General features: G+C 59.5%; 115 protein-coding genes and 1 tRNA gene (2 of these 116 running past the window's edge). 40 read left to right on the top strand and 76 right to left on the bottom strand.

Annotation, left to right across the window (positions count from 1 at the left end; genetic code table 11):
• Positions 1–642, bottom strand: partial view of a Crp/Fnr family transcriptional regulator gene (locus tag F550_RS0101965; RefSeq protein WP_018146847.1) — the 5' portion only. 135 nt of this gene lie to the left of the window's left edge; the window shows 642 of its 777 coding nt (coding positions 1–642); the start codon lies at positions 640–642; its stop codon lies beyond the left edge, outside the window.
• 130 nt (positions 643–772) lie between these two features.
• On the opposite strand from F550_RS0101965, the gene F550_RS16550 reads away from it, so the two are divergent.
• From F550_RS16550 to F550_RS0101945, 4 genes are all read left to right on the top strand, one after another.
• Positions 773–1,111: a DUF883 family protein gene (locus F550_RS16550; protein ID WP_018146846.1), complete on the top strand. Its 339-nt coding sequence runs from the start codon at positions 773–775 to the stop codon at positions 1,109–1,111.
• A gap of 13 nt (positions 1,112–1,124) precedes the next feature.
• Positions 1,125–1,523: a hypothetical protein gene (locus F550_RS0101955; protein ID WP_018146845.1), complete on the top strand. Its 399-nt coding sequence runs from the start codon at positions 1,125–1,127 to the stop codon at positions 1,521–1,523.
• A gap of 60 nt (positions 1,524–1,583) precedes the next feature.
• Complete coding sequence (locus F550_RS0101950) at positions 1,584–2,240, top strand: hypothetical protein (RefSeq protein ID WP_018146844.1); 657 nt, start codon at positions 1,584–1,586, stop codon at positions 2,238–2,240.
• Positions 2,241–2,354: 114 nt separating this feature from the next.
• Positions 2,355–2,684 (top strand): hypothetical protein, encoded by a 330-nt coding sequence (locus F550_RS0101945; RefSeq protein ID WP_156807788.1) that lies wholly within the window; start codon positions 2,355–2,357, stop codon positions 2,682–2,684.
• Between the two features lie 15 nt (positions 2,685–2,699).
• Here F550_RS0101945 and F550_RS0101940 read toward each other — a convergent pair.
• The 5 genes from F550_RS0101940 to F550_RS0101920 form a co-directional block, all read right to left on the bottom strand.
• Positions 2,700–2,786: transfer RNA gene (locus F550_RS0101940), tRNA-Leu, on the bottom strand.
• A gap of 64 nt (positions 2,787–2,850) precedes the next feature.
• On the bottom strand, positions 2,851–4,065 hold the full coding sequence (locus F550_RS0101935) for an acetyl-CoA C-acetyltransferase (RefSeq protein ID WP_026180504.1): 1,215 nt from the start codon (positions 4,063–4,065) through the stop codon (positions 2,851–2,853).
• A gap of 90 nt (positions 4,066–4,155) precedes the next feature.
• Positions 4,156–4,698 carry a hypothetical protein gene (locus F550_RS0101930; RefSeq protein ID WP_040500424.1) on the bottom strand — a complete coding sequence of 181 codons (543 nt, stop codon included), beginning with the start codon at positions 4,696–4,698 and terminating at the stop codon, positions 4,156–4,158.
• 36 nt (positions 4,699–4,734) lie between these two features.
• Positions 4,735–5,085, bottom strand: a complete 351-nt coding sequence (locus tag F550_RS0101925; RefSeq protein WP_018146840.1) for a hypothetical protein — start codon at positions 5,083–5,085, stop codon at positions 4,735–4,737.
• Between the two features lie 81 nt (positions 5,086–5,166).
• A complete protein-coding gene (locus F550_RS0101920) occupies positions 5,167–5,943 on the bottom strand; it encodes an enoyl-CoA hydratase (protein ID WP_018146839.1) in 777 nt (258 codons plus the stop codon).
• An 81-nt stretch (positions 5,944–6,024) separates the two neighbouring features.
• On the opposite strand from F550_RS0101920, the gene F550_RS0101915 reads away from it, so the two are divergent.
• Positions 6,025–7,710 (top strand): FAD-dependent oxidoreductase, encoded by a 1,686-nt coding sequence (locus tag F550_RS0101915; RefSeq protein WP_018146838.1) that lies wholly within the window; start codon positions 6,025–6,027, stop codon positions 7,708–7,710.
• Here F550_RS0101915 and F550_RS0101910 read toward each other — a convergent pair.
• The 3 genes from F550_RS0101910 to F550_RS16545 all read right to left on the bottom strand — a co-directional run bounded on the left by F550_RS0101910 (position 7,697) and on the right by F550_RS16545 (position 10,406).
• Positions 7,697–8,188, bottom strand: coding sequence for a hypothetical protein (locus tag F550_RS0101910; protein ID WP_156807787.1), 492 nt, complete (start codon positions 8,186–8,188; stop codon positions 7,697–7,699). The genes F550_RS0101915 and F550_RS0101910 overlap by 14 nt on opposite strands.
• Positions 8,185–8,952, bottom strand: coding sequence for a competence/damage-inducible protein A (locus tag F550_RS0101905; protein WP_018146836.1), 768 nt, complete (start codon positions 8,950–8,952; stop codon positions 8,185–8,187). Before F550_RS0101905 ends, F550_RS0101910 begins: the two co-directional genes overlap by 4 nt.
• 74 nt (positions 8,953–9,026) lie before the next feature.
• Positions 9,027–10,406: a serine hydrolase domain-containing protein gene (locus F550_RS16545; protein ID WP_083910893.1), complete on the bottom strand. Its 1,380-nt coding sequence runs from the start codon at positions 10,404–10,406 to the stop codon at positions 9,027–9,029.
• A gap of 155 nt (positions 10,407–10,561) precedes the next feature.
• Between F550_RS16545 and F550_RS0101895 the strand changes: the two genes are divergently transcribed.
• Positions 10,562–10,996 carry an OsmC family protein gene (locus F550_RS0101895; RefSeq protein WP_018146834.1) on the top strand — a complete coding sequence of 145 codons (435 nt, stop codon included), beginning with the start codon at positions 10,562–10,564 and terminating at the stop codon, positions 10,994–10,996.
• A gap of 53 nt (positions 10,997–11,049) precedes the next feature.
• Here the strand turns inward: F550_RS0101895 and F550_RS0101890 are convergent, their stop codons facing one another.
• Positions 11,050–11,901, bottom strand: coding sequence for a TauD/TfdA dioxygenase family protein (locus tag F550_RS0101890; RefSeq protein ID WP_018146833.1), 852 nt, complete (start codon positions 11,899–11,901; stop codon positions 11,050–11,052).
• Positions 11,902–12,014: 113 nt separating this feature from the next.
• Between F550_RS0101890 and F550_RS0101885 the strand changes: the two genes are divergently transcribed.
• Positions 12,015–12,227, top strand: a complete 213-nt coding sequence (locus tag F550_RS0101885) for a hypothetical protein (protein ID WP_018146832.1) — start codon at positions 12,015–12,017, stop codon at positions 12,225–12,227.
• Between the two features lie 95 nt (positions 12,228–12,322).
• On the top strand, positions 12,323–13,144 hold the full coding sequence (gene map / locus F550_RS0101880) for a type I methionyl aminopeptidase (protein ID WP_018146831.1): 822 nt from the start codon (positions 12,323–12,325) through the stop codon (positions 13,142–13,144).
• A gap of 5 nt (positions 13,145–13,149) precedes the next feature.
• Here the strand turns inward: map and F550_RS0101875 are convergent, their stop codons facing one another.
• Positions 13,150–13,641 (bottom strand): cupin domain-containing protein, encoded by a 492-nt coding sequence (locus tag F550_RS0101875; RefSeq protein ID WP_169332237.1) that lies wholly within the window; start codon positions 13,639–13,641, stop codon positions 13,150–13,152.
• Positions 13,642–13,903: 262 nt separating this feature from the next.
• Between F550_RS0101875 and radC the strand changes: the two genes are divergently transcribed.
• From radC to F550_RS0101855, 4 genes are all read left to right on the top strand, one after another.
• Positions 13,904–14,641 carry a RadC family protein gene (gene radC, locus F550_RS0101870; RefSeq protein ID WP_018146829.1) on the top strand — a complete coding sequence of 246 codons (738 nt, stop codon included), beginning with the start codon at positions 13,904–13,906 and terminating at the stop codon, positions 14,639–14,641.
• A 149-nt stretch (positions 14,642–14,790) separates the two neighbouring features.
• Positions 14,791–16,755, top strand: a complete 1,965-nt coding sequence (locus tag F550_RS0101865) for a DEAD/DEAH box helicase (RefSeq protein ID WP_018146828.1) — start codon at positions 14,791–14,793, stop codon at positions 16,753–16,755.
• Between the two features lie 75 nt (positions 16,756–16,830).
• Positions 16,831–17,301 carry a hypothetical protein gene (locus F550_RS18305; RefSeq protein ID WP_018146827.1) on the top strand — a complete coding sequence of 157 codons (471 nt, stop codon included), beginning with the start codon at positions 16,831–16,833 and terminating at the stop codon, positions 17,299–17,301.
• Between the two features lie 87 nt (positions 17,302–17,388).
• The gene (locus F550_RS0101855; RefSeq protein ID WP_018146826.1) at positions 17,389–18,363 is read left to right on the top strand and encodes a glutathione S-transferase family protein; all 975 of its coding nucleotides are present in this window, start codon (positions 17,389–17,391) and stop codon (positions 18,361–18,363) included.
• A 94-nt stretch (positions 18,364–18,457) separates the two neighbouring features.
• Here F550_RS0101855 and F550_RS0101850 read toward each other — a convergent pair whose 3' ends face one another.
• The gene (locus tag F550_RS0101850) at positions 18,458–18,667 is read right to left on the bottom strand and encodes a cold-shock protein (RefSeq protein ID WP_018146825.1); all 210 of its coding nucleotides are present in this window, start codon (positions 18,665–18,667) and stop codon (positions 18,458–18,460) included.
• 263 nt (positions 18,668–18,930) lie between these two features.
• Here F550_RS0101850 and F550_RS0101845 point away from each other — a divergent pair, with 263 nt between their 5' ends.
• From F550_RS0101845 to rnhA, 5 genes are all read left to right on the top strand, one after another.
• The gene (locus F550_RS0101845) at positions 18,931–19,881 is read left to right on the top strand and encodes a cyclase family protein (protein WP_018146824.1); all 951 of its coding nucleotides are present in this window, start codon (positions 18,931–18,933) and stop codon (positions 19,879–19,881) included.
• Positions 19,882–20,014: 133 nt separating this feature from the next.
• Positions 20,015–21,529, top strand: a complete 1,515-nt coding sequence (locus F550_RS0101840; RefSeq protein ID WP_040500651.1) for a spinster family MFS transporter — start codon at positions 20,015–20,017, stop codon at positions 21,527–21,529.
• 185 nt (positions 21,530–21,714) lie between these two features.
• Positions 21,715–23,199 (top strand): spinster family MFS transporter, encoded by a 1,485-nt coding sequence (locus F550_RS0101835; RefSeq protein ID WP_018146822.1) that lies wholly within the window; start codon positions 21,715–21,717, stop codon positions 23,197–23,199.
• Between the two features lie 10 nt (positions 23,200–23,209).
• Entirely contained in the window at positions 23,210–24,175 is a 966-nt protein-coding gene (gene thrB, locus F550_RS0101830) for a homoserine kinase (protein ID WP_018146821.1), read from the top strand.
• Positions 24,176–24,373: 198 nt separating this feature from the next.
• Positions 24,374–24,826 carry a ribonuclease HI gene (rnhA, locus tag F550_RS0101825; RefSeq protein ID WP_018146820.1) on the top strand — a complete coding sequence of 151 codons (453 nt, stop codon included), beginning with the start codon at positions 24,374–24,376 and terminating at the stop codon, positions 24,824–24,826.
• A gap of 92 nt (positions 24,827–24,918) precedes the next feature.
• Here rnhA and F550_RS0101820 read toward each other — a convergent pair whose 3' ends face one another.
• From F550_RS0101820 to F550_RS0101810, 3 genes are all read right to left on the bottom strand, one after another.
• The gene (locus F550_RS0101820; RefSeq protein WP_026180503.1) at positions 24,919–25,914 is read right to left on the bottom strand and encodes an NAD(P)H-dependent flavin oxidoreductase; all 996 of its coding nucleotides are present in this window, start codon (positions 25,912–25,914) and stop codon (positions 24,919–24,921) included.
• Between the two features lie 80 nt (positions 25,915–25,994).
• Positions 25,995–27,812, bottom strand: a complete 1,818-nt coding sequence (locus F550_RS16535) for a tetratricopeptide repeat-containing sulfotransferase family protein (RefSeq protein WP_018146818.1) — start codon at positions 27,810–27,812, stop codon at positions 25,995–25,997.
• A 69-nt stretch (positions 27,813–27,881) separates the two neighbouring features.
• Entirely contained in the window at positions 27,882–31,046 is a 3,165-nt protein-coding gene (locus F550_RS0101810; protein ID WP_018146817.1) for a TonB-dependent receptor domain-containing protein, read from the bottom strand.
• Positions 31,047–31,242: 196 nt separating this feature from the next.
• On the opposite strand from F550_RS0101810, the gene F550_RS0101805 reads away from it, so the two are divergent.
• Positions 31,243–31,971 (top strand): alpha/beta fold hydrolase, encoded by a 729-nt coding sequence (locus F550_RS0101805; protein ID WP_026180502.1) that lies wholly within the window; start codon positions 31,243–31,245, stop codon positions 31,969–31,971.
• A gap of 69 nt (positions 31,972–32,040) precedes the next feature.
• Positions 32,041–33,249 (top strand): acyl-CoA dehydrogenase family protein, encoded by a 1,209-nt coding sequence (locus F550_RS0101800; protein ID WP_018146815.1) that lies wholly within the window; start codon positions 32,041–32,043, stop codon positions 33,247–33,249.
• An 88-nt stretch (positions 33,250–33,337) separates the two neighbouring features.
• Here the strand turns inward: F550_RS0101800 and rplQ are convergent, their stop codons facing one another.
• From rplQ to rpsJ, 27 genes are all read right to left on the bottom strand, one after another.
• Positions 33,338–33,766 (bottom strand): 50S ribosomal protein L17, encoded by a 429-nt coding sequence (gene rplQ / locus F550_RS0101795; RefSeq protein ID WP_026180501.1) that lies wholly within the window; start codon positions 33,764–33,766, stop codon positions 33,338–33,340.
• Positions 33,767–33,802: 36 nt separating this feature from the next.
• Positions 33,803–34,822, bottom strand: a complete 1,020-nt coding sequence (locus F550_RS0101790; protein WP_026180500.1) for a DNA-directed RNA polymerase subunit alpha — start codon at positions 34,820–34,822, stop codon at positions 33,803–33,805.
• 62 nt (positions 34,823–34,884) lie between these two features.
• Entirely contained in the window at positions 34,885–35,274 is a 390-nt protein-coding gene (gene rpsK / locus F550_RS0101785; protein ID WP_018146812.1) for a 30S ribosomal protein S11, read from the bottom strand.
• 12 nt (positions 35,275–35,286) lie between these two features.
• Positions 35,287–35,655 carry a 30S ribosomal protein S13 gene (gene rpsM, locus F550_RS0101780; RefSeq protein WP_018146811.1) on the bottom strand — a complete coding sequence of 123 codons (369 nt, stop codon included), beginning with the start codon at positions 35,653–35,655 and terminating at the stop codon, positions 35,287–35,289.
• A gap of 139 nt (positions 35,656–35,794) precedes the next feature.
• Positions 35,795–36,364, bottom strand: a complete 570-nt coding sequence (locus F550_RS0101775) for an adenylate kinase (RefSeq protein WP_018146810.1) — start codon at positions 36,362–36,364, stop codon at positions 35,795–35,797.
• The gene (secY, locus tag F550_RS0101770; protein WP_026180499.1) at positions 36,361–37,728 is read right to left on the bottom strand and encodes a preprotein translocase subunit SecY; all 1,368 of its coding nucleotides are present in this window, start codon (positions 37,726–37,728) and stop codon (positions 36,361–36,363) included. The genes F550_RS0101775 and secY overlap by 4 nt, the downstream gene beginning before the upstream one ends.
• 86 nt (positions 37,729–37,814) lie before the next feature.
• Complete coding sequence (rplO, locus tag F550_RS0101765; RefSeq protein WP_018146808.1) at positions 37,815–38,294, bottom strand: 50S ribosomal protein L15; 480 nt, start codon at positions 38,292–38,294, stop codon at positions 37,815–37,817.
• A 44-nt stretch (positions 38,295–38,338) separates the two neighbouring features.
• Positions 38,339–38,533, bottom strand: a complete 195-nt coding sequence (gene rpmD, locus F550_RS0101760; RefSeq protein ID WP_026180498.1) for a 50S ribosomal protein L30 — start codon at positions 38,531–38,533, stop codon at positions 38,339–38,341.
• Between the two features lie 20 nt (positions 38,534–38,553).
• On the bottom strand, positions 38,554–39,147 hold the full coding sequence (gene rpsE / locus F550_RS0101755) for a 30S ribosomal protein S5 (protein ID WP_018146806.1): 594 nt from the start codon (positions 39,145–39,147) through the stop codon (positions 38,554–38,556).
• Between the two features lie 9 nt (positions 39,148–39,156).
• Entirely contained in the window at positions 39,157–39,519 is a 363-nt protein-coding gene (gene rplR / locus F550_RS0101750; protein WP_018146805.1) for a 50S ribosomal protein L18, read from the bottom strand.
• 4 nt (positions 39,520–39,523) lie between these two features.
• Entirely contained in the window at positions 39,524–40,135 is a 612-nt protein-coding gene (gene rplF, locus F550_RS0101745; RefSeq protein WP_018146804.1) for a 50S ribosomal protein L6, read from the bottom strand.
• Positions 40,136–40,152: 17 nt separating this feature from the next.
• A complete protein-coding gene (gene rpsH / locus F550_RS0101740) occupies positions 40,153–40,548 on the bottom strand; it encodes a 30S ribosomal protein S8 (RefSeq protein ID WP_018146803.1) in 396 nt (131 codons plus the stop codon).
• Positions 40,549–40,563: 15 nt separating this feature from the next.
• Positions 40,564–40,869 (bottom strand): 30S ribosomal protein S14, encoded by a 306-nt coding sequence (gene rpsN / locus F550_RS0101735; RefSeq protein ID WP_018146802.1) that lies wholly within the window; start codon positions 40,867–40,869, stop codon positions 40,564–40,566.
• A gap of 19 nt (positions 40,870–40,888) precedes the next feature.
• Positions 40,889–41,443 carry a 50S ribosomal protein L5 gene (gene rplE / locus F550_RS0101730; RefSeq protein ID WP_018146801.1) on the bottom strand — a complete coding sequence of 185 codons (555 nt, stop codon included), beginning with the start codon at positions 41,441–41,443 and terminating at the stop codon, positions 40,889–40,891.
• Positions 41,436–41,753, bottom strand: a complete 318-nt coding sequence (rplX, locus tag F550_RS0101725; RefSeq protein ID WP_018146800.1) for a 50S ribosomal protein L24 — start codon at positions 41,751–41,753, stop codon at positions 41,436–41,438. The genes rplE and rplX overlap by 8 nt, the downstream gene beginning before the upstream one ends.
• 2 nt (positions 41,754–41,755) lie before the next feature.
• The gene (gene rplN, locus F550_RS0101720; RefSeq protein WP_018146799.1) at positions 41,756–42,124 is read right to left on the bottom strand and encodes a 50S ribosomal protein L14; all 369 of its coding nucleotides are present in this window, start codon (positions 42,122–42,124) and stop codon (positions 41,756–41,758) included.
• A complete protein-coding gene (rpsQ, locus tag F550_RS0101715; protein WP_018146798.1) occupies positions 42,121–42,366 on the bottom strand; it encodes a 30S ribosomal protein S17 in 246 nt (81 codons plus the stop codon). The genes rplN and rpsQ overlap by 4 nt, the downstream gene beginning before the upstream one ends.
• A gap of 10 nt (positions 42,367–42,376) precedes the next feature.
• The gene (gene rpmC, locus F550_RS0101710; protein WP_018146797.1) at positions 42,377–42,580 is read right to left on the bottom strand and encodes a 50S ribosomal protein L29; all 204 of its coding nucleotides are present in this window, start codon (positions 42,578–42,580) and stop codon (positions 42,377–42,379) included.
• A 2-nt stretch (positions 42,581–42,582) separates the two neighbouring features.
• Positions 42,583–42,999: a 50S ribosomal protein L16 gene (gene rplP, locus F550_RS0101705; RefSeq protein WP_018146796.1), complete on the bottom strand. Its 417-nt coding sequence runs from the start codon at positions 42,997–42,999 to the stop codon at positions 42,583–42,585.
• A 3-nt stretch (positions 43,000–43,002) separates the two neighbouring features.
• Positions 43,003–43,737 (bottom strand): 30S ribosomal protein S3, encoded by a 735-nt coding sequence (rpsC, locus tag F550_RS0101700; protein ID WP_018146795.1) that lies wholly within the window; start codon positions 43,735–43,737, stop codon positions 43,003–43,005.
• On the bottom strand, positions 43,737–44,126 hold the full coding sequence (gene rplV, locus F550_RS0101695; protein ID WP_018146794.1) for a 50S ribosomal protein L22: 390 nt from the start codon (positions 44,124–44,126) through the stop codon (positions 43,737–43,739). Before rplV ends, rpsC begins: the two co-directional genes overlap by 1 nt.
• A gap of 3 nt (positions 44,127–44,129) precedes the next feature.
• On the bottom strand, positions 44,130–44,408 hold the full coding sequence (gene rpsS, locus F550_RS0101690) for a 30S ribosomal protein S19 (RefSeq protein WP_018146793.1): 279 nt from the start codon (positions 44,406–44,408) through the stop codon (positions 44,130–44,132).
• A 14-nt stretch (positions 44,409–44,422) separates the two neighbouring features.
• The gene (gene rplB, locus F550_RS0101685) at positions 44,423–45,253 is read right to left on the bottom strand and encodes a 50S ribosomal protein L2 (RefSeq protein WP_018146792.1); all 831 of its coding nucleotides are present in this window, start codon (positions 45,251–45,253) and stop codon (positions 44,423–44,425) included.
• A gap of 9 nt (positions 45,254–45,262) precedes the next feature.
• Positions 45,263–45,562 (bottom strand): 50S ribosomal protein L23, encoded by a 300-nt coding sequence (locus tag F550_RS0101680; protein WP_018146791.1) that lies wholly within the window; start codon positions 45,560–45,562, stop codon positions 45,263–45,265.
• Positions 45,563–45,565: 3 nt separating this feature from the next.
• Positions 45,566–46,195, bottom strand: a complete 630-nt coding sequence (rplD, locus tag F550_RS0101675; protein WP_018146790.1) for a 50S ribosomal protein L4 — start codon at positions 46,193–46,195, stop codon at positions 45,566–45,568.
• Entirely contained in the window at positions 46,195–46,992 is a 798-nt protein-coding gene (gene rplC / locus F550_RS16530; RefSeq protein ID WP_018146789.1) for a 50S ribosomal protein L3, read from the bottom strand. The genes rplD and rplC overlap by 1 nt, the downstream gene beginning before the upstream one ends.
• Before the next feature lies 1 nt (position 46,993).
• Entirely contained in the window at positions 46,994–47,314 is a 321-nt protein-coding gene (gene rpsJ / locus F550_RS0101665) for a 30S ribosomal protein S10 (RefSeq protein ID WP_018146788.1), read from the bottom strand.
• A gap of 244 nt (positions 47,315–47,558) precedes the next feature.
• On the opposite strand from rpsJ, the gene F550_RS0101660 reads away from it, so the two are divergent.
• Positions 47,559–48,002 carry a cytidine deaminase gene (locus tag F550_RS0101660; RefSeq protein ID WP_018146787.1) on the top strand — a complete coding sequence of 148 codons (444 nt, stop codon included), beginning with the start codon at positions 47,559–47,561 and terminating at the stop codon, positions 48,000–48,002.
• 655 nt (positions 48,003–48,657) lie between these two features.
• Here F550_RS0101660 and tuf read toward each other — a convergent pair.
• The 12 genes from tuf to F550_RS0101595 all read right to left on the bottom strand — a co-directional run bounded on the left by tuf (position 48,658) and on the right by F550_RS0101595 (position 66,812).
• A complete protein-coding gene (tuf, locus tag F550_RS0101650) occupies positions 48,658–49,848 on the bottom strand; it encodes an elongation factor Tu (RefSeq protein ID WP_018146785.1) in 1,191 nt (396 codons plus the stop codon).
• A 91-nt stretch (positions 49,849–49,939) separates the two neighbouring features.
• The gene (gene fusA / locus F550_RS0101645; RefSeq protein ID WP_018146784.1) at positions 49,940–52,084 is read right to left on the bottom strand and encodes an elongation factor G; all 2,145 of its coding nucleotides are present in this window, start codon (positions 52,082–52,084) and stop codon (positions 49,940–49,942) included.
• A 45-nt stretch (positions 52,085–52,129) separates the two neighbouring features.
• Positions 52,130–52,600 (bottom strand): 30S ribosomal protein S7, encoded by a 471-nt coding sequence (gene rpsG / locus F550_RS0101640; RefSeq protein WP_018146783.1) that lies wholly within the window; start codon positions 52,598–52,600, stop codon positions 52,130–52,132.
• 11 nt (positions 52,601–52,611) lie between these two features.
• A complete protein-coding gene (rpsL, locus tag F550_RS0101635) occupies positions 52,612–52,983 on the bottom strand; it encodes a 30S ribosomal protein S12 (RefSeq protein ID WP_018146782.1) in 372 nt (123 codons plus the stop codon).
• A gap of 251 nt (positions 52,984–53,234) precedes the next feature.
• The gene (rpoC, locus tag F550_RS0101630; protein ID WP_018146781.1) at positions 53,235–57,461 is read right to left on the bottom strand and encodes a DNA-directed RNA polymerase subunit beta'; all 4,227 of its coding nucleotides are present in this window, start codon (positions 57,459–57,461) and stop codon (positions 53,235–53,237) included.
• Between the two features lie 93 nt (positions 57,462–57,554).
• A complete protein-coding gene (gene rpoB, locus F550_RS0101625) occupies positions 57,555–61,679 on the bottom strand; it encodes a DNA-directed RNA polymerase subunit beta (RefSeq protein ID WP_018146780.1) in 4,125 nt (1,374 codons plus the stop codon).
• 177 nt (positions 61,680–61,856) lie between these two features.
• Entirely contained in the window at positions 61,857–62,237 is a 381-nt protein-coding gene (gene rplL, locus F550_RS0101620) for a 50S ribosomal protein L7/L12 (RefSeq protein WP_018146779.1), read from the bottom strand.
• Positions 62,238–62,295: 58 nt separating this feature from the next.
• Positions 62,296–62,811: a 50S ribosomal protein L10 gene (gene rplJ, locus F550_RS0101615; protein WP_018146778.1), complete on the bottom strand. Its 516-nt coding sequence runs from the start codon at positions 62,809–62,811 to the stop codon at positions 62,296–62,298.
• A gap of 411 nt (positions 62,812–63,222) precedes the next feature.
• On the bottom strand, positions 63,223–63,924 hold the full coding sequence (gene rplA, locus F550_RS0101610) for a 50S ribosomal protein L1 (protein ID WP_018146777.1): 702 nt from the start codon (positions 63,922–63,924) through the stop codon (positions 63,223–63,225).
• A 4-nt stretch (positions 63,925–63,928) separates the two neighbouring features.
• Positions 63,929–64,372, bottom strand: a complete 444-nt coding sequence (gene rplK, locus F550_RS0101605) for a 50S ribosomal protein L11 (RefSeq protein WP_018146776.1) — start codon at positions 64,370–64,372, stop codon at positions 63,929–63,931.
• A 216-nt stretch (positions 64,373–64,588) separates the two neighbouring features.
• A complete protein-coding gene (locus tag F550_RS0101600) occupies positions 64,589–65,404 on the bottom strand; it encodes a M48 family metallopeptidase (protein WP_083910891.1) in 816 nt (271 codons plus the stop codon).
• Positions 65,405–65,519: 115 nt separating this feature from the next.
• Complete coding sequence (locus tag F550_RS0101595) at positions 65,520–66,812, bottom strand: hypothetical protein (RefSeq protein WP_018146774.1); 1,293 nt, start codon at positions 66,810–66,812, stop codon at positions 65,520–65,522.
• 182 nt (positions 66,813–66,994) lie between these two features.
• Here F550_RS0101595 and F550_RS0101590 point away from each other — a divergent pair, with 182 nt between their 5' ends.
• Together F550_RS0101590 and F550_RS0101585 are read left to right on the top strand one after the other, a co-directional pair.
• Complete coding sequence (locus F550_RS0101590) at positions 66,995–67,807, top strand: TrmH family RNA methyltransferase (RefSeq protein ID WP_026180496.1); 813 nt, start codon at positions 66,995–66,997, stop codon at positions 67,805–67,807.
• Positions 67,804–68,691: a class I SAM-dependent methyltransferase gene (locus F550_RS0101585; protein WP_018146772.1), complete on the top strand. Its 888-nt coding sequence runs from the start codon at positions 67,804–67,806 to the stop codon at positions 68,689–68,691. Before F550_RS0101590 ends, F550_RS0101585 begins: the two co-directional genes overlap by 4 nt.
• Before the next feature lie 10 nt (positions 68,692–68,701).
• On the opposite strand, the gene F550_RS0101580 is transcribed toward F550_RS0101585, so the two are convergent.
• Positions 68,702–71,299, bottom strand: a complete 2,598-nt coding sequence (locus F550_RS0101580; RefSeq protein ID WP_156807786.1) for an ATP-binding protein — start codon at positions 71,297–71,299, stop codon at positions 68,702–68,704.
• Positions 71,300–71,641: 342 nt separating this feature from the next.
• Here F550_RS0101580 and F550_RS19065 point away from each other — a divergent pair, with 342 nt between their 5' ends.
• The 3 genes from F550_RS19065 to F550_RS0101565 all read left to right on the top strand — a co-directional run bounded on the left by F550_RS19065 (position 71,642) and on the right by F550_RS0101565 (position 75,297).
• Positions 71,642–73,477, top strand: coding sequence for a L,D-transpeptidase family protein (locus F550_RS19065; RefSeq protein WP_018146770.1), 1,836 nt, complete (start codon positions 71,642–71,644; stop codon positions 73,475–73,477).
• Positions 73,477–74,358 (top strand): D-Ala-D-Ala carboxypeptidase family metallohydrolase, encoded by an 882-nt coding sequence (locus F550_RS0101570; RefSeq protein WP_018146769.1) that lies wholly within the window; start codon positions 73,477–73,479, stop codon positions 74,356–74,358. Before F550_RS19065 ends, F550_RS0101570 begins: the two co-directional genes overlap by 1 nt.
• Before the next feature lie 69 nt (positions 74,359–74,427).
• Positions 74,428–75,297, top strand: a complete 870-nt coding sequence (locus F550_RS0101565; RefSeq protein WP_018146768.1) for a TerC family protein — start codon at positions 74,428–74,430, stop codon at positions 75,295–75,297.
• On the opposite strand, the gene F550_RS0101560 is transcribed toward F550_RS0101565, so the two are convergent.
• Positions 75,294–76,307, bottom strand: a complete 1,014-nt coding sequence (locus F550_RS0101560) for a FliM/FliN family flagellar motor C-terminal domain-containing protein (protein WP_018146767.1) — start codon at positions 76,305–76,307, stop codon at positions 75,294–75,296. The genes F550_RS0101565 and F550_RS0101560 overlap by 4 nt on opposite strands.
• Positions 76,308–76,629: 322 nt before the next feature.
• On the bottom strand, positions 76,630–77,046 hold the full coding sequence (dksA, locus tag F550_RS0101555; RefSeq protein ID WP_018146766.1) for an RNA polymerase-binding protein DksA: 417 nt from the start codon (positions 77,044–77,046) through the stop codon (positions 76,630–76,632).
• A 238-nt stretch (positions 77,047–77,284) separates the two neighbouring features.
• Here dksA and F550_RS0101550 point away from each other — a divergent pair, with 238 nt between their 5' ends.
• A complete protein-coding gene (locus tag F550_RS0101550; protein WP_018146765.1) occupies positions 77,285–78,547 on the top strand; it encodes a hypothetical protein in 1,263 nt (420 codons plus the stop codon).
• Between the two features lie 9 nt (positions 78,548–78,556).
• Here F550_RS0101550 and F550_RS0101545 read toward each other — a convergent pair whose 3' ends face one another.
• The 3 genes from F550_RS0101545 to F550_RS0101535 are packed head-to-tail and all read right to left on the bottom strand — an operon-like array spanning position 78,557 to position 79,920.
• Complete coding sequence (locus tag F550_RS0101545) at positions 78,557–79,198, bottom strand: MarC family protein (RefSeq protein WP_018146764.1); 642 nt, start codon at positions 79,196–79,198, stop codon at positions 78,557–78,559.
• A gap of 19 nt (positions 79,199–79,217) precedes the next feature.
• Positions 79,218–79,535 carry a hypothetical protein gene (locus F550_RS0101540; protein ID WP_018146763.1) on the bottom strand — a complete coding sequence of 106 codons (318 nt, stop codon included), beginning with the start codon at positions 79,533–79,535 and terminating at the stop codon, positions 79,218–79,220.
• On the bottom strand, positions 79,528–79,920 hold the full coding sequence (locus F550_RS0101535) for a flagellar biosynthesis repressor FlbT (protein WP_018146762.1): 393 nt from the start codon (positions 79,918–79,920) through the stop codon (positions 79,528–79,530). Before F550_RS0101535 ends, F550_RS0101540 begins: the two co-directional genes overlap by 8 nt.
• A gap of 182 nt (positions 79,921–80,102) precedes the next feature.
• On the opposite strand from F550_RS0101535, the gene F550_RS0101530 reads away from it, so the two are divergent.
• Positions 80,103–80,975 carry an AAA family ATPase gene (locus F550_RS0101530; protein ID WP_026180495.1) on the top strand — a complete coding sequence of 291 codons (873 nt, stop codon included), beginning with the start codon at positions 80,103–80,105 and terminating at the stop codon, positions 80,973–80,975.
• On the opposite strand, the gene F550_RS0101525 is transcribed toward F550_RS0101530, so the two are convergent.
• Positions 80,972–81,706, bottom strand: coding sequence for a TlyA family RNA methyltransferase (locus F550_RS0101525; RefSeq protein ID WP_026180494.1), 735 nt, complete (start codon positions 81,704–81,706; stop codon positions 80,972–80,974). The two genes, F550_RS0101530 and F550_RS0101525, sit on opposite strands and share 4 nt — an antisense overlap.
• A 92-nt stretch (positions 81,707–81,798) precedes the next feature.
• Here F550_RS0101525 and F550_RS0101520 point away from each other — a divergent pair, with 92 nt between their 5' ends.
• Positions 81,799–82,425 (top strand): superoxide dismutase family protein, encoded by a 627-nt coding sequence (locus F550_RS0101520; RefSeq protein ID WP_233348974.1) that lies wholly within the window; start codon positions 81,799–81,801, stop codon positions 82,423–82,425.
• A 73-nt stretch (positions 82,426–82,498) separates the two neighbouring features.
• Here the strand turns inward: F550_RS0101520 and arfB are convergent, their stop codons facing one another.
• Complete coding sequence (arfB, locus tag F550_RS0101515) at positions 82,499–82,927, bottom strand: alternative ribosome rescue aminoacyl-tRNA hydrolase ArfB (protein WP_018146758.1); 429 nt, start codon at positions 82,925–82,927, stop codon at positions 82,499–82,501.
• A 122-nt stretch (positions 82,928–83,049) separates the two neighbouring features.
• Between arfB and F550_RS0101510 the strand changes: the two genes are divergently transcribed.
• A complete protein-coding gene (locus F550_RS0101510; RefSeq protein ID WP_018146757.1) occupies positions 83,050–83,610 on the top strand; it encodes an RcnB family protein in 561 nt (186 codons plus the stop codon).
• Positions 83,611–83,945: 335 nt separating this feature from the next.
• On the opposite strand, the gene F550_RS0101505 is transcribed toward F550_RS0101510, so the two are convergent.
• Entirely contained in the window at positions 83,946–85,937 is a 1,992-nt protein-coding gene (locus tag F550_RS0101505; RefSeq protein ID WP_026180492.1) for a lytic transglycosylase domain-containing protein, read from the bottom strand.
• A gap of 139 nt (positions 85,938–86,076) precedes the next feature.
• Between F550_RS0101505 and dapA the strand changes: the two genes are divergently transcribed.
• Positions 86,077–86,952, top strand: coding sequence for a 4-hydroxy-tetrahydrodipicolinate synthase (gene dapA / locus F550_RS0101500; RefSeq protein ID WP_018146755.1), 876 nt, complete (start codon positions 86,077–86,079; stop codon positions 86,950–86,952).
• 5 nt (positions 86,953–86,957) lie between these two features.
• Positions 86,958–87,437 (top strand): SsrA-binding protein SmpB, encoded by a 480-nt coding sequence (smpB, locus tag F550_RS0101495; RefSeq protein ID WP_018146754.1) that lies wholly within the window; start codon positions 86,958–86,960, stop codon positions 87,435–87,437.
• Here smpB and F550_RS0101490 read toward each other — a convergent pair.
• From F550_RS0101490 to F550_RS0101475, 4 genes are all read right to left on the bottom strand, one after another.
• A complete protein-coding gene (locus tag F550_RS0101490; protein WP_018146753.1) occupies positions 87,434–88,414 on the bottom strand; it encodes a threonine ammonia-lyase in 981 nt (326 codons plus the stop codon). The two genes, smpB and F550_RS0101490, sit on opposite strands and share 4 nt — an antisense overlap.
• A gap of 10 nt (positions 88,415–88,424) precedes the next feature.
• Entirely contained in the window at positions 88,425–89,426 is a 1,002-nt protein-coding gene (locus F550_RS0101485; RefSeq protein WP_018146752.1) for an NAD-dependent epimerase/dehydratase family protein, read from the bottom strand.
• Between the two features lie 73 nt (positions 89,427–89,499).
• Entirely contained in the window at positions 89,500–90,372 is an 873-nt protein-coding gene (galU, locus tag F550_RS0101480) for a UTP--glucose-1-phosphate uridylyltransferase GalU (protein WP_018146751.1), read from the bottom strand.
• A 69-nt stretch (positions 90,373–90,441) separates the two neighbouring features.
• Positions 90,442–90,720, bottom strand: a complete 279-nt coding sequence (locus tag F550_RS0101475; protein ID WP_018146750.1) for a hypothetical protein — start codon at positions 90,718–90,720, stop codon at positions 90,442–90,444.
• A gap of 191 nt (positions 90,721–90,911) precedes the next feature.
• On the opposite strand from F550_RS0101475, the gene F550_RS16525 reads away from it, so the two are divergent.
• Positions 90,912–91,952, top strand: coding sequence for a mechanosensitive ion channel family protein (locus tag F550_RS16525; RefSeq protein ID WP_018146749.1), 1,041 nt, complete (start codon positions 90,912–90,914; stop codon positions 91,950–91,952).
• A gap of 104 nt (positions 91,953–92,056) precedes the next feature.
• On the opposite strand, the gene F550_RS0101465 is transcribed toward F550_RS16525, so the two are convergent.
• Entirely contained in the window at positions 92,057–92,425 is a 369-nt protein-coding gene (locus F550_RS0101465) for a VOC family protein (RefSeq protein ID WP_018146748.1), read from the bottom strand.
• A 64-nt stretch (positions 92,426–92,489) separates the two neighbouring features.
• Positions 92,490–93,257: an SDR family NAD(P)-dependent oxidoreductase gene (locus tag F550_RS0101460; RefSeq protein ID WP_018146747.1), complete on the bottom strand. Its 768-nt coding sequence runs from the start codon at positions 93,255–93,257 to the stop codon at positions 92,490–92,492.
• Between the two features lie 57 nt (positions 93,258–93,314).
• On the opposite strand from F550_RS0101460, the gene F550_RS0101455 reads away from it, so the two are divergent.
• From F550_RS0101455 to F550_RS0101440, 4 genes are read left to right on the top strand one after another with little or no spacing between them, the layout of a single operon-like run.
• A complete protein-coding gene (locus F550_RS0101455) occupies positions 93,315–94,442 on the top strand; it encodes a Re/Si-specific NAD(P)(+) transhydrogenase subunit alpha (protein ID WP_026180490.1) in 1,128 nt (375 codons plus the stop codon).
• The gene (locus F550_RS19060; RefSeq protein ID WP_018146745.1) at positions 94,439–94,579 is read left to right on the top strand and encodes a hypothetical protein; all 141 of its coding nucleotides are present in this window, start codon (positions 94,439–94,441) and stop codon (positions 94,577–94,579) included. The genes F550_RS0101455 and F550_RS19060 overlap by 4 nt, the downstream gene beginning before the upstream one ends.
• The gene (locus F550_RS0101445; protein WP_018146744.1) at positions 94,579–94,950 is read left to right on the top strand and encodes a proton-translocating transhydrogenase family protein; all 372 of its coding nucleotides are present in this window, start codon (positions 94,579–94,581) and stop codon (positions 94,948–94,950) included. Before F550_RS19060 ends, F550_RS0101445 begins: the two co-directional genes overlap by 1 nt.
• Positions 94,951–95,004: 54 nt before the next feature.
• Positions 95,005–96,372 (top strand): NAD(P)(+) transhydrogenase (Re/Si-specific) subunit beta, encoded by a 1,368-nt coding sequence (locus F550_RS0101440; protein WP_051076844.1) that lies wholly within the window; start codon positions 95,005–95,007, stop codon positions 96,370–96,372.
• 81 nt (positions 96,373–96,453) lie between these two features.
• On the opposite strand, the gene F550_RS0101435 is transcribed toward F550_RS0101440, so the two are convergent.
• The 4 genes from F550_RS0101435 to F550_RS0101420 form a co-directional block, all read right to left on the bottom strand.
• Positions 96,454–97,233 (bottom strand): EAL domain-containing protein, encoded by a 780-nt coding sequence (locus F550_RS0101435; protein WP_018146742.1) that lies wholly within the window; start codon positions 97,231–97,233, stop codon positions 96,454–96,456.
• A 161-nt stretch (positions 97,234–97,394) separates the two neighbouring features.
• Positions 97,395–99,173: a DUF885 domain-containing protein gene (locus F550_RS0101430; RefSeq protein ID WP_018146741.1), complete on the bottom strand. Its 1,779-nt coding sequence runs from the start codon at positions 99,171–99,173 to the stop codon at positions 97,395–97,397.
• A 136-nt stretch (positions 99,174–99,309) separates the two neighbouring features.
• Entirely contained in the window at positions 99,310–99,642 is a 333-nt protein-coding gene (locus F550_RS0101425) for a hypothetical protein (protein WP_018146740.1), read from the bottom strand.
• 67 nt (positions 99,643–99,709) lie between these two features.
• Positions 99,710–102,367, bottom strand: coding sequence for a M14 family metallopeptidase (locus F550_RS0101420; protein WP_018146739.1), 2,658 nt, complete (start codon positions 102,365–102,367; stop codon positions 99,710–99,712).
• A 184-nt stretch (positions 102,368–102,551) separates the two neighbouring features.
• On the opposite strand from F550_RS0101420, the gene F550_RS0101415 reads away from it, so the two are divergent.
• From F550_RS0101415 to F550_RS0101395, 4 genes are all read left to right on the top strand, one after another.
• The gene (locus tag F550_RS0101415) at positions 102,552–103,739 is read left to right on the top strand and encodes an FAD-dependent oxidoreductase (RefSeq protein ID WP_233348972.1); all 1,188 of its coding nucleotides are present in this window, start codon (positions 102,552–102,554) and stop codon (positions 103,737–103,739) included.
• A 65-nt stretch (positions 103,740–103,804) separates the two neighbouring features.
• Positions 103,805–106,192 carry a transketolase gene (locus F550_RS0101410; protein ID WP_018146737.1) on the top strand — a complete coding sequence of 796 codons (2,388 nt, stop codon included), beginning with the start codon at positions 103,805–103,807 and terminating at the stop codon, positions 106,190–106,192.
• Between the two features lie 231 nt (positions 106,193–106,423).
• Positions 106,424–108,556 carry a hypothetical protein gene (locus F550_RS19055; protein ID WP_156807782.1) on the top strand — a complete coding sequence of 711 codons (2,133 nt, stop codon included), beginning with the start codon at positions 106,424–106,426 and terminating at the stop codon, positions 108,554–108,556.
• A gap of 49 nt (positions 108,557–108,605) precedes the next feature.
• Positions 108,606–110,054, top strand: coding sequence for an AMP-binding protein (locus F550_RS0101395; protein ID WP_018146734.1), 1,449 nt, complete (start codon positions 108,606–108,608; stop codon positions 110,052–110,054).
• 5 nt (positions 110,055–110,059) lie between these two features.
• Here the strand turns inward: F550_RS0101395 and F550_RS0101390 are convergent, their stop codons facing one another.
• From F550_RS0101390 to F550_RS16520, 3 genes are all read right to left on the bottom strand, one after another.
• Positions 110,060–111,577, bottom strand: a complete 1,518-nt coding sequence (locus F550_RS0101390; RefSeq protein ID WP_018146733.1) for an MFS transporter — start codon at positions 111,575–111,577, stop codon at positions 110,060–110,062.
• Between the two features lie 208 nt (positions 111,578–111,785).
• The gene (locus tag F550_RS0101385) at positions 111,786–112,586 is read right to left on the bottom strand and encodes a DUF4198 domain-containing protein (protein ID WP_018146732.1); all 801 of its coding nucleotides are present in this window, start codon (positions 112,584–112,586) and stop codon (positions 111,786–111,788) included.
• Positions 112,583–113,316, bottom strand: the 3' portion of a protein-coding gene (locus tag F550_RS16520; RefSeq protein WP_018146731.1) for a DUF6607 family protein. Its footprint extends 319 nt past the window's final position; 734 of the gene's 1,053 nt are visible here — the last part of the coding sequence; its start codon lies off the right edge, out of view; the stop codon is at positions 112,583–112,585. Before F550_RS16520 ends, F550_RS0101385 begins: the two co-directional genes overlap by 4 nt.

The raw sequence follows: 113,316 nt of genomic DNA, 5'->3' as shown, positions 1-113,316 counted from the left end.
CGTGATCTCACCCCCCCGCCCTTCAGAAATCAGCCCAGACCGGCGCATTGCCGACATGGTCCGCGAGACGTGAACAGGCGTCAGGCCCAGCGCATCAGCAATGTCAGCGCGCGTCAGAGGCACGGTCAGCTTTTCGACCTCTATGCCCGTTGCGCCGATGAAGCGGCGATGCAGCTCAAGAAGCAAATGCCCAATCCGCTCGCGCGCCGACCTTCGCCCGATCCTGACAATCTGCTCCCTCAGGATCGATTCTTCCTGAACGGCAGACCACCAGAACGCCGACGCGAGCCAGGCCGACTTCTTCAGCATCTCGACAAAGATCCCCGACGGAATAACGGCTGCCTTGCAGTGGGTTATGGCGGTGACGGAGTGATCCGCCTTCAGGTCAGCGAGCGACTGCAGGTCGAACACGTCGCCAGGCAGCATGAAGTTCACGATCTGGCGACGGCCGTCTTCAAGCAGGCGGTAGCGTATCGCCCAGCCTTCATTCAGAATGAAGACGCGGCGGGTCTCATCTCCGGCGGTAATGAGGTCGTCGCCAGGCAGGAAGCAGTGTTCCTGTCGCTCAAGCTCATCGAACGTGACCCATGCGTCGTCGTCTATGCTGACATACTGGCCGAGGCGCCGCTTGAAAACTTTCATCTGGTCTGTTCGCCCCTCATCTACCGCTCATTCCAATATTCTTTACAGCTGATAATCGGCCGAGATCAGGAACGAATGCAACCGCTTGGCGTTGTTTAGCTGAATTTTGAATCAAAGCTGGGAGCTTTCCATGGCGACAAGAACAACGACGAAATCGAATGGCACAAAAGATATCGAGGAAGCCGCAAAGGCAGCAGGCTCAGACTATGACTCCCTCAAAGACGACATCTCGCAGCTTCGCGCCGATCTTCAGTCTCTTGCCTCTAATTCTGGCAAGTACATCCGCGAGCGCACCTCCAAGGAGTACGACCGCGGTGTCGAACGGTCGAAAGAGTATGCGTCAAAAGCTGGTGACGAGGCTACTAAGGCGCGCGATTACATCGAAACCAAGGTCCGCGACAATCCGCTCGCCTCGATAGGTATCGCGTTTGGCACAGGCGTGCTTCTCGCTGCCCTAAAGCGTAAGTAAGTTTACGTTTTTCATGGATGTCGCAAAACTAAGAATTATCGCTGGCGCTGGCGCAGTCTTTTTTGGCTTCGCCGGCGTTACGACGTTGACCATCGCAACGGTTATCGCCCTCATCCCGCTTATCGGGCTGTTGTGGGCGACCGTTTCGGTGGCGAGTCTTTTCCTGTTCATCGCCTGCATCTGCACGCTGGTTTTCCTGAAGCCCGGAAAATCAACTGAAGAAGAGCTCGACCAATTCGAACACGCCACGGCGGACATGCTGGCAGAGCTGCCCTTCGACACGATTGCGGCGCTTGTTGAAAAACGCCCGATTGCGGCGGCATCCATTGCCCTGGCAGCTGGGTATCTGGTCGTGTCCAATCCAGAGCAGGCATCCAAAGGCTTGCAAAAGCTCATCGATCAGATGATCTAAAGGGCCTATGGCCCCCGCTTTCCAGACATCGCGAGCAAAACGATTTAGAAAGGGCGCCCTATGCTAAGGGCGGCCTTTCTTGTCGTTTCGGCGCTGACGACGGGCGTCAGTCTTGGACGCAGAGCGATTACCAGCGCGGTAAACCGCAAGAAACAGAAGATTATCCATCAGGCCGCAATCGATGCACGCGAACGAATTCGCGGACACGCTGTCGAGTTTTTCCGCGATAACCTCACCCATTTCGTGCAGTCAGTCTTTATCAAGGCCCTGCTGCTCGTTCTTGCCTGGTTAGGGTTCCGGCTCGGCCTCTATTCCCACAATATCCTGTCCGCCGCGACCGTCATCCTGCTTGCGGCCTTCATCATACGGGACGCGGTGGTGATATTCCCGACGGCTAAACTTGTCCTCTCGAAACTGCACGAACATGGCTGGCACCCGCGGCGCGCCGTGGGCGAGACCGTGGCCGCTCTCGTCTTCGAACAGGTGCTTGCCGAAGCAGAGGCTCTCGATACGGGCCGCACCACCCGGATCATACTGTCGCTTTCAGGCCACAAGATGGATCAGATGACACGGGAAATCGCCCAGGAGGTCGCTGGCATTGCCCGCGAGACCAGCTGGCACGATCTCCGTCCATTCGTCATTGCCGCCATCGGTAAATTTGCCATTCTTTCAGCGCTTTATTCGGTATTCGTCTTCATTCTTGTCAGGACCGCCTGACGCTAGCGAATCGCTGAAGATGCCGCATTCTAAAAATCATTAACGATGCGTGAGCGCGGGAACCGCCCTTCGCATGCGGCGTTTCTCTGTCAGCAATCGGATGATTTTGACGCCATGACGCTTTCAAGGTTTCTCTCTGCCACACTGGTCGCCGCCACAGCCGCGATTGCGCCGGCCATGGCCGATACGGTCCACCTTACATCTGCCGAAATGACCCAGGCCGAAGACGCTTGCCGTGCTGGCTCGCCGCTCATCCCGGTTCGGTCAGATTTTGGCAATGAGACGGGCGAGTTTGCTCTTCCAGTCATGTCCGAGAACGGAAAAGCCAACTCGGCGATCATCCTTGATGAAAACGCTATCGATGCCCTGCCCGGCTGTAAGGCACGCATCGAACAGGCAGACTTTCTGCCTCAGCGTCCACAGCCCAATCGGGCCATTTCCTAGACTTCAGACACAATTTGGTGCGGGCGGCCGGGCTTGAACCGGCAAGGCCATACGGCCGAGGGATTTTAAGTCCCTTGCGTTTACCAATTTCGCCACGCCCGCGAGGCGCGTTGCATTTTCTCTAATTCGCTCTGTCCAGCCTGTGCAAGCGCGCACCGCTGCAAGATCAGTCAGCAACCCGCTCGAAAATCGCCGCAAGCCCCTGCCCGCCACCGATACACATGGTTTCGAGGCCATAGCGTGCCTCGCGCCGCTCCATCTCATAGAGCAGCGTGCTGAGGATGCGCACACCCGTCGCCCCGACTGGATGCCCAAGCGAAATGCCCGACCCATTCGGGTTCAGGCGCTCATAATCCTCATCCTTGAAGCCGAGCGCCTTGGTGCACGCCAGAACCTGCGACGCGAACGCCTCATTGAGCTCGATCACATCGAGGTCAGACAGTTTCAAGCCAGCCCGGTCCATCGCCTTCTGCGTCGAAGGCACAGGCCCGATCCCCATAACCTCGGGGCCCACGCCAGCCACCGACCAGGACACCAGCCGCGCCAGAGGCTGCAGCCCGTATTTGTCGGCAGCTTCGCGCGTGCAGACGATACACGCTGCCGCGCCATCATTCTGGCCAGACGCATTGCCTGCCGTCACCGTCGCGTCAGGATCTGCCTTGCCGCGCAGCGCGCGCAGCGACGAGAGCTTCTCGACCGATGAGTCGTGGCGGATATGCTCATCCTTCTCGACAACCGTGTCGCCCTTCCGGCCCTTGACCGTGTAGGGCACGATTTCCTTATCGAACTTGCCGGCTTTCTCCGCCGCCGAGGCTTTCATGTGTGAATTGTACGCAAACTCATCCTGGGCTTCGCGAGAGATGTCATAGTCGCGGCGAAGGTTTTCCGCCGTCTCGATCATGCCGCCCTCGACCGGGTGGAACTTGCCGCCCGCCGTATAGCGCCCCCGCGTCAGACCGTCATGCAGCATCAGGCCATCGCCCTTGATCTGCCAGCGCATCTCGGTCGAGAAAAACGGCGCATTCGACATGCTTTCTGCGCCGCCGGCGATCATCACATCGCTTGCGCCGGTTGCGATCTGCATGATTGCATAGATGACGCCCTGCAGGCCGGAGCCGCAACGCCGGTCGATCTGCAGACCGCCCGTACCCGTCGTCAGTCCAGCATCAAGCGCCACAACGCGGCCAAGCGCTGGCGCTTCCATCGAAGGATAGCACTGCGCGAAGACGCAATCGTCGACCGCTTCGGCCGGCACGCTTGTGCGGCTCATCAGCTCGCGGACCAGGAAGGACGCAAGGTCATGCGCCTGCTCGGATTTGAGGGCACCGCCAAAGCCGCCAACAGGCAGACGGAGCGGTGAACAGATAACGACGTCGCGCATTTTTGATTCCTCCCGGGGGTTCGACATCGCCATACAGCGAATAAGTCGCCTGCTTGCAACCCGGGCCGTGGGGGAATCGAGGGAAGACGATCAGCCCGAGATGATAATCCTGCCGCCTGTTACCTCAAACCGGCTGCGCTCGACCTGAATGAGATCGGTCACATCGCCCGTCTGCGTGCGCACCCAGACAGCATCGACAGAACCGGCCTCACCGGACTGCACCATGGCCACGGAGCCTATGTCGAGGCCGGACATTGCCTCGACGCGCATGCCCGCTTGCGGCAGCTCGGGAAGCTCAGGCGCCACCCGCTGGCCGCCGTCGCCATAGCCCGCCGTCCTCAATTCAGGGCGGATGGCACCGCGATCAATAACTGCCCCTTCATCAAACCTCCGCTCACCCGGCTTTGCGACGGGCCCTCCGAGAAGCTCATCGGAGGCAAGATATTGCTGCTCGAGATAGGACGGGCCGCGCGCGCGGTCGCCCGCAGACCAGGTACCGACCTCATAATCGTTCGAATAGCGTCCATGGGCGACATAGGTCTTGTCGGCCTGCGCGAATGCAGGCGCGCCGACCAACAGGCCGGCGCAAATCAGCGTTAGAGATTTCAGGGTTTGGGCGCGGGAAACAGGCATGCCGTTATAACGGCGCCCTGCCCGTCCCGGTTCCGCCTACTCGTCTTCAGGCTCGGCCAGTTCGCTGTCGGCCAGATCGCTTTCTTCCAGCGGCTGCGGCAGACCATCATCGAACAGCGTCCCGGTTTCCTCGGCGCTTTGCGTATCGCGGAGCAATTGCTGGCGCTGGCGAAGCTTCTCTTCTGCCTCGCGGTCACGGTCGACATCCGCCCGAAGGTCGTCGAGCGCCGTGCGCGGCCCGAAACGTCCCTCAGACGTGAAGGACGAATCGATCTCGTCAGAATAAGCGCCGGTCGCGCCGTCCTCATTGCTCGTCGCGATCTGCGCACTTGCTGGAACAGAGATTGCCAGCGGCAGCAGGCAGGCGAGCAGGAAACGGTTGGACATGAAACTCTCCGAGGAAAACAGATGACCCTTTAGAAATGGAGTGTTTACACCCGTTTCCAAGCTATGGCCTGCCAAAGCCGCCTAGCCGTTCTGCCCGCGGCCGCGTTCCGTGACGGCTTTGCGTGCCTGTTCGACACTGTCGGCTGTGACCGACTGGGCATGCTCAGCAGAGCGTTTGACTTCCATCTTCATCGCATCGCCGAACGTCGAGGCAAAACCATCATCGATCAGCGCCTTGTACTTGCGCAGCAGCACAGCGTCACAGCTTGCCATCTCGTGGCCCATCTTGATCGCCGCAGGCAACAGCGCGTCAGCCTTGTAGACGCGGTTGACGAGGCCCCACCGCTCTGCGGTCTCTGCATCGAGGAAGTTGCCGGTAAAGGACAGTTCCTTGGCGCGGCTCATGCCGATCATGCGCGGCAGTTTCTGGCTGAGCCCCCAGCCTGGCACGATGCCAACGCGCGCATGTGTGTCAGCAAACTTCGCATTCTCTGATGCCAGCAAGACGTCACACATCAGCGCGAGCTCGAAGCCACCGGTAATCGCAAACCCGTTGATTGCGCCGATAATCGGCCACGGGAAGGCGGCAAGACCTTTCGAAAGGTCGATATCGCCGCCATCAGCCCCGAGCGCAAAGCCTGTCTGCCCCGCTTCCTTGAGATCGACCCCTGCGGTGAAGGCGCGGCCCTCCCCCGTCAGCACGGCCGCGCGGACTGTGTCGTCCTTTGCCAGCTCGGTGAACACTTTCACCAGCTCGGCACGCAGCGCGCGGCTGAGCGCGTTCAGCGCATCCGGCCGGTTCATCGTTACAATGGCCACTGGGCCGTCTCTCTCCACGCGCACGATATTCTCGGACATCTCGCTTCCTCTCCATGGTCTTTGTTCTGGTTCGTCGCTAGAGACTTAAACCGCCCCACCGACAAACGCCAAGGCCAGACCATGGGTAAGCCTCCTGCCGACATAAACTTCACCTTCTCGGACGAGGAGCTCGAAGCGCTGAAGCCTTTTGGCGCCGTGCGCACCCATTCGGCAGGCGCCCCTCTCGTGGATGAGGGCGATGCAAATGTAGATTGCCTCATCACCCTCTCAGGGCACACCGACATCCTCGTCGAAACGCCAGATGGCGAAAAGCGTCTCGGCTGGATGGAGCGCGGCCAGTTTGCTGGCGACATTTCCATCCTGACCGGGCAGGCGTCGCTTTCGCGCGTCGTGATGGGCAAGGATGGTGAGGTCCTGCATATCTCGCATGACAGCTTTCAGCGTCTGCTGGTCGAGAACTCGCACTTCTCCGACATCTTCGTACGGACGCTGACGGCGCGGCGGATCTTCTCGCACAATGCCGCCCATGGCGCCGTCATCGTGATCGGCGATGCGCATGACCGCGACGTCTTCGTCGCCCGCGACACGCTTTCCAAACACATGATCGCCCATCGCTGGCTCGACCCGGACAAGGACCCGCTGGCAAAACGCATCATGGAGGCGCGGGACATTGAGGCGGCTGACCTGCCCGTCGTCATCCGCGGGCGTTCCCGCATCATGTCGCGTCCCGGCGTCAGTGAACTGTCTGAAGCGTTCGGCCTCGACCTCGTGCCCGACAATAGCTGCACGGACCTTGTCGTCGTGGGCGCAGGGCCTGCCGGACTTGCGGCATCTGTCTATGCTGCCTCCGAGGGCCTGACCGTCGTCACGCTCGACAGTGATGGCCCCGGCGGACAGGCGGGCACGTCCTCCAAGATCGAGAACTATCTAGGCTTCCCCATGGGCGTGTCGGGTCGCGAGCTTGCTTCGCGTGCCTCCATCCAGGCGCAGAAATTTGGCGCACGCATCGCTTCGCCTGCGACTGCTGTCGATCTTGCCCGCGACGGTGACAACTACTGCCTGTCGCTCAAGGATGGCCGCCGCCTGAAGGCCCGCGCCGTCGTCATCGCGACAGGCGCGCAGTACAGCCGCCTGCCGATCGAAAACCTCGAACGCTTTGAAGGGCGCGGTATCTATTACGGCGCCACGCCGATGGAGGCGCAACTTTGCGGCGGCCAGGATGTCTGCATCGTCGGTGCAGGCAATTCGGCCGGTCAGGGCGCGGTCTTCCTAAGTCAGGCCGCCCGCAATGTGCACGTCCTGTTCAGACGCCCCAACGTTCGCGACACCATGTCGGAATATCTCGTCCGCCGGCTCGAAGAAACGCCGAACATCCATCTCCACCCGGAAACAGAGATCGACACGCTTCACGGCACGGGCAGCGAGGATCAGCTCCATGACCGCCTCACCCGGCTCAGCTTTCGCCACCGCACCACAAAGGATGTGAGCGAGCACGATATCGGCTTTGTCTTCCTCTTCATCGGCGCACAGCCCTTCACCGACTGGCTGCCACAACATATGAGCTGCGATGAAAAAGGGTTCGTGAAAACAGGTCCGGACCTCTCCAATCTCGACCTTGTTCGCGCAGGCTGGACGCTTGACCGGATGCCGACCCGCTATGAAACCTCATGGCCGCGCGTCTATGCCGTCGGCGATGTTCGGATCGGATCGGTCAAACGGGTCGCTTCGGGCGTTGGCGAAGGCTCTGTCGTTGTCAGCGACATTCACAAAGCTCTTGCCGAAGCCATCCCGCCTAGCGGTTCCTGAGCGCAAACCGCGCAAGCGCAACAAGGCCAAGCACACCGGCAAGAAGGACCGCAAAGGCGAACATGCCGAACTTCGCCGGCGTGAGATAGGTTTTCAGCCAGAGGTAATTGCCTGCGTCCTGTAGCGCGATCATCTGGACCGTGTTTTCAGCGAGATCCAGAAGCACGATCAGGAAAGCCGGGATCATGGCGAGCGTCGCAAACCGCTGTGGTGCAAAACGCGCTGCCAGCCCAGCCAGAAATGCACCATAGGCGAGCGGGTACGCTGTATCGATGATCAGCGTCGTCCAGAAATGGGCCGTTCGGGCATCTGCGTCCATTTCTGCAAGGCGGGCTTCCGCCGCAGGGCCGGACCAGATCATGTCGAGAAGTTCGCCATCAATGACCGGTGCGACGAGGCTGAAACAAAAACCGATGGCGACCATGGCGATCCCCGACAGGATGATCACCGGGGTCCTTGAGAGAGTGGGCCTGCTCAACTTGCTTCTCCTTCTATGACTTCGCCGTCCCCACCGACGGAGGCAGCCAGTTCGACAAGCTTCTGCGCTGCGGTGGTCAGCGCGGCTTCATCAGCAGAGCGAGCGATCAGCGACACACCATGATCGTTCACTGACCTGAACCAGGGATAGGAGCCGAAGCTCACCTCTTCATAAGACTTGTCGAGCTCGCTGAGCGCCTCGGCGATATCGCCTTCGCGCAGGCCCGGCACACGGACCGTCCGTGCATGGACCACCCTGCCATGCTCCAGCCTGTGACCGACATCCTGAAGCATGCCCTGAACAATGGAAGGCACACCCGCCAAAGTGAAGACATTCCCGGTCTGAAAGCCTGGCGCCCCCGATACCGGGTTCTCGATCAGGCTTGCGCCGTCGGGAATGCGCGCCATGCGCTGGCGCGCCTCGGTGAATTCGGTGCCGATCTCGTCATAGCGTTCCTGTAACATCGCCATCACATCGGGATGCTTGTCGATCCCGATGCCGAAGGCGGCGGCAATCGCATCCGCCGTAATATCGTCATGGGTCGGCCCGATCCCGCCCGTCGTGAAGACATAAGCATAGCGTTCCCGAAGCGCATTGACCGCCTCGACGATGCGCGCCTGAACGTCGGGTACGATCCGTACTTCTTCGACTGGAATGCCGAGCGGACGCAGATATCCCGCAATCTGCTGGACGTTGATGTCCCGCGTGCGTCCTGAAAGAAGCTCGTCCCCGATGAGGCAGATAGCGGCGGTAGGTGCTGTCATGGATATGTCCTGCAAAGGCTGCGCCTATCTATCTCTCTGCCGTGTCACGTCGAGAAAAACAGCGAAATATCACACTATTCCTGCAAGGCCTGGTAGACCAGCGCCATCGACTGGGCACGCGGCTCGAACGGCATGTCAGGATTATCACCGAACCGCTGGATCATGCCAATAAAGTACAGATCGTTCACCGGGTCGATCCAGAACCACGTTCCCGCGGCGCCGCCCCAATAGTAGGTGCCAGCCCCTGCAGGGCTCGCCATGCCTTCAGGGTCTGAGATAACGCCCCAGCCCAGGCCAAACTTGTGCGGCTCTGCCGTCATGGTGGCCCGCGCCGTACCGTTGAACCGAATGCCCAGATCTTCGGGCAGCTGGTCGCTCGTCATCAGGTCGACTGTCTCTGGTAAAATGATCTCTGCGCCATCGAGGCTCCCTCCATTCAGCATCATCTGGCTGAAGCGGGCATAGTCATCAATTGTCGAGACAAGCCCGTGCCCACCCGACTCAAACGGTACGGTCTCCTCACGATAGAGGTAAGGCAGTGCCCCCTGGCTTTCACGGGTCTCCGGCACCGGCACGAAGCGACCTGCCTCGGACGACCAGACCATCAGGTCAGCGAAGCGCTCATAATCGCCGTCTGGAACAAAAAAGCCGGTGTCATCCATTCCCAGCGGGGTGAAAATGTTGGCGTCGAGATACTCGCCAAGGCTCATGCCCGAGAAGTGCTCGATGAGGTAACCCTGGATATCGACGCTGATTGAGTAAGACCATTGCTCGCCTGGCTGGAACAGGAGCGGCACGTCGGCGACCTTGTCGACCAGCATGTCGAGATCCTGCGAACGGAGGATGCCGGTCTCCCGGAACTGGCGGTTCGCATAATCCTGTCCGAACAGGCCATAGGCGAACCCTGCCGTATGGCGCATGGCATCGCGAATAGTCGGCTCGCGTTCCAGTGGTTCAAGGATGGGCGTGCCGTCCTCACTCTCACCGGCCAGCACCTGCAGGTTCTCGAACTCGGGAATGTAATCGCTCAGCGGATCGTCGAGCTCGAACTTGCCGTCTTCAAAAAGCTGCATCAGAGCTACACTGGTGACCGGCTTTGTCATGGAATAGATGCGCCAGATCGTGTCCTCGCCGAGAGGGGTCTGCTCTTCGACATCGCGCAGTCCATGGGCAGCGGAATAGACGACCTCGCCATCCTGAACGAGCAGGGCTTCGATGCCAGCCACCTGCCCTGCCCCGACATAGCCTGCGAGAAGATCGTCGAGCGCGGCGAGCCCCTCTTCGCTGAACGAAGCACCTGCCTCTGCGCCGGCATCTGCGCTTTCGGGCGGCGATGCAGGCGCGTTTTCTGCCGGATCAGCTGCATTTGTGCAGGCCGCCGCCAGAAACACCGCCAGAAACACCGCCAGTACACCGCCCATACACCGTGACTGCACCATGATTTCGTTCTTCACGACGAATTCCTCCCGAGGACTTTCCGACTTTAACAAGCGCTAGTTTCCGCCTGCAGGCAACCTCTTCGGTCGGCCCAACGTTTCAGACTTGACCCGACACCTCGCCGCTCAAGGTGTGAGGTATCAACAGCTTCCCCAAAGGAAAGGACTTCAGAATGAAACGTCACGCCACAGCCCATTGGTCAGGCCCCCTCAAGGACGGCAAAGGCACGATCGACACCCAGAGCGGCGCGCTCTCAAGCCATGGGTATTCCTTCAAGGCCCGCTTCGAAGACGAGAGCGGCAAGTCCGGCACCAACCCGGAAGAGCTGCTCGGCGCGGCCCATGCGGGCTGTTTTGCGATGCAGCTTTCGGCCTTCCTCGCCATGAACGACACGCCGGCCGAGGACCTTGAAGCGAAATCCGTCGTAACGGTTGAGGAAGTCGATGGCGGCTTTGCAGTGAAGTCGTCCGCCCTGACCCTCACCGGCAAGGTGCCGGGGATCGACAACGCGAAATTCCAGGAGCTTGCCAACAAGGCCAAGGAAGAATGCCCACTGTCAAAGGCGCTTGGCGCCATCGAGGTGACGCTCAACGCCAAGCTCGCCTGATCAAATTCAGGGATAATGGTGCGGAAAACGGGGTCCTTTGCGGCCCCGTTTTTCTATGCCGCGAAATATGGCCGGTCGCCCGCAATCGTCACACGCTCCATGACGCGGACGTCCGGGAAATAGTCGCTTGCGGCATAATGCTGGCAGGCGCGGTTGTCCCAGAAAGCGATGGAGCCAACCTCCCAGCGGAAGCGGCATTGATACTCTGGCACGGCCGCCTGACTGTAGAGATGCTGTAGAAGCCAGTCGCTCTCTTTTTCCGACAAGTCCTTGATGTGGCTGGTGAAAGCCGTGTTCACATAGATCAGGCGCTCGCCAGTTTCGGGATGCGTGCGGATCACCGGATGCTCCTGCGGCGGGAACTTGGCGTGCAGCTCTTTCGGGTCCTTGCCAAGGCGTTTTGCGAAGACCCGGGCGATGTCGTGAACCGCCGTCAGGCCACAACAGAATTCCTTCATCTTTTCTGACAATCCCTCATAGGCCATGACCATGTCTGAAAAGAGCGTGTCACCGCCAACCTGCGGAAGCTCGACCGCTCGAAGCACCGAGCCAAGCGAAGGCTCTGTTCGCCAGGTGACGTCAGAATGCCAGGCGTTCTCCTGACCCTTATTGCTGGCATTGTGCGTGATCCGCAGGACTTCAGGGTCTTCCTGGTCCTTTGGTGTGGCAGGATGAATTTCCAGTTCACCAAACTTGCGCGCGAATTCGATATGATGGCTGCGGGTGATGGTCTGGTTCCGGAAGAAGATAACCTTGTAACGAAGCAGCGCCTCCCGGATCTCGGTGACCATAACCTCGTCCATCGGCTGTGAGAGATCGATCCCGTGCAGTTCAGCGCCAATCGCAGGCGATAGCCGCCTTGCCTCAAACCGCGCGAACGTCTCCGCCCCTACGTGTATATTCATGTCTCGTCCTCCCTTTATGGTTGGCGGCAGCTTACGACGAAAGCACAAGTGGTGGAAGGAAACGGAACGTCGGTCCAGCCCCCGCATTGGTCTCCCAAGGAATGGAGACCGACATGGCAATTGAAATCTTTTATTTTATCGGCGCGATGATCCTGCTTGGCGTCCTCGTCTGGGCCGTTCTTCGCGCACGTCTCAAATCGCCGAAAGCCCGCGCGATCCGCGAAGAAGCCACCCGCGAAGAGTATGAAAACCCCGAACAATTCGAGAAGGATCGCGACAAACTTGCCGCGAAAGCCGAGCAAGCTGAAAAGGATGCGCGCCGCTAGGGAGCGTTGCGACTGCAGCTTACACGCGTACAAGGTGGAAGTTTTACCCGCTTGCTGCCATATTGCGGCGGATACAGCCTGGAGCCTTTAAGCCAATGTCCGAAGCCGACCTCATCATGCCCGTAAGAAACGGCGAAATCCGCATCCACGACGAAGCGGGTTTTGAAGGCATGCGGAAAGCTGGCAGACTTGTCGCCGAGTGTCTCGACATGCTGGTTCCAAAGGTGAAGCCCGGCGTATCGACGACGGAACTTGACGATCTCATCCGCGAATTTGTCTATGATCATGGCGCCCAGTCGGCGACGATCGGCTATCGCGGCTATCGCCATGCGTCCTGCATTTCGCTCAACCACGTTATCTGCCACGGCATCCCGGGCGATCGCCCTCTCAAGGATGGCGACATCGCCAATATCGACGTCACCGTCATCGTCGATGGCTGGCACGGCGACCATTCGCGCATGTACGCAGCCGGCACGCCAAAGCGTAAAGCCGAGCGCCTGATGGACATCACGTATGAGTCGCTGATGGCCGGGATCGCCGCGGTCAAACCCGGCAACCATTTTGGCGACATTGGCGCCGCCATCTCCAAAGTCGCGGCGAAGAACCGCTTGTCTGTCGTCGAAGACTTCTGCGGCCATGGCCTTGGCCAGCTTTTCCATGATGAGCCGAACGTCATCCATTCGGCGCGCGCTGGCACCGGCCCTGAACTGAAGCCCGGCATGTTTTTCACGATCGAGCCAATGCTCAACCTTGGCCGGAAAGATGCAGCCATCCTTCCCGATGGCTGGACCGCCGTTACCCGCGACCGCCAGCTATCGGCACAGTTCGAGCACTCGATCGGTGTGACGGAAGACGGCGCCGAAATCTTCACGACCTCTCCCAAAGGCTGGCATACGCCGCATACGGTCGAGCTTTAGCCTCCCTACTCCGGTTCGGGTGGGGCGTAATAAGGCGCTGCGGCCGCGGGCATCATTTCCGTTGAAATCTCGATGCCGTGTTCAGCGGCCAGCTGTCCGATTACGGCGCCCGCCGCCTCAGGCGACGTCGGCTTTTCTTCAGCGAGGCGCGGGCTCACACTTTGCAGAAACTGCTCGAATGATGCCCCGGTGGTGATCATGAGAAGCTGCGTCTCCGTGTCAGAGCCATTCCAGAACATGTGAGCGTTGCCGCGTTTCAGAGCCGCAAAGTCACCGTCAGAGATGCGTTTGACAGAGCCCTCAGAGAGAATATCGAGCGTACCCTCAAGCACGTAGAAGTACTCATCTTCCTGAGAATGCGTGTGCGGCGGTGACCCAGGACTTTTGGGCGGCAGGATGAACTCATAAATCGTCACCTCGCCCATGCTTTCTTCAGACGATAGCAGCAGGCGCACTGGGTGAAACGGATTTTCTACCGTCGCGCCTGTCTCGGCCAAGACGAGTTTATCAGTGTGATGCGCATGGTGCCCGGAGTGATCTCCCTGCAATTCATGACCATCCTCCGCGCTCTGACCATGCGCGGCTGCTGTCATTGCAGCACCAACGGCAAATGCACCACTCAACATTGCCCTCATCATCTTCTGTCCCCCTGTCTTTGTTGATTGCTGGCGATGTTATCCAACGTTCGAGCCCAGGCAAGCTTGACGAAATCACGAGACCGGAACATAAATAGAACACGAAGAATTACGGAGACCTACAATGCGCGCTGTCGAAGAAGCCCCACTGTTTGGTCTCTCGCGCTCGCAACCAGTGGCGGTTTCTGCGAAACCGCACTGGCAGGGGCACCGCGACCGGCTGCGCACCAAACTGATTGAGCGCAGCGCCAATGCGCTCGAAGATTACGAGCTGCTCGAAACGCTGCTCTTTGCCTTTATCCCGCGTAGGGATGTAAAACCGATATCGAAAGCCCTGCTCGCCCGGTTCGGGTCGCTTAGCGGTGTACTCGCTGCGCGGCCAGCTGACCTTGTAAAGGTTGCCGGTGTCGGAGAAACGGTTGCCGCCTATCTGAAGGCGACGGCAGAAATCGGCGCGCGGGCAACACGCGAAACGCTTAAAAGCCGAACCGTCATCTCGAGCTGGTCTGCCCTCACCGACTATGTGAAGCGCGAGCTCCAGCATGAAGGCCGGGAGCAATTCCGCGTCCTTTTTCTTGATCGCAAGAACCAGCTGATGGCCGACGAGATCATGGGGTATGGCACTGTGGATCACGCCCCAGTCTACCCGCGCGAAATCGCCCGCCGGGCACTGGAGCTACAGGCCTCAAGTCTGATCCTCGTACATAATCACCCCTCTGGCGATCCGACCCCTTCGCGTGCCGATATCGACATGACCCGCGCGATCATTGACGCACTCGACGCACTTGAGATCACGGTCCATGACCATCTCATCGCTGCCCGATCCGGCGTGACAAGTTTCCGGGCGCAGGGGCTCATCTAGCCTGCGTCAGCCGGGCTGCTGGAAGAATTGGCCCAAATGGCAAAAATCGATTATGGAGGTCCCAATCGACGTCTCAGGTGCAAACCCGCCCCTTTCGATGTCGGGCCGCGATTTGGTCGCGGCTGCCGCTAGACACTGAAAGCCCCTTCATGAACGACCACTCCGCCATTGTGCCCGCCCTGGGCCAGGCTCTTGCTGCGCGTGGCTATGACAGCCTGACCCCGGTGCAGACCGCCATGCTCGACCCAGAAATCGAACAGGCTGACCTGCTTGTCTCTGCGCAGACCGGCTCCGGCAAGACGGTCGCTTTCGGTATCGCCATTGCGCGGTCGCTTCTCATGGGTGCCGAGCAGCTGGCCCGCCCTGGCTCGCCGCTGGCGCTGGTGGTTGCGCCGACACGCGAACTTGCCGTCCAGGTGCACCGCGAACTCGAATGGCTGTATGCTGAAGCGGGCGCCCGCGTTGTGGCTTGCGTCGGCGGCATGGACCCGCGCGAAGAGCGCGCATCCCTTTCCAAAGGCGCACACATCGTCGTCGGCACACCGGGCCGCCTCGTCGACCATCTTAATCGCCGCAGCCTCGTTCTGGACGACCTCCGCGTTGTCGTGATGGATGAAGCTGACGAAATGCTCGACCTTGGCTTTCGCGAAGAGCTTGAAACCCTGCTGAGCGCTGCGCCGGAAGAGCGCCGCACACTGCTGTTCTCGGCAACCGTCTCCAAGCCGATCGCGCGCCTTGCGGCCACGTTCCAGCGTGATGCGGTCCGCATCAACACCATCTCTGACACCGACCAGCACACCGATATCGACTACCGCGTCCACACGATTGCGCCCGCCGATGTCGAGAATGCCATCATCAATGTCCTGCGCTTCCACGAAGCAAAAAACGCCCTCGTTTTTTGCAAGACCCGCGCAAATGTGAACCACCTGCTGGCGCGCTTTCATAATCGCGGCCTGAGTGTCGTCGCCCTGTCGGGTGAGCTTAGCCAGACCGAACGCACCCATGCGCTGCAGGCGCTGCGTGACGGACGCGCGAATGTCTGTGTGGCGACCGACGTCGCCGCCCGCGGCCTCGACCTGCCAGACCTCGACCTCGTCATTCATGCGGACCTCCCGAGCAATCGCGAAGCCCTGCTTCACCGCAGTGGCCGCACAGGCCGGGCCGGACGCAAGGGCGTCAGCGTCCTTGTCACCCCCTTCAAGGCCCGCCGCCGTATTGAGCGACTGCTTCAGGAAGCCAAGGTCGAGGCGAGCTGGACCGATGCGCCGGGCGCGGATGATATTCGCAAGCGCGACGATGAGCGCCTGCTCAACCACCCTTCGCTCAGTGAACCTGTCAGCACCGACGACCAGGAAATGGCGCGTGTCATTATCGAGATGCATGGCGCGGAAAAAGTCGCGGCCGCTTTCGTCGCCCTGCACCGCGCCCGCCGCTCTGCCCCTGAAGACCTGATGCCGGTCCCAGAACCGCGCTCATTCGACAAGCGCGACCGCCCGCCCCGCGGCGAAGGACGCGAGGGCCCCCGGCGCGAGAGAAGCGAGCGACGCGAAAGCCGCCCCAATCGCCCTGACCGCCCCGAACGCACCGACTTCAATGACAGCGTCTGGATCAACGTATCGGTTGGCCGCAAGTCGGGCGCCGATCCACGCTGGCTGCTGCCCATGCTGTGCAAGTCAGGTGGACTCGACCGAACGCAAGTCGGCGCCATCCGGATCGAGGAAAGCCATACGCGCGTAGAGCTTTCGGCTGAAAGCGCAGGACCATTCCTTGAACGTCTTGGCAAAGACGGCCGGCTGGAAAAATCGATCTCCGCCTGGCGCGAAGGCGATGAGCCCGCCAGCTGGTCTGCCAAGAAAGACAGCCCTGACAGCGGCGACAAGAAGCCGCCTTACGTGAAAAAGCGCCCCGCCGCGAAAGGCGATGGCGCGCCAGGCAAGTTCAAGGGCAAACCTGCTGGCAAGCCGGCCCGCAAGCCCCGGCCCCTTCCGCCATCCCAGCTTGAAGATCGCGGTCCAGAGCGGCCGGCGTCGAAGAAACCCGGCAAGCCACCAGCCCGCCGCTTCGACCCTTCCGCCAACAAACCACCAAAGCGCCGCAAGCCAAAGCCGGACTAAGGCGTTTCATAGATCTCGCCTCGCGGGAATACGAACCGACTTTCGCGAGGCGGCACTTTCGGCAAAAATAGCGTCATGAACTGGACACTCTCTGACTTCGTGATTGCTGGCGTCATGCTTGGCGCGGTCGCGATCGCCTTTGTCTGTCTTTTCCGCCTGAGGCGCAGCCGGGCCTATCGTGGCGGGCTGTTTGTTTTCAGTCTGACAAGTGTCGCTGTTCTCGGGGTGACGGGCGCGGTCGGCATTGTCGGCGCGCCAGAGAATGATGCGAATATGCTCTATATCGCCGGTCTCGCTGCCGCCTGGCTCGGCGGTCTCGTCATGCGGTTCAGGTCGAACTGGCTTTCACGTTTCCTCAGCGTCCTTGCGATTTCCTATGTTTTCATCGCAACCGCAGCCGTCCTGCTTGGCTGGGGCCAGTCTGCAGCATCCTGGCCGTGGGATGTCCTTGTCGGCAGCGCCATCTTTGCCGGTCTCTGGCAAGTCAGCGCCTGGCTTTTCGGCCTTGATGCCGACATCCGGACCCTCAAGCGCGCCGGCACCTGAACCGGCGCTGGAAATCCGGCCCCTGCCCCATAGCTTCCTGAACGAGCCGCGCATAAAGGCGCGCCATATCGATTACAGGAGTTACGTATGGGCCTGCTGAATAACGGCATCTGGCAAGATAAATGGTACGACACAGATAGTACTGGCGGGCGTTTCGAACGCCATGAAAGCCAGTTTCGAAACTGGATCACGGCTGATGGTACAGCCGGGCCGAATGGCAAGGGCGGCTTCAAGGCAGAGCCTGGCCGCTATCACCTCTATGTCGCCTATGCCTGCCCGTGGGCACACCGCGCCCTGATCTTGCGCAAACTCAAGGGCCTGGAGGACATGATTGATGTCTCCTACACGCATTGGTTCATGGGCGAGAATGGCTGGACCTTCAAAAAGGACCCCGATGGCATTGTCGGCGACAAGCTCTTCAACTCTGATTTCATGTATGAGCTCTATATCAAGGCCGACCCGCACTATACCGGCCGCGTGACTGTGCCGACCCTCTGGGACAAGGAGCAGAACACCATCGTCAGCAACGAGTCCGCCGATATTGTCCGCATGTTCAATAGCGCCTTCGACGGCGTTGGGGCCGCAGAGGGCGACTATTATCCGGAAGACAAGCGCGCCGAGGTCGACGAGATTAATGAACGCGTCTACCACACTGTAAATAATGGTGTTTACAAGTCAGGCTTTGCCACCGCGCAGGACGCTTATGAAGAGGCGGTGCGTCCGTTGTTCGAGTCGCTGGACTGGCTGGACGAGAAGCTCGGCAAGTCACGCTTTCTGACGGGCGACGAGACGACAGAAGCTGACTGGCGGCTCTGGACGACGCTTTACCGGTTCGACCTCGTCTATCACGGGCACTTCAAGTGCAATATCAGGCGTATCGTCGATTATCCCAATCTCTGGCCCTATGCGCGCGATCTCTATCAGATGCCGGGCATCGCAGAGACGGTGAACCCGATGCATGCGCAGCGCCACTATTATGAGAGCCATGACATGGTGAACCCGACGCAGATCGTGCCCGTCGGACCGGATATCGACTGGGGCGAACCGCACGGGCGCGGCTAGCGGGGAAAACCCGTACCGCAAACGAAAACAGGCTGCCTTCGCAAGAAGGCAGCCTGTTCCAAATATCAGTCTGTTGGCGCAAGCGCCAAGCCGACTAGATGGCTTCGATCGTGTTGACAGCCATTTTGCCGCTGCGCTGATCTTTTGCTGTGTCGTAGGAGACCTTCTGGCCTTCGCTGAGGCCGCTCATGCCGCAACGCTCAAGAGCAGTTGCGTGAACGAAAACGTCGTTGCCGCCGTCGTCAGGAGCGATAAAGCCGAAGCCTTTTTGATCGTTGTAAAATTTTACGGTGCCAGAATTCATCAGAATTTCCTTTCAGTGCACAGTTTATGAATTCGCGATATTGCGGATTCGTATTTCGTCTTCTTTGGGAAAATTCTGAGCGTCTGACCGCCGAAGCGGTAGTAGGCCTGATCGTCCGTCTAAATTCGAAACGCAGAGATAGGCGGTTTATGCTCATTGCACAAGGCTTCATGCAGTGAGCCTGTCCATACGTAAGCGCTGGACGCCGGTTTGCCTTCGCCACAAGGCTTGTCAGACCAAAGAAAATATCACCGGAGGACACGATGAAGAACTGGATCATGGCATTTGCCACAACAGCATTGCTGCCGGGCGGCCTCGCGCTCGCCCAACAGAGCGAATCTGCAGCCGACTGGTACCCGTCGGAATATGGGGCGGATGACCGTCTTGGCGCTGTTGCCAATCTCAGCCCCGAGAAAACCGCTGCGGCCGCCCGGCTGATCACGGAGGGCAAGACCTATGCCCTCGGCCAGGTGACGAGCCGCGAGACGCCCGCCTACGCGCCTCGCCGCTATGACGTCTATATCATGCAGCCATCGGACGGGTCGGGCACGCCGATGGGTGAGAACCGCGCCGTCGGCAATGACGACCTTGTTCAGACCTTCGTCGGCATTGGCAGCCAGATCGACGGCCTCGGCCATATGGGCATCGACCATCGCTACTATAATGGCGTTCACGTCTCTGACTTTGTGACCCCTGCCGGCCTCACGCAATTCGGGACTCAGGACCTCCCCCCGATTGTGACGCGGGGCGTGCTCCTCGACATGACGGAAATCTTCGAGGCGAGCCCTGTCGCGGATGGTACGGCCTTCAACCGCGCCGAGATCGATGAGGCGGCAGAGCGTGCGGGCATCACCATCGAAAAGGGCGACGTTGTCCTTTTCCATACCGGAGCGATGGCGGCCGCAGAGGGCTCCACCGAATTGATGGCGACGCATCCCGGCCTCGGTGTCGAAGGCGCCAACTATCTTGCCGACCTTGGCGTTGTCGCGATTGGCGCGGATACGGCCGCACTCGAAGCCATCCCGTTCGAAAATGAAGCACGCCCCTTCGAAGTTCACCAGACGCTGCTTGCTAAGCGCGGGGTCTACATATTGGAGAACATGGTCACGACCGAGCTTGCCGCAGATGGGATCAACGAGTTCTTTTTCTCGTTGGGCGTCCCGCGCCTCAACGGGACGGTTCAGGCGATAATCAATCCGGTCGCCATTCGCTAGGCCATGAGCCATTGCAAGACCCTTCGCCCGGGCCATGATCTCGAAACATGGCCCGGGCGCACTTGCATGCACAGCTGAACTGCACGACAACAACCACGAGTCGTCCGGTCAGAGACGATCGAGGGAGGCAGATTTGAGCGACACCGCAGCAACCGCCGGTCAGGGTCACATCACCGGTTTTGGCACCAAGGGCTACAGGTCCTTCGTCCTCATCTCGCTGATGCTGGTCTATACGCTGAACTTCATTGACCGCACGCTTATCACGGTCGTCGCCCAGCCGATCATCAACGAATTCAATCTGTCGGACACCCAATGGGGCCTTCTTGCAGGGCCTCCTTTCGCTTTCTTCTATGCCTTGATGGGTATTCCCATCGCGATGTGGGCCGACCGGTCAAACCGGGTCCTGATCATCGTGATGTGCATCATCATCTGGTCGTTGATGACGGCGCTTTGCGGTGTGGCAAGTGGCTTTATCTGGCTGCTCATCTTCCGCGTCGGTGTCGCAGTCGGCGAGGCAGGCTGTACGCCCCCGGCCAACTCGATCATCACCGACTATTTCCCGCCCAAAAGCCGCGCCGGCGCGCTCGGCATCTATTCGATGGGCGTCACAATTGGCGGTGTGCTGGCCCAGCTCTTTGGCGGCACAATCGCGGGCATATCCGGTGAGGACTTTGGCGCATGGCTTGGATCGCTTGGTGTCGGCGGTCTCTTTTCCGGCATTGACTGGAGCACGGTGGGCGGCTGGCGCATCGCCTTTGTCGTCGTTGGTTTGCCAGGCGTCCTGATCGCGCTGATCCTGCTTTTCACCATTAAAGAGCCGCCACGCGGCTATTCAGACCCGCCTGCGGAAGTGGACACGACGAAAAAGGTCGGCTTCTTCGATGCCTTCCGCGAATTCGGCGTGAAACCCACCTTCTGGTGGCTTTCCATGGGGGCCGCACTCGTCGCTTTTGTCGGCTACGGCCTGATCAGCTTCCAGGCCCCTTTCTTCCAGCGGGTCCATGGCATTGGTGTTCGTGATGCGGCCGTCCTCTATGGCGCCCCGCTCGCAGCTGTTGCCGCAGGCGGCACCTTCCTGGGCGGTTTCCTGTCCGAAAAGCTAGAGGGTCGCTTTCCAAGCGCCGCAGCCTGGGTGCCGGGCATTGGGCTGCTGATCTCTGTGCCAACCTATGTCGGCGCTTTCTTCGCCCCGACCATTGGCCTGGCTTTCATGCTCTGGATCGTCGCCGCCATTGCGCACTACGCCTATCTCGGCGCGCAATACACGGTGGGCACAGGCATTGTGAGCCCGAAATCGCGCGCGACCACGATCGCTGTCCTGCTGCTCATCGTCAGCCTTATCGGTAACGGTATCGGGCCGCTTTTCGTGGGCTTGATGTCTGACTTCTTCATGTCGGGTCAGATCGCAGCGGCGGGTCTCAGCGATATGGAAGCTGCTTTCAATCCGCGCCTCTGTGGCACCGATCCAACCTCACTTGGTGAGAATGGGCCGGCACTCTGCAAGGCCTATGCAGACGGACTTCGCTATTCGATGGCGGCGACAGCATGCTTCATGGCGCTTGCGGCATTCTGCTACTTCATGGCCGCGCACTATTTCTCACGCGACAGATACAATCCTGCGGTTCCTGCTGCTGGCGTTCACATCTGATCGCCAGCACCGACAACAGGCCGGCCGGCTGACGCAGCGCTGGCCGGTCAAACACTTCACATGTGAACTTTCTTCAGTCTTTCGACCGAATTGTCTGGAATCCAGCGGCCCGATTTGCTTTTCTGGCGTCAGAAATAGGCCAGTCCATCGATACGATCGGAGCTCGGCTATGAGGGAGGAGATTTATGTCGACGGTTGGTCAAACTGCGGATGGCGTCATTGCGCCCAACTCGGGCTTCGGTACGAAGGGGTATCGATCGTTCGTCCTGAGCGCGCTTCTCCTCGTCTATATTTTCAACTTTATCGATCGGTCGATCATCAACATCCTGACCGAGCCGATCAAGGCGTCCTTCGGCGTTGAAGACTGGCAGATGGGCCTCCTCGGCGGACCGGCTTTCGCCATCCTCTACACCATGCTTGGTATTCCGATTGCGCGTTTTGCCGAACGGTTTCACCGGGTCTGGATTATTGCGATCGCAGTATTCATCTGGAGCCTGATGACCGCCCTTTGCGGCGTTGCGACATCTTTTGTTGTGCTCTTTCTCTTCCGGGTTGGCGTCAGTGTTGGCGAAGCGGGTTGTACGCCGCCGGCGCAGTCTCTCATCGCTGACTATTTCGTGCCGAAGAGCCGGGCGACTGCGGTCTCTATCTACGCGCTCGGTGTGCCATTGGGCGGCATGTTTGCGGCTATTTTCGCCGGCTTCATTGTTGGTAATCTCGACGGTCCATCGCTGGCGGCCCTGTTCACAAACTGGGGCTGGGACTGGGCACTTGGACTAGCGAACTGGGAAGCGGTCGAGGGCTGGCGCGTTGCGTTCATCCTTGTTGGCATTCCAGGCATCCTGCTCGCCTTTGTCGTGAAACTGGCAATCAAGGAGCCACCGCGCGGCTATACGGATCCGGCCAGCGTGCAGACGCTCGCAAAAGCCAGCATGAAGGATGTGTTCAAGATCCTGTCTGAGAAGCCGACCTTCTGGCACATCGTCGCCGGGGCAACGATCGCGTCATTCGTCGGCTATGGCGTGGCTCAGTTTACCACGTCCTTCCTCGTGCGGACCCATGGGTTGAGCCTCGAAACGGCAGCGATTCTATTCGGCGTGATCATTGGCCTGATGGCGGCGATCGGCGTCTTCCTGTCAGGCTATCTCGCTGACCAGATGGCTGTGCGCCATCCCCGCGCGCTCTGCTGGATGCCCGCGCTTGGCATGGGCCTTTCGGTTCCGCTCTATGCAATGGGGTATCTCGCCCCCACCGTCTGGCTGGCCCTGCCGCCGCTGATGGCCGCCGCTACGCTCCATTATTTCTACCTCGGCCCAATGTACGCCATTGTCGGCGGTGTCGTTGACAGCCGGATGCGGGCGACGTCCGTCGCTGTGACGCTCTTCATCGTGAACCTGCTCGGCTATGGTCTGGGCCCACCGCTGATCGGCATTCTGTCGACATTCCTCAAAAGCGTCTTCCTGGCCGGTAATGATGTCGGCATGACGCTTGAGACGTGTAAAGTCGTCACGGAACTGTCCGCCGACGCCGTCGCCACCTGTGCACGCGCCAATAGCGAAGGCCTGCGCTGGTCGATCATCGCTTTCTGTTCGCTCTATGGCTGGGCAGCGATCCACTATCTGCTGGCAGGCAAGACGCTCGTGCGTGACATGATGGCGAAGGAAATCTAGCCAGCTCAATATGGCAGTCTACACACAGGTCCCTGACGACGCGCTTGAAGCTTTTCTGGGCGGCTATGACATTGGTCGCCCACGCAGCTTCAAGGGCATCGCCGAGGGGGTCGAGAACTCCAACTATTATCTGGAGACCGACAAGGGCCGGTTCATCCTGACCCTGTTTGAGCGGCGCGCCGACCCGAAGGACCTGCCCTACTTCATTGAAGTCAAACAGCATCTTGCGGCCAAAGGCTTCTCCTGCCCTGCCCCGGTTCAGGCGAATGACGGGCAACCGCTTCAGACCCTTGAAGGGCGCCCAGCGCTCATCGTCACCTTTCTGGACGGGCTGTCCCCCAAGAAACCGAGCGCGGCGCAGTGTCGGTCACTCGGTGAGGCGCTTGCTCGGATGCATGGCGCACTGGCCGACTTCAAAGGCACGCGTGAGAATGCGCTGGGCCCGGCAAGCTGGCCGCTCCTCTGGGAAGGGCGCGCCAGTACCGCAGAAGATCTCCAGCCCGGTCTCTCTACCCTCATCGAGCAGGACCTCGCGGCGACCGCTGAAGCGCGTCCCCAGAGCCGGCGTCTGCCGCGCGGAACCATCCATGCCGACCTTTTTCCCGACAACGCCTTCTTTCTCGATGACCAGTTTTCCGGCGCGATCGATTTCTATTTCGCCTGCACCGATGTCCTCGCCTATGACATCGCCGTCTGTCTCAACTCATGGGCGTTCGAGGATGGCCGGGAGTATAATTACTCAAAGGGCGCGGCCCTGATTGCAGGCTATGAAAGCGTTCGCCCATTGGAAGACGCCGAACGCGGCGTCCTCCCCCTCTTGTGCCGGGGCGCAGCGCTTCGCTTCTTTCTCACACGCCTTGTCGACTGGACGGAAACGCCGGCCGACGCCCTGGTGCGCCCAAAGAACCCACTGGAGTATGCTGACCGGCTTGCCTTTCATCGTCAGGCGCTCTCCTTTGCGGACTATGGCGGCTGAATAATTCTACCCGCATGATTCGGTGGGACCGGACGATTTGCGGCCTGGATGCTCAAGGTTGGAAAATGCCGGGATTCAAGGAAGTGGCTCTTCATCACAATCGTCCGCCCGGCGCCCCAGCTTGCCGAGTGCACAGAAGATCCATTCTAGCGCGACTGCCGCATTGACCCCGGCGGCGAAACAGGCAACCGAAATCCCATGTCAAAACCTGTAGAAATCTGGACAGATGGCGCGTGTAGCGGCAATCCCGGCCCCGGTGGCTGGGGGGTGTTGCTGAAGTCCGGCGGCCACGAAAAAGAGCTCATGGGCGGGGAATACGAGACCACCAATAACCGCATGGAGCTGATGGCGGCGATTGAAGGTCTGAACGCGTTGAAACGCCCCTCAAAAGTCACGCTGCACACCGATTCGACCTATGTGAAGGACGGCCTGACAAAGTGGATCCATGGCTGGAAGCGCAATGGCTGGAAGACCGCTGCCAAGAAACCCGTCAAGAACAAGGACCTATGGCAAGCTCTTGAGGCTGCCTGCAAATCGCATGACATCAGCTGGGTCTGGGTAAAGGGCCATGCTGGCGATGAGGGCAACGAGCGCGCCGATGAGCTTGCCAGGCTCGCCTCCCGCCAGGCCAAGGACGCTTCGGCGCTTTAGGCGCTCCTTCCTTGCATCCGCCCATGAACGAAAAAGGCGATGCATGGGCCAGCCCATACATCGCCTCCTATTTCTTGGATTTAGACCCGTTATCAGGCGCTGGCCGTTTCCCGCGTGCCGAGGAACCCGCGTAGGCGGGTCTCGATGATCTCGTGCGCTTCGGCCATGATCCGGTCGATGAGTTCCTGGCAGCTTGGGATGTCATAAATCAGCCCGGCAACCATGCCGCATGACCAGGCGCCCGCATCCATTTCGCCGTCGACCATGATCTTTGGATAGACGCCAGCGACTTCCTCGATGATGTCCTCGAACTTGATATCAGAGCCGAGGCGGCGCTCTTTCTCGAGCAGTTTCTCGACGCCGGCATTGTTCAGCACGCGTTCGGTATTGCGCAGCGGGCGCATGACCAGACGCGTGTCCAGTTCAGAGGCGGCGACAATTGCCTGCTTCACATTCTCATGGACAGGAGCTTCTTTCGTCGCAATGAAACGAGTGCCCATATTCATGCCGGATGCGCCCATGGCGAGCGATGCGACAAGGCTTCGGCCATCGGCCTGTCCGCCAGACGAGACAAAAGGGATCTCTAGCTCATCGGCCGCGCGTGGCAGCAGGATCATGTTTGGCACATCGTCCTCGCCAGGGTGGCCGCCGCACTCGAACCCGTCGACGCTGACCGCATCACAGCCGATGGACTGGGCCTTCAGCGCGTGGCGGACTGCCGTGCATTTGTGGATGACCTTGATGCCAGCGTCCTTGAGGACCGGAAGCACCTGCGCCGGATTGTTGCCCGCAGTCTCAACCGCTTTCACGCCGCCCTCGATGATGGCCTTGATATAGCCAGGGTAGTCAGGCGGATTGACCGAAGGCAGGAAGGTGAGGTTCACGCCGAACGGCTTGTCCGTCATGTCCTTGCAGCGGGCGATTTCATTGGCAAGATCGGCAGGTGTCTTCTGCGTCAGCGCCGTGATGATGCCAAGACCGCCGGCGTTCGAAACGGCCGCTGCCATCTCTGCGAAGCCAACATAGTGCATACCGCCTTGAATGATTGGATGCTCGATGCCGAACATTTCTGTGATTGCAGTTTTCATGGAATTTCCCTCCGGCAAAATCGCTTGCCGCAACCTGCCAAAATATGGGGTGAGGTCGCAAGCCTGCCGATGGGGAAAGACTATCGCACCGCGCCGCCCAGATAGGGCTCGAAGCGACGGAGCGTATCCGCGCCGAGGCTCTCTTTCAGGCGGGAAAGGTGCGGCCCAACCCTGCGCCACTGCCCAATCCCGGCCGAATTCAGCGGCTGGCGGACCTGTTCGCTGCTCGCGGTGCGCACGGCTCTTTGGGTCTGATGGAAGTTGAGAACATCTGCTTCAAAGCCCAGACCAATATCGCTGAGCAGCTGACGGATGATTTTCTCCGGCGAGGCGACGAGATCCTCATAGATGACGCGTTTCACCCTGCCCGGCAGCACCGTGTCCCAATGGTCCATCAATGCGAGATATCCGTTATAATAAGTCCCGATATGGCCAAGGTCGTAGCTGTAGCCGACACCAGTCGCGAAATGCTGCTTGTAGAGGCTGAGGCCGCAATCCATCGGGTTACGTCTGATGTCGATGATCGTCGCATGGGGCAGGATCTTGTGGATCAGAGCGACATGCTCGAAATTATGCGGCAGCTTGTCGATGAAGAAATCGGCGCCCTCTGCGCGGAAGACCGTGCTGTCATCGATATATTGCTGGCCAAGCTCTGAGAGTTCAGCCGCGCTCAGCTTGCCGATATTGCCGAGATAGTCGCCGCCATATTTGTCGGCGCACAGCTTGTGAGCACGCCGCTTGATCGATGGCAGAACGGGCAATTCCATCGTCCCTTCCACCCGGGAATGACTCGCGAGCATCTGCTCAAGCAGCGTTGAACCAGACCGAGGCAGTCCGAGGATGAAAATTGGCGTCGGGCCGTCTGCCCGGCGATCGGCCTGCGTCTGGGCCGCGCCGACATCGAAGGCCTCTCGCAACCGGTCAATCGCTTGCGAGAACTGAACTGGATCAAACGTCTCGCCCGCATGGAGACTATTGGCCTTGCCATACCAGGCCATCATCCGTTCTGGGTCGCCATAGGCTTCGCTTGCCTTCGCCAGCGCAAAGGCGGCCATACATTTCTCGGCACGGCTGCCAGCTGGCGACATGAGAAGATCGCCGATCGCTCTCTCCTCGGTCTCGCTGAATTTGTAGGTCTTGAGGTCTGCCAGCCCCCACCACGCGACCGCCTGACGCGGATCAGCGGCGAGACTGGCCTTGAAGTCCGCAACACTCTGGTCGCTATCGCCAAGGATGCGATGAAGTTGTCCGCGCAACATGTTGATTTCGATGAGCTTTGCAGTGTCATCCACAGCGAGCATCTCGGCGCGATCGCAAGCCTTTAGCGCCTCGTCATTGAGGCCATATCGCAGCAGGACGCTGAGCAGGCGCTGAAGCGTCGCATAGCTCTCTTCGATCTGGACAAGCTGTCGAGCCGCCTCAATCGCGCCCGCATAATCACCTGCGTCTTCCAGCGCGCTGACATGAAGCTCTCTCAGCACCGGGTTTGCCGGAGCGTGGTCGAAGCTCCCGCTTAGATACGCCGCAGCAGCTTCGTGGTCGCCGCGGGCGCGCGCCAGATGGGCGAGCGTGAAGACAGCCCGTGGGTGGCCGGGGACGCGCTCCGCCATGCTCGCGGCGATCTCATGAGCTTCGCTGAAGTTCCGTGTCTCGATCGCCCGCTGAATGCGTAAAAATTCGGATGGGAAAGGGTCAGCATTCTCCATGCGCCTCGCGGCACCGACGGCTCCCGAGAAATCGCGCGTCGTGTAGAGCAACTTTGAAAGCGCCATCCATCCGTCAAAGGCTGCCGGATGCGACGCCAGTCCGCTCTCAAGACAAGCGATGGCTTCAGAGATCATGCCCTCGCTTGCGAGCGCTTTGGCTTTCGCCACGAACATCTGGTCGGCGTCTGACATGTGGGACCTTATAGACAGAAATGCGGAGGCTTTCGCCTCCGCATCCTACTTTTACTCTCTTGCTTCGTCCTAGCGGGTATAGGTCAGGCCAAGGAAGAAGAACCGTCCCCGAGGACCAACCGGCCAGGCCGTCTGGGTCGAGTATGGGTCCTTGCCAGCGATATTGTTCACGCCGCCATAGACGGTGAACTGATCGTTGAACTCATACGAGGCGTTCGCATCGAAGATGTAGGCTTCGTCAAAGAAACCCGCATTGCCGTAAAGCGCCTGATTCCCATTGAGACCAAGGATATCCTCAACCTCGTCCACTGCCTGCCGGCTGATATACTGGGTCTGGAAGCCGACGTTAAGAGGACCCCGCGCCCAGCTCAGGTTCAGGTTGCCGGAGAGCTCAGGGAAGAAAAGCTCTTCGATTTCCGGATTTACATCCTCCGGGTCAGCTGGATTGAAGAACCGGTCGAGTTTCTCCTGGTAGGACCCGACCAAGGTCGCCCCAAACGTGTTTTCGCCATAGTCAAAGCTGTAGCTGGCCGAGAAGTCTACGCCGCTTGCCTCTACTTGCGCAAAGTTGATCTGGCCGGTTTCAAGACCGTTCAGACCGCCATCGGCACGCCGGGTATAGAGGCCACAGAATTCGAGCGACGGATAGTTTGCCGAGTCGAGACAGCCATCCAGAATATCGCCCGCTGCGACTGCAGAGATCGCATCCTCAATGGACACATCCCAGTAATCGACGGTGAGCGTGAATCCTTCGATGAATCGAGGCGCAAAGACCGCCCCGATCGTATAGGTTTCTGCGGTTTCCACATCGAGATCTGGATTGCCGCCGGACACACCGGAGAAGCGCCCTGTGAGCGGGTTCACATAGATGTAGTTCCCGCTACCGTCGACGATCTGGTTCAAAGGCACACCTGCTGCCTGCAGGTCCGCGATACAGTTTGGAAGCCTTGACGCCGTACCTGCATTCACGTTGCCCGGATCGCATGGATCGGCTGTCGCTGAAACCTCTATCGGAAGTCTTGGATCGAATAGTTCAGACACGTTCGGTGCACGAACAGCTTCAGAAATTGTGCCGCGGAACGTGATATCGTCAATCGGCGCCCAGGAGCCGCCGACCTTCCAGGTCGTTGCCTCGCCAAGGGTCGAATAACTCGCGAGACGAACCGCACCATCAACGGTTAGCTCTTTGGCGAACGGGCGATCGCGCAGGATCGGAAGGCGAATCTCAGCGAAGGCATCGTAAACGTCGTAGCCGCCCGACGTGTTGAATTGCTGAGAATTGTCGATGCTCGTGTACGAAAACAGAAACGGGTCGATCTGGCTGACCTGCGCGCCCGGCGTGAAGGAGGTGGTGGGTGGCAGGATACCAAGCGTAATCGGGTCAAGCGTGCTTTCGCTTCGCTCGTCGCGATACTCAAGACCGGCCGCATATCCAATCGGACCGTCAAGCACAAAGTCCATCACGTCGAACTGACCGGTCGAGATAAGTGAGATGACCGTTTGCTGAAGCTTCAGTTCGTCTTTCAGGTCAGATGTCACAAAATCACGCGCCGCCTGACTGGTCGAATATGTCCCGAAAGGATTGAGCGGGGCACAAGACCCATCGCCCGGCGTGAAGGAGTAGTAACGGTCGGAGGAAAATCCGCCGTCAGCATAACCGTTGCCAGCCGTGAAATAATCGATCTCGTAGGCGGCATTCGGGTTCAGGTCCGAGCGGCAGACGACGTTACCGTTAGCATCCTGCACCGTGTCAATCGCAGCGAAGACACGATCAAGGTAAAGCCCGGTATACTCATCGCGCCGCGTAAACTGGCCGCGATTTATGGACCCCTCAACGATATGACCTTCAGCGGGCTCCCATTCGAACCCGGCGACGAAACGAAGCGTTTCACGCTCATAGGTGAACGGATTGTCGTCACTGAAATCGAGGGGATCCTGCGTTAACAGCAGACCGCCCGTCTGGGCGACGACAGGGTTAAGCTGAGCGGGGATAAACGGGTTATCTGCTGCAATGAACAGCGTATCGTAGAATGTGTCCTGCTCAGCAAATGTCGTTGATTCTGCATTGACCCATTTCGCTTCGAAGAAGACAGAAAAGCTCGGATCAAGGTCATAATTCGCATTGAGATTGACAACCGCCTTGTCAGTTTCTGGGTAAAGCGTGTCACGGTTAAAACTGATGGCACCGCCATCTCCGCCAATCCCCCACAGACCATTCAGAACAATGCCGTCCTGATTGACGCGGATAGAGCCATCAGGATTGGTCAGCCAGCAACCTGCAAGAAAAGCTGCGCGTCCGCCCGCTGATTCCTGACAGTCCGGCGTGCCATTGCCGTTGATATCGACATAATTAACGTTCCGCCCACCGAAAGTCGGCGCGATCGAGCCTTCCTGCGAGGTCAGCCAGAAACGAGGATCATTGATGACGGCGCGGGGCGGCGCGTTCGGGTCCGTCAGAGCAGCCGGGTTGGCACGTGGCTCAACGCTGGCAATGCCGTTGTCGCGTGACCAGTCGCGGTCGCCATAGGTGATGGCCGAATCGTCTTCATAACTCAGCGCGAAAACGACATTGCCTTTGTCATTGTCGAAATTTTGGCCCGCAAGAAGGTCAAAGGAGAAGTTCTCAGCATCGCCCTCCCCGGAGACACCCCCTCTGAGGTCGAGTTGAAGACCCTCAAAATCGTCCTTTAGGACGAAGTTCACGACACCGGTCACAGCGTCGGCACCATAAACCGCAGACGCACCACCCGTCGTCACCTCGACGCGCTCAACAAGAGAGCGCGGGATCGTGCCGATATCGACAGCTTGCGTTCCGCGGAAGCCAGCGACGTGGCGGCGACCGTTGACGAGCGTCAGGGTCCGTTCGGCACCCAGCCCCCGAAGATTGAGCGCGTTCGCGCCGGTATCAGACTGTTCTGCTGTGGTCGACGATACGAGTGCCGGAATGTCATTCACGACATCCGCAAGGTTAAACTCACCCGAAAGCTTGATTGCATTTTCGTCGACTGACTGAACGGGCACCGATGAAATCAGGTTGGGGTCGGACGGGATGCGCGAGCCCGTTACCGTGATCGTTTGCTGAACGGACGCCTCTTCCTCAACTTCAGGAATGGTCTCAACATCGTCCTGCGCCATTGCGGCAGGTCCGGCAAACGCCAGAACGGTTGTTGCCGCCACCCCAGACAGCAGGACGCGCTGAAGGCTCTCATTCGTTCTTTTGCGAACAAAACTCATACTCTCTCTCTCCTCACACTCACGAGATGAAGAGACGCTCGTACGGTAGATTAAAATTCGTCAATAAAACTCAGCCAATACCGAAGCGAAATCGGCCGTTGCTTAGAAAGCAGTCAGGGGAGCCCTTATTGTGAGCGCTGGCAATACAGACTAACGATCATGGGAAAGTGCGATGATCGACGGGGGGAACGTAGCGATGAAGACGATTATGGTCCACGGCGTGCCAGACACGCCCCAGATGTGGCAGCCTCTGATAGCAGCGCTTGGACAAGATATATCCGGCACCATCACCGTCCCTGCCCTGCCTGGTTTTACCGGGCCTATCCCAACAGGCTTTGATGGCTCGAAAGAGGCTTACGTTAACTGGCTGATCGGTCTGATGGAGGAGGCTGGCGAACCCGTCGATCTCGTCGGTCATGACTGGGGCGCGCTTCTGGTGATACGTGCGGCCACGCTCCGCCCTGATCTGGTCCGCAGCTGGGCCGTCGCGAACGCGCTGCCGGAGCGAAATTACAAGTGGCATAGGACGGCGCGTATCTGGCAGACGCCTCTGCTCGGCGAACTGGCCATGGCCGTCACTTCGCGCAGCAGTCTCGCCAAGGGGTTGGAACAGGCCGGGATGCCACACGACCTTGCCCAGCATGAGACACGCCATTGGACACCCAGCATGCGCAAGTCGATCCTCCGCCTCTATCGCTCGGCGAGAAACATCGCTGATGAGTGGACCCGCGACCTGAACAAGCTGCCTGAACGCGGCCTCGTTTTCTGGGGCGATGACGATCCGTTCGTCCCGGTCGAGACCGCCGAACGCTTTTGCGAAAAGACAGGCGTCCCTCTCTATCGCAACGCCAATACCGGTCACTGGTCTGTCGTCGAGAAGGCACCTGAATTTGCCAGCCTGCTGAAGTCTCATTGGGGCGTATGACGCGTGGTCACGGCTTGCAGCCTGCTGTTGCACCGCCATCATGGCAGGGAGCCCTGACCGGAGAGACCCATGCAGCTGACTTTCAGTTCTGAAGAAGAGCAATTTCGCCGGGACGTCCGCGACTTTCTCAGTGACAAACTTACCCCGGAGCTGAAACGATACGCATCGCGCATGACGAGCGTCTATGCCGACAAGGAGACCGCCCTCGAATGGCAGGCCATCCTGAAGGCGCAGGGCTGGGCGGCGCCGTCCTGGCCGGTCGAGTATGGCGGGTGCGACTGGAGCGTCGCGCAGCGCTACATCTTCGACGTGGAGATGGCCCGCGCGGGCGCCCCGCCCCTTTCGCCCATGGGCATCGGCATGTGCGGTCCTGCCCTGATCGGCCATGGGTCGAAGGAACAGAAGGACTATTACCTGCCACGCATCCTCTCCGGAGAAGATTTCTGGTGCCAAGGCTATTCAGAGCCGCACGCGGGGTCCGACCTCGCCGCGCTGACCATGACGGCCGAAGACGACGGCGACGCCTTCCTCTGTAGCGGTTCGAAAATATGGACGACGCATGCCCATGAAGCGAACATGATGTTCTGCCTCATCCGCACGAATGCCAGCGGCAAACCGCAGACAGGCATCACGTTCGTCCTTATCGATATGCAGGCGCCGGGTGTGACGGTCGACCCGATCATCATGCTGTCTGGTGAGCACATCCAGAACGCGGTCTTCTTTGACAATGTCCGCGTGCCGAAAGCCAACGTCATCGGAGAGATCGACAAAGGCTGGACGGTCGCCAAATACCTGCTCGAGTTTGAGCGCGGCGGGTCGTCCTATGGACCCCGGCTGCTACAGCGCATTGGGGGCCTCAGACGCGCAGCGCACGCGCTTGGCAGCTTGACGCCTGAACTTGATGCCTCTCTGACGCAGGCGGAGATCGACGCCTCAACCCTTGAGGCAGCCGAGCTCATGATGATGTCGGAGCTCTCCAACGGCGGCACACCGGGCCTCAAAGCCTCCATGATGAAAATACGCGGCACCGAGCTTAGCCAACGCCTCACCGAGATTGGGCTCGATCTTGCCGGCGTGTACTCAGAACCGTTTCAGCCTGAACACACTGAAACCGGCGGGCCTGTTGTCACCCACGCGCCGTCAAATCAGGGCCTGGTCGGCCCCGAAAGCCTCGTCACCGTATCGGCCAAGTATCTCAATGACCGAGCCGGCTCAATCTATGCCGGCTCCAATGAGATCCAGCGCAACATCCTGTCGAAGGCGCAGCTCGGTCTTTAGCAACAGAACGCCAGATCTCTGGCAAACAAACAAAAAAGCCCCGCAGGTCTGACCTGCGGGGCTTTGAAATGGGTCGGGGCAAAAGGCCCTATTCGAACTCGTCCATCTCGGCGAGTTCTGCCTCATGGCGTGCGCGGTCTTCTGCGCCCTTGGCCGCTTCATCGCGGTCGACCAGTTCAATGACGGCAACCGGTGCATTGTCACCATGGCGGAAGCCGGCTTTCAGCACGCGGCAATAACCGCCATTGCGGTCTTTGTAGCGCTCACCGAAAACTTCGAAGAGCTTGTGGACGGCATCCTTGTTGCGGATCTGGGCAATTGCCTGGCGACGCGCAGAAAGATCGCCTTTCTTGGCAAGCGTAACGAGCTTGTCCATGATCGGCTTCAGCTCCTTCGCCTTGGGGAGCGTTGTCACAATTTGCTCATGCTGGATCAGCGAAGACGCCATGTTCGCGAACATCGCCTTACGATGTGCGCTAGTGCGGTTCAGCTTGCGATGTGCAATTCCGTGGGCCATTTAAGTGGTCTCCTGCGCGCCCTCCCGGGCGGACGTTTAGAGGTGATCGTCGTATTTCTTGGCAAGTGCCTCGATATCTTCTGGCGGCCAGTCCGGCACTTCCATGCCGAGGTGCAGACCCATACCAGCGAGGACTTCCTTGATCTCGTTGAGCGACTTGCGGCCGAAGTTCGGCGTGCGAAGCATCTCGGCTTCCGACTTCTGGATGAGGTCGCCGATATAAACAATGTTGTCGTTCTTCAGGCAGTTTGCCGAACGCACCGAAAGCTCAAGCTCGTCGACCTTCTTGAGAAGGACAGGATTGAAGCCAAGATCGGTTTCTTCACTCGACGACGCGCTCTCTGTTTCAGGCTCATCGAAGGTGATGAAGAGCTGGAGCTGGTCCTGGAGGATGCGGGCGGCATAGGCCACTGCGTCTTCCGGCGTGATCGCGCCATCAGTCTCGACCGAGAGGGTCAGCTTGTCATAGTCGAGCACGGTGCCTTCACGCGTGTCTTCGACGCTGTAACCAACGCGGCGAACCGGCGAATAGATCGCATCAACCGGAATGAAGCCGATCGGCGCATCTTCCGGACGGCTCTGATCGGCAGGCACATAGCCCTTGCCGGTCGCAACCGTGAATTCCATGCGAACCGAAGCGCCATCATCAAGCGTACAGATAACGAGATCCGGATTGAGGATCTTTACATCACCCGAGGTCTCGATCTGGCCGGCTTTGACTTCGCCCTTGCCATCGGCCTTCAGAATCATGCGCTTCGGCGTATCCGAAACCATGTCGATGGCGATCTGCTTGAGATTCAGGACGATCGTGGTGACGTCTTCGCGCACGCCCGGGATCGACGAGAACTCATGAACAACGCCGTCGATCTGGACGCCAGAAATGGCGGCGCCCTGAAGCGAAGAAAGAAGGACGCGGCGAAGCGCGTTGCCGAGCGTCGTGCCAAAACCGCGCTCCAGCGGCTCGATGACGAGTTTCGCATGGCGGCGCGGGTCGCGGCCTGTCTCAACCGTCGGGCGGTTCGGACGGATCAGTTCTTTCCAGTTACGGTCATTCACACTGGTCGCAGTATCGGCCATTCATGGCCTCCTTGGTCTTGCTACAGGACGGGCGCTCTTACCTAGACGCGGCGGCGTTTCGGTGGGCGGCAGCCATTGTGCGGAATTGGGGTCGTATCGCGGATCGACGTGATGGTCAGGCCGGCGGTCTGAAGGGCGCGCAGCGCGCTCTCGCGGCCTGAACCTGGCCCACGGACATTGACCTCGATGGTCTGGAGCCCGTGCTCCTGAGCTTTCTTCGCAGCGTCTTCTGCGGCCACCTGGGCAGCATAAGGCGTCGATTTGCGTGAGCCCTTGAACCCCATGGTCCCAGCCGACGACCAGGAAATTGCATTTCCCTGCGCATCGGTGATGGTGATCATGGTGTTGTTGAAGCTCGAATTCACATGCGCGACACCCGAAGAAATGTTCTTGCGGGCGCGGCGGCGAACGCGGGTCGTATCACGAGCCATATCGGTCCTGTCCTACTTCTTCTTGCCGGCGATTGGTTTCGCCGGACCCTTGCGGGTGCGTGCATTTGTATGGGTACGCTGACCGCGAACCGGAAGGCGCTTGCGGTGGCGAAGGCCACGGTAGCAGCCAAGGTCCATCAGACGCTTGATATTCATGGAGACTTCGCGGCGAAGGTCGCCCTCGACCATATGATCGGAATCAACGGCCTCACGAATCTGGATAACTTCGGCATCTGTCAGATCAGCAACGCGGCGATGATGCTCAATACCGATCTTGTCGGTGATCTCGCGCGCCTTGGCCGGGCCAATGCCGTGAATGTAACGAAGCGCGATCTCGACACGCTTGTTCGTCGGAATATTTACGCCTGCTATACGGGCCATGGGGCCTCATCTCCTAAAACTGCCGACAGCGGATCCGGCGCGAAACGAAACCAACGCTCCGCGCGCGCGAACCCGACCTCTTAACGAAGTGCGTCGTTATAGACGTGCAATTCCCCGCGTCAACTGGTGAATTGCGGCTTTATGCGGTCTCTTTCAGCGCCTTCTCAACGCCTTCAGTGACAGCCTCGATACTGGCCATTCCATCGACTTCGCGAAGGATTCCGCGCTCTGCATAAAACGGCAGAAGCGGGGCCGTATCCTGATTGTATTTCTCCAGCCGGGCGGCAAAAGTCGCCGGGTTGTCGTCCTTGCGGCCCTGCTCATTAAAGCGCTTGGTGACACGCTCCATAAGCTGCTCTTCGTCAACCACGAGACGAATCACCCGATCGACCTGGGTGCCGCGTGATTGAAGAAGCCGGTCGAGCGCTTCGGCCTGACCGATCGTGCGCGGAAAACCATCAAAGATGAAGCCGGCCGCGCCCTTGTTCTGTCCGAGCTGCTCATCAATCAGGTCGATGACGATCTCATCAGATACGAGCCCGCCCTCATCCATGATCTTCGCAACACGCTTGCCGAGGTCCGACCCCGACGCGCGTGCAGCGCGTAACATGTCGCCGGTCGACAGTTGCACATAACCATATTCCTCGACGAGGCGTTTGGCCTGTGTGCCCTTGCCAGCGGCGGGTGGTCCGAAAAGTATGAGATTCATCGTCTGCGTTTGCCTCCCAGCCGAGATTTCTTGATCAGTCCCTCATACTGGTGCGCAATCAGGTGGGACTGGATCTGTGTCACTGTATCCATCGTCACCGATACAACGATCAGAAGTGAAGTACCACCAATGTAGAAAGGAATTTCCGGCATATAGCGGCGCAGCACTTCCGGCAGAAGACAGACGAAAACAAGATAGATCGCACCGATCGTCGTCAGCCTCGTCAACACATAGTCGAAATAGGCCGCCGTGTTCTTGCCTGGACGGATGCCAGGAACGAACCCGCCATACTTGCGCAGATTGTCGGCCGTCTCCTGCGGATTGAACATGATGGACGTGTAGAAGAAGCAGAAAAATGCCACGAGCACGCCATAGGTAATGATGTAGGTCCAGCTGCCCGGCGAGAAGTTGATCGCCAGCCACTGAAGGATCCCCGGATCGCCAGCAGCCACCTGACCTTCTGCGCCCACGGTACTTCCACCAACAAGACCAACAGCGGTCAGCGGCAGCATCAGGATCGCGATCGCGAAGATCGGCGGAATCACGCCTGACGTGTTCAGCTTGAGCGGCATGAAGGACGATTGTCCCTGGCTCATCTTGTTGCCCTGCTGGCGCTTTGGATACTGGATCAGGATCCGGCGCTGCGAGCGTTCGATGAACACGATGAAGAGGACCAGCGCAATGACCAGTACAAGAATGCCGAGAACAAAGACGACATTGATGCCCTGCTCGCGGCCACCTGAGAAGAGGTTGAAGATCGCCTTCGGCATCTCAGCGATGATGCCCGCGAAAATAATTAAAGAGATACCATTACCGATGCCGCGCGCAGTAATCTGCTCACCCATCCACATCAGGAACATTGTGCCGCCAACAAAGGTCGAAACGGCTGTCACGATAAAGAACCACTGGGCAATACCGTCATAGGCGACGCCCGACAGACCCATCGCAATCCCGAACCCCTGGAAGAAGGCAAAGCCGACAGTGAGGTAACGGGTATACTGGTTAATCTGTTTGCGCCCGGACTCGCCTTCTTTTTTGAGCTTTTCAAGCGAAGGGACGGCGCTCGTCATCATCTGCACGATGATGGACGCCGTAATATAGGGCATGACGTTCAGCGCGAAGACGCTCATGCGCTCGACCGCGCCGCCTGCAAACATGTTCAGGGAGCCGAGCATACCGCCCGATTGCTGGGCGAAGAAGCGCTCGAACTGGGTCGGGTCGACACCAGGCACGGGAATGTACGTGCCGAGGCGATAGAGGACCAGAATGAAAAGCGTGAACAGGATGCGCGCCTGGAGGTCCTTCGCCTTGGCGAAGGTGCCGAAGTTCATGTTGCGCGCCATTTGCTCTGCGGCTGTGGCCAAAGGACCCTCCTACCCGAAATGAAATCGCCGCCAACATTGGCGGCGAGATCGTGTTTGTGAAGGTGTATAGACGAAAAAGACCCGTCTTACTCAGCTTTTTCAGCAGCTATCGGACCGGTCACCGTAACGGATCCACCGGCTTTTTCGATCGCCTCGATGGCGGCCTTACTGGCGCCGGTCACGGTGATCTTGGCGTTCTTCGGCGCGTCACCCTTGGCAAGTAGGCGGATGCCGTCCTTGCTGCGGCGGACAACGCCGGACGAAAGAAGTGTCTCTTCCGTGATATCGTCGGCTTTCAGCTTGCCAGCATCAATCGCCTTGGTCAGACGACCGAGGTTGACCCAGGCATGCGTCTTGGAGCCGCGGGATGTGAAACCGCGCTTTGGCAGACGCATATAGATTGGCATCTGGCCGCCTTCAAAGCCGTTGATGGCGACGCCCGAGCGTGCCTTCTGACCTTTGACACCACGTCCGCCAGTCTTGCCCTTGCCGGAGCCGACGCCGCGGCCAACACGGTGGCGGTTATGCGTGGAGCCCGCATTTGGAGAGAGTTCGTTGAGTTTCATCGCTCTATTCCTGACTGGCGTGTGAAAGGGTCGCCCCTATACGCCTACTCTTCTACGACTTCAATAAGATGTGACACCTTGGCGATCATGCCCTGAACGGAAGGTGTGTTCTGGAGCTCGCTCTCACGGCCGACCTTGTTCAGACCGAGGCCGACCAGCGTTGCGCGCTGTTCTGGCTTACGGCGAATCGGGCTGCCCGTCTGGCGCACCTTGATCATGTCTGCTTGCTTCTTGGCCATCATCAGATCCCTTTTCTAAATCAGGCGGTTTCGGAAACGCCGGCTTCGGACGCACCATCGGTGCGGCGACCAACGATATCCTGGACTTTCAGGCCGCGCTTAGAAGCGATCGAGCGTGGGCTCGCCTGCTCCTTGAGCGCCTGGAAGGTCGCACGAACCATGTTGTAAGGGTTGGACGAGCCGTTCGACTTCGCAACGACGTCCTGGATGCCGAGCACTTCCATAACGGCGCGCATCGGGCCACCCGCAATCACCCCGGTGCCGGGAGGCGCTGCACGAAGCGTGACCTTGCCAGCACCCCAGCGGCCTTTGCCGTCATGGTGAAGCGTGCGGCCTTCGCGAAGCGGAATGCGAACGAGGTTGCGCTTGGCTTCCTCGGTTGCCTTTCGGATCGCTTCAGGAACTTCGCGGGCCTTGCCCTTACCGAAGCCTGCGCGGCCCTTCTGATCACCAACAACCACGAGAGCTGCGAAACCGAAGTTCTTGCCGCCCTTAACCGTCTTTGCGACGCGGTTAATACCGACCAGCTTGTCTGTCAGCTCGCTTTGCTCATCGTTGCGATCGTCTCTGCGCCCGCGTCCGCGGCCGCGACCTCTGCCCTGTTCGTCTGCCATACTGGCCTCCTAGAACTTCAGGCCGCCCTCACGGGCGGCATCTGCCAGGGCTTTCACCCGGCCGTGGAACATGTAGCCACCGCGATCGAAGACGACGTCTTCGACACCGGCCTGCTTTGCGCGCTCTGCAATCAGCTCGCCGATCTTCTGAGCGGCAGCAATGTCGCTCGTGGATTTCAGCTTGCCGCGCAGGTCCTGCTCGAGCGTCGATGCCGCAGCAACCGTCAGACCCTTCTCATCATCGATGATCTGGACTGAGATATTCTTGTGCGAGCGGGCAACCGACAGACGCGGCTTGCCTTCAGCAACTTTGCGGAGCTTCGCACGAACGCGCTGGGCGCGGCGGAGTGTCTTTTCGCGTGTCGTCTTCATGGCGTTACTTCTTCTTGCCTTCCTTGCGGCGGACGTATTCGCCCGCATACCGCACGCCCTTGCCCTTGAAAGGCTCTGGCTTGCGGAACTGGCGGATTTCTGCGGCGGCCTGGCCGACAGCCTGCTTGTCAGCGCCCGACACGATAACCTCTGTCGGTTTTGGCGCTTCCAGCTTGATGCCGTCCGGTGCCTTGAAGATCACGTCGTGCGAGTAGCCGAGCGAAAGCTTCAGATCGTTGCCCTGCATCTGGGCGCGATAACCGACGCCGACGAGTTCAAGCGACTTCGTGAAGCCTTCCGCTGCGCCGTGAACGACGTTAGCAGCATTCGCACGTGCCGTGCCCCACTGGGTGCGGACCTTGGAGTCCAGCGCCTCAGCGAAGGTCATCTTCTTCTTGCCCTTCTCATCGTTCGCCTTGATGCGATCATTGGCCTCGGAGACATAGTCTTCGCGTGGCATGATCGACAGCTCGCCGTCCTTGAGTTCGGCAGTGACCATGTCGGACACCGTAAAGGCGAGTTGTCCCTTGGGACCTTTCGCCTCGATCTTGTTGCCATCCACCGTGACGGTCGTACCGTTCGGGACGGGAATGGGGAGTTTTCCAATACGGGACATATCAGTTCATCCTCGTCCTAGAATACCCGGCAAAGGATCTCGCCACCAACATTCTCATTACGTGCGACAGCGTCAGAGATGACACCCTTCGACGTAGAGAGAATGGAGATGCCCAGTCCGTTACGGACCAGTGGCAGATCATTCACCGACGAATAAACCCGGCGGCCTGGCTTCGAGACCCGGCGGATCTCGGAGATGACAGGCGCGCCATCGAAATACTTAAGCTCGATCTCGACATTGCGATGACCGTCTTTTTCCACTTCCGTGTAGCCACGGATGTAGCCTTCGCTCTGCAGGACATCGAGAACTCGAAGCCGCAGTTTCGAAGAAGGTGAGACGACCTTCGTCATGCCACGCATCTGCGCATTGCGGATGCGGGTCAGGAGATCGCCAAGGGGATCGGAAATATTCATCTTGGTCCTCCTTTCCTACCAGCTTGACTTGACTAGGCCCGGCACCATGCCAAGCGAGCCAAGCTCACGCAGCGCGATACGGGACATTTTCATCTTGCGGTAATAACCGCGCGGACGTCCTGTAACCTGGCAACGGTTGCGAATGCGGCTCGGAGCCGAATTGCGCGGAAGGGCAGCGAGCTTCAGGCGAGCCTGAAACCGTTCTTCCAGCGGCAGATCTTCATCCATCGCCATTGCTTTAAGCTTCGCACGGCGAGCCGCGTACTGGGCGACCATCCGGCGACGCTTCTCGTTCTTCTCGATTGCGCTTTTCTTAGCCATATCGTTTCGTCCTCAAGCGCTAGTTACGGAACGGGAAGCCGCAATGCGCAAGCAGCGCCTTGGCTTCGTCGTTCGTCTTGGCGGTGGTGCAGACAATGATGTCCATACCGCGAATGTCCTCGATGTCGTCATAGTTGATCTCCGGGAACACGATCTGCTCCTTGAGACCCATGGCGAAATTGCCCCGGCCATCGAAACTCTTGCCGTTCAGGCCCCGGAAGTCCTTCACACGTGGCAGAGCCATGTTGGTCAGGCGGTCCAGAAACTCGTACATACGGTCACGGCGAAGCGTGACCTTTGCACCGATGACCATGCCTTCACGCAGCTTGAAGCCGGCGATGGACTTGGTGGCCTTTGTCGGCACGGGCTTCTGACCCGAAATCCGTTCCAGTTCGGCAAGTGCCGTCTTGATCTTCTTGGAGTCGGCGACCGCTTCACCTACACCCATGTTGATCACGACCTTGTCGAGCTTCGGCACCTGCATCTCGTTGGTGTATTTGAACTCTTCGAGAAGTTTGGCGCGGATCTCGTCCTTGTACTTCTTTTTCAGACGGGGTTCGTAATTATCAGACATCGATCGATTCCCCTGAACGTTTGGCATAGCGCGTCTTGCGACCATGCTCGTCAGTCTTGAAGCCAACGCGGGTCGGCTTGCCATCACGAGGATCCACGTGTGCCACATTGGAAACGTGGATCGGAGCTTCGAACGTCTTGATACCACCTGGGTCCATCTGCGACGGACGCTGGTGACGCTTCACAACGTTCACACCCTGAACCAGGACACGGTTTTCAGCCGGGATCACTTTCAGCACTTCGCCTTTGGCGCCCTTGTTACGGCCCGCCGTGACGATGACGCGATCACCTTTTTTCACCTTGGCAGCCATGACTACAGCACCTCCGGAGCCAGCGAGACGATCTTCATGTGGTTCTTGGCGCGAAGCTCGCGCGGAACCGGGCCGAAGATACGCGTCCCGATCGGTTCGCCATTATTGTTCACAAGCACAGCGGCATTCGTGTCAAAACGGATGACAGAGCCGTCACGGCGCTTGATGTCCTTGGCAACGCGAACCACGACAGCGCGGCGAACGTCACCCTTCTTCACGCGGCCGGTCGGAATTGCTTCCTTGATCGACACCACGATGATGTCGCCGACAGACGCATAGCGGCGGCCTGCACCGCCCAGCACCTTGATGCACTGGACGCGGCGTGCGCCGGAATTGTCAGCCACGCGAAGGTTGGACTGCATCTGAATCATGAGTCAGCTCCTTCGCCAGCAATAACTTCCCACGTCTTCAGCTTCGAGCGCGGCGGGCATTCACGGATCGTGATGCGCTCGCCCTCAACTGCGACGTTGCCCTCATCATGGGCATGATATTTCTTCGAGCGGCGCACGATCTTTTTAAGAACAGGGTGAAGAAAAGTGCGGTCAATACGGACCACAGCGGTCTTGTCCTGCTTCGTGGACACCACAACGCCTTCCATTACGCGCTTTGGCATGTCTCTTCTCCTACGCCTCTGCTTCCGATTTGGCCGTTTCAGTAAGGAGCGTCTTGACGCGCGCGATGTCGCGGCGGACTTCCTTCATCCGGGCCGTTTTTTCCAGCTGGCCGGTGGCCTGTTGGAAACGGAGGTTGAACTGTTCTTTCTTGAGCTGGACGAGCTGATCTTTCAGCTGGTCGGCACTCTTCGAACGCAAATCAGTGATTTTCATCTCTAGATCCCCTCAATGCGCTTGATGATCTTGGTCTTGACCGGAAGCTTGGCAGCGCCAAGCCTCAGAGCCTGGAGCGCCACATCGTCCGGCACACCATCGATCTCGAAAAGGATACGGCCAGGAGCGACACGTGCGACCCAACGGTCGACGGAGCCCTTACCCTTACCCATACGAACTTCGATCGGCTTCGCGGACACAGGCGTATCCGGGAAAACACGGATCCAGACCTTGCCCTGACGCTTCATTTCGCGCGTCACGGCCCGGCGGGTTGCTTCGATCTGGCGGGACGTTACCCGCTCAGGCTCAAGCGCTTTCAGGCCATAGGTCCCGAAGTTCAGCGTATATCCGCCCTTCGCGTTACCGGTGATACGACCCTTGAACGCCTTGCGGTATTTGGTGCGTTTTGGCTGCAGCATCTGTTAGGCTCCTGCGCCTTGCGGACCCGAAGCCGGGCCACGCTGGTTGGTCGAACGGGCGCGCGCCTGGCCGGAATCTTCGGCCTTGCGGTCCTGCGCCATCGGATCGTGCTCCATGATCTCGCCTTTGTAGATCCAGACCTTGATGCCAATAATGCCATAGGTCGTTTCTGCTTCGGCGGTGCCATAGTCGATGTCGGCGCGCAGCGTATGAAGCGGCACGGAGCCCTCTGCATACTGCTCGGTCCGCGCGATTTCCGCGCCGCCGAGACGGCCGGCAACCATGATACGGACACCAAGCGCGCCAAGACGCATCGAGTTCTGGATCGAACGCTTCATGGCGCGGCGGAAAGAGCCGCGGCGCTCAAGTTGACGCGCAATATCTTCAGCAACGAGCGTCGCATCGATCTCAGGCTTACGGATCTCAACGAGGTTCACGCGAACATCATCTTCCGTCATCTTCGACAGCTTCTTGCGAAGCACTTCGATGTCGGCGCCCTTCTTGCCGATCACAAGACCCGGGCGGGCCGTGTGGATCGTCACGATGCACTTCTTGTGCGGACGCTCGATGATGATGCGGGAGATACCCGCCTGCTTGAGCTCTTGCTTGATGGCGTTACGGATTTTCAGGTCTTCGTGGACAAGACGGCCATAGTCTGCCGTATCGGCATACCAGCGGCTGTCCCAGGTCCGGTTGACCCCCAGACGAAACCCGATGGGATTGATTTTCTGACCCATTACGCGGCCTCCGCTTCAGCTGATGTGTCGCGCAGCACGACGGTGAGCTGCGAGAATGGTTTCACGATACGGGCAGCGCGGCCACGAGCACGGGCACGAATACGCTTCATGACCAGGTTCTTGCCCACGTGCGCCTCAGCAACGACGAGACTATCAATGTCGAGACCGTGATTATTCTCGGCGTTCGACATGGCCGAATACAGGACCTTGTAGACGTCTTTCGCCGCGCGCTTGCGCGAGAACTGCATCTGATCCATCGCTTTCTGAACCGGAAGGCCGCGAATCTGCTGAGCCAGGAGGTTCAGCTTCTGCGGGCTCGAACGGTACATACGCAGGACTGCGCGCGACTCGTTAAGGGCCTGTTTCGGAGGATTCTTTGCCTTACCCATGGCCTACTTCCTCTTGGCTTTCTTGTCGGCGCCGTGGCCATGATAGGTGCGGGACGGCGCGAACTCGCCGAACTTGTGACCCACCATTTCCTCGGTGACGAGAACGGGAACGAACTTGTTGCCGTTGTGAACCTGAAAGTTCAGGCCCACGAATTGCGGCATGATGGTCGAGCGACGCGACCAGGTCTTGATAACTTCGCGGCGTTCGGAAGCTTGGGCGTTCTCTGCCTTCTTGAGCAGATAGCCGTCGACGAACGGACCTTTCCAGACGGAACGTGGCATATCTCTCTCGCTCCCTAGCGTTTCGCGTTACGGCGACGGATGATCAGACGATCCGAAGCCTGGGTCTTGCGGGTTTTAGGACCGCGGGTTTTCTTGCCCCATGGCGTCACAGGGTGACGGCCGCCGGACGACTTACCTTCACCACCACCGTGCGGGTGATCGACCGGGTTCATCGCGACACCGCGAACCTTCGGGCGACGGCCGAAGTGGCGCGAACGGCCAGCCTTCGAAAGCACCGTGTTCATATTGTCCGGGTTCGACACCGCGCCGATAGCCGCCAGGCAGCTATCTGGAACCATGCGAAGCTCACCTGAGGACAGTTTGATCTGCGCGTAACCAGCGTCGCGGCCGACAATCTGGACATAGGTACCGGCCGAACGTGCGATCTGCGCGCCCTTGAGCGGCTTGATCTCAACATTGTGGACGATCGTACCGACAGGAATGTTCTTCAGCGGAAGAACGTTACCCGGCTTGATGTCAGCCGTCTTAGACGTGGTCACCTTGTCACCGACAGCAAGACGCTGCGGAGCAATGATGTAAGCCTGGTCGCCGTCCGCATAACGGATCAGCGCAATGAAGGCTGTCCGGTTCGGATCATATTCTAGACGCTCGACGGTCGCTTCGATGTCCCAGCGCTGACGCTTGAAATCGATCTTGCGATAAAGGCGCTTTGCGCCGCCGCCGATGCCGCGAACCGTGACACGGCCACGATTGTTCCGACCACCCGACTTGGACAGACCTTCGGTCAGCGATTTGACCGGACGGCCTTTGTACAGTTCCGACTTGTCGACGATGACAAGCTGGCGCTGACCGGGCGACGTTGGGTTGAATGTCTTGAGTGCCATATCGCTCTCCTACAGGCCGGTCGTGATGTCGACGGACTGGCCGTCTTTCAGCGTGACGATGGCCTTCTTGGTGTCCGAACGCTGACCCATTTTACCACGGAAGCGTTTGGTCTTGCCCTTCTGGACAATCACATTGACCTTGGTCACGTCGACCTTGAACAGGTTTTCCACGGCGTCCTTGATCTCGGCCTTGTTGGCCGTGAGCGGGACCTGGAAAACGATCTTGTTTTCTTCTGCGAGCAGCGTCGCTTTTTCCGTGATGTGCGGAGCGAGCAGCGCGTCGTAGTGATGTGCTTTCACGTCAGCCATGATCTATTTCCCCTCGAAACGCGCGCCGATACCATCGAGCGCATCCTTGGTTACAACAAGCTGGTGGCGGCGCATCACGTCATAGACGTTAAGGCCGGCAACCGGCAGAACGTCGATGTTCGGGATGTTGCGAGCAGCTTTCGCGAAATTCTGGTCGACCTCGGATCCACCAATGATCAGCGCGTTCACGACGCCGAGCGCCTTGAGCTTTGCCGTCAGCTCCTTGGTCTTCGCTTCGCCGAGCTTGGCTTCGTCGATCACGATGAGCGAGCCATCCTTGGCCTTCGAAGAGAGCGCATGCGCAAGTGCCAGACGACGGACCTTCTTTGGAAGATCGTGAGCATGGCTGCGAACCCGCGGACCGTGCGCGACAGCACCACCAACGAAGATACCAGCATTACGGGCACCGTGGCGTGCGCCGCCGGACCCCTTCTGACGGATGAACTTCTTGGTCGTGACCGAAACTTCGTCACGGGTCTGCGTCTTGTGCGTACCGGCCTGACGCTTGGCAAGCTGCCAGCGGACCGTGCGGTGAAGCAGGTCGGCGCGGATGTCGGTCAGACCGAAGATGGCGTCATCGAGAGTCGCCTTGCCAGCGGACTTGCCATCAAGATTTTTGACGTCGAATTCCATTATTCTCCAGCCTCCGCATTTGCGGCTTCAGCAGACTGTTCGCCGCCATTCTTGCCACGGAAAGACCCACCTGCTGGCGCGTCAGCGTGAGCAGGCTTCTTGATTGCGTCACGAACTTCGACATACGAGCCGTCATGACCAGGGATTGCGCCCTTGACCAGGATCAGGCCGCGATCAGTATCGGTGCGGACGATTTCGAGGTTCTGGATGGTCACGCGGTCCGTACCGTAGTGACCGGCCATCTTCTTGCCCTTGAACACCTTGCCCGGATCCTGGCACTGGCCAGTTGAACCATGGGCACGGTGGGAGACCGAGACGCCGTGCGTCGCACGAAGACCGCCGAAGTTCCAGCGCTTCATGGCGCCGGAGAAACCCTTACCAAGGGAGATACCTGCGATGTCGACGCGCTGGCCAGCAACGAAGTGGTCAGCCATGACCTCTGCGCCCACATCTGGCATCGTCTCGCTATCGACGCGGAACTCGACCAGCTTGCGCTTTGGCGCAACGCCTGCCTTGGCGAAGGCTTCGCGCTGCGACTTTGCCGTACGCTTTGCTTTTGCTTCGCCGGCACCCATCACAACAGCATTGTAACCATCGTTGCGGGTGACGTTGATTTTTTCTTTTTTCTTGCCGCGATTGACGCTGACTTCGCGGTCAGCATCGGTGCGCAGGCCAACGACCTGGCAGCCATCAAGCGACAGGACGGTCACCGGAACGTGGCGACCTTCCTCATTGAAAATACGGGTCATACCCAGCTTGCGGGCGAGGACCCCGGTACGTGACGCCGGAAGTGCCATCTTAGCGCGCTCCCTCAAGTTTGATCTCGATGCCGACACCAGCAGAGAGGTCGAGCTTCATCAGCGCGTCCACGGTCTGCGGTGTTGGGTCGACAATATCGAGAATGCGTTTGTGTGTGCGGATCTCGAACTGGTCGCGGGACTTTTTGTCGATGTGCGGCGAGCGGTTCACCGTGAAGCGCTCGATGCGTGTCGGCAGTGGGATCGGGCCACGCACGTCAGCGCCGGTGCGCTTCGCAGTGGACACGATCTCTTTCGCCGACATGTCGAGGGCGCGGTGATCGAAGGCTTTCAGCCGGATCCGGATATTTTGTTTTTCCATCGTACGGTATCCCGTCAACATGTATGACGCGCCAAGGCGCACGCTTTAAAGCGCCCGGACGCATTCGGCTCGAATTGTTCAGTTCGGTAGGAAGCGTTTGCCTGAAACTGGCACGGCCGACCTTTCGAAGGGCGCGGTGTATGGGATTTGAGGGGGACCGTCAACACTTCATGGCGGAATCTTTGCAGCCGCAACCAGTTGGGCTCTGCCATTCCTCATATTGCAATGACAGCCGCGCTCATGGATGGTCTTTGGGTCTATAGGATCCCAGCCAGGACAGGACAACGCCGTGTCAGATGACCTATATCAAAAAGCCCGCGCTGTCCGTGAAAACGCACATGCCCCCTATTCTGGATTCAAGGTCGGCGCAGCGATTCGTAGCGCCTCAGGGATACATGTCGGCTGCAATGTGGAGAACGCGGCCTTCCCTGATGGCATCTGCGCTGAGGGCGGCGCCATAACCGCCATGGTCGCGGCGGGCGACACCGAGATTCTCGAAGTCCTTGTCTATGCCGAAGCAGACACCCCTGTCGCGCCCTGCGGGGGATGCCGCCAGAAACTCTCGGAGTTTGCCCGTCCTGAAACGGAGATAAAGCTGGCAGGTCCAGACGGCATTCGCGCCATCATGACACTCGGGGAGCTTTTGCCATCCTCGTTCGGGGCAGCTCAGTTTTTGACGCCTAGATAGCGGCACGTAGCACGAGACTACCGAAGCCGTCGCAGCTCAATGATTATATCTGGAACGACCGCTTCCAGAATATTGATTCCATGACCTTTAGGGGACCGGCATTCCGATATGCAGGCGTTCCTTCAGATAATCTGCTACCTGCGCAGAGGACAGGATCGAATCGATTTCGGCCAGCAGCCATCTCAGGCTCTGTGACGACCTCGAAGTCATCGCTCCAGTCGGCCAGTGCCGATGCGCCGTGTCGCACCCAGGCGTCTCCGCCCTGCTCCACCGCGTGATAAAACTCCTCGGCCTGGACCTTCATCAGGGAGAGCCCTGAAAATCCTCTGCAGGTCTCTTGGCGCACGATATGCTGTGTTCGGACATAATCGCGCGCAAGCACGTACGCCTTGGAGACTTTTCTCAGAGAGCTGACGCGCTGGATCGCGGCTAGAAGGACGCCGCTTCCGTCCTTCAGTACGCACGAGGAAGCTGTACGTTTGGGTGGCCAGGCTCACAGCACAATGAACATCGCCAACAAGTATCTTCGCAACTAGCGCTAAAGGCACACGCGCGTTTCTTGGCCGTTTCATCTGCCGAGCAACAAATAAGGGCCGCCTCATCGGAGGCGGCCCTTATGTTTTGTTGCGTCAGCCCTTGTTGGCTGAGGCGGGTCTTACTTGGAGACGCTGGAGACGACGCCTGCACCGACGGTGCGGCCGCCTTCGCGGATCGCGAAGCGAAGACCCTGGTCCATGGCGATCGGCGCGATGAGCTCGACTTCCATTTTCACGTTGTCGCCCGGCAGAACCATTTCCTTGTCCGCTGGAAGCTTCACAACACCGGTGACATCAGTCGTACGGAAGTAGAACTGTGGACGGTAGTTGGTGAAGAATGGCGTGTGACGGCCACCCTCTTCCTTGGTCAGGATGTAGGCTTCTGCCTCGAACGTCGTGTGCGGGGTGATCGAGCCTGGCTTACAGAGAACCTGGCCACGCTCAACGCCTTCACGGTCGATACCGCGGATCAGCGCGCCAATGTTGTCGCCAGCCTGGCCCTGATCGAGCAGCTTGCGGAACATCTCGACGCCCGTAACGGTCGTCTTCTGGGTGTCGCGAATGCCGACAATCTCGACTTCCTCGCCAACCTTCACGATACCGCTCTCGACGCGGCCGGTCACAACCGTACCACGGCCGGAGATGGAGAACACGTCTTCCACCGGCATCAGGAACGGCTTGTCCAGTGGACGCTCCGGGGTCGGGATGTAGTCGTCGACAGCTTTCATCAGCTCAAGGATCTTCTCCTTGCCGATATTCTCGTCGCGGCCTTCGACTGCTGCGAGTGCAGAACCGGAAACGATCGGAATGTCGTCGCCCGGGAAGTCGTAGGACGACAGAAGCTCACGCACTTCCATCTCAACCAGCTCGAGCAGCTCTTCGTCGTCGACCTGGTCAACCTTGTTGAGGAACACGACCAGTGCAGGTACGCCAACCTGGCGGGCCAGCAGGATGTGCTCGCGCGTCTGCGGCATCGGGCCGTCAGCCGCGTTCACAACCAGGATCGCGCCGTCCATCTGCGCGGCGCCCGTGATCATGTTCTTCACATAGTCAGCGTGGCCCGGGCAGTCGACGTGCGCATAGTGGCGCTCGGCTGTCTCATATTCGACGTGCGCGGTGTTGATGGTGATACCGCGTGCTTTTTCTTCAGGCGCATTGTCGATGTCAGCATACGACTTCGCTGCACCGCCATAGACTTCAGCAAGCGTCAGCGTGATCGCTGCCGTCAGCGTCGTCTTGCCATGGTCAACATGGCCGATCGTGCCGATGTTTACGTGCGGCTTGTTCCGCGCAAACTTCTCTTTGGCCATAGGGCCTCTCCTTCATTTCCAACGTCAGTCAGGTATTAGAAAACCCCGCGCGAGCAACCCTCCAGGCTGCTGCGCGGGGCGGTTGCTTTTATTAGCCTGCGAGATCCTGAACGATCTTCTGGGCTTCAGCTTTTGGCACTTCGGCATAGTGGTCGAACACCATGGTGAACTGAGCGCGGCCTTGCGACATACCGCGAAGGTTGCCGACATAACCGAACATGTTGACCAGCGGGACGAACGAATTGATCGCCACAACATTGCCGCGAGGGTTGGACCCCTGAATCTGGCCACGGCGTGAGTTCAGGTCGCCAATGATGTCGCCCATATAGTCTTCAGGCGTCACAACCTCGACCTTCATCACCGGCTCCATGAGCTTCGGATCTGCCGTTGTGCGAAGTTCGCGGAAGGCCGCGCGCGACGCGATTTCGAAGGCGAGAACCGAGGAGTCGACGTCGTGGAACTTGCCGTCCAGCAGGGTCGCCTTGAAGTCCGTGACAGGATAACCGGCCAGAAGACCGTTTTCCTTGGCCTGCATAAGGCCCTTCTCGACACCCGGAATGTACTCCTTCGGCACCGAACCACCAACGATCGCGCTTTCGAAGACGAAGCCTGAACCGGCTTCGAGCGGATCGAACTGGATCTTCACCTCAGCGAACTGACCTGAACCACCCGACTGTTTCTTGTGGGTGTAGACGATCTCGGTCGGACGGCCGATGGCTTCGCGGTAGGCAACTTGCGGCTGGCCAATATTGGCCTCGACCTTGAATTCGCGCTTCAAGCGGTCAACCAGGATGTCGAGGTGAAGCTCGCCCATGCCCTTCATGATCGTCTGGCCGGATTCAATATCGGTCTCGACGCGGAAGGATGGATCCTCGGCAGCAAGACGCTGCAGGCCGATGGACATCTTTTCCTGGTCAGCCTTCGACTTTGGCTCGACAGCGATCTCGATAACCGGATCCGGGAAAGTCATCGTCTCGAGAACAACCGGGTCCGACTTGTCGCAAAGCGTGTCGCCGGTGGTGGTTTCCTTGAGACCTGCCAGAGCGATGATATCGCCAGCAAAGGCTTCCTCGATTTCCTCACGGTTGTTCGAGTGCATCATCATCATGCGCCCGATACGTTCCTGCTTGCCCTTGGTCGCATTCAGCATCGAGCCGCCTTTGGAGACAGTACCCGAATAAATGCGAACGAAGGTCAGCGAACCGACGAACGGGTCGTTCATGATCTTGAAAGCAAGACCGGAGAACGGCTCATTGTCATCAGCGTGACGTGCAATGTTGCGGACTTCTTCTTCGTCGCCCGGCTTGAAGCCCATATAGGCTGGAACGTCGAGTGGACCTGGAAGATAGTCGATCACAGCGTTCAGCATTGGCTGGACGCCCTTGTTCTTGAACGCCGAACCGGCAAGCACCGGAACGAAGGACATCGAAAGCGTGCCCTTACGGATCAGAACGCGAAGCTGCGACTCGTCAGGCTCGGTGCCTTCGAGATAGGCTTCCATCGCCTCTTCGTCCATCTCAACAGCAAGCTCAACCAGTTCAGCGCGCATCTCTTCGGCTTTTGCCTTGAGGCTGTCGCGAACGTCGCGGACGATCCAGGACGCACCAAGGTCAGAGCCTTCCCAGACCCATTCCTTCATGGTGACCAGATCGACCACGCCTTCAAGCTCGGTTTCCGAACCGATCGGGAGCTGGACAGGCGCAGGGATCGCACCGGTACGGTCCTTGATCATCTTCACGCAATTGAAGAAGTCGGCGCCGGTCTTGTCCATCTTGTTGACGAACACGATGCGCGGAACCTTGTAGCGGTCAGCCTGACGCCAGACGGTTTCGGTCTGTGGCTCAACACCGGCATTGGCGTCGAGAACGCAGACCGCACCATCGAGCACGGCCAGCGAACGCTCGACTTCGATTGTGAAGTCGACGTGTCCGGGCGTGTCGATGATGTTGAAGCGGAATTTGGCTTCTTCTGGCGTGTCGCCGTAAATACCGGTCGGATTGGTGCCGTCTTCGGTGCGGAACCAGAGTGTGGTCGTCGCAGCCGACGTAATCGTGATGCCGCGCTCCTGCTCCTGCTCCATCCAGTCCATCGTGGCTGCGCCATCATGGACTTCACCGATCTTGTGGGACCGGCCAGTGTAGAACAGAATGCGCTCCGTAGTCGTTGTCTTGCCAGCATCAATGTGGGCCATGATGCCAAAATTACGGTAGCGATCCAACGAGTATTCGCGGGCCATGGGATTACCTTTTTATCGAGTTCCGGGAGGAACGTGTAGAACGTGTTACCAGCGGTAGTGTGAGAAGGCGCGGTTCGCCTCAGCCATGCGGTGGGTATCTTCCCGCTTCTTCACAGCCGTACCGCGGCCTTGGGAGGCGTCGAGCAGCTCACCGGCCAGACGCTCACGCATCGTGTTCTCATTGCGCGAGCTTGCCGCAGAGGCGAGCCAGCGAATAGCGAGGGCCTGACGGCGCTCAGGACGCACTTCGACAGGCACCTGATAGGTCGCACCACCAACGCGGCGCGAGCGAACCTCGACGGCCGGCGAAATGGCTTCGAGCGCAGCGTGGAAAACCTCGACAGGGTCTTTCTTCGCTTTGTCCTCGACCAGTTCGAACGCACCATAGACGATACGTTCGGCGGTGGATTTCTTACCGTCCATCATGATCTGGTTCATGAACTTCGAAACAACGATGTCCTTGAACTTCGGATCAGGCAGAACCTGGCGTTTTTCGGCGCGGTGACGACGTGACATCTATCTAACCCTTATTTCGGTTTCTTCACGCCGTAATGCGAGCGGCGTTGCTTACGATTCTTGACGCCTTGGGTATCAAGGACGCCGCGCAGGATGTGGTAACGCACACCCGGAAGGTCTTTCACACGACCACCACGGATCAGCACAACGGAGTGCTCCTGGAGGTTATGGCCTTCACCCGGGATGTAGCACAGCGATTCGAACCCCGTGGTGAGACGGACCTTCGCGACTTTCCGAAGTGCCGAGTTCGGCTTCTTCGGCGTCGTCGTATAGACGCGCGTGCAGACGCCCCGACGTTGCGGGTTGCCCTTCAGGGCTGGTGTCTTGGAACGCGCAGGCTTTGGCTTGCGCGGATTGCGAATGAGCTGTTGAATCGTGGGCATGAGGGCCTTTTTTGACTGCTTTCTAACTTGGCCCCAGCGGACCAGTCCAAACCAAGATAGCCCGACGGGGCCATTCCTGACCTGATCGGACCATCAATTCCGTACTATGCCGGCCTGACGGGAGCCCTTCGGGCTGCCGGAAGCGATAAAGCTATCGCCTCAGCCAGCGTTCGGCGCGTGTTAAGACCCTGCAGACGTCCCGTCAAGTGTTTGGGACGGGACGTGCTGCGATAGGTCATTTGCAACTGCAACTATTCCGCGGCGTCTGGTGCCGGAAGTGCTGCAGCTGCCTTTTCGGCGGCATCGCGACGCTTTGCCTTCAGCTTCGTATCACGTGTTGCGGCGACACGGCGGAAGTTCCGCATGCCCCCACCGGTACCTGCCGGAATGAGGCGACCAACGATGACGTTCTCTTTCAGGCCTTCGAGTGTATCGACCTTGCCCTGCAGGGCCGCTTCGGTCAGCACACGCGTCGTTTCCTGGAAGGAGGCTGCCGAGATGAAGCTGCGGGTCTGGAGCGACGCCTTGGTGATACCAAGGAGCACTGGAACACCCGATGCCTCACGCTGGTCCTGCTTGCGCGACCGGCGGACCGATGCGTTCGCTTCTTCCAGCTCGAGCTGATCGACATGCTCGCCCTTGAGCAGCGTCGTCGTACCTGGGTCGGTGATCTCGATCTTCTGCAGCATCTGGCGAACGATCACCTCGATGTGCTTGTCGTTGATCGGAACACCTTGCAGGCGATAGACCTTCTGGACCTCATCAACGAGATATTCGGCCAGCGCTTCGATACCAAGGGAGCCAAGAATATCCTGCGGCGCCGGGTTACCGTCGACGAGGTATTCCCCGCGGCGAATGAAGTCGCCATCCTGGAACGAGATACGCTTGTTCTTGGGCACGAGATACTCGACCGGCTCGACGCCTTCCTCTTCAGGAATAATGCCGATCTTCCGCTTGTTCTTGTAGTCGCGGAGATAGGACACACGCCCGTCAATATCGGCGATGACCGCATTGTCCTTCGGACGCCGGGCTTCGAAGAGCTCAGCAACACGCGGCAGACCACCGGTGATGTCCTTGGTCTTGGCGCCGCCTGTCGAGGTCCGTGCAAGGCTGTCGCCTGAGCTGATCTCATCGCCATCATTGATGGAGAGGATTGCCCCTGGTGACAGCAGGTAGCGGGCCTCGGTGCCGTTTGGCAGCATCTTGGCTTCACCCTTGTCATCGGTGATCAGGACGGACGGACGAAGCTCGTTGCCCTTGCTGCCACGATAATCGACAATCACGCGGGACGAGATGCCCGTTGCTTCATCGGTTTCCTCGCGGGCCGACATGCCATCGACAACGTCGATCAGCTTGGCGGTACCGGACATCTCGGAAATCAGCGGCTGTGCGAATGGATCCCAATCAGCGAGCTTGTCGCCTGGTTTCACCTTCGCGCCATCCTTGGTGTAGAGACGCGTACCGTAACTTGGCTTGAAGGTCTGGCGTGTCCGGCCGTCGGCATCGATGACGGAGACCGACATCTGGCGACCGACAACGACAAGGGTCTTGTCCTTGCGCGTCACCGTATCGGCTTCTTCAAAGCTGATTGTGCCGACGAACGAGGATTCGACCGAGCTTTCTTCTGCAACGGAGGCTGCGCCGCCGATGTGGAAGGTCCGCATGGTCAGCTGGGTACCAGGCTCACCGATCGACTGGGCCGCGATGACACCGATGGCCTCGCCGCGGTTGACGATCGTACCGCGAGCCAGGTCACGGCCGTAGCAGGCCACACAGACCCCGGTCTTGGTCTCACAGGTCAGCGGGGAGCGGACCTTGATCTCATCGACACCAGCCGCCTCGATGGTCGCAGCAAGCGCTTCGTCCACATAGGTGTTGGCCGGACAGATAAGCTCGCCCGTCTTCGGATTGTTCACATCCCAGCCGGTTGTCCGGCCGAGAATACGCTCCGAGATCGAGACAGTGATGTCCGCGCCTTCCATGACCGGTGCGAGCATGATGCCCTTGTCGGTGCCGCAATCGTCTTCGTTGACGATGCAGTCCTGGGCGACGTCGACCAGACGGCGGGTGAGGTAACCGGAGTTAGCGGTCTTCAGAGCCGTATCGGCCAGACCCTTACGGGCACCGTGGGTCGAGTTGAAGTATTCAAGGACGGTCAGGCCTTCCTTGAAGTTCGACACGATCGGCGTCTCGATGATCTCGCCAGACGGCTTGGCCATCAGGCCGCGCATACCGGCCAGCTGCTTCATCTGGTTCTTCGAACCACGGGCACCGGAGTGCGCCATCATGAAGACCGAGTTGGTTTCTTCCTGACGTCCGGTTTCCTTGTTGATCTCAGCTTCACCGGCAGCGTCCATCATCGCGTCAGCGACTTTGTCCGTACAGGTCGACCATGCGTCGACAACCTTGTTGTACTTCTCGCCACGCGTGATGAGGCCTTCGGCATACTGACGCTCATACTCGGACACCTGGTCACGCGTATCAGCAACCAGTTTGGCCTTGGCCGCCGGGATCTTCATATCGTCCTTGCCGAACGAAATGCCAGCCTTGCAGGCTTCACGGAAACCAAGCTCCATGAGCTTGTCACAGAAGATGACCGTCGCCTTCTGACCGCAGTTCCGGTAGACCTCGTCGATGAGTTTGGAGATCGCCTTCTTGGTCATCAGATCGTTGACCAGCTCGGCGCGCATACCCTTCATCTTCGGCAGCAGGGACGCGATCATATAGCGGCCTGGTGTCGTATCGATGATGCGGATCTCTTCAGTGCCTTCTTCATCGACACCTTCAAAGCGCGCCTTGATCTTGGCGTGCAGCGAGAGGTGACCGGCGTGAAGCGCGTGCTCGATTTCCGCCATGTCGGAATAGATGCCCTGAACCGGACGGCCATCCTTGTCGGTCTTGAACGTCCCTGGCTCGTCTTCCTTGTCGAGCGACAGATAGTAGAGGCCGAGAATGATATCCTGCGAGGGCACGATAATCGGCTTGCCGTTTGCTGGCGACAGAATGTTGTTTGTCGACATCATAAGGACGCGGCACTCAAGCTGGGCTTCCAGCGAGAGCGGAACGTGAACGGCCATCTGGTCGCCGTCAAAGTCGGCGTTGAACGCGGCGCAGACCAGCGGGTGAAGCTGGATGGCTTTACCTTCGATCAGTTTCGGTTCGAATGCCTGAATGCCGAGACGGTGAAGCGTCGGTGCACGGTTGAGCATGACCGGATGCTCGCGGATGACCTCTTCGAGGATGTCCCAGACTTCCGGCTTTTCTTTCTCAACGAGCTTCTTGGCAGCCTTGACGGTGCCTGCGAGGCCCTTGGCGTCGAGACGCGCATAGATGAACGGCTTGAACAGCTCGAGCGCCATCTTCTTCGGCAGGCCGCATTCATGCAGCTTCATGTTCGGGCCGACCACGATGACCGACCGGCCAGAATAGTCGACGCGCTTACCGAGAAGGTTCTGACGGAAACGGCCGTGCTTACCTTTCAGCATGTCGGAGAGCGATTTCAGCGGACGCTTGTTGGTGCCCGTGATGACACGACCACGACGACCATTGTCGAACAGCGCATCAACGGATTCCTGAAGCATGCGCTTCTCGTTCCGGATGATGATGTCCGGTGCACGAAGCTCCATAAGGCGCTTCAGGCGGTTGTTACGGTTGATCACGCGGCGATAGAGATCGTTGAGATCGGACGTCGCAAAGCGGCCACCATCCAGCGGCACCAGCGGGCGCAGGTCTGGCGGGATGACAGGAACGATCGTCATGATCATCCATTCCGGCTTCGCACGCGATGCCAGGAACGACTCAACAACTTTGAGGCGCTTGGAATATTTCTTGGTTTTCAGCTCGCTTGTGGCTTCAGCAAGATCGTCCCGCAGCTGGTCAGCCAGCGTTTCAAGATCGAGCGCACGCAGCAGCTCACGAACAGCTTCAGCGCCGATCATGGCAGTGAAGGCATCCTCACCATGCTCGTCCTGAGCGTCCATATACTCTTCTTCAGTGAGCAGCTGGCTAGGCTCAAGCGGGGTGAGACCCGGCTCGATCACGACATAGCTCTCAAAATAGAGAACGCGCTCGACGTCTTTCAGCGCCATGTCGAGCAGCGTCGAAATACGGGACGGCAGAGATTTCAGGAACCAGATATGGGCAACCGGCGCAGCCAGATCGATGTGACCCATCCGCTCGCGGCGAACCTTGGCCAGCGTGACTTCGACACCGCATTTTTCGCAGACAATGCCGCGATACTTGATGCGCTTGTACTTGCCGCAGAGGCACTCATAATCCTTGATCGGACCAAAGATACGGGCACAGAAGAGGCCTTCGCGCTCTGGCTTGAAGGTCCGGTAGTTGATCGTTTCAGGCTTCTTGATCTCGCCCGATGACCAGGACCGGATTTTCTCCGGGCTGGCAATGGAGATCTTGATCGCCTCGAAGCTTGGGGCCGGGGCGTTGTTGCTGAAAATGTTGGTTACGTCTTGGCGCATTTGATTCCGCTCCTCGGGAGGGGGCGGCCGGACTTGATGTCCGGCCTTTTTTAAAAACCTAGTCTCTATTCGACACGATTGCCATGCGACGGCTTATTCAGCCGCCACCGGCGAGTCACCATCATTGGCTTCGAGCAGTTCAACGTTGAGACCAAGCGACCGCATTTCCTTGATGAGCACGTTGAAGCTTTCTGGAATACCGGCTTCAAACGTGTCGTCACCGCGGACAATCGCTTCGTAGACCTTGGCACGGCCAGCCGTGTCATCGGACTTCACGGTCAGCATTTCCTGCAGCGTATAGGCAGCGCCGTAAGCTTCGAGAGCCCAGACTTCCATCTCGCCGAAGCGCTGGCCGCCGAACTGCGCCTTGCCGCCCAGAGGCTGCTGGGTAACGAGCGAGTAAGGACCAGTCGAACGGGCGTGAATCTTCTCGTCCACCAGGTGGTGAAGCTTCAGAAGATACTTGTAGCCCACCGTTACCTTACGCTTGAACGCTTCGCCGGTACGCCCGTCGAACAGGGTGACCTGACCAGACGAATCCAGCCCTGCCCGCTCCAGCATCTCGACGATGTCGGCTTCACGCGCCCCGTCAAAGACAGGTGTCGCGATCGGAACGCCATTGCCGAGGTTGGACGCCAGTTCGACGATCTCCTCATCGGTTTCCGGAAGCTCCTGCTCCTTGCCATAGACCATCTGGACTGTGTCGCGGAGCGCCTTGTTGTCGTGCTTCTCGTTCCACTCATCGAGCGCGTTCTGGACGATACGGCCAAGGCCGTTCGAAGCCCAACCCATATGGGTTTCCAGGATCTGCCCGACGTTCATCCGCGACGGCACGCCGAGCGGGTTCAGAACGATATCGACAGGCGTGCCATCCTCGGTGAATGGCATGTCTTCGGATGGGTTGATCTTGGAGATCACGCCCTTGTTGCCGTGACGGCCGGCCATCTTGTCACCCGGCTGAAGCTTACGCTTCACGGCCAGGAAGACCTTGACGACTTTCATCACGCCAGGAGGCAGATCATCGCCCGACTGGACCTTGTCGACCTTGTCATTGAAGCGCGCCTCAAGCTCACGCAGAGATTCGTTGAAACGGCCCTGAAGGAAGTCGAGTTCGCCTTGGGCTTTCTCGGACTTCAGCGCAATTTCCCACCACTGGCTCTCGCGCAGCTCGTTGATCGCCTCATCGGTGATCTTGCCGGTCTTGAAGCCCTTCGGGCCAGCCGCAGCTTCGCTTCCAACAAGCAGTTCACGCAGGCGCGCATAGGTGTTGCGCTCCAGAATGTTCTGTTCGTCTTCCTTATCTTCCTGAAGCTGCTCGATCTGCTCACGCTCGATCTGAAGCGCGCGCTGATCCTTGTCGATGCCGTGACGGTTGAAGACACGAACCTCGACAACCGTACCCGAACCACCTGGCGGAACGCGCAGCGAGGTGTCGCGAACGTCGGACGCCTTCTCACCGAAGATGGCGCGCAGAAGCTTTTCTTCCGGCGTCATCGGGCTTTCGCCCTTCGGCGTGACCTTGCCGACGAGGATATCGCCGGCCTTCACTTCGGCGCCGACAGCAACGATACCGGCTTCGTCGAGGTTACGCAGGGCTTCCTCGCCGACGTTCGGAATATCACGCGTGATCTCTTCCGGGCCGAGCTTGGTGTCGCGGGCTGCGATCTCATACTCTTCAAGGTGGATCGAGGTGAAGACATCGTCCTTCACGATCCGCTCGGAGATGAGGATGGAGTCCTCGAAGTTGTAGCCATTCCACGGCATGAACGCGACGAGCACGTTACGGCCGAGCGCCAGTTCACCGAGATCGGTGGACGGGCCGTCCGCAATGATGTCGCCAGCCATGACCTCGTCGCCCACGCGCACAATTGGGCGCTGGTTGATGCAGGAGTTCTGGTTGGAGCGGCGGAACTTGGCCAGACGATAGATATCGACACCGGATTTGGCAGAGTCGATATCTTCGGTGGCGCGGACAACGATACGCGTACCGTCGACCTGCTCGATCACGCCGGCGCGGCGCGCAACGACCGCCGCGCGGCTATCGCGGGCCACCACCGATTCCATGCCGGTGCCCACGAACGGTGCTTCTGATTTCACCAGCGGCACAGCCTGACGCTGCATGTTCGACCCCATCAGGGCGCGGTTGGCGTCATCGTTTTCGAGGAACGGAATAAGGGCCGCAGCGACCGAAACCACCTGCTTCGGCGACACGTCCATATAATCGACTTCCTCGCGCGGGACGAGAGTCGCTTCACCGTTCACACGGGCGTTGACGAACTCATTGTCCAGCTCGCCCTTGTCGTTCACGGCGGCGTTTGCCTGGGCAATCGCGAAGCGGTGCTCTTCCATGGCCGAAAGGTAGACGACCTCGGTAGACAGCTTGCCTTTTTCGACCTTGCGGTACGGGCTTTCGATGAAGCCATACTTGTTGACGCGCGCATGGGTGGCGAGCGAGTTGATCAGGCCGATATTCGGGCCTTCCGGCGTCTCAATCGGACAGATACGGCCATAGTGGGTCGGGTGAACGTCGCGGACCTCGAAGCCAGCGCGCTCACGTGTCAGACCACCTGGGCCAAGCGCCGAGAGACGGCGCTTGTGAGTGATTTCCGACAGCGGGTTGGTCTGGTCCATGAACTGCGACAGCTGCGAGGAGCCGAAGAATTCGCGGACAGAGGCAACGACCGGCTTGGCGTTGATCAGGTCGTGCGGCATCACTGTGTCGATATCGACAGAGCTCATCCGCTCCTTGATAGCGCGCTCCATACGCACCAGGCCGATACGGTAATTGTTTTCCATCAGCTCGCCGACGGAACGAACGCGGCGGTTGCCGAGGTTGTCGATATCATCGACTTCGCCCTTGCCGTCCTTGAGGTCGAGAATGACCTTCATGACGCCAACAATGTCGTCCTTGCGCAGGATGCGCACGGTGTCTTCTGCATTCTCGTAAGCATCACCAAGGGCCATGCCGAGACGCATATTCATCTTCACGCGACCAACAGCGGAGAGATTGTAACGCTCGCCATCAAAGAAGAGCTGATTGAAGAGCGCGTCTGCCGCTTCCTGGGTCGGTGGCTCGCCTGGACGCATGACGCGGTAGATGTCCGACAGCGCCTCAAAGCGCGTTTCGTTCTTGTCCGCTTTGAGCGTGTTGCGCAGCCATGGGCCACGGTCAGCGCCGTCAATATTCAGGATTTCGACCGACTTCTGGCCCTGCTCGCGAAGCTCGGCAACAAGCTCCTCAGTCAGGACGTCGCCGGCCTCACCAAAGATCTCACCGGTCTCGCGGTTGACGATATCGCGGCCAAGGAACTTGCCTTCCAGCGCCGTCGACGGCACGAGAAGCTCGTCCGTGCCACCCTCAACGATCCGTTTGGCTGCCAGCGCCGTGATCTTGCGATCCGCAGGCGCAACAACCTTGCCGGTCTTCGCGTCGACAAGGTCGTAATTTGGCTTCTGGCCTTTCCAGGCCTCTGGGCGGAAGCTCATGATCCAGCCGCTCTTGTCGAGCCGGTAGATCGAACGCGTGTAGAAGAGATCGATGATCTCGTCGGTGTCGTAGCCGAGCGCATAGAGCATCGTGGTCGCCGGCAGCTTGCGCTTGCGGTCGATACGAATGTTCAGAATGTCCTTGGCATCAAACTCGAAGTCGAGCCAGGAGCCGCGATACGGAATGATGCGCGCTGCGAACAGAAGCTTGCCGGACGAATGGGTCTTGCCGCGGTCATGATCAAAGAAGACGCCCGGCGAGCGGTGCATCTGCGAGACGATAACACGCTCGGTGCCGTTCACGATAAACGTACCCTTGTCGGTCATCAGCGGAATGTCACCGAGATAGACTTCCTGCTCCTTGACCTCTTTGATTGATTTGGCGCCTGTGTCCTCGTCAATGTCGAAGACGACCAGCTGCAGCCGCACTTTAAGCGGCGCTGCGTAGGTCATGTCGCGCTGCATGCACTCCTGCATGTCGAACTTTGGCGGTTCGAATTCGTAGGACACGTATTCGAGCGTCGCACGCTCATTGAAGTCGATAATCGGGAAAACGCTTTTGAAGACACCGCCAAGGCCATCATCGGTGCGCTCAGCGAGCGCCGTATGCATTTGCAGGAACTGCTCGTAAGAGGAGCGCTGCACTTCGATGAGGTTTGGCATGTCGATGGCTTCGGGAATACGACCGAAGGATTTGCGGATACGTTTTTTTTCCGTGAAAGAAAGAGCCATCTTTTGTTCCGTTTCTTGCCTGCCGCTCCACCCCGCTGCACACGGTAATGGGCGGCGGCTTGCCACCTGAAACGCGAGCACGCGGCGGAACCTCACAAGGGCTCCGCCGCGCTATTTACTCTACAGAGACAGTGCCTCGCGCAGACACAATCCCTTTATAAGCAAGCCTGTACTGGCTTACTTGATTTCGACCTTGGCACCGGCCTCTTCGAACTTCTTCTTGAGCTCTTCGGCTTCGTCCTTGGAAACGCCTTCCTTGATTGCCTTCGGAGCGCTCTCGACGAGCTCCTTGGCTTCTTTCAGGCCAAGACCAGGCACGACTTCGCGCACGGCCTTGATGACGTTGATCTTCTTGTCGCCGCCATCGGTCAGGACGACGTCGAATTCGGTTTGCTCTTCAGTAGCAGCAGCTTCGCCGCCACCACCAGCAGCAGCCGCCATAGCGACCGGTGCAGCAGCAGAAACGCCCCACTTCTCTTCCAGCATCGTTGCCAGTTCAGAAGCTTCCAGGACGGTCAGCGAGGAAAGGTCCTCGACGATTTGTTCAAGTTTGGACATTGTTTAAATTCCTAGTTCGGGATGAGGTTTGGTCTGTCAGATTGTGAAAATGACCTGATCAGGCTGCGTCTTTGCTCGCATAAGCACTGAAGACGCGGGCCAGCTTGCCGGCAGGGGCCTGGACGACGCCTGCGACCTTGGTCGCCGGAGCCTGTACGAGCCCGATAATCTTGCCGCGAAGCTGATCAAGAGATGGCAGTTTCGCAAGTTGCTGAACGCCGTCGGCATCCAGAACCTTCTCGTCCATCAGCGCACCGATAAGGACGAGTTTATCATTCTCTTTAGCAAATTCCGCCGACGCTTTTGCAGCCGCCACCGGATCTGGAGAATAAGCGATGACGGTCTGATCCTGGAACATGTCCTGGATCTGATCGCCGCCTTTGCCGTCGAGCGCGAGTTTCGCCAGACGGTTCTTGACCACCTTGAGCGATGCACCCTGCTCTCGCAGTGCGCCCCGCAGCTTGGTCATTTCCGCAACAGTTAGACCGGTATAGCGGGCGATAACGACCACCCCCGACTCCTCGAAAACACCCTTGAGCATTTTCAGGGACTCGGCTTTTCCAGCTTTATCCATTGCGGATCTCCATTCTTAGGCGTCCGGCCCATCCGGGCGCCCGGGAATTCGCCTTCCACAGCAAAAAGCTGTTTCCAGCGCCTGCCCGGGGCCTGGCCACCAGACTGGCCGGAAGTGTTCCGACAGCCCTTTTTGGTCGCCTCACCCCGTCTATCATGGGATTTCTGAACCTCGCGGCACGACCCATGGTCTTGGACAGGAAAACGGGAGGCCCCCGATTTAGTCGGTGATCTCCCGTCAAGAGGGGTCTGTTAACGTGGAATTTCCGAGGTCGCAACCCCCGGCACGCACAAAATCTCATGCGCGAAGGCAGTCCGTATACCTGTACTTCCAGACAGGAATGGCCACCCGCAAAACACAAACGCCCGGACCAATCGGTCCGGGCGCTCGATCATTTAAATGCCGCTGGAACTAGCTTGCGGCAATTGCCTCATTGGCGTCAACGCGGATGCCTGGGCCCATGGTCGAAGAAAGAGCGATCTTCTTCATATAGGTCCCTTTTGCACCCGAAGGCTTTGCCTTCATGAGTGCATCGACGAAAGCCTTGAGGTTATTCTCAAGGTCAGACTCGGAGAAGCTTGCCTTGCCGATACCGGCATGGATGATGCCGCGCTTTTCGACGCGGAACTCAACCGAACCACCCTTTGCGTCGGCAACAGCCTTCGCAACATTCGGGGTGACCGTACCGACCTTCGGGTTCGGCATCAGACCGCGTGGGCCGAGCACCTTACCGAGACGGCCGACGACAGACATCATGTCCGGCGTTGCGATGACGCGGTCGAAATCCATCATGCCGCCCTGAACCTGTTCCATCAGGTCCTCGGCGCCGACAAAATCTGCACCGGCTTCGCGGGCCTCATCAGCCTTCGCATCACGTGCGAAAACGGCAACGCGAACATCCTTGCCCGTACCTGCAGGCATGGAAACCATGCCGCGGACCATCTGGTCAGCATATTTCGGGTCAACGCCCAGGCTGATTGCGACTTCGATCGTTTCGTCGAACTTCGACGTTGCGTTCGATTTCACCAGCGAAATGGCTTCCGAAACACCATACGTCTTCTCGACGTCTACATTGCCGTAAGCGGCGCGATATCTTTTTCCGTGCTTTGCCATGTTCTTAACCCACCACGTCGAGGCCCATCGACTTCGCAGATCCTTTGATGATCTCAGTTGCGGCGTCGAGGTCCGTTGCATTGAGATCGACCATCTTGGCCTCAGCGATCTCGCGGCATTGAGCGACCGTCACCTTACCGGCGACGTCTTTGCCCGGCTGTTTGGCACCTGAGTTCGGCTTGCCGATCTTCAGGCCCGCAGCCTTCTTCAGAAGAACGCTCGCAGGCGGCGTCTTCGTGGTGAAGGTGAAGGACTTGTCTTGATAATACGTGATCACGACAGGAATCGGGAGACCCTTTTCAAGGCTCTCGGTCTTCGCGTTGAAGGCCTTGCAGAACTCCATGATGTTGATGCCGCGCTGACCTAGCGCTGGACCAACAGGTGGAGATGGGTTGGCCGATCCGGCCGGGATCTGGAGCTTGAGTTGCCCCAGCAATTTCTTAGCCATGTCATCCTCTCTGGCTTGTAAGTTGGCCGGTGGTCTTTCGATCCGGCCGCCTGGTTTGAGGCCCCGTGGTCCAGCCCGGTGATGGTCTTCTCCACCGGTGCTTTCCACAGGAAATCCGCCCCTGTCGGAGCGAATGGCGTCGTACACACGAAAAGACCCGGCAGGTCAAGCCTGCCGGGTCAGTGTATCTGTCAGCCAGTGGGCCAGGTTTCGGGCCTAGTAGCCCTTTTGCTGAATGTATTCGCGGATGCGCTGCTGGCGCACTTCCGGATTGGGGTGGGTCGACAGGAAGTCTGCTGTTCGCTGACTGTTATTCTGCTGCATCACCTCCCAGAGGCGGATCGCCGCGCGCGGATCATACCTGGCCCGCACCATGTAATCGACGCCGGCAAGGTCAGCCTCAAGCTCGGCATTGCGGCTATAGGGAAGCACAACACCAAGGTTGGCCGCCACACTTCCAAGCGCGTTCACCTGATCAGCCCCGATGCCAACATTGGAGCTGCCGGCAGCGGCTGCGCCTAGTTGCACTGCTGTCGACGCGGCCGCTGCCCGGGTCGCGCGTTGATTGGCGTGGCGATAGATGGAGTGCGCGACCTCATGGCCGAGTACCGCGGCAAGCTGGTCATCGTTTTCGACGAGGTTGAGCAGGCCAGTGTAAACGCCGACCCGGTTACCGGGCATGACGAAGGCATTCACTTCCTCGGAATTGAACACGCTGACGTCCCACTGTTCGCCCGCCTTTGGCGAGGCCGCTGCAATCCGGCTCCAGACGCGCTGGACCCTCTGGTACTGCGCTCCAGAGCTGAGCGTAGGCGTCTGCGACTTCAGTTGCTGCCAGGCCTGCGCCGACGCCTGCGAAAGCTGCGCATCGTCATAAGCTGCGAATTGCTGCTCCCCCGTATAGGGGTTGGTGCTGCACGCGGCAGCCGCAAGGGCCAGCGACGCGGCAAGCCCCGCAAAAGCACGCCGCTCTAGCTTGCGTGGTGTCTTCATTGCGACCTGTTTCATTGACCCGTCCCGTTCCAGTGTCATGCGATCTCTCCGATTTTGACTGACTGTAACCTGATCGGGCTAACTCGCAAATGACTGGTTCGTTCACCGCGCGGCGATTTAATCCTGCGTCGCTGCCAGGTTCGCCCCCACGAGGCTACTCCACGAGCTGGCGCGCCTGGCTGATCCAGCCCTCGCGCTTTGCCTGTCCGTCGAGGCCAAACTCCTGGTCCACCCATTCGAGATTGCCCTGTGACCACCGCGCAATCTGTACATAATGCCAGATCCCGATCTCATTCAGCTTGAGCTCGATGGAGGAGCTGAGCCCTGAAATACGGGTAAGGTCATCGGCCTGGCCATTGGCCGCTTCTTGCGCAGGCGGTTTTGAGGGCGCGCCCTCTTCAGGAGTAACCACGGACGGGCGCGCCGGCTCACTCGCCTGACGCTCCTGAGCAGCTGATGCGAGCGCAGAAAGCGGGCTGGAAAATCGCGGGCCTCTTGCGGCCGTCCGATCCGGACCTGTTTCAGCAGGCTTCAGACGCGTTTCGCCGGGGGGCGTGGCCGGCCGCGGCGCAGTTGTTGCGGTCTGCGACGTGTTTACTGAAGGACGAGCTGGTTGCGCAGCGGACTGAGCTGGCGGTCTGTTGTCCTTGTCGATACGTGCGGCAGGCTGGCCAAGATAGGCAAGCCGGCTCTCAAGATACCGGTTACGCCAGCGAAGCCGCGCAATCTCCTCGTCGCGCTCTGTGGTGTTGGCCTCTTCGTCTTTGTCATGATCATCATCAGGCGCAGCGGTATTATCCGGTAAGGCGGGCGCTTTGGGGGAGGCCTCAAGCGCGAGCAGTCTCGCCTGCAAGGCCTCAGCCCTGACGGCGAGATAGCTTGCAATCCAGGCCGCTTTGCCGCCCTCGGAGGTCACCGCATCGGCCTCCTGCGCTTTGGCGGTCGCGTAGGATTTGGCCATTTCATGCAAGCGAAGCTCGACGTCATGGACCCGTTCTTCGAGGTATTCGTTGCGCGCGATAAGAGCTTTGCGCATCGCCACCTCTTCGGGGGCCGGTGCTTTTGGCGCGGCGGGGAGCGGTGCAGCAGCGGTCTCACCCTGGTGTACAGCTTCGGGCTGCGCGGCAGGCGTTGCAGGTGCGAATTCCGCTGAAGCCTTCGCCGCCGCCAGCTCGGCTTTCAGGCGCTCGACCTCGGCCTTCAGCGCCGGGTCCGCGCCTTCTGCGGCTGCCGCCTTGCTTTCAGCTTTCCATTTTCGCTGCGCCGCAAAAAGGCTGTCGAGCTCATCCTTGGTCTGTTGAAGTTCAAGCAGAGCGATATCGCGGTCGACAATGGCGCGCTGCGCGGCAGGCGATTTCCGGAGACCACGCATTATCCAGGCAAGTATGAAGCCAACGACAAGCGCGCCCGCGAGGACGTACCAGACATATTCATGAACCAAGGCCATGGTATTGGCTCCCACTACAGGCGATGAGACAGGGTCACCCCGCCCTATCGACGGACAGCCTGCTCTAGCTGCATTGCTGGCGCGCAGGACTGACCGACGGTCTCTGTCTTGATTCTCGCAAGAGACCGAACACCGGTGCCCGCGTCAATTGTCTTCGGCGAAGTCTGTGCTAAACGCCGCCCATGTCATCTGAGCTTGAGACAATTTCCAGCACGGGCAATCCGCTCGTTAAAATGCTTCGCAGCCTTGAGCGAAAGAAGGGCCGCGCCGAGACGGGCCTCTTCCTGGCCGAAGGCGCGCGGCTGGTTGAGCAGGGCCTTTCCGCAGGCTGGTCGCTCGACAGTCTTATTGTCTCAGCCTCTAGTGCAGAGAGACCCTTCGTGCGCGACCTCGTCGCCCGCGCCGCAGGAGCTGGCGCACGCACCGTACAGGTCACCGACAGGCTGGCGGGCCAGATCGCCCGCAAGGACAATCCGCAAGCTGTGATTGGCGCTTTCAAACAGGGCGCGCCATCGCTCGATGAGCTTGCCGTACCGAAATCGTCTCTCTGGATCGGGCTCTATGAAGTGCGCGATCCGGGAAATCTCGGCACCATATTGCGCACCGCTGACTGCGCAGGTCTCGCCGGTGTGCTTCTCATTGAACAATGCTGCGACCCTTACAGCGTGGAGGCTGTCCGCGCGTCCATGGGGTCGATCTTCGATATCGCCTTTGCGCGCTGTAGCTTCGACGAATTCCAGGCTTGGCGCACCGGGGCTGGCCTCTCTGTCTTTGCGGCCAGCGTGAACGGAACGGTCCGTCACACAGAGGCCGACATGACCGGCGCGAGCGTTATCCTGATGGGCAATGAACAGGCGGGGCTCCCCGATCCCGTCGAAGCGACGTGCGATACACTCTGCCTCATTCCAATGCGCGGCGGCGCCGACAGTCTCAACCTTGCTCAGGCGACCGCCGTCATGACCTATGAAGCCTGGCGGCAGAGAGGCTTTTCATGAAATATGAGCAGACACTTTTCCTTGCAGATAACTGGGATGATTACGCCCTGCTGGATAGCGGCGATGGCCTGAAACGTGAGCGTTTCGGCAGCCAGACAGTCATCCGTCCAGACCCGCAGGCCTTCTGGCGGCCACAGCACCCCGTCGACACCTGGAAAGCCGATGCCTGGTTCGATGCCAAGGCAGGCGACGATGAAAGCGGTCAGTGGCGCAGGCTCAACAAGAAAGCGCCGGACGCCTGGCCGATGAGTTGGAATGGTCTGCGCTTTGAAGCGCGCCGCACGCCTTTCCGGCATATGGGTGTCTTTCAGGAACATGCCGTACACTGGGCGTTTGCGCAGGAGCAGCTAAAGGCCGCCACCCGGCCGGCAAAGGTCCTGAACCTCTTTGGCTATACGGGCCTCATGTCGCTCGCCTGCGCGCAGGCAGGCGCAGAGGTGATGCACCTTGATGCCAGCCCGAAATCAAACGGCTTCGGCAAGGACGCCCAGACCATGTCCGGTCTCGATGACCGCACGATCAGATGGATTGCCGACGATGCGATGAAATTCGTCGCGCGCGAGCAAAGGCGCGGCAACCGGTATGACGCCATTATCCTCGACCCACCAAAATTCGGTCGGGGCACAAAGAATGAAACCTGGCGCTTCGAGGAAGACCTTCCCGGCCTGCTCGATGGCGTTGCAGAGCTGCTCGTCGAAAAACCGCTTTTCGTGATCCTGACCGCCTATGCGGTTCGCCTGTCACATATTGCGCTGGCGCAGGCCCTGGGCGACCGGATGGAAGCTTTCGGCGGCCGCATCGAGATGGGCGAGATGGCCCTACCCGAAGAAAAAAGCGGACGGATGCTGCCAACGTCGATCTGCGCGCGCTGGCGCGCAGACTGAACGTCCGCGCTTAAGCTGCCTCGCGTTCCTTGCGAACCCCTAGCTGCTGCTTCACCCGTTCGGCCAGCTGGCGCACATTGAACGGCTTGGGCAGGAAGGAAATCTCACGGTCATCGTCGAGCTTCTTGGCAATGTTCGGATCGGCATAACCGGACACGAAGATCACGCGCGCATCGCCGAGATATTCCTTGGCCTCCCGGATAAGCGTCGGCCCGTCCATGCCCGGCATGATCACGTCTGAGATGATAAGATCATAACCGCCCGGATCATCTTCGAGCATTTCGAGCGCTTCCTCACCGTCACCGGCCGAATCCACGTCATAACCGCGTGAGATGAGATGCATGACGGCAATGTCGCGCAGCCCCTTCTCATCCTCAACCAGAAGAATGCGGCCACGGCCCGAGATATCCATCGGACGCGGCTCTTCGGCGGTCTCCTCCGGGCCGGCCTCTTCCACCTGCGGAATGTCTTCTTCCTTCAGCGCCGGCAGATAGATCTGGAAGGTCGTGCCCTGCCCCACTTTAGAGATCGGGCAAATATAGCCCTCGGACTGTTTGATGATCCCATAAACAGTGGCGAGGCCGAGCCCCGTTCCGACGCCGACATCCTTTGTCGTGAAGAAGGGCTGGAAGATCTTGTTGAGGATTTCTGCCGGGATACCGCAGCCTGTGTCGGCGACCTCGATCAGCAGATAGTCGCCATCATCGACATAGGAGAAGCCGTTGTCGTGGGCATCTTTCCCGGTCGCGGCAGACGTGCGGATCGTCAGTGACCCACCGCTTTGTCCTGAAAGAAGCATGGCGTCCCGTGCGTTCGTCACGAGGTTGATGATCGCCGTCTCAAGCTGGTTCAGGTCCGCCTTGATGTAAGGCAGGTTACGCCCGTGCACCGTGTTGAACTCGATCCGCTCATCGAGGATCTGGCGCAAGAGGATCGAGAATTCCGACAGGAAGTCGGTCGCATTGACGATCTCGCGCTTGAAGGTCTGCTGGCGGGCATAGGCCAGAAGCATGCGCACGAGATCCTTCGCGCGGACCGAGAATTCATAGATGCTCTTGATGTTCTCATAGGACGGGTCGCCAACCGGATGCTGGGTCATCAGCTCATCATTATTAAGCATGATACCCGTCAGAACATTGTTGAAATCGTGCGCGACACCGCCAGCGAGCTGGCCGATGGCCTGCATTTTTTCGCCTTGGGCGAGACGGACCTCAAGGTCCTTCTGGTCAGTTACGTCAATGATGTAGGCAACCGATGGCTGGCCGACACTGTCGAGGGACACGAACACGTTCACACTGCGCGGGGGATCGCCCGCCAGTTTAAGGCCAGCTGGCCTATCGACAGCCTCAACCAGTTTTTCTGCAATCGCTTCCTGGCTGTCATCGGCGTCCTGCAGGAACAGATCGGCAAAGCTCGACCCTGCCTCGAACCCCGTTGCAATCTCACGAAGGGCCCGGTTCGCATCGACAATGCGCGCGCTTTCAACACTGCTTCCTTCAAGACGCGCCACACCAAATGGCGCCTCGTTGAACATGGGGTCGCCATCGGCTGCGGGTGGGCGGACAGCCATTGGCGCGCTGAACCGGCCTTCACGTTCTCCGCTCGCGAGCTGAGCTGGCAGTATGATCGTCCGGCCTTGGGCATTCACCCCCTTGCCCGACCATGAGGTCACCGCCTGCACCGACATTTCGACGCCGTCGCGCGTGCGCATCATGATCTGGGCCCGGCTCGGCAGGCCGCTCTTCTTGTCCTTGGCAAGCATCCGCACAAATTCCGGGCGCATGATATCGTCCAGCCGCACATTACGCGCCGTTTCCGGCAGGCCAATCAGTTCGCGTAGCCACTTGTTGGCATAGGCAATCCGGCCATCAGGACGCACCGCGAAAAAGCCGACGGGCGAGTCTTCCACATACAGAGAATGCGAGTCGGTTGCGCCGCCATCGGCCAACGACATTGTGCTCACTTCTCTAAGGCGCCACATAACCCGGCCGCGTGGAAGCGGCGCAACGATGGCTTCATACTGCACAGGCTCTGCATCCGAGCCGATCGTCATGGCGGGTAAAACCTCATTGAGGGACTTGCTGGCCTTTGCCGCGCGGGACAGGCGAAAGACCGGTGCGGCCAATCCAGGCATCGACGAAAACAGCCGGTCAAACGATACAGGTGCTGCAGTGTCTTTCATACTGGAGAGGATTTTCTGCGTCAGCTCGCGGTAATGGGCGTTCGCCGCGATCGGGGCGCCGCCCGGATCAGCAACCAGGACCGCCTCATCAAAGGCCTCGATCCATCCAAAGCGCGGCCCGCTCGCAGCCACGGCTTCAGCGGCCGCCCCGCGCTGCGGGAAAAGGCCAAGCTTGCGGCCGGCGCCCTTCAGCACCCAGAGCAGGAACACCATGCCGCCTGCGGCCATGGAGATAAGCAGCATCGGGCCGATCCCGCCAACGGCTTCCGGCCACGCGATCGCGACGCTCGCAGCCGCAACCGAGACAAGCAGGCAGCCCCAGAAAGCGAGCTGCAGGAGGTCGGTCCGGCTCATCTCTTCATGCTCTTCCTGGCCAGCGATGATCTGGTCACCCAGCGCTGTATCGTCGGGAAGATGATCGGTCATATCGCCAAACTCCGGCAGGCGCGAATGCATCGCACTGATTCGTTTCCGTTCATGATAGCGCCAAACCCCCGCAAATGCGCGAGGGGGCCGCATGGCTCAATCGATGGGAAGCTGCCACGCCAATGGTTAATGTTTCTGAAAGAAGCGTTAATCGGCGCAGTGCCGGTGTCTTCCATCCTTCGCAAGCTGCATCTGCCCCGGCCCCGACGGATCGCCCGCCAACGCTCTCTTTCTGCAGCTGCAATTGCGGACCACTCCATCATGGGACGCAAACAGAACTGGAACGCGCCACCGACCAGCGCCGTTAGGGTGGACAAGACTTCAAACAATCCAAGGTCAACAATGAAACCATTTCTTGCCTCCATCGTCCTCGCCTCCGTATCGCCCCTCGCCATCGCTCAGCATGGCCTTCAGACCGACACATCCGGTCAGACCGCTGAAAAGACAGTCGAAAGAATGGCAGGCGAAACGGTGGACGCAGCTTTGCCAGCGGCGGTGGAATCTGCCGTGATGAGCGATTGGTTCGAGACTGAGTTTGATCAGGAGATTCACCCAAGCGTCATCAAGGCGGCACGGCGCGCCTATACGCAGATCATGTTCGAGCCGATCTGGACAGAGGAAGGCGCCGAAGCCCTGCAGGCCACCGCATCAGACCTCTTCAGCTATGGTCTTGTTCCAAACAACGTTCTTGAAGCAGACCTGCAGCGGCTGGTCGAACAACGCTTTTCCGGCGATGGAGCAGAGACAAAGGCCAAGGCCGATCTTGCACTGTCTGCTGCATGGCTGCGCATTGCCTCAGCCGTAAGCGGCGGTCTTGCCGACGAGGGCGAGGCAGACGCATCGCAACGCGCCGCCGCCTCCTACGCCCTTATTCCTGAAAAGCTGATCGAGGCCGGAAAGGCCAATGACACGATCAGCTTCGAGACGTTTGAGTCGAGCTATCCGCAGTATCGACGCCTGAAAGCGGCGCTGGACCATTACCGCGATCTGCGGGACCAGGGCGGCTGGAGCACTATTGCCGAAGGCGAGACAATCGAACCTGGCGATAGCGATCCGCGCGTCCCTGCGGTCCGCAAACGCCTGGCGGCAGAGGGCTATATTGAAGCTGATCGCTCGGAGAATGATCTCGCGGACACAGAAAGTTTCTCCGAAGAGGTGCTTATTCCCGCGTCAGCCGAAAACGGCGCACAGCGTGAAGTGAGTTCGGCCTCGGACACCCCAGACACCTCAAAAAAGACCGACGCCAATCTCTACACAGAAGAGCTTGCCAGCGCCCTTAAATCGTTTCAGCGCCGCCACGGTATCAAGGTCGATGGCCTTGTCGGGCCCAATACGGTTGAAGCGCTGAATGAGAGCGTTGAGTCAAAGATCGCCCGCATCGCGGATTCGATGGAACGTTGGCGGCAGCAAGGCTCCACCGCCGACCAGTATGTCTGGGTCAACATCCCATCCTATTCGGCCCAGGGCTGGAAGAATGGCGATCTGGAAATCCAGAGCAAGGCCATCGTCGGCACTGCCGAACATGAAACCCCGACCTTCAACGATCAGATCGAGTACGTTGTCGCCAATCCGAAATGGTACATGCCGGTCAGCATCCTGCGGAATGAAAAAGTCCCGCAGCTGAAGGAAGACCCAGGCTATGCCCAGCGCGCAAGCTTCAAGGTCATCGATCGCTCGACCGGCCAGGAAGTGAGCGCCTATTCGGTGAACTGGAACGACCCGGATGTCGCTTCGAACTACAGACTTGTCCAGCAGCCGGGCAGCAATAACGCACTTGGCGAACTCAAGATCATTTTCCCGAACCAGTACTCGGTCTACCTTCACGGCACCCCCGGCGAGCATCTGTTCGAGCGTGCCAATCGCGCCTTCAGTCATGGCTGCGTCAGGCTGGAAAAGCCGACCGAGATGGCTGAATGGCTCGCCAGCATGGGCGACGAGGTAAATCCCGATACGCTTGAGCAGACCGTGGAAAACAAGACCCACGAACGGTTTGATCTTGAACGGAAAATCCCCGTGCACGTGACTTACATGACCGTGACGGTAGACAAAGACGGCAAAGCCCATTTCTGGCGCGATATCTATGACCGCACCGAAGGAATGGCGCAGGTGGAGAAATACGCCGCCTTAGGCCAATCTGCCAATGTCGACGCCAATTCTGACAGGCGGAGCCAAGGATAATGCTTCAGCTACTCCTGTCCGGCACGGCGCCTTATCTGGTTGCCCTCGCCGCGCCCACAGCCATCTCAACGCCCCAGATTGAGGGCGAACCGCTACCCCATCCAGTCTGGCATTACATGGCGATGCCAGGAGAAGCGGTGAGCTACGACCTGCCCTCCGGAACAGATATCTTTCTGGAGGGCCGCAAACTGGATGCAGGTGAAGATTTCGATGCCCCGAAGAAGCCTGGCACCTATCAGCTCGAATTTCGCGGCGATGCAGGCGTCCCCGATTACCAGGTGACCCTGTTCGTGCTGGAGCCGGCTGACGGCGTCGACGCGTCGGGGCGTCTCAATGGTTTTCGCATGGGGCGGTATCCAGACAATGAACCGCGCGGATACATCCGGCTGGACGAAGGCGAAGGTGACATCAATGTCTCACCGAGCTTTCGTATCGGGCAGTTTCTATGTCATCAGCAGCCGGACCACTGGCCAAAATACCTTTTGGTTTCAAGCACGAACCTTGAACGCCTCGAAATCCTTCTGGAAGCACTGAACCGTGACGGCATCACCGACGCCGACACATTCTTTGTCATGAGCGGTTACCGCTCCCCCTTCTACAATACGTCAATCGGCTCAGCGAAACTGTCGCGTCACATGTATGGCGATGCGACCGACATTTATGTCGACGTGGCCCCGCGCGACGGCGTCATGGACGACCTCAATGCTGACGGCGCGATCAACAAGGCCGACGCAGACTTCCTCTATGATTATGCCCAAGACCTCTTCGCCAAAACCGAAGGCGTCCCCCGCGGCGGTCTTGGCAGTTATAAGGCCAATGCCGTTCACGGCCCCTTCGTGCATGTTGATGGGCGGGGCGCACCCGCACGCTGGGGACGCTAGTACTTGCGTCATGCTGTCTGGCACGGCACACCAAGGATCATTTTAGCAGACATATAACGGGGCGTGTTCATGCCAGATATTTTCGGCGATCTCTTCACCATGAGCGGTTTTTTCACGCTCCTCATGCTGTTGCTCCTGCAGGCTGTGCTTGGTTTCGATAACCTCCTCTACATCTCCATTGAATCGAAACGCACCGGCAAACACGCCCCCACCGTCCGGCGTTGGGGCATCGGGCTCGCCATGCTGTTCCGTGTGGTCCTGCTCGTGATAATCGTCAGCCTGTTTGGCTTTCTCGCAGAACCGCTTTTCGCGGTCGACATACCACGCATAATCGATGGGGAATTCACGCTTCAGTCACTGGTCACGCTCATTGGCGGCGCCTTCATCATCTACACCGCGATCAAGGAGATCCATCATCTTCTGACGATCGACGAGTTGGGCGGTCACCACCAAACGGGCAAGAAATCGGTGACGCAGGCTATTCTGCTCATCGTCACGATGAACCTCGTCTTCTCTTTCGACTCCATCCTTTCGGCGATGGCGATCGCAAACGTTAAAGAGGTCGTCGATGGTGTCGAACAGACCCGCTACCAGGTCACTATCATGACGATCGCCATCATCGCCTCAGGCGTCGTGATGATCCTGATGGCCGACTACGTCGCCGAGTTTCTTCAGAAAAACCGCATGTATGAGGTGCTAGGCCTGTTCATCCTGTTCCTTGTCGGCGTACTGCTGGTCACCGAGGGCGCACATCTTGCCCACATGCACATCTTCACCTTCGCGATCGATGCGATGTCGAAGTCGAGCTTCTATCTCGTGGTTGGCGTGCTGATTGTTTCAGACATCATCTCGACCAACTTCCAGAAGCGCCTCTGGGCACAGCGCGAGAAGGAATTGCAGAGGTCGACCGCCAGGCCGAAAACGTCGGAGGACGCTTAGGCGCAGCGCCGTACGCGTACCGCGATCCTGTCGCCTTTGCGCCCGATATCGCCCTCGAAAGAGACAGCGCCGTCCCGCCCGCCTGAGAGCAGTTCTACAGGCTGGTCGGCTGGCAAGCCCAGAAGAAGCGTATCCCCTGCCCTGAGCGATGCAACGCGGCTGACAGGCACGTTGAGCGTTGCGATCCGCGCCGTCAGCAAGGCTGTTCCTCTGCGTTCGGCAGGGTGCGGAGGGGCAAGCTGCGCCACCTCGGATAGACGGTCATCGCTAAGCGACCACAGTGCTGCGTGGCTTTCGCTCGCGCCGACGCGCACGTCCATCTCGTACCGGGTGCCGCTTTCGCTGGAGAGCAGCGACATCACATAGGCTGGATCCATCTCGATTCCGACAAGTGACAGTCCCTTGCCAAGCAGGGTACCAAACGGCGCCATGAACTGCTCGATCAAAGCGCAATCGATCACACTGAGGGCGCGCGCCGATGTATCGGCATGGTCAAATGACAGGGCGCCGCAGGCATTGGCGATAAGCTGATCGTTCAGCGCCCCACTGAGACAGACGACATGTGTCACGTCGCCCTCTTCGTCACAAAAAACCGCGAAGGCCGCGCCGGCTTCATCCGTGGTATGGCGCGACAACGCAGACTTGGATTTGAAACTGGAGACCGAAGCGAGGCTAACGGCAGCCTTCAACCCGGCATGCTGACCGAACGCACGCGAAAAGCGGGCAGCGATTTTCTGCCCTTCGCGTTCGTCTGCATTGTCAGTCTGCTTATCAAAGTCACGTTGGAAATCCGCGCCGTCATCTGCGCCAGAATTGATCTTGGGAAGGTCGGGCCGAAGAAGCGCCTGGATTTCCTCACGGGAGAGAATACCCCGCGCGGTCGGCAGCTTGAAGTCATCTGCAGCCGGAAGCGGCGGCGGCGCGCTCACATTCGGCACATCTTTCATGACGGCGCGTTCGCGACGTTCAGACATGGACCAGTCCTCTTCGGTACTTTCTGTATCGCGCATGGGAGCCCCAGGATATCCAGCCCCTCCAGACTGGGCTGAGCTGGTTAATGAAGCGTTAGTATTTTCGAGTCCGTCTGCAGCGGAATCACCTCTTCAGCGCGTTTTTGCCAAAAAGTGTGAATTTCGGCCCGCCAGGCGTTAACCTACCGGGCCGGAAATTAAGCTGTTCGAAAGACCCCGGTAAGTTTTGATTCGGATTCCCGTGTCAGGTTCAGGGCTAACGGACCGGCCCCAAAAAACCGCCGGGCGTTGGGTGATAAAAAACGGCAGCGCCTCGATCCGGGGCGCTGCCGTTTTCAATTCAAAGCCTGGAAGTCAGAGCCTAGTCGTCGCGGACAGTGCGCTCCTTGCGCTCGTGACGCTCCTGCGCCTCAAGGCTCAGTGTCGCTGTCGGGCGGGCCTCAAGACGGCGCAGGCTGATCGGCTCGCCTGTTTCGTCGCAATAGCCATATGTGCCCTCATCGATCCGGCGCAGCGCTGAGTCGATCTTCGAGATCAGCTTGCGCTGGCGGTCGCGGGTGCGAAGCTCCAGCGCCTTGTCGCTTTCAGACGACGCCCGGTCCACCACGTCCGGAAGATTGCTCGAATCTTCCTGAAGATTGTTGATGGTTGATTTGGTGCCAGCAAGGATATCGTTTTTCCACTGCTCCAGGCGCATACGGAAGTAAGCCTGCTGGCGAGGGTTCATGAACTCCTCGTCCTCGGACGGGATATAGTCATTCAACGTCGTGTCAGCCATGGTCTCCATACCTCCCACTGGCGCGGCCTATATAGCGTGTCGGTTAGCTGCGCAATTGGCCAATGCATTATCTTGAATAGAACAGACCTCACATGAATACGGTCTGAATCCTGCAAGTCCTGCGCCAGAGCGGCAGCTGGGCTGCTGCCCCTTGCGGACAGGCCACCACCAGTGTCCTATAGCCAGAATCAGGGCCGGGACGGCCGATTGTGTAGAAGTTCTAACCCAGGTCCGCGATATGGCCCGCTATCACAGACGCAGGGAAGCAGATCAGAAGGGGACATGGCGCCAGGCGCTTGTCTTCAATAGCCTTTTATTGATCCTCGCCGTTCTCGCCTGCAGGGTTCTGGTCAACGCCTATGGGTTGCAGCGCCTAGACGGCGTCACGGATATTCAGGCCCGTGAGGAAACCCGCCGCGAAATCGATCAGGCCTTTGAGACCATTGTGCCTGACGGCATGCCATCGCGCGCCTACTGGGCCGACCAGATTGCCGATGAGCTTGGGGCCCGCGATTTTTCTGCTGCGCGTGGCTACCTGCTTGCTGCTCCGGCCATGCTGAGCCGCGATGACCGGCGCGCGCTTCTTGCCGCCGTCGCCGCGGAAGAAGGCGGCACGGAGGATGAGCGTCTCAGCCGCGCCGGGCTTCTTTTCCTGCCAAACGATGTCCGCGCCAACTATCAGCGCGCCATTGAACGTCCGACCGTCGCGATCGACCAGATACAGACCGGTGACGAGCCGCCACTGAGTATGGAAACCGATGAGGTGCCCGCAGGCGAAACTGCCGCCTCGCCTGTGCCTGTCGATGGCGGTCTTCCTGCTGGCTTCTCGATGATTGGAGATGTCGCAGACCTGGTCCGGCGCTCACAGCAATGGGTGAACGGCGAACCCCTCGACACGATGCAACTCCGCCTCAGCGCGATTGGACTTCTGAAGCTCGCCAACGCCGAGACCGAGCCTGCCTATCTCGCCGCCATCTCTGTGTTGCGGGCCGCAGGGCGGGCCGGACGCCTGGATGATGCCTATGCCGACTATCTTCGCGGCCGCGTAGAGCTCGCCCTGCCCGAAGCAGACGCCCTTGAAGGCCTTCGCACTGCGGTCTCCACAGTCGTGCCGCCAAGTGTTCGCCAGCAGCAGGTGCTTGGGGCCTATGCGCGCGCCATCAACGCCGAAGGTCTTGAGCGGCTGGAGCGCGACCTGGCGTCTATCGCTCATATCGCTGCCGAGACGAGCCCGTCGGGCGCGGTCACCCTGATAGAACTTGCCCAGTCGCCCGAAGATGTTCGCAAGCTCGAACTTGTTGCACAGTCTGGCAGCGACCGCGCGGTCGCGCTTGCCAAGGCGATCGGCCCGCAGCTTACGGGTCTCGCACAAATGGGTATTCGCTGGTCGACGTCGCTGATCCTGCAAATTGCGGGTCTCATCGCGATCTTTACGGCGATCTGCTGGTCCGTCGCCTCTGCCTTCTTCCGGCTGCGCCCGGCCCGCCAGCGCTGGGCATAGAACCCCGGCTCAGACCGGGGAGAAAGCGCCCTGAAGCCCGTCAATAAGGAGCTGGACGGATAGCGCCGCCAGGATCACGCCGAAAATTCGCGTAATTGCGCCAGCAACACTGTCGCCCATCGCGCGGACCAAAGGGCCGGCAATCAGGAATACAATCAGGCAGAGCAACATGTTGAGGCCGATCGCCGCCAGAACGACCGCCTGCGTCATCCAGTTGGCCGCTTCGGACATGAACAGCATGGCGGTCGCGATGGAGCCTGGACCCGCTAGCATAGGAATGCCGATCGGAAACACCGAGACATCGTCCAGCTTTTCATGCTCTTCGAGGTATTCGTCAGCGCGCGATTCGCGCCGCTCGGTCCGCTTCTCGAAAACCATGTCCAGCGCGATCAGGAAAAGCAACGCGCCGCCGGCCGCCCGGAAGGCGTCGATGGTGATATGCAACTGGCGCAGAAGCCATGCTCCGAAGAAGGCAAAGCCGAAAATGATCAGCGTCGCGACAAGGATCGAGCGCCACGCCATGCTGCGCCGATAGCGTGCATCGCCCTTTGCCGTCAGCGACGCGAATACGGGCGCCACGCCCAGCGCGTCGATCAGCACGAAGAACGTCACAAAGGACGCGGTGAATACAGAGATGAGGTCACCAGTCATGGCGAGCGCCTTATACGGCCTATCTCAGCGCGTCCAGTATCTCCCCGACACGCTCGTGCAGGGCTGGCTTGTCCAGCCGCATACTTGAAGGCCGGTCGACACTTTCGCCTGCAGCAATCATCGAGATCAGGCGCAGGCCCCGGGCGCGTTGCAATAGCGCATCGACCTCGCCCGCTGTTTCGGCTTCGAGAAAGATGCCGTCAGCCACCTCGATACAGACAGGCGCCGACACGGTGCCGCGCTCCAGCGCGTCAATCGCGCCGGGCAGATCGGTCAGAACCGTCATCTCATCGGCATCATTGGGGGTTGGGGTCATCATTGCGTAGGTCTCAGGCATGGCCCGCCTCGGAAAATCTGGACGTCAGCAATTTCCGGCAGTTACCAAGCGCCTTGTAGAGATCACCGGCAGCCACGAGCTGGGCGATCTTCAATATGTCGGCGCGATCATCTTCGGCTGGAGTTGCGTCAAGCCAGTCGGCAAGCGCGGAAATTGTACAATCATAGAGTTTGCCGGACGCTTCTCCGACAATATACATCTGCATGAGGGCGAAATAGGCAGCGTCCTGCGGGGTGTTTATATCTTCTGGGAACATCACATCGCGCTCACGCAGAATACGCGCCTTGGTCTCCAGCAGCATCGTCCCGCGCCGCTCGCCATTACGAATAACGGCCTCGTTCACAACCACGGCCTCGCCTGGCTTGAGTGACAGTTTCAGCGGCATTATGCGCGCCCCCCGGTTTATCCTTAATTGGATATGGCCGATTCAATACAATTGGGAAGGTTAACATCAATTAAAATTGAAGCATCCGCGCGAAATGACGCGATTGACGCCGAGTTATACCTGCTGGGACGGTTGCCCTTCCTCGTCCTGTCTTTATCATCATTACGGATAACGAATTGGAGATCAGCATGCGTTTCGAAGGTACCCAGGATTATGTCGCGACAGAAGATCTGCGCGTCGCCGTGAATGCGGCGATTGCCCTGCAGCGTCCTCTCCTGGTCAAAGGTGAGCCGGGCACCGGCAAAACCGTTCTCGCCATCGAGGTCGCCAAGGCCCTCGGCGTGCCGCTCATCGAATGGCACATCAAGTCGAGCACCAAGGCCCAGCAGGGTCTCTATGAGTATGATGCGGTCTCCCGCCTGCGTGACGGGCAAATGGGCGAGGAGCGCGCCAAGGACATCTCCAACTATATCAAGAAGGGCAAACTCTGGGAGGCTTTCACCTCTGATGAGCGGCCCATCCTGCTGATCGATGAGATCGACAAGGCTGACATCGAATTTCCGAACGATCTCCTGCAGGAGCTCGATCGCATGGAATTCTACGTTTACGAGACAGATGAGACGATCAAGGCAAAGCAACGTCCTCTCGTCATCATTACCTCGAACAATGAGAAAGAACTGCCGGACGCCTTCCTGCGCCGCTGCTTCTTCCACTTCATCAAATTCCCGGACGAGCAGACGATGAACGAGATCATCGACGTCCACTATCCGGGCATCAAGAAAAAGCTCGTCGCCGAAGCGCTCACGACCTTCTACTCCATGCGCGAAGTGCCGGGCATGAAGAAGAAGCCGTCCACCAGCGAGCTGCTCGACTGGCTCAAACTCCTCATGAATGAGGATATCGACCTTGAGACCATGAAAGAGCAGGATCCGGACAAGCTCACGCCGCCGCTGCACGGTGCGCTTCTGAAGAACGAGCAGGACGTCGCCCTCTTCGAACGCCTCGCCTTCCTGTCCCGCCGCGAAAGCGGGAGCCGCCGCGGACCGGCAGGCTAGGCTTTTACCGCATGAATGAGGCGCTCGGCATTGCCGTCGCCGCCTTTGATTGGGCTGTCAGTGCGTGCGCGGACAGCCCATTTCATTTGCGCCAGCCAGTCGCAGAACGCCGCCTCTGCGCGTTCCACCGCCGCTGTGTCGCTCACTAGCCCGCCCTTGCCCACATTCTCGCGCCCGACCTGAAATTGAGGCTTGAAGAGGGTCACAAGATCAGCACATGGGGCGGCAAGTGAGAGTGGCACCTCCAGTAACTTCTCAAGTGAGATGAAGCTTGCATCGCAAACGACGAGTGAGGGTGCCTCGCCAATCATACCTGCCGTCAGGGCGCGCGCGTCCGTCGCCTCAAGCACGGTCACTCGCAGGTCGCCGGCGACCTTTTCGTGAAGCTGCCCCCGGCCCACATCGACGGCCACGACGCTCACGGCCCCACCCAGCAGCAGCACCTGAGTAAATCCGCCAGTGGACGCGCCAATGTCGAGGCAGTGGCGGCGCCCAGGATCAACGCCGAAAACTTCAAGCGCATGCGCCAGCTTCAGCCCCCCGCGCGAAACATAGGGGTGCGCCGCTTCCGCCTCGATCCGGTCGGTTTCAATGATCTTTTGAGAGGGCTTGGTCAGGGCCGAACCGTTCACAAGAACACGCCCGGCAGCAATCGCCGCCTGCGCCGCCGCCCGGCTCTCGAAATGCCCAAGCTCAACAAGCATCCGGTCTGCACGGTCACGATTTGCCATTCAGGCGCCCTCGCCGGAACGCAAGTTCCATCTATGTGTTGAAGTGGTACACCTGATTGCCGTCTCCCGGCGCAATTACCAAGGAGTTTTTCATGAGCCGCTTCCTACCCCTCTCTGCCGCCGCCGCATCGCTCGCCATCGTTTTTGCCTGCACGCAGCAGACATCGGATGCGCAGGAAGATGCACCGACACCGCCAGCTGAGGACAGCGCCGACATGCAAGACGGCATGCTACCCGGTGACGAGGACATGGGCGGCCAGCGCTCGCTTCCCTCCATGATGCGCGCCACGGGCGACCTTATGGGCAATGAAGGCAGCACCATCGGCAATGTAAACATGATTGAGGGCCCGAACGGCATCGTGATGGAGGTCTCAATCGAAGAGGGCGGCCTTACCCCCGGCTGGCATGCCATCCATATTCACCAGACCGGCGATTGCAGCGACACAGGCGAATATACCGAATCCGGCGGCCATGTCGGCAAGATCGAAGGCGGGCACGGCCTCCTCAATCCGGAAGGTCCTGAACCGGGCGATCTGCCAAACCTCTACGCTTTTGAAGACGGCTCGGTGCACTTTGAAACCTTCACCGACCTTGTCGTCCTTTCTGACGTCATGGACGAAGATGGCGGCGCGATCATCATTCATGAAGGGCGCGATGACCATATGAGCCAGCCAATTGGCGGCGCCGGCGGACGTGTTGCCTGCGCGGTCGTCGAATAGGCGCACCTGAAAATCAATCGTATCAACGCCGCCTCATAAGATGGGGCGGCGTTTTTCGTAACGCGCCCGGTTCCTACGGATCGACCTTGCCGCGCAGGGCTTTCTTCTCACCCGTTTCCTTTTTGGCCTTGATCCGCCGCTCGACAGATCCACGCGTTGGCCGTGTCGGGATACGGCGTTTGCGTTTCTTCGCCGCCTTGCGGATCATCAAGATCAGCCGTTCGCGCGCCGCCTCCCGGTTCAGCGCCTGTGACCGGTGCTCGCTGGCATCGACGATCACCTCGCCTTCCTTGTTGATCCGGTTCTTCCATATCTGCCGAAACCGGGTCTTTATCCGCGCCGGAACGGACGAGGCGTCGACGTTCCAGCGAAGCTGAACGGCGCTCGAAACCTTGTTCACATTCTGCCCGCCAGGACCTGACGCGCGCGTAAAAGTTTCGACGAGCTCCCAATAGGGTACTGTAATCTCTTCGTTTATTTCCAGGTCTTTTTGATTGGCCATGATGAAGGACCTGTTCAGCTAAGGTTCAAGCGGGGAACCATATAAAGGGTTAACGCTTGTATTCAGAAGAGTGTGAAAACCGGGATGGTCCGGTTTGCGACGATCCAAAAGGAGGCTCCCTCATGGTGCTAAAAACCTTTCTTATCCGTATAGGTGCAGCAGGGGCGCTCGCGTTTGCAACCCTCACACCCATCGCCATGGCCGATCAGCGCGGCGACCGCGATCGCGGCCATTATGACCGCGGCGGCCATCATTCCAATAATTACAGGGGCGACCGCAATCGTGGCTATAAGCGCGGCGACCGGCGCGGCCATCGTTACGACCGGCGCGACCAGCGCCGCGATTATCGGCGCGGACGCGGCTACCATCACAATAATCGCGGCCACTACAATCGCGGACGCGTGGTGACGCGCAACTATTATAGCAGCCCGTCCTACTACCGGCCCCGGCCCCGCGTCGTCTATCACTACGACACGAGCTACCGCCATCCGCGCTACCGCGTCGGCAGCCGGTTTGCCTATGGCGCCAATACGGTGATCATTCGCGATTATGACCGCTACGGTCTCTACAATCCGCCGCGTGGCCACCAGTGGGTACATCACCGCGGCAGCAGCGATGCTGTGCTGACCTCTGTCGCTACTGGGGCAATTGTCGGCCTCGCGATTGGTATCCTGACGCAATAAAGCCACAGCAAGCCTGAGAATTGACCCGGATGCAGCGATGCAGCCGGGTTTTTTCTGTTCGCCTCTTTCAATCTCGGCGAACCGTGTTTTATTTTCAGGTACCGGGCGCTTGTCGCGGTCGGTGTTACTGTTCAACAGCTGAAAGGAGGTGATCCAATGTCGAGTGAGAAACCAGGAACGGCAAATGGATCCGTTCGTGTTGGTGGACTTGGAGAGCAGCCTCTCTTTGTTTGCTAGCGCTGACATCAGGCAGGTTTGATCCTGCCAGGATTCATGGGCCAATCCGGCTCACGGAGGCCACCCCCGACGGGGTGGCCTCTTTGCGTTGAAAGGGCCTAATAACGCCCGCGATTGAGGTCTTCGCTCAGACGGATATCGACCGCCTCGCCGGCAATTCTCTGGCGATAGACCTGCGTATTCTCGAGAACGCGCTGAACATAGTTACGGGTCTCGGCAAACGGGATGAACTCAACCCAGTCGATCGGATCGATGGTCCCTGTGCGCGGATCACCGAACTCCTGCATCCAGCGGCGCGGTCGCGAAGCCCCCGCATTATAGGCCGCCGCCGTCATGATATAGCTGCCATTGAACTGGCCCAGCAGCGTATCGAGGTGCGAGCCGCCAAGCGTCATGTTGTAGCCAGGGTCATCGGTCAGCCATGAGGTCCGGAACGGCAGGCGAAGGCGCTGAGCCTCGGCGCGCGCGGTGCTTGGGATGAACTGCATCAGACCGCGCGCATTGGCGTGCGACACGGCTGACGGGTTCATCTCGCTTTCCTGGCGTGCCAGCGCATAGATCATGGCGCGTTCGACATTCGGTTCACGCTGAAGCTCATAATTTGGAATGGGGAATACGGCCTGCGGCGCGACCACATCCTTGGCCAGACCGGCCTTCGCGCCCCTGACGCCCACTTCCGGATAGAGGTAATTATTGGCGACTTCAGAGAGTAGGACATAATCGGCCTCCGTCTCCAGCATATCGTCAATATTATAGGTGAAGCGCCGGAAATCCATCGCCTGGCCATTCTCGGCCAGCAGGATAGCCGCTTTGACCTGTGGCCGGCTCATGAAGGCCGTGCGTTCCGCCTCTGTCACATCTGATTCTGTTTTCAGATAGATGCGGGTCTTGCCGACTTTCTCTGCGGCAAGCTGGCCGTAATAGACATAAGGATACTGCGCGGCACGCTCATAACTCGCTTGCGCGTCTGCGGTATTGCCCATCGCCTCGTACGTGCGGCCCTGCCAATAAAGCGCACGCGCCTGGCTGATCGGGGTCGATGTTCCCGCTTCCAGGGCCTTGAAATGTGGCATGGCCAGCGCTGGCTGGTTGAGGTGCCGAAGCGCCGTCCAGCCCGCGACCCATGCCGCCTCAGCGAAATTGCCGCCAGAGCTCATGCCATGCCTGGACGCCATGTTGTAGGCCAGCTGGAAATCGCGATCCTGCAGCGCCTGCCGGATCGGCCAGTGGCGCAAATTCCAGAGATCGTCCTGACCGGCCGCCGGCACGGCCGTGCCATCGATTTGAGCCAGCAAGGGCACCCAGTTATCGCGCCCTTGGCCAGCACGCTTTCGCCAGTTCGCCCGGTCAAAGACAAGGCCGGGATGGTTCTGAAGGGAAGAAGGCACCGCATCGACGGCTGCATCAACACCGGCAGCGCGCGCCTGCAGGCGGTAACGCGCGTCGATGAGCTTTGCCCAGTCAGACCCGACATATTGCTTCATATTGGTCGCTGCCGTGCGCTGGTTCGTCCAGAGCAGGAAGTCTGCGCGCATCTGATGGTCCTGCTGCGTCAGCTGGCTGCCATACTGGCTTATGACCGTCCGCGTCGCCTCACTATCCAGTGTATTTCCGTGCCAGGCTTCACGGATCAATTCTATCGCCTTCTGCGGCTCACCCGTGCGCCGATAGGACTCCGCCAGTGCGACCCGGCCATCGCCCGATGCCGGTCCGCCCCTTTCGCTGAACCATGCGATCTTCTGCTGATCGTTCAGCGCGGAAAGATCGATATTGTCTTCGGCACGCACCTGAAGCGTCGTCATGAACGGCCAGTCTGGACGTTCACGCAGCAACGTCGACATCTCATCGAAGGACATGTTCTGGTCACTGCGCGCTCTGAACCATGCAATGAGGTCGCGCACCGTTTCATCGCGAGACCGAGCCTGCAGGGCGCGGACTTCGCTCCAGTCGCCTCTGTTGATTGCGGTCACCGCATCGCGGAATATTCGCGCCTCTGCCGTTGGAACGACGCCGGACGCCGGCACAAGCTCTGGCTTGAGGCTCGGCGTGGTCGGAATTGCTGCAACTGCAATCGGTGCTGCTGATGCCATGAAGATGGCTGCTGTAATCGCGCGGTATGTGCTAACGCCCATAAGGCCCTGCCTGTTTTCTAATGGCTGCTGACGTGTCAGAGACGATATCGTCTAGTTTGACTAAAATGTGTAACATATAATTCGCGGCAAGATCACGATGTTCCAAGGTTCTATTCCGGCGCTTATCACTCCCTTCAAGAATGGCGAGGTGGACAAGAAGGCTTTCGCCGATCTGGTGGAGCGCCAGATCGAGAACGGTGCAGGCGCTCTGGTGCCCTGTGGCACGACCGGCGAGTCTGCCACACTCAGCCATGCAGAACACCGCGAAGTTGTCAGCCTTTGCATCGAAGTCACCGCAGGCCGTATTCCGGTCATTGCCGGTGCGGGCTCCAACTCGACCCGCGAAGCCATTGGCCTTGTCCAGCACGCCAAGGACGCCGGCGCCGACGCCGCCCTTTGCGTATGCCCTTACTACAACCGCCCGGACCAGGCAGGCCTCGAAGCTCATTTTCGTGCCATCGCTGATACCGTCGCGCTCCCGATCATCCTCTACAACGTGCCCGGCCGAACCGTTTCCGATGTTCAGCCCGACACCGTCATCCGTCTCGGCAAGCACCCCAATATCGTCGGCATCAAGGATGCGACGGGTGATCTTGCCCGTGTCAGCCTTCATGCAGCGGGCCTCAAGGGCGAACAGTTCGTCCAGATCTGCGGCGAGGACCCTGTCACGCTCGGCTACCGCGCCATGGGCGGCACAGGCTGCATTTCGGTCACGTCCAATGTCGCGCCTGCCGATATGGCAAAAATGCACAAGGCGATGGATGAGGGCGACCTTGCCACCGCGCGCGAGATTGAAGTCCGCATGATCGCCCTTCACAAGGCGCTCTTCTGCAGCCCTTCCCCCGGACCTGCCAAATACGCGCTGTCGCGCCTTGGCCTCTGTAGCGATGAGCTTCGCCTGCCGCTCGTCGCACCCGATGAAGCCTCCCGTCGCAGGATAGAGGCTGCAATGGAGATCGCGGGCCTTATATAACTGCCATGTCCAGAAAATCTCAGATCAAGGGCCGCTCCGACGGCCTCGTGGCAGAAAACCGCCGCGCCCGCTTCGACTACCAGGTTGAGGACACGCTGGAGGCCGGCCTCGAGCTGAAAGGCAGTGAGGTCAAATCCCTGCGCAATGGCCGTGCGAATATTGCTGAATCCTATGCCGCCGTCGAAGAAGGCCAGCTCTGGCTCGTGAACGCCGACTTTCCGCCCTATGAGGGCGCGAACCAGTTCAACCATGAGCCGCGCCGCCGCCGCAGGCTGCTTGCCTCAAAGCGCGAGATTGCCGAACTCTCCCAGAAGGTCGAGCGCGCAGGCCGGACAATTGTCCCGCTGAAGCTCTACTTCAATGATCGCGGCATCGCGAAACTCCTCATTGGCCTCGCCACGGGCAAGAAAGCCCCAGACAAACGCGAGACGGCCAAGAAACGCGACTGGCAGCGCGAAAAAGCGCGCATCCTGAAAGAAAGCTAGACGCCGATAATCCGCGCATATTGCGCCGGATCGACATTGCCGCCCGACAGGACGACGCCGACCGCCTTGCCCTTTGCGGCCTCTGGCAAGTCAAACAGCGCGCAGGCGAGCGCGGCAGCCCCGCCGGGCTCCAGCACCAGTTTCAGATGCCGGAAGGCAAGCCTCATGGCCTCTTCGATATCAGCATCGCTGCCAGCACACCCGCCCTCCAGCAGCTCTCGCCCAAGCGCCCAGGTCAGGTCGCCCGGCGCAGGCGTCAGGATCGCATCACAGATGGACCGCGTGCCCGGCGCATTCTCGCGGATTTCGCCAGACGCCAGCGAGCGGCGCCAGTCATCATGCTCTTCAGGCTCGGCGGTCCAGACCTTTATGTCCGGATCAAACTCGCGGTAGCCGAGCGCCAGACCGGTAATCAGCCCCCCGCCACCGGCGCAGCAGATGATATGGTCCAGCGGTGTGTTTGCATCGCGCATCTGCTGGCCGAACTCGACCCCGGCGCTGCCCTGCCCCGCAATAATGTACGGATCATCGAAACTCGGCACCAGCGTCGCGTCCCGCTTGCGCGTCTCTTCAGCGGCAATCTCTTCACGGCTTTCGCTGGTGCGGTCGTATAAGCGGATCTCCGCGCCGTCCCCGCATACGCCCTCCACCTTGATCGCCGGTGCATCAGACGGCATCACGATCAGCGCGGGCATCTGGAAGTTGCGTGCCGCCCGGGCGACGCCCTGCGCGTGATTGCCGGATGAGAAAGCAACCACGCCCTTCCCGCGCGCGTCTGCGGGCAACTGCAACAATCGGTTCGTCGCGCCTCTGATCTTGAAACTGCCCGTAATCTGCAGGTTTTCGCATTTGAACCAGAGCTTTGCGCCCGCCAGCTCATCCAGCGCATCATTGCGCAGCACCGGGGTGCGCAGCACATGACCGTGCAGGCGCCGCGCCGCGTCGAGGACGTCTTGGCTATTGGGCAGATCGCTCATCGGCGCCCCGTCATGGCGAACGCAGCGCTGGCCCCGCAGCGACGCGCTGGGTCGTGAACCAGTCTGCAAACTGCTGCAGACCCTCTTCCAGGCTCACCTGCGGATTGTAGCCATAGTCGGCCTGCATGCGCGAAATGTCCGCGCAGGTCTCGGTCACGTCTCCGGGTTGCATCGGCTCCAGAGCGATACGCGCTTTCTTGCCGGTCACCGTCTCAATCGTTGAGATAAAGTCCATAAGCGCGACCGGCTGATTGTGCCCAATATTGTAAAGCTTGTGCGCGCGCTGGCCCTCAACGAAGACTGCCCTGCGGGTCGCAATCGCTTTCAGGCCTGCCACTGCATCATCGATATAGGTGAAATCGCGCTTCATCTTACCGCCATTGAAGACGCGGATCGTTTCACCGCGCAGGATACGGGCAGTGAAGGACCAGTACGCCATGTCCGGGCGTCCCCAGGGGCCATAGACGGTAAAGAAACGCACCCCGATCTGCGGGATATCATAGAGCTTGGCATAGGCCTGGCTCATCAGCTCATCTGCCCGCTTCGTCGCCGCATAGAGAGAGACAGGCCGGTCCACATTGGCGTCTTCCCTGAAAGGGGCCACCGCATCATCGCCATAAACAGAGCTTGAAGACGCATAGACCAGCATCGGCACTTTCGCCGCCCGCCTGCAGAACTCCAGCACGGCCAGATGCCCGGTCATGTTCGATTCGGCATAGGCAAACGGATTTTCGAGCGAATAGCGCACCCCGGCCTGCGCGGCGAGATGGATCACCCGGTCAATCGAATCGCGCTCCGGCAGCGCCAGCAGCTGCTCATGATCGGAAATATCGAGCTTGCGAAATGTGAAGGTCTCAAGTGGCTGAAGCTCATGAAGGCGGGCCTGCTTCAGCGCGACATCGTAATAGGCATTGAGATTGTCGAGACCGATGACCTCGTGCCCGTCGCTCAAGAGCGCCCTGGCAATCCGCGATCCGATAAAACCGGCCACACCGGTCACAAGAAACTTCATCCGCTCACCTCGCGGCAACCGCTATAGCTGCCGGCCCGCACGGTGAAAAGCATGTCGCTGCGCACGGCAGCGATCACTTTTTCGTATACTTCTGGAGCAGGTCTCGCGCCGCGCCTGCGGTTTCCGGATGTTCAAGCGCATGCGCGACGCAGGCTTCGAAGTAGCCAGCTTTCGACCCGCAATCGAACTCTTCACCCTCAAACTCAAAGGCGTGGAAAGACTGGCTCTCCATCAGCCGGACCATTGCATCGGTCAGCTGGATCTCGCCGCCCGCACCCTTGCCCTGGTCTTCCAGCAGGCCAAAGATTTCAGGCTGCAGAATATACCGGCCGGTGATCTTGAGGTTCGACGGTGCCTCTTCGCGCGGCGGCTTCTCAACCATGCCGCTCATCTCGATGAGGCGGCCATCACGCGATTTCGGCGCGATGACGCCATAGGAAGAGACGTTCTCCTCAGGCACCGGATCAACGGCGACAATGTTGCCGCCAACTTTGTCATAGGCCTCGACCATCTGGGCCAGCGCCGATGGTTTCGCGCGCAGAATGACATCCGGCAGGAGCACGGCAAACGGCTCATCCCCGATAATGTCCTTGGCACACCAGACCGCATGACCAAGGCCAAGCGGCGCCTGCTGGCGCGTAAAGCTCGCCGCCCCGGGCGGCAGCTTGGTGCGCTGGACATCCTTCAGGATATCGGCCTTAGACGCTTTCTGGCCGAGCGCATGCTCAAGCTCGAAAGCCTCGTCGAAATAGTCCTCGATCGCGCTTTTGCCGCGACCCGTCACGAAGACGAAATGCTCGATCCCGGCGGCCCGCGCCTCATCGACGACATATTGAAGGACGGGCTGGTCCACCACGGGCAGTAATTCTTTCGGAATGGCTTTCGAAGCAGGCAGGACCCGCGTTCCAAAACCTGCAACCGGCAGCACGGCCTTGCGTATGCCCATGAGTGTCCTCTCGCGCTTAGCTCTTAGTGGTCAATCATACGGGTGTTGGACCCGATTGCCAGAAAAAGCCTAGAGAATTCCGCCAAAGAGGAAGATACCGAGGATCATGGTTATTCCCGAGGCACTGGCCAGTACGCGGCCCATGTCACTGATCCAGTGGCGGTCGGCCTTCTGCTTCAGACGCGTTTCGAGATCATCCTGCAGCGCCCGCGCAGGCGATCCACCGGCGCTGTTGTGGGTCCCTGCAGATGCGTCTTGCGGGCGTGGTTGAGGCACGCTCCGGCTCGTCTCGACCGATTGGGAGACGTCGCTCTCTGATGGATGTTCGAGATCACGTTCAGCTGACATGATGTACCCTTCTCGCCTGTCTGAGTTCTGGCATCTTGCGCCTAATGAAGCGCTAATCAGCGGGTTCAAATTTGTCAGGCTGCCCAAGCGGCAGGCAGGAAGACCTAAAACCGCGTGTCACCTCACAGAACGCGAAACACTGTCAGGATAAGGGCGTTACGAATGCACATGCTTCGATGCAGGACCTGAGAATGGAAACCAAAGTACTTGGCAAATTTGCCTGGATTGGGCGGCTTCGCATGCCCGTCCTGATACTGCTCTGCGCCATCGGTCTCTGGGCCGGTGCCCACTATCTCTGGGCTGACAGCGACTATACAGGCCCGACCCTGATCGCCTCGCGCTTCCTGACCATTGCCGCGATAGGCTGGGCGATCACCTCCCTCACCGACCTTGCGATCAAGCGGCGCATGGGACGGCTCAACATTGACGTCGCAGACAATTTCCAGGCGCGTAAATCAGCGACCCGTCTCGATGTCATGCGGCGCGTCATCATTGTGGTTGGCGCGGTTGCGACACTGGCCTGCGCTCTTGTTGTTGTGCCATGGGCGCGCCAGCTTGGCGTCTCGCTGCTCGCCTCCGCCGGTATCGTTGGCATCGCGGTAGGCCTCGCCGCCCGGCCCGTCCTCGCCAATCTGATCGCCGGGATCCAGATCGCCTTCACCCAGCCGATCCGGATTGAAGACGCGGTCGTGGTCGAGAATGAGTGGGGCTGGATCGAGGAGATCGACCTCTTCTACGTGGTCATCCGCATCTGGGACCGGCGACGCCTGATTGTGCCGCTTACCTATTTCATCGAAAAACCCTTCCAGAACTGGACCCGCAAATCGGGCACCATCATCGGCTCGGTCTACTGGTGGCTAGATTACCGCGCCCCTGTCGCAAAGATGCGCGACAAGCTGCAGGAGATCTGCGAGTCGACCGAGCTCTGGGACGGCGAGGTGGTGAACCTCCAGGTCTCTGAAACCGACAAGATGACCATTCAGGTCCGCGCCCTTGCCACCGCCAGCACCAGCCCCCGCGCCTGGGACCTTCGCTGCTATATCCGCGAGCAGATGATTAACTGGCTACAGGCCGAACACCCCGAAGCCTTCCCACGCTTCCGCGCGTCAACCGAGGTCGAGGAGAAACCCAGCCGCATCGCCGCCCCACCCCAGGACGAACGCGACATCGCCCTCGGCGACCAGTCTCTGGATGGAACCGAAAGCCTGGGGGAGTCTGCTCAGACATCATGAAGGCATACATCGGCAGGCACATAGATCTATCAAGCGAGCGATCAGATTAACGCCAGCCTGAGCCGCAACCTGCGAGACTGGCTAATAGTGATGAAAGTGACGATCTATTTGGCCGCAAAGGCGCAAAGCTTATTGCCGTCCGGGTCATGAACGTAGGCAACATAGTGTGTTCCCTCACGAATTCCTGGCTGGCCCGCATCCGCTCCTCCATGCGTCAGGGCAGCCGCGTGAAACGCATCTACCGCTGAACGACCGGTGGTTTCAAATGCGAGCATCGCTCCATTACCGCGCGTCGCTTTGTTGCCGTCATGGGGAGGCGTGAGGCAGACCTTTGCACGTTCTCCTTTGCGCCCGTATTGCGTCCATTCAGGAGTCGTGAGCTCTCGCGACCCGCCAATAGCGCCGAACACCGCGTCGTAAAACTCGATTGAACGATCCATATCATTTGTACCGAGTGTCGAATAAGCAATCATTCGGAAATCCCTTTGTCTGGCGTTCCCTCATTAGTTTGTAACCAACGTATGATCGCCGTTCTGCCTAAAGCGAGCTCACCAGATGCCCGCCATCGACGGCAATCGTCGTGCCCGTCATGTAGCTGCCCGCATCGGACGCCAGCAGAAGCAGCGCGCCGGAAAGCTCCTTATGGTCGCCAAAGCGCCGCATGGGGATACGCTTGCGCATCTTGTCCCCGGCCTCGCTATCCAGGAACTCGTCATTGATGTCCGTCTTGAAATAGCCGGGCGCCAGCGCATTCGCGCGAATGCCATATCGCGCAAGCTCAAGCGCCATGATCCGCGTGAAGTGGTCGACCGCCGCTTTCGACGCAGCATAGGCGGCAATCGTGTGCTGGGGCCGTTTCGCCGTGATCGATGCGATATTGATGATCGAGCCGGGCTTACCCGCCTCCATCAGCGCATTGGCGCCCGCCTTCGCGACCCGCCAGACACCGTCCAGATTGGTATCCATCACCGCGCGCCAGTCTTCCTCGGTCATTTTGGTGAACCAGTTGTCGCGCGAAATGCCGGAATTGTTGACGATGATGTCGACCGGGCCGCCAAGCTTCTCCTGAACCGTCGCGAAAGCCGATTCGACGCTTTCTGGCTTGGTCACATCCATCTCGACGGCCAGAGCCTCGCCGCCGCCCGACCTGAGATCGGTAGCCAGCGCTTCAAGCTTCTCAAGACGCCTTGCAGCCAGCACCACCCCAGCGCCTGCGCCCGATAGAGCCCGCGCGAAACTTTCTCCAAGGCCGCCAGAAGCTCCGGTAATAAGGGCCGTCTTTCCGGTAAGATCAAACAATTCCATGCCTCTTCCTTCGTCCTGCTATTGCTTTCACGCAAAAATTTTCCGATCACTCGCCTCATGAAGCTGACAATTCTGAAAGAAACAAGTCCGGGAGAGACCCGCGTCGCGGCAACTCCGGAATCGGTGAAGAAGCTTGTCGGCCTCGATCACACGGTCACCATTGAATCTGGTGCCGGTGTGGCTGCAGGCTTTCATGACAAGGCTTATTCTGACGAAGGTGCAACGGTCGAAAGTTCGGCAGGCGAGGCGCTGAAAGGCGCTGACGTGCTGCTCAAGGTTCGCGGCCCCAGCGCAGAGGAAGCGGCAAGCTATCCCGAAGGCCTGACGGTAATCGCACTGATGAACCCGTTCGCCATGGGTGATCTTGCCAGCGCCTTTAACGCCAGGAAGCTCAATACGCTCGCCATGGAGTTCACGCCGCGGATCACGCGCGCCCAGTCGATGGACGCGCTTTCGTCCCAGTCGAACCTCGCTGGCTACCGCGCCATGATCGAAGGCGCGAGCCTCTATGGCCGCGCCCTTCCAATGATGATGACAGCCGCTGGCACGGTTGCGCCGGCCAAAGTCTTCGTCATGGGCGCCGGTGTTGCAGGCCTCCAGGCCATCGCAACCGCGCGCCGTCTCGGCGGTGTCGTGACAGCGACCGATGTTCGCCCGGCGGCCAAGGAACAGGTCGCCTCGCTTGGCGCAAAGTTCATCGCCGTCGAAAACGATGAGTTCAAGGAAGCCGAGACCGCTGGCGGCTATGCCAAGGAAATGTCCGACGACTACAAGCGCCAGCAATCGGAGCTGACCGCGACCCATATCGCCAAGCAGGACATCGTCATCACGACCGCGCTTATCCCCGGCCGTCCAGCGCCAGAGCTGGTCACCGAAGAGATGGTGAAGTCGATGAAGCCCGGCGCTGTCGTCATCGACATGGCGGTCGCCACAGGCGGCAATTGCAAGCTTTCCAAGCCTGACGAGGTCGTCGACATCAATGGCGTGAAAGTGGCCGGGTACTCCAACCTGCCAGCCCGCCTGCCGGCCGACACATCCTCGCTCTATGCCAAGAACCTCCTCGCCTTCCTGCCGCTGATTACGGCCGAAGATGGATCACTCAACCTTGAGACCGATGACGAGATCGTCACGGCCATGATCCTCACCAAGGGCGGCGAAACCGTGAATGAAAGGCTGAAATCATGATGCGGAGACTCACCGCCAAGCGGCGCTCGTCCTTCGACTTCGCTCAGGATGAGCACCTTTCCAATGCACCGGCTCAGATCGCGCTCATGCTGAGCGAAGTCGAAGCACGCGTGCGCTTTCACAAGGAGAGCAATTGATGACCAAATTGATCCCTATCGCTCTCTCGGCGCTCGCGCTGGCCCTGCCAGCCCATGCCGCTGAGATCACCAACCTCAACCCGACGGTCTTCCTCGCCGCGATCTTCGCGCTGGCCTGTTTCGTCGGTTATTATGTCGTCTGGTCGGTGACCCCGGCCCTCCACACGCCGCTCATGGCTGTCACCAATGCGATCTCTTCGGTGATCGTGGTCGGTGCCATCGTCGCGGCGGCCTCTTCTGGCCTGATCAATGGCGGCTGGACCGCCAAGATCCTCGGCGGCTTTGCCGTCGCGCTCGCCAGCGTCAACATCTTCGGTGGCTTCATGGTCACCCAGCGGATGCTGGCCATGTACAAGAAGAAGGGGGAGTAGACCTTGCAACAGTTCACCACCACATGGGCCCCGCTTCTCTATCTTGTCGCGGGCATGCTCTTCATCCTCGCGCTTCGCGGGCTTTCCAGCCCGGCCACAGCGCGCAAGGGTAACCGCAATGGCATCATCGGCATGGCCATCGCCGTTGCCACCACCATCGCCCTCCTCTGGCCGCAGCTTGATGTCACCACCTGGGGTATACTGATCGCAGGTGCAGCCGTCGGCGGCGTCATCGGCGCCATCATCGCCCGCCGCATTCCGATGACGGCGATGCCACAGCTCGTTGCCGCCTTCCACTCGCTGGTCGGCATGGCAGCCGTGCTCGTGGCTGCTGCCGCCCTCTATGCCCCAGCAGAGTTCGGCATTGGTACGGTCGGCAGTATCGCCACCGTCTCGCTGATTGAACTGGCCATCGGCTCTGCCATTGGCGCGCTGACCTTCACAGGCTCAGTGATCGCCTTCGCCAAACTCAATGGCAACATGTCCGGCTCGCCGATCCTTCTGCCAGCCAGGCACATCCTCAACATCGCGCTCGCGGGCGCCATCGTTGCGCTTGTCGTCGTGCTGATCATGTCCAGCGGTGCCGCCACCTGGGCTTTCTGGACCCTGACCGTGCTCGCTTTCGTGCTCGGCATCACGCTGATCATTCCGATCGGCGGGGCCGACATGCCGGTCGTTGTGTCGATGCTCAACTCCTATTCGGGTTGGGCCGCCGCGGCGCTCGGCTTCACACTTGGCAACTTCGCGCTGATCATCACCGGCGCGCTTGTTGGCTCATCCGGTGCGATCCTTTCCTACATCATGTGCAAGGGCATGAACCGCAGCTTCATCTCGGTCATCCTTGGCGGCTTCGGCGCTGACGATAGCGGCGGCGCCGCAGCTGGCGCAGATGTCGACAGGCCGTTCAAGCAGGGCTCTGCCGACGACGCCGCCTTCATCATGAAGAACGCCTCCAAGGTCATCATCGTGCCGGGCTATGGCATGGCGGTTGCCCAGGCGCAGCACGCGCTGAAAGAGATGGTTGAGCTGCTCAAGAACGAAGGCGTGGAAGTGAAATACGCGATCCACCCTGTCGCTGGCCGTATGCCCGGCCACATGAACGTCCTCCTCGCCGAAGCGCAGGTGCCATATGACGAAGTGTTCGAACTGGAAGACATCAATTCCGAGTTCAACACCTCCGACGTTGCCTTCGTGATCGGCGCCAATGACGTCACCAACCCGGCCGCCAAGACCGACAAGACCAGCCCGATCTATGGCATGCCGGTCCTAAACGTCGAAGATGCCGGCACCGTCCTCTTCATCAAGCGCTCAATGGGCTCTGGCTATGCCGGTATCCAGAATGAGCTCTTCTTCAAGGACAACACGATGATGCTGCTGTCCGACGCCAAGAAGATGGTCGAGAATATCGTGAAAAGCCTCTAGCGGAGCCTTCCACACACAAAGAAAAAGCCCGGCTGTCATGGCCGGGCTTTTTTTTATCTCTGGATGTCTCCTCAGCGACGTCTAGACCGCCGCGCTCCGCCGCCTGTCACCGCTGAAGACGCCAACTGGCAGCGCGCCAGTCTCAGGCCGCGCAAAGTGATAGCCCTGCATCAGCGTCACACCCATGTCGCGAAGTACAAGGCATTCAGCTTCGGTCTCGACGCCTTCGCAGATCGGCGTCACGCCAAGATCTGTCGCAATCTTCAGGATGCCGCCAACAATCGTCTGCTTGGCAGCGTTCGCATCGATATCGCGGATAAGATCCATATCGAGCTTGATATAGTCCGGCTGGAAGGCGGCCAGCAGGTTGAGGCCCGCATAGCCTGCGCCAAAGTCATCAATGGCCGTTGCAAACCCCATGGATTTGTAGGTCCGCAGGATATTCAGGATGTGATCGGTATCCATCCGCTCATTCTCGGTGAACTCGAACATGATCCGGTTCATCGGAAAGCCCGTTTCCATCGCAATGGCAAGCGTCTGGCGGATGCAGGCACGCGGCTCATAGACCGCGTTCGGCAGGAAGTTGATCGACAGCAAAGGCGCATCTGCCTCTTCGCGAAGGCCGAGATCGGATGCCGTGCGGATCGCTGTCGTGCGGCAGAGCTGGTCAAAGGGATAACGCGTCTCGTCATCCACTCTGGACAAGACCTCTCCGGCACCTTCGCCGTTCGCGCCTCTTACAAGTGCTTCATAGGCGTGCGTGCGTTGAAGGGAGACGTCGACGATAGGCTGGAACGCCATGGTTATGTCAAAATCCAGCGGCGCGCTGTTTCTACAGCGGGAACAGTCAGGGGTCGTCATGTAGCGTTCTCATGCAATCATTGAGGGCAGACTAGCCAGGTGAGGCTTACCAAATTCTTGATATTTCCCGCTGAGGTGCAATTCCTGTACTGCGCGCAATAAAAAACGGGCCGCCCTTTTAGGACGGCCCGCTTTGATATGCTCAGGTCTTTAGACCGGCTCTAGTCACTGAAGACAGCGTTCGCTTCGTCTTCATCCATCATCGCCTGACGGACCTGCGGAATGTTCGGGCCGCCATAGGAGAGGAATTCGTCGTGGAATTCCTTCCAGCCTTCGGTGCCGGTTGCGTCCGGATAATTCGCATCGATCCAGTCATCGCGCAGCTGGCGGATCATGAGCTTGCCCATCGTGTAATTGAGATAGGCCGGATCATAGGTCCCGCGCGCGGCTTGCTGAGTGGCGTTGCCGGTATCGATGTAGCACTCGTCCTTGAAGAACTCGAAGCTATCATCAACGGTCATCTCGCCGGTGTGAAGCCCGATCGCCGACAGGTAGCGGCAGTTGCGCAGAAGCGCATTCGACAGCTGGCCGATCTTGGTTTCGGGGTCGCCATCATGAAGGCCCGCATCGACCATCATTTCCTCGGTATAATGGGCCCAGCCTTCAGCAAACGCATAGCCGACGAACATCTGCCCGAAGACCGAGTCCGACCGGTTCGCATGCAGGAAGTTCAGGAAGTGGCCCGGCCAGACTTCGTGGATTGTCGTGCCGAGAAGGTCGAGTTTGCCAGGAATATAGGCCGCGCGCGTTGCCTCATCCCAGGCCGGGTCTGGCGGTGAGATATAATAGACCGACGGTAGTCCTTCTTCATAAGGCCCAGGAATGGAGATGTAGGCCGAGTTCTGCCGGCGATAGGGCGGCGACTCCTCGACCTGCGCCTCTTCGGTTCCGGGGATGGACACGATGTCCTCGTCGATCAGGAACTGCTTGAGGGCCGGAAGTGAATCACGCGCTTCCTGTACCGGGCCGTTCTCCGGCTTGTTGGCGGCCATCTTGGCCATGCAGTCAGCCATGCTGGCGCCCGGCGCAAACTCGGCGCAGGCCTTTGCCAGCGCATCCTGATTGGCCTTGAGGTCAGCCTCGCCAACCGCCCGTAGCTCATCAAGCGAGATATCGACGCCCTCGGTAAGGCGCACCATGTCGGCGAACTTTTCCGCGCCCAGCGCATAGCCATCTTCGGTGGCAGGCTCGCTCTCGATATAGTCGGCGACAGAGCGCATGGCGGCTGCGGCCTCTTCCACGACGGCGTCATATTCTGCCTGAAGCGCCTCGTCCTCGACCTCAGCGAAGGAGTCTTTCGCCCCGCCTTCATAATGGTCTGCAAGGCCGTTGAACCCGGCAGTGCCAAGCTTCACGAAGGTCGCAGGCATCGGCACCTTCAGATTTTCCTTAACCTGCTCAGCCGCTTCCGGGACGTTCTTTGCGTACTCGATGAAGGCTTTCATGCGCGTCTCGGCGTCGGCATAGGGCCGGGCCACGTAAACGCTTGGTCCAAGCGGACCGAGATAGAAGGACGGGTTGGTGTGCGGCATGTCGGCCTCGACCAGCCAGAACATCTCGCCCTTCATCGTGTTGATAAAGTACTGGCGCTCGAAGGCATCAGCTTCGCTCAGGCTGCCGGGGTCTATCGCCTCTGCGCGGGCAATCATCGTCTCGTACATGTCGATTTGAGCCTGCAGGCCCGCTTCGCTCCAGTCCGGCAACTGTCCGTCGAACTCATGCTTGCCCTGTGAGATCGCGAATGTCGGATTCATCTCGAAATAGGTATCGAGAAAATCTGACATGAACCCGTCCCATGACTCGCTCTCAACCATTTCATCAGGAGCGCCCTGCTCGGCGGTAGTGTCAGAGCTGCCGGCGCTCTGCGCTATGCCGGTCGCAGCAAATCCTGTGATCAGCGCTGCGACCGATGTCGCCGCGAGCAAATTTCGTATCTTCATCAATGGGAACTCCTTCAAAATAATCCCGCGCAAGGCAGGGTATGGAACCAGTTTTATCAGCCTGGATCGTCTCTCCAAGCCTGAACCTGCGAACGGAAAAAGCCCGGCGCTCTGGCCGGGCTTCTTCAATTGGTTTCTAGCGCTTGGGGTCTTCCACATCCGGGTCGACGACCGAATAGGCGTCTTCCAGAAGGTGGCCGTCGGGCTTTTTCTTCAAGGCTGAATGGCCTTCGATCGTGGCGCTGGAATCGTCGTCATGATCATCATTCGGAACATTCGGGACACGCTCATCGTCCATGTCCACGACCAGATCGGCGTCATGGTCCTGCTGGTCAGCGATCGGCGATCCGTCCTTGTAGCCAGCCCCATCTGTGGACTGGTCCTCGAGCTTTTCGCCCTTCTTGAAGCCCTCGCCATAGCCGCGCTGACGTTCAACTTCTTCAATTCTCTGATGGTCGCGCTCACTCATCGCGGGTCTCCTTTGTAATAACTGCTTACATAAGGAAACGGGCAAGGCGTGAGCGCGGTTCCAATGCTTATCGCGTATGCGCAGGCCCAAAGAGGACCGCATTGACCAGAAGCAGGTTGAGCCCATCCAGATATGCCCGTGTCACGGGGCTCTGGGTAAACGCGATCACCATGCCCGACCCCTGCTGCTCCGCCATCAGGAACGGCTTGTAGGCAAGCTGGGCGCGGTTCTCTTCCCAGAGATAGCCACTCGCGACCAGCTCATCTGCCGCCGCATAGCGAAAGACGTTCGCCCCATCAGACTCGTTCAGCGGGCGATAGATGCTGGAGCCGCGATAGAGCGCCACGGCATCTTCATAGCCAGACGACAGCCAGTGATCGGTATTCGCGATCACATTGGCCAGGACGCCCGGCACGCCGTCGGGGCTTGCCTCTGGATCGGACGTCATCGCCTCATAGGTCTCATCGCTATCGATGAGCGTGCCATCGGCGGTGCCGTCTTCGTCGCTGCCGGATTTTTCGTCGTCTTCTGAATACGCTTTCTCGACACGCGCCGACAGCAAGCCGCCATCTTCGCTGGTGAGCACACCAAGCGCGCCTTCAAAGCCGATCAGCACACCGCCATTTTTGACAAATGTAGACAGCGCCGAAAGGCCCCCGCCGCCAAGCTCGCTCTGAAAGCCCCACCCTGCATCGGGCAAGATCAGCACATCATAGCGGCCAAGATCGGCCCGAGAGAGCGAGCCCACACGGATGGGCGCGACAGGAATGCCGATTTCGCGTTCCAGCACATAGCGGGCCGCCCCGGCGTCGGTCGCGCTTGTCCCCTCGCCCCAGGCCATCGCGACCTTTGGCATGGAGAGCGCCACGAACTTGTCGCTGCCATAGTTCGGGCCATCCTCGACCCAGCTTGACTGAAGCGCGATATATTCGGCGCCGATTTCGCTCGCCAGCGTGTTCAGCGTCGTGGCCATATCGCCATCATTGCTGGCCAGCGGAAAGACAACGGACCCGCGCGAAAATTCGCGGCCCTGCACGGTGAAGGCCTCGGTCGTGGCCCGGCCGGAAAGACCCGCATCAAGCGCGCTCAGAACCAGTTTCGCCTGGCCCGTATCGCTCCACGGCACGGCATAGCCAAAGGCCGCCCCCGACGCCGTCAGTGCGCGGATCGGATCGTTGGCGCTGACCCGGCTCGCATCGGAGAGATTGACCTGCCCGCAGGTGCGGCTCGTCACATCTTCCATCAGCGGCATAGACCAGGCGGTCACATCATAGAGCTCATGATTGAGACCCCGGTCGCGGCGCGACTCCTGCTCATCGACAAAGTCTTCCGGCAGATTGGTTTCCTGGCTCAGCAGCGTGGTAATGCGCTTGCCAGATGGCTGGGCACGGTCGACGACCAGCGCCCCATCGGAATAGCGCACGCCGCAGACCTGCGCCCCCTCGGCCAGGCGCTGCACCACGATGTCCTGCGCCGCCAGCTTGCGGCCAAGCTGCTCTGCCTGCCACCGGCGGTCGGAAAGATCGAACACGAAATAGCGGTCGCTCGCGCCGCGCGCATCGGCGGCCGCCTCACGGCGATAGGTGGCAAAATCACCAAGGAACTGCTCGTGATTGTTCGCTACGACTTCCGCCGTCGACAGCGTCGCAACGAAATGCTGCTCGACGCCCTGCTTGTAGGTCAGCACATCGCCGGTGGACCGCTCATAGGAGAGCCCGCGCGCAGAGCCCTGCTCATAGGTCATCGCAATCGCGCCGCCGAGCGTCGGCCACATGTCGCCATAGCCCGGATAGAAAGCGTCGAAGACCTCACGGGTGAAATAGTCATAGCCGCGCTGATCGAACCAGCGGGCATGATTGCGCCCGATCAGGATCTGCTTTTCCTTCTGGGCGTCGGTGATGTTCGGATTGAACGGATCAGCTGCCGGCGCAAAGAAATACGTCTCATCGCCGCCCATCTCATGCGCATCGACCACGACCACCGGATGCCACTCCAGCATGCTCGACACACGCCCACGGGTTTCCGGCTGGGACAGCGTGAACCAGTCGCGGTTCATGTCGAAGAGATAGTGATTGAACCGCCCACCGGGCCAGGGCTCATCATGTTCGGCCGTATAACGGTCGGCAAAAGGCTCGATGCCCCGCGCCGCTTCGAACGCATTGGTAAAACGCGCGCGCCCGTCCGGGTTCTGCATCGGATCAATAACGACAACCGTGTTCGACAGGATCGCATCGACCGTCTGGTCGCCCTCTGCCGCCAGCAGGTGATAGGCGAGCGCAAGGCCCGCATCGGTGCTCGAAATCTCGTTGCCGTGAACCCCGTAGGACAGCCACACCACCGCTGGCGTCTCATCGATCAGCGCATCGCGCTCGCTCGCTGAAAGCCCCTCTGACGAGGCAAGCCGAGCCATGTTCGATTTGATCTCATCAAGGCGCGCCATGTTCTGCGCCGAAGAGATGACGCCATAGACCAGCTCACGGTCTTCCCAGCTTTCGGCATAGCGGGTGACCTGCATCCGGTCGGGCGCCGCTTCAGCCAGCGCGTCCATATAGTCCAGCGCTTCTGTCACCGTGGATATCTCATCACCCGGCGCATGACCGGCAACCTCTTCCAGAGTCGGAATGGCAGGATCTGTCTCCACATTGAGGAAAGACTGCGCCGCGACCGGCATCGCAATCCAGGCTGCAGCAGACAGCAGCGCAGAGGCTCCAAGAACTCGACCCATTACCCAATACCCCTTCAGCTTTTACAATTCTGGTGCCCAGCTAAATCGACCGCCAGCGAAGGTTTCAAGTCGCGCGCCCGCGAAATCAGGCAGAAGGCTGCGATTGCTCAATTTGTGCCATCGGTGTCGTCTGCGATGACACCGCCAAACAATCAGGTCAGTGTGAGATGCAATGACGCGCTCGATGAGCATCGGTATATGTGGGGCAGGCATTGGCGGGCTCGCCGCCAGCATCTTGCTGGCGCGCGCGGGCCATCGTGTGACGCTGATTGATCGTTTCGATGAGCCAGGGCCCGTCGGATCAGGCCTTATGCTTCAGGCGACTGGTCTGGCTGTCCTCGCCGAACTCGGCCTGACGCAGGAGATCGAGCAGCATTCCAGTCAACTGACACGCCTCTGGGGACTTAGCACGCCATCTGGGCGCACGGTCCTCGATGTCCGCTTCGAAAAGCTGAGGCCCGGACTGGTCGGCCTCGGCATTCAGCGACCGACCTTGTTTGGCGTGCTTCACAAGGCGGCGATCAAAGAAGACATAGACCTCGTGACGTCCAGAGAGATTACCGGTGCCTGCGCTCAAACGGGCGAAATCCAGTTCAGGGCTGGGCCGCCCCTGCCGGGCTTCGACCTTGTCATCGACGCGATGGGTGTGCGCTCACCTCTGACGCGCGCGCCGCGCCGTGAACTCACCTATGGCGCGCTTTGGACGACGCTGGACTGGCCGGACGCCAGCCCTTTCAAGGCTGACGCGCTCGAACAGCGATACCGCGGCGCCCGCCAGATGGCAGGCGTGATGGCATCTGGACGCCGCACACCGAATGGACCTCAAAGCCTCACCTATTTCTGGTCGATCCGCGGTGACAGCGAGGCGGCATGGCGATCCGCGCCCCTCGATGACTGGAAGCGGGACGCCCGCGCGCTCTGGCCCGAGACCGAGATGCTGCTCGACCAGATCACCCACCATGATCAACTTACCTTTGCGCGCTATCGCCACCGCACTCACCGCCGCCCCGTCAGCGGCCCATGCCTGGTTCATATCGGCGATGCGTGGCATGCCGCCTCGCCGCAACTTGGCCAAGGCGCCAACATGGCGCTGCTCGATGCCTATGCCTTGTCTCTCGCCCTCGAACGCAGCGCCGACACGCCCACAGCACTTGCCGCCTATCGGAAACTCCGCACCAGCCATGTCCGCCTCTACCAGCTGATGAGCTGGCTGTTTACGCCGGTCTATCAGGGTGACGGGCGTCTCGCCCCGCTCATCCGCGACTATCTCGCCGCACCGGTCAGCCGCATTCCGCCCGCCCCGAAGGCCCTCGCCGCCATGGTCAGCGGCGCCTTCGGGTCACCGCTGAAACGCCTCAGTCTCAGGTCCTGATCTGGACCCGGCACGGCACCCATGCGAAACCCGCCCAAAGAAAGTTGCAAATGCAAAGGCCAGTCATGACCGCCGATCTCGATCATCTCAAAACCATCGAACAGCGCCTGCTCTGGCTCTCTGCCTGGACGGTCCACAACGCCAACAATATCCGCAAGAAAGAAGACGGCGGCATCAAGGTCGGCGGGCACCAGGCCTCCTGCGCTTCCATGGTGCCGATCATGACGGCGCTCTATTTCAATACGCTGAAACCCGAAGACCGCGTCGCCGTGAAACCGCACGCCTCGCCTGTCTTCCATGCCATGCAATACATTATGGGCAACCAGACCCGCGAGAAGCTGGAAACCTTTCGCGGCTGGGGCGGCGCGCAATCCTATCCGAGCCGCACCAAGGACACCGACGATGTCGACTTCTCGACCGGCTCGGTCGGGCTCGGCGTCGCGGCGACCGCCTTCAACTCTCTGGTTCAGGACTATATCGCCGCCAAGAACTGGCTGGGCGACAAACCCCTCGGCCGTCAGGTCGCGCTCGTCGGCGACGCCGAGCTCGACGAAGGCAATGTCTATGAATGCCTGCAGGAAGGCTGGAAGCACGACCTTCGCAACACCTGGTGGATCATCGATTACAATCGCCAGAGCCTCGACGGCGTCGTCCATGAAGGCCTCTGGGAGAAGATCGACGCCATCTTCAAGGCCTTCGGCTGGCGCACCGTCGTGCTCCGCCACGGCGTCCTTCAGCGCGAAGCCTTCGAGGAGCCGGGCGGCGAAGCCCTGAGGGAATGGATCCAGAACTGCCCCAACATGGATTACTCCGCCCTCACCTACAAAGGCGGCAAAGCCTGGCGCAAACGCCTGATGAACGACATTGGCGACCAGGGTGAGGTCTCGCAGCTTCTCGACAAGCGCTCCGACGAAGAACTGGACGCCCTGATGAACAATCTCGGCGGCCAGTGCCTCGCCACCCTCACCGAAGCCTTCGACAACGTCACCGACGACAAGCCGACCGTCTTCCTCGCCTACACCATTAAAGGCTGGCAAACCCCGCTCGCCGGTCACAAGGACAATCATGGCGGCTTCATGAACAACCCCCAATTCGCCGACTTCCAGAAACGCATGGGCGTGCCGGAAGGCGAGGAATGGGACAAGTTCGCCACCGTCGACGACGAAGCCAGCCTCCAGAAATTCCTCGATCAAGTCCCCTTCTTCGCAGAGGGCACGCGCCGTTATTCCGCGCCGGAGATCAAATCCCCCGGCCCCGTCTGGCTCGATGACCGCGAGCTTGCGACGCAGGCCGGCTTCGGCAAGATCCTCGACGGCCTTGCCCGCGGCACCTCGGACCTCGCCGATCACATCGTCACCATGTCGCCGGACGTTACCAGCTCCACCAACCTCACCGGCTGGGTCAATCGCCGCTCGCTCTTTGCCCGCCGGGAGGTCTCGGACACCTTCAAGGAACAGTCGATCCCGTCTGCGCAGAAGTGGGAATTCTCTCCCAACGGCCAGCATTTCGAGCTTGGCATCGCAGAGATGAACCTCTTCCTCCTGCTCGGTCAGGCAGGTCTCGCCCATAGCCATTTCGGCCAGCGTCTCATCCCGATCGGCACACTGTACGATCCGTTCATCGCGCGCGGCCTCGATGCGCTCAACTATGCCTGCTATCAGGACGCCCGGTTCATTGTGGCCGGCACCCCGTCCGGCATAACGCTTGCCCCCGAAGGCGGCGCCCACCAGTCTGTCGGCACGCAGCTTATCGGCATGAGCCAGGACGGCCTTGTCAGCTTCGAGCCCGCCTTCCTCGATGAGCTCTCCATCATCATGGACTGGAGCTTCGACTACCTCCAGCGCTCCGGCGAGAACGACCCGGATGAGCGTACATGGCTGCGCGATGAGACCGGCGGCTCAGTCTATCTCCGCCTCTCCACCCGCCCCATCGAACAGCTCGGCCCCCGCAACCGCGACGATGCAGAGTTCCGGCGCGGCGTCGTCGACGGCGCCTACTGGCTGCGTGAACCGGGGCCAAACTGCGAAGTCGTCATCGCCTATCAGGGCGTCATCGCCCCCGAAGCCATCGAAGCGGCGGGCCGCATCGGCAATGATCGCCGCGACATCGGCGTCCTCGCTGTCACCTCCGCTGACCGCCTCAACTCAGGCTGGACCGCCGCCCGCCGCGCCCGCGCCCGCGGCCACACCAGCGCCGTCAGCCAGATCGAGCGCCTGATGGCAAAGGTCCCCCGCGACGCAACCCTCATCACCGTCACCGATGGGCACCCGGCAACTCTCGCCTGGATCGGCTCCGTCGCCGGCCACATGACCGCGCCCCTCGGCGTCGAACACTTCGGCCAGACCGGCACCATCCCCGACCTGCACAGACACTACCAGATCGACACGGACGCGATTGTGAACGCGGCGAACCATCTGAGCGCGGGGCGGCGCATCAGGCTATCAAAGCCCTGACACCCAAAGCCCGTCATCCCGGTTTCCGCAAAGCGGAAGACCGGGACCCAGCGAAACCAGACGCCGCGCACGCAGCTCTTGGTCCCGGCTTTCCTGCGGGTCTACTTTAACCGCCTCAAAGCCAAGACGTTGAGAGAGATCGAATAGGCTTGGGAACCACCAGCACTGTTAAGTTAACTTGGGCACAATCCCCAAAGTCGCGCAACTTTCGCTTCTAGTTGAAAGGTGCGTGTGAAATCATCGCCGATGATGGCTGATGATTCGAGCAAAATAGCACTTCAACCTGCGCTAACTTCGTCTCAATTAAAGTACGCATTGAAGCGCTCAAAAGATCTCAACTCAGAAATCTGGGGCAAACCATCTGAATTAGGTTCAGAGTCATCTGCCTTCAGAAGTGCAGAGAAGCACTGGTTGCGTCTACTCAGCTTCCAAATTCCGGTGCCAAACGAGGATAAGGCGACTTTCGCCGAAGCAACGCGGCTTGCTTGGTGGGCCTGTTGGCGAGCTAGAGACTACACTGTGCCCGGAATTCACCGGCGCTTAAACAAGATGAACCTTTCCTCAAACGAGATCCACGTATGGCTTAACAGTGCAAGCGACAGAGTAAAAATTTGTGGAGGCGAATGGCCGATTAGTCATATTCCCCTTGGTTTCTTGGAGGAAGACCAGCTTTCGGAAGCCCAACGCCAAATCTCTCATCTCCATAAGCGGCGGTTTACTCAGGATGTGCGAGCACTTCTGGATCGGTTCGCAGAAGGCGCAATAATCAATAATTTCCGAGATCCGGAGAGGAGGCTCAGTTGGCAAGAAAGTTACACGGCGAACTGGTGCGTTTTTGATGAAAGCGGACCCGATGTGCATTCTCCCGAGAACTGTTATTTTACCGACCAAGCGGGAGCGCCGCAGGCAACCATTGTAGGCAGCGCTACACAAACCCTTTCGGAATGTCCGATAGAGATCAAGGGATTCACAGAAACCTCTAAGCTGCGTTCCTGTCGGTTTTCTAATGGACTTTTAATGCGGTCAGGGAGGTTTAGAGAAAGCTTTGATTTCCCTGATTCAATTGAGACAGGAATTGGACTTACCTTTGTCTCTAGTACTATCCAACGCTCGCTAAACTTCAAAGCACACAGCGGAATACGCTCTTTAAATTTTATCGGCACTGGAGGCGGCACCATTCAAATTGCTGATCAAACTCTAGTATCGTTGACGCTGAATAGCATGCCTTCCGAATCAAGATTGGCGCTTTGTTCAATTCGAAAGGCTGAGATCGCATTGCTTACCGTGCAGGGCAGTCGCCTCGAAACATTGTGCCTTGAGCAGTCCATATTGAAGGAATGCTTGGAGGCACAGAATAGCACGATCCAATCGATCACTTTTGATCGCGTAAGGTTTCTAGATAGCGCCCGCGGGCTGAATGGTAGAGAATCTTCCATTGAGCGCACGCTAAAGATTTCTGACTGTGAATTTGCTGGAGAAGTAGACCTTACGGACGCCCGTATCGGGACACTGGTCGCAAACACTGATTCCGAGGTAAGTAAAAATCAGTTCCATAGAGCGTTCATTGCTCGCTCTACTCGCGATGACACGAAGCCATCTATCGGTCATGTCGATGTCCGAAATTCTGAATTTTGGGATGAGGTTACCTTCGAAAACCGGGAGTTTCGTGAGCGAACCGCGTTTGAAGATTGCTTGTTTCATCGCGCTCCACGCTTCCAATCCTGCACCTTCAATTTTGACACCAGTTTCCGCAGGACGAAATTTGACTGGAAACCTTTCGTGCTCGCTGAGTCAGGTCGAAAACGAGACGATAGACTAAGTGTGACAGAAGGTTCGTTTCGGACACTCGCCAAGCACATGGAAACAATCAAAGCAAACGACTACCAGTCCAAATTTCACACTGAACAACTTAAAGCTCGCTTCATGCGAACCGATGAGGGAGAGGTTTCCAAATCGGAGAAGTTCTTCGCATCCGGATACTCGTTTCTCTCAAGCTATGGCAGCAACTTCGTTAGACCCGTGCTTTTGCTTGGAGCGCTGTGGTTTGTCACTGCTGCCCTCTATTTTTTGATAGCTATCTGCACCGGCCTGACTGGTTCGACGCAGCTTGTTGCGAATTCTGGAATTTTAGGTCTCACGCTCACTTTTCGACCCTTTTTTGTGTTCAACCCGCTCTTTGGACGCGAAGGGCTCGACACTTGCGGCTTAGAAGAAGGCCTATGCGGCTCAGTTCAGTTGGCGGCTCATCTCACGCAAAGCTATGAATTGGGATTTAAGCTTGTTGGGACGGTGCACAGCCTGCTCTCGACACTCCTCATTTTTCTGTTTTTGTTGGCGCTTAGGCGGAAGTTTCAACTAAGCTAGCACCCAAGAACGGGCCGCATCAGACGGCCCGCACCAGAGGAAACCGCCCATGCCTGTCCTGTCGCTCTCGCGCATTCTTGCCCATTGGGCGGCCATCCAGCCGGACCGAGTCGCTGTCGATCATGAGGGTGACCAGATCAGCTGGGCCGAACTTGATGCGCGCACCAACCGGCTGGCGCGAGCCTATGCGGCGCTCGGCGTCACCCAGGACAGTTTCGTCACCATCGCGCTGCCCAACAGCCTCGAATTCTTCGAGGCCTGCTTTGCCGCCTGGAAGCTTGGCGCGACGCCGCAGCCTGTCTCTGCCCGCCTGCCAAAGTATGAGCGCGACCAGATCGTCGAGCTCGGTAAGCCCGCGCTTGTGGTTGGCGTTGCCGACGGCGAATACGCGCCGACCCCGTCCGTCCCGGCTGGCTACACGCCGGACGCCTCCCTGCCTGATACCGAACTGCCGGAGAAGACCGCCGCCTCCTTCAAGGCGATGACCTCAGGCGGCTCTACGGGCCGGCCAAAGCTCATCGTCTCGAAGCTGCCGGCGCAGTGGGACACGGAGATGGATTTCCTCGAAATCCGCACGCAGGGCTCGATGCTGATCCCCGGCCCGCTCTACCATAATGGCCCTTTCATGTGGGCCGTGATCGCCCTCTTCAAAGGCGCGAGCGTCGCTGTCACCACCCGCTTCGATGCCGAGAAGACGCTGGAGCTGATCGACCGGGTGAAGCTCGAAACCGCCTATATGGTGCCAACCATGATGCGCCGGATCTGGGCTCTGCCGGATGAGGTGCGCACCCGCTATGACGTCTCGAGCCTCAATGCGCTCTGGCACCTTGCCGCCCCCTGCCCGCCCTGGCTGAAGGAGGCCTTCATCGAGTGGCTGGGCCCGGAGGTCATCTGGGAGCTTTATGGCGGCACAGAGGGTCAGGGCTCGACCACGATACAGGGCACCGAATGGCTGACGCATAAGGGCAGCGTCGGGCGGCCGGTCGAGAGCTGCGAGATGAAGATATTCGGCGAGGATGGGCAGGAAGTCCCGACCGGCGAGGTGGGCGAAGTGTTCCTGCGCCCGCTCGCGGGACAAGGCAGTTCCTACTATTATCTCGGCGCCGAAGCCAAGGCGATCGAGGGCGGCTGGGAGAGCCTTGGCGACATGGGCTGGATGGACGCCGACGGCTATCTCTACCTCACCGACCGCAAGTCAGACATGATCATCGTCGGCGGCGCGAACATCTATCCGGCAGAGGTCGAGGCCGCGCTTGATGCATTCGAAGGTGTGCGCAGCTCTGCCGTCATCGGCCTGCCGGATGAGGATATGGGGTCGCGCCTCCACGCCATTATCGACATGCCCAAGGGTGACCTGGACGAGGCCGCCCTCACCGCGCATCTGCGCGAGCGCCTCGTCACCTACAAACAGCCAAAATCCATCGAGCTTGTCCGCGAACCCCTACGCGACGACGCTGGCAAAACGAGGCGCAAGGCTCTGCGCGAAGCGCGGCTCTAGCAATCTCAGTCGCTCGCTGAAGGCGCGCCCGCTTCTCTTGTTGCGGCCAGCCGTGCCGCGCGCCGTTCAAGGCTGGCGCGAAGGCGCGCATGACGCTCAGGCGTCAGCGGATAGCTCCAGATGAGCGGCACAGCGAGGCTGTAAAGCGCAATCGGGCCGAGGCAGTAGACCAGGCGGAGCGCCAGTACGCCCTCTTCTGCCGAGGCGGCGGCGCCCATCGCCTGATAGCCCAGCAGGCCCACAATATTGAGCGCGATGCCGGTGAATATCGCCGCCGCCAGCTTCTCCGACAGGCCGATGACCGCGAAGTAGGCGCCAGCCCGCCGCCCGCCAGACCGCGCGCTGTCGACATCCACCACATCGGCAAGCATCGCGAGCGGCAGGAACTGAAGCCCGCCGAATGCGAAACCTTTCATCAGGAAGAGGCAGAAGAAAGCGAAATAGTCGCCATAACCGAGGAACAGGTTTGCCGCGCTCACAAAGCTGACAAACCCCAGAGTGCCTAGGAAGGCACGGTGCTTGCCGACCTTTCGCCCCATCCACAGCCAGAACGGAATCGCCGCAATCCCGGCCACGAAATAGAGAAAATACGCCGCCCCGATTGTCGGGATGCCGACGATATCGCGAATAAAAAACAGGGAAACCGCGTTGCGCAGGCTCTCCCCGGCGACCACCAGGAAGGCGATCATCAGGACCCGGCGCATCGGTCCGTTGCGCCACATATGCCGGAAGCCTTCAATAACCGGCACCCGCTCACGAGCGGCCGGCGGGGGCTCCTTCACCGTCGTGACCACCAGCAGCGTCAGAAGTGGCACCGCGACAATGATCGTAATGGCGAGCCAGTAGAGAACCGGCCGCACAAGCGCAGAACGATCGCTCGGCACCCGGTTCATGATATCGCCGGAAAAGGCGCCAATCATGTCGCGCCACATGGCCGCGAAGACTTCGACCACGGCGCCGCCATCGGCGAGGATCTCCACCACCATCGGCACGGCCGCAGCAAGCAACAGACCGCCAAGAACAAAGAACTCCCGCACGGCCGTTACCCGGCTGCGGACATGATAATCGGCAGAGAGCTCTGCCCCCCAGGCCCGGAAGGGGATCTGGATCATTGTCGCCGACGCGAAAAAAGCGGTAAGCCAGCAAAGCAGATAGAGCACCCCGGCCCCGTCAGGCGGTACGAACAGGAACCACGCCGACACCATGAGGCAAGGCGCCCCGAGCACCATATAAGGCTTGCGCCGACCGAACCGCGTGCGCCCCCGGTCGGAAATCTCTCCCATGAGCGGGTCGGTAAAGACGTCGGTGAAGCGCGCCAGCATCAGGAGTGTGCCAACGAGCGCAAGGCTCCCGAGGCTCGCACCATAATGAGCGGGCAGCCAGATCGCGAGCGGATAGCCATAGATCGCAAGCGGGATCGCCAGCGAGCCATGCAGATAGATCGCGCGTCGTCTCAGCCCGTCATGTGCTGACGGAGATGTCGCAGCCGCGATCGGCGCAGCCTCAGGGTCCACAATCGCCATGGCACCGTTTCCTCCCGACGTGTGCCTTTTTTGTACTCGCAGGCACATCGCTCAGTGCCCACTCGACGGTCTTGCACCGCCCCTGTCAATCCCGATCCGGAAAACCTCGCACGAACGTGATGCTGCTGCGGACTACCTGGCCCGCGAGGGACCCGCTCATGACGCCGCCTCTGTAGTAAATGGTCCAGCATCAGGTCGAGAGGTGTCGCTACTCAGCCGCCTCAACGAGCAGCGTCAGCGTGGTCGTATAGCTGCGCACATCAGTCTCGGCCCCCTCAGGTGAGAGCGCGATGTGCCGGACCATAAGCAGGTACTCGCCCGGCGCTGACGCGGTAAATGCAAGGCGGCCGCCCTCATCGGTCTTCAAAGCCGTGTCCGGCTCGCCCTCATCCCGGCTAGAGCCAGGCGAAAAGAGTGTAACGTCATACCCCGCGAGAGGCGCGCCATCGAACAGGAGGTCCGCCTCAAATCTCTCTTCAACGCGAAGATCCGCAGGGTTCGCGCCCGGCCGGATCGCCAGTCTGCCGATTTCACTCTCCAGAGATGCGTGCGGGCCTTCCCCGAGCGCTATGTAAAGGTCTGATACGGTCGCGGTCTGCGAGCTCAGAACATCTGCGCGGTCTGGCAGCGTTTCCTTGTCCAGACCATCGCGGCCAAGCAGGAAATACGCACCATCAATCAGGGCAACCTCGCCCTTGCGGCCGAGACGTTCGCCGGAGGAGAAACGGTAGAGGCCGCCCTTCTCGACCGTCGCCTCCAGAATGGTTCTGTCAGGACGCTCCGCCAGTCGGCCGAATTCTGCCGTCTCTCCATCTGGCATGATGATGATCCACGCGTCTGAAGTGAGCCCAATTTCCATCTGGGGGAAGTCATCGCTGAATGTTGCATGGAAGAGGATCTTCCCCGCATCATCGGGACTGTCCGTGATCGGAACGATGAAGCCAGCATGGGCAAAAGCCGGGGCTGCAAAGACGAGCGTCGCAGCCCCAAGAATAAGCGATCGGATCATCCCTGGTCCCCAGCAGCCGAATGGTCTGCCGAATGCAGTCGATCAGCAAGCTCGCCGATATCTGGCGTCACAAAGCTGCGGATGACTGACCGCGCCTCGCTGATGGCCGACGCGGTATCGCGCTCACCTTCCTGCACCTCATTCGCAAGGCCAAGTAGCGGATTATACAGGGCTTCGGTTTCGCCTTTTATGGTGATGGCAAAACGCGGGTATTCCGCTTCGATCTCCGCCCACTCATCGCGCACGCCCGCCCAATAGTCTTCGGTCGCAGACCAGTAGGCATCGCCTACAGCCACCTCGAAATCAGAGCTGCGCCGGTAGGTGTTCACCCCGATTTCACGGACCAGCGCCTGCGGCTCTCCGGCCAGGATCAGCTTGGAATTATCCTGCTCATGCACCCAGCCGTCGGGCGTCAACGCGTGACGATTGACGGCATCGACCGCATGATAGTCATCACGCGTCGTCATATCGCGGCGCGGCAGCGGGCGCCATTCGGCCGGCGGGGTCCACTCGGCAATTCCGTCCTCATACGTCCAGTCGCCCACCGCGCCATAGCGCGGCGCGTCATCGACCTGATACACCGTCTGCGACCAGGCGCCTTCGCGCTCACCGGTTGGCACATCGCGCCATTCCCACGCATTGCCGCCAATGAAAACCAGAACCCGCTGCGGCTCATACCGCCAGTCCTGACGCCAGTGCTTCACCACGATGGGCGCGTCTTCAGGTCCGA

Origin of the sequence: Henriciella marina DSM 19595 (assembly GCF_000376805.1) — a bacterium.
Taxonomy (GTDB): domain Bacteria; phylum Pseudomonadota; class Alphaproteobacteria; order Caulobacterales; family Hyphomonadaceae; genus Henriciella; species Henriciella marina.
This window is presented reverse-complemented; position numbering and strand designations above follow the sequence as displayed.

Coding starts and splice junctions, on each gene's coding strand:
- F550_RS16550 (WP_018146846.1), top strand. CDS start 773: ATGGCGACAAGAACAACGACGAAATCGAATGGCACAAAAGATATCGAG.
- F550_RS0101955 (WP_018146845.1), top strand. CDS start 1,125: ATGGATGTCGCAAAACTAAGAATTATCGCTGGCGCTGGCGCAGTCTTT.
- F550_RS0101950 (WP_018146844.1), top strand. CDS start 1,584: ATGCTAAGGGCGGCCTTTCTTGTCGTTTCGGCGCTGACGACGGGCGTC.
- F550_RS0101945 (WP_156807788.1), top strand. CDS start 2,355: ATGACGCTTTCAAGGTTTCTCTCTGCCACACTGGTCGCCGCCACAGCC.
- F550_RS0101935 (WP_026180504.1), bottom strand. CDS start 4,065: ATGCGCGACGTCGTTATCTGTTCACCGCTCCGTCTGCCTGTTGGCGGC.
- F550_RS0101930 (WP_040500424.1), bottom strand. CDS start 4,698: ATGCCTGTTTCCCGCGCCCAAACCCTGAAATCTCTAACGCTGATTTGC.
- F550_RS0101925 (WP_018146840.1), bottom strand. CDS start 5,085: ATGTCCAACCGTTTCCTGCTCGCCTGCCTGCTGCCGCTGGCAATCTCT.
- F550_RS0101920 (WP_018146839.1), bottom strand. CDS start 5,943: ATGTCCGAGAATATCGTGCGCGTGGAGAGAGACGGCCCAGTGGCCATT.
- F550_RS0101915 (WP_018146838.1), top strand. CDS start 6,025: ATGGGTAAGCCTCCTGCCGACATAAACTTCACCTTCTCGGACGAGGAG.
- F550_RS0101905 (WP_018146836.1), bottom strand. CDS start 8,952: ATGACAGCACCTACCGCCGCTATCTGCCTCATCGGGGACGAGCTTCTT.
- F550_RS0101895 (WP_018146834.1), top strand. CDS start 10,562: ATGAAACGTCACGCCACAGCCCATTGGTCAGGCCCCCTCAAGGACGGC.
- F550_RS0101890 (WP_018146833.1), bottom strand. CDS start 11,901: ATGAATATACACGTAGGGGCGGAGACGTTCGCGCGGTTTGAGGCAAGG.
- F550_RS0101885 (WP_018146832.1), top strand. CDS start 12,015: ATGGCAATTGAAATCTTTTATTTTATCGGCGCGATGATCCTGCTTGGC.
- map (WP_018146831.1), top strand. CDS start 12,323: ATGTCCGAAGCCGACCTCATCATGCCCGTAAGAAACGGCGAAATCCGC.
- radC (WP_018146829.1), top strand. CDS start 13,904: ATGCGCGCTGTCGAAGAAGCCCCACTGTTTGGTCTCTCGCGCTCGCAA.
- F550_RS0101865 (WP_018146828.1), top strand. CDS start 14,791: ATGAACGACCACTCCGCCATTGTGCCCGCCCTGGGCCAGGCTCTTGCT.
- F550_RS18305 (WP_018146827.1), top strand. CDS start 16,831: ATGAACTGGACACTCTCTGACTTCGTGATTGCTGGCGTCATGCTTGGC.
- F550_RS0101855 (WP_018146826.1), top strand. CDS start 17,389: ATGGGCCTGCTGAATAACGGCATCTGGCAAGATAAATGGTACGACACA.
- F550_RS0101850 (WP_018146825.1), bottom strand. CDS start 18,667: ATGAATTCTGGCACCGTAAAATTTTACAACGATCAAAAAGGCTTCGGC.
- F550_RS0101845 (WP_018146824.1), top strand. CDS start 18,931: ATGAAGAACTGGATCATGGCATTTGCCACAACAGCATTGCTGCCGGGC.
- F550_RS0101835 (WP_018146822.1), top strand. CDS start 21,715: ATGTCGACGGTTGGTCAAACTGCGGATGGCGTCATTGCGCCCAACTCG.
- thrB (WP_018146821.1), top strand. CDS start 23,210: ATGGCAGTCTACACACAGGTCCCTGACGACGCGCTTGAAGCTTTTCTG.
- rnhA (WP_018146820.1), top strand. CDS start 24,374: ATGTCAAAACCTGTAGAAATCTGGACAGATGGCGCGTGTAGCGGCAAT.
- F550_RS0101820 (WP_026180503.1), bottom strand. CDS start 25,914: ATGAAAACTGCAATCACAGAAATGTTCGGCATCGAGCATCCAATCATT.
- F550_RS16535 (WP_018146818.1), bottom strand. CDS start 27,812: ATGTCAGACGCCGACCAGATGTTCGTGGCGAAAGCCAAAGCGCTCGCA.
- F550_RS0101810 (WP_018146817.1), bottom strand. CDS start 31,046: ATGAGTTTTGTTCGCAAAAGAACGAATGAGAGCCTTCAGCGCGTCCTG.
- F550_RS0101805 (WP_026180502.1), top strand. CDS start 31,243: ATGAAGACGATTATGGTCCACGGCGTGCCAGACACGCCCCAGATGTGG.
- F550_RS0101800 (WP_018146815.1), top strand. CDS start 32,041: ATGCAGCTGACTTTCAGTTCTGAAGAAGAGCAATTTCGCCGGGACGTC.
- rplQ (WP_026180501.1), bottom strand. CDS start 33,766: ATGGCCCACGGAATTGCACATCGCAAGCTGAACCGCACTAGCGCACAT.
- rpsK (WP_018146812.1), bottom strand. CDS start 35,274: ATGGCTCGTGATACGACCCGCGTTCGCCGCCGCGCCCGCAAGAACATT.
- rpsM (WP_018146811.1), bottom strand. CDS start 35,655: ATGGCCCGTATAGCAGGCGTAAATATTCCGACGAACAAGCGTGTCGAG.
- F550_RS0101775 (WP_018146810.1), bottom strand. CDS start 36,364: ATGAATCTCATACTTTTCGGACCACCCGCCGCTGGCAAGGGCACACAG.
- rplO (WP_018146808.1), bottom strand. CDS start 38,294: ATGAAACTCAACGAACTCTCTCCAAATGCGGGCTCCACGCATAACCGC.
- rpmD (WP_026180498.1), bottom strand. CDS start 38,533: ATGGCCAAGAAGCAAGCAGACATGATCAAGGTGCGCCAGACGGGCAGC.
- rpsE (WP_018146806.1), bottom strand. CDS start 39,147: ATGGCAGACGAACAGGGCAGAGGTCGCGGCCGCGGACGCGGGCGCAGA.
- rplR (WP_018146805.1), bottom strand. CDS start 39,519: ATGAAGACGACACGCGAAAAGACACTCCGCCGCGCCCAGCGCGTTCGT.
- rplF (WP_018146804.1), bottom strand. CDS start 40,135: ATGTCCCGTATTGGAAAACTCCCCATTCCCGTCCCGAACGGTACGACC.
- rpsH (WP_018146803.1), bottom strand. CDS start 40,548: ATGAATATTTCCGATCCCCTTGGCGATCTCCTGACCCGCATCCGCAAT.
- rpsN (WP_018146802.1), bottom strand. CDS start 40,869: ATGGCTAAGAAAAGCGCAATCGAGAAGAACGAGAAGCGTCGCCGGATG.
- rplE (WP_018146801.1), bottom strand. CDS start 41,443: ATGTCTGATAATTACGAACCCCGTCTGAAAAAGAAGTACAAGGACGAG.
- rplX (WP_018146800.1), bottom strand. CDS start 41,753: ATGGCTGCCAAGGTGAAAAAAGGTGATCGCGTCATCGTCACGGCGGGC.
- rplN (WP_018146799.1), bottom strand. CDS start 42,124: ATGATTCAGATGCAGTCCAACCTTCGCGTGGCTGACAATTCCGGCGCA.
- rpsQ (WP_018146798.1), bottom strand. CDS start 42,366: ATGCCAAAGCGCGTAATGGAAGGCGTTGTGGTGTCCACGAAGCAGGAC.
- rpmC (WP_018146797.1), bottom strand. CDS start 42,580: ATGAAAATCACTGATTTGCGTTCGAAGAGTGCCGACCAGCTGAAAGAT.
- rplP (WP_018146796.1), bottom strand. CDS start 42,999: ATGCTGCAGCCAAAACGCACCAAATACCGCAAGGCGTTCAAGGGTCGT.
- rpsC (WP_018146795.1), bottom strand. CDS start 43,737: ATGGGTCAGAAAATCAATCCCATCGGGTTTCGTCTGGGGGTCAACCGG.
- rplV (WP_018146794.1), bottom strand. CDS start 44,126: ATGGGTAAGGCAAAGAATCCTCCGAAACAGGCCCTTAACGAGTCGCGC.
- rpsS (WP_018146793.1), bottom strand. CDS start 44,408: ATGCCACGTTCCGTCTGGAAAGGTCCGTTCGTCGACGGCTATCTGCTC.
- rplB (WP_018146792.1), bottom strand. CDS start 45,253: ATGGCACTCAAGACATTCAACCCAACGTCGCCCGGTCAGCGCCAGCTT.
- F550_RS0101680 (WP_018146791.1), bottom strand. CDS start 45,562: ATGGCTGACGTGAAAGCACATCACTACGACGCGCTGCTCGCTCCGCAC.
- rplD (WP_018146790.1), bottom strand. CDS start 46,195: ATGGAATTCGACGTCAAAAATCTTGATGGCAAGTCCGCTGGCAAGGCG.
- rplC (WP_018146789.1), bottom strand. CDS start 46,992: ATGGCACTTCCGGCGTCACGTACCGGGGTCCTCGCCCGCAAGCTGGGT.
- rpsJ (WP_018146788.1), bottom strand. CDS start 47,314: ATGGAAAAACAAAATATCCGGATCCGGCTGAAAGCCTTCGATCACCGC.
- F550_RS0101660 (WP_018146787.1), top strand. CDS start 47,559: ATGGTCTTTGGGTCTATAGGATCCCAGCCAGGACAGGACAACGCCGTG.
- tuf (WP_018146785.1), bottom strand. CDS start 49,848: ATGGCCAAAGAGAAGTTTGCGCGGAACAAGCCGCACGTAAACATCGGC.
- fusA (WP_018146784.1), bottom strand. CDS start 52,084: ATGGCCCGCGAATACTCGTTGGATCGCTACCGTAATTTTGGCATCATG.
- rpsG (WP_018146783.1), bottom strand. CDS start 52,600: ATGTCACGTCGTCACCGCGCCGAAAAACGCCAGGTTCTGCCTGATCCG.
- rpsL (WP_018146782.1), bottom strand. CDS start 52,983: ATGCCCACGATTCAACAGCTCATTCGCAATCCGCGCAAGCCAAAGCCT.
- rpoC (WP_018146781.1), bottom strand. CDS start 57,461: ATGCGCCAAGACGTAACCAACATTTTCAGCAACAACGCCCCGGCCCCA.
- rpoB (WP_018146780.1), bottom strand. CDS start 61,679: ATGGCTCTTTCTTTCACGGAAAAAAAACGTATCCGCAAATCCTTCGGT.
- rplL (WP_018146779.1), bottom strand. CDS start 62,237: ATGTCCAAACTTGAACAAATCGTCGAGGACCTTTCCTCGCTGACCGTC.
- rplJ (WP_018146778.1), bottom strand. CDS start 62,811: ATGGATAAAGCTGGAAAAGCCGAGTCCCTGAAAATGCTCAAGGGTGTT.
- rplA (WP_018146777.1), bottom strand. CDS start 63,924: ATGGCAAAGCACGGAAAAAGATATCGCGCCGCTTACGGCAATGTAGAC.
- rplK (WP_018146776.1), bottom strand. CDS start 64,372: ATGGCTAAGAAATTGCTGGGGCAACTCAAGCTCCAGATCCCGGCCGGA.
- F550_RS0101600 (WP_083910891.1), bottom strand. CDS start 65,404: ATGACACTGGAACGGGACGGGTCAATGAAACAGGTCGCAATGAAGACA.
- F550_RS0101595 (WP_018146774.1), bottom strand. CDS start 66,812: ATGGCCTTGGTTCATGAATATGTCTGGTACGTCCTCGCGGGCGCGCTT.
- F550_RS0101590 (WP_026180496.1), top strand. CDS start 66,995: ATGTCATCTGAGCTTGAGACAATTTCCAGCACGGGCAATCCGCTCGTT.
- F550_RS0101585 (WP_018146772.1), top strand. CDS start 67,804: ATGAAATATGAGCAGACACTTTTCCTTGCAGATAACTGGGATGATTAC.
- F550_RS0101580 (WP_156807786.1), bottom strand. CDS start 71,299: ATGACCGATCATCTTCCCGACGATACAGCGCTGGGTGACCAGATCATC.
- F550_RS19065 (WP_018146770.1), top strand. CDS start 71,642: ATGAAACCATTTCTTGCCTCCATCGTCCTCGCCTCCGTATCGCCCCTC.
- F550_RS0101570 (WP_018146769.1), top strand. CDS start 73,477: ATGCTTCAGCTACTCCTGTCCGGCACGGCGCCTTATCTGGTTGCCCTC.
- F550_RS0101565 (WP_018146768.1), top strand. CDS start 74,428: ATGCCAGATATTTTCGGCGATCTCTTCACCATGAGCGGTTTTTTCACG.
- F550_RS0101560 (WP_018146767.1), bottom strand. CDS start 76,307: ATGCGCGATACAGAAAGTACCGAAGAGGACTGGTCCATGTCTGAACGT.
- dksA (WP_018146766.1), bottom strand. CDS start 77,046: ATGGCTGACACGACGTTGAATGACTATATCCCGTCCGAGGACGAGGAG.
- F550_RS0101550 (WP_018146765.1), top strand. CDS start 77,285: ATGGCCCGCTATCACAGACGCAGGGAAGCAGATCAGAAGGGGACATGG.
- F550_RS0101545 (WP_018146764.1), bottom strand. CDS start 79,198: ATGACTGGTGACCTCATCTCTGTATTCACCGCGTCCTTTGTGACGTTC.
- F550_RS0101540 (WP_018146763.1), bottom strand. CDS start 79,535: ATGCCTGAGACCTACGCAATGATGACCCCAACCCCCAATGATGCCGAT.
- F550_RS0101535 (WP_018146762.1), bottom strand. CDS start 79,920: ATGCCGCTGAAACTGTCACTCAAGCCAGGCGAGGCCGTGGTTGTGAAC.
- F550_RS0101525 (WP_026180494.1), bottom strand. CDS start 81,706: ATGGCAAATCGTGACCGTGCAGACCGGATGCTTGTTGAGCTTGGGCAT.
- F550_RS0101520 (WP_233348974.1), top strand. CDS start 81,799: ATGAGCCGCTTCCTACCCCTCTCTGCCGCCGCCGCATCGCTCGCCATC.
- arfB (WP_018146758.1), bottom strand. CDS start 82,927: ATGGCCAATCAAAAAGACCTGGAAATAAACGAAGAGATTACAGTACCC.
- F550_RS0101510 (WP_018146757.1), top strand. CDS start 83,050: ATGGTGCTAAAAACCTTTCTTATCCGTATAGGTGCAGCAGGGGCGCTC.
- F550_RS0101505 (WP_026180492.1), bottom strand. CDS start 85,937: ATGGCATCAGCAGCACCGATTGCAGTTGCAGCAATTCCGACCACGCCG.
- dapA (WP_018146755.1), top strand. CDS start 86,077: ATGTTCCAAGGTTCTATTCCGGCGCTTATCACTCCCTTCAAGAATGGC.
- smpB (WP_018146754.1), top strand. CDS start 86,958: ATGTCCAGAAAATCTCAGATCAAGGGCCGCTCCGACGGCCTCGTGGCA.
- F550_RS0101490 (WP_018146753.1), bottom strand. CDS start 88,414: ATGAGCGATCTGCCCAATAGCCAAGACGTCCTCGACGCGGCGCGGCGC.
- F550_RS0101485 (WP_018146752.1), bottom strand. CDS start 89,426: ATGAAGTTTCTTGTGACCGGTGTGGCCGGTTTTATCGGATCGCGGATT.
- galU (WP_018146751.1), bottom strand. CDS start 90,372: ATGGGCATACGCAAGGCCGTGCTGCCGGTTGCAGGTTTTGGAACGCGG.
- F550_RS0101475 (WP_018146750.1), bottom strand. CDS start 90,720: ATGTCAGCTGAACGTGATCTCGAACATCCATCAGAGAGCGACGTCTCC.
- F550_RS16525 (WP_018146749.1), top strand. CDS start 90,912: ATGGAAACCAAAGTACTTGGCAAATTTGCCTGGATTGGGCGGCTTCGC.
- F550_RS0101465 (WP_018146748.1), bottom strand. CDS start 92,425: ATGATTGCTTATTCGACACTCGGTACAAATGATATGGATCGTTCAATC.
- F550_RS0101460 (WP_018146747.1), bottom strand. CDS start 93,257: ATGGAATTGTTTGATCTTACCGGAAAGACGGCCCTTATTACCGGAGCT.
- F550_RS0101455 (WP_026180490.1), top strand. CDS start 93,315: ATGAAGCTGACAATTCTGAAAGAAACAAGTCCGGGAGAGACCCGCGTC.
- F550_RS19060 (WP_018146745.1), top strand. CDS start 94,439: ATGATGCGGAGACTCACCGCCAAGCGGCGCTCGTCCTTCGACTTCGCT.
- F550_RS0101445 (WP_018146744.1), top strand. CDS start 94,579: ATGACCAAATTGATCCCTATCGCTCTCTCGGCGCTCGCGCTGGCCCTG.
- F550_RS0101440 (WP_051076844.1), top strand. CDS start 95,005: ATGCTCTTCATCCTCGCGCTTCGCGGGCTTTCCAGCCCGGCCACAGCG.
- F550_RS0101435 (WP_018146742.1), bottom strand. CDS start 97,233: ATGACGACCCCTGACTGTTCCCGCTGTAGAAACAGCGCGCCGCTGGAT.
- F550_RS0101430 (WP_018146741.1), bottom strand. CDS start 99,173: ATGAAGATACGAAATTTGCTCGCGGCGACATCGGTCGCAGCGCTGATC.
- F550_RS0101425 (WP_018146740.1), bottom strand. CDS start 99,642: ATGAGTGAGCGCGACCATCAGAGAATTGAAGAAGTTGAACGTCAGCGC.
- F550_RS0101420 (WP_018146739.1), bottom strand. CDS start 102,367: ATGGGTCGAGTTCTTGGAGCCTCTGCGCTGCTGTCTGCTGCAGCCTGG.
- F550_RS0101415 (WP_233348972.1), top strand. CDS start 102,552: ATGAGCATCGGTATATGTGGGGCAGGCATTGGCGGGCTCGCCGCCAGC.
- F550_RS0101410 (WP_018146737.1), top strand. CDS start 103,805: ATGACCGCCGATCTCGATCATCTCAAAACCATCGAACAGCGCCTGCTC.
- F550_RS0101395 (WP_018146734.1), top strand. CDS start 108,606: ATGCCTGTCCTGTCGCTCTCGCGCATTCTTGCCCATTGGGCGGCCATC.
- F550_RS0101390 (WP_018146733.1), bottom strand. CDS start 111,577: ATGGCGATTGTGGACCCTGAGGCTGCGCCGATCGCGGCTGCGACATCT.
- F550_RS0101385 (WP_018146732.1), bottom strand. CDS start 112,586: ATGATCCGATCGCTTATTCTTGGGGCTGCGACGCTCGTCTTTGCAGCC.